At 33.2% G+C, this 115,343-nt stretch carries 95 protein-coding genes, 2 pseudogenes and 1 riboswitch (2 of these 98 cut by a window edge); of the genes and pseudogenes, 34 read left to right on the top strand and 63 right to left on the bottom strand.

The window, feature by feature from the left end; translation table 11 throughout:
• From RAM17_RS05780 to RAM17_RS05765, 4 genes are all read left to right on the top strand, one after another.
• Positions 1 to 214: the final stretch of a histidine phosphatase family protein gene (locus RAM17_RS05780; RefSeq protein ID WP_110448138.1), read on the top strand. 605 nt of this gene lie to the left of the window's left edge; only the last 214 of its 819 coding nucleotides appear in the window; the start codon falls outside the window, past its left edge; its stop codon occupies positions 212 to 214.
• A gap of 175 nt (positions 215 to 389) precedes the next feature.
• Positions 390 to 1,715, top strand: coding sequence for an OprD family outer membrane porin (locus RAM17_RS05775; RefSeq protein ID WP_110448139.1), 1,326 nt, complete (start codon positions 390 to 392; stop codon positions 1,713 to 1,715).
• A gap of 12 nt (positions 1,716 to 1,727) precedes the next feature.
• On the top strand, positions 1,728 to 2,492 hold the full coding sequence (locus RAM17_RS05770; RefSeq protein WP_110448140.1) for a histidine phosphatase family protein: 765 nt from the start codon (positions 1,728 to 1,730) through the stop codon (positions 2,490 to 2,492).
• Positions 2,493 to 2,849: 357 nt separating this feature from the next.
• Complete coding sequence (locus tag RAM17_RS05765) at positions 2,850 to 3,389, top strand: methylated-DNA--[protein]-cysteine S-methyltransferase (RefSeq protein ID WP_110448141.1); 540 nt, start codon at positions 2,850 to 2,852, stop codon at positions 3,387 to 3,389.
• 103 nt (positions 3,390 to 3,492) lie between these two features.
• Here the strand turns inward: RAM17_RS05765 and RAM17_RS05760 are convergent, their stop codons facing one another.
• Entirely contained in the window at positions 3,493 to 4,059 is a 567-nt protein-coding gene (locus RAM17_RS05760) for a hypothetical protein (RefSeq protein ID WP_110448142.1), read from the bottom strand.
• A 122-nt stretch (positions 4,060 to 4,181) separates the two neighbouring features.
• Complete coding sequence (locus RAM17_RS05755; protein WP_146208333.1) at positions 4,182 to 5,306, bottom strand: hypothetical protein; 1,125 nt, start codon at positions 5,304 to 5,306, stop codon at positions 4,182 to 4,184.
• Between the two features lie 52 nt (positions 5,307 to 5,358).
• Here RAM17_RS05755 and RAM17_RS05750 point away from each other — a divergent pair, with 52 nt between their 5' ends.
• Entirely contained in the window at positions 5,359 to 5,529 is a 171-nt protein-coding gene (locus RAM17_RS05750; protein ID WP_181414682.1) for a hypothetical protein, read from the top strand.
• A 788-nt stretch (positions 5,530 to 6,317) separates the two neighbouring features.
• On the opposite strand, the gene RAM17_RS05745 is transcribed toward RAM17_RS05750, so the two are convergent.
• From RAM17_RS05745 to ilvI, 13 genes are all read right to left on the bottom strand, one after another.
• The gene (locus RAM17_RS05745; RefSeq protein ID WP_110448144.1) at positions 6,318 to 7,874 is read right to left on the bottom strand and encodes a PT domain-containing protein; all 1,557 of its coding nucleotides are present in this window, start codon (positions 7,872 to 7,874) and stop codon (positions 6,318 to 6,320) included.
• 970 nt (positions 7,875 to 8,844) lie between these two features.
• Positions 8,845 to 10,656, bottom strand: a complete 1,812-nt coding sequence (locus RAM17_RS05740) for a hypothetical protein (protein ID WP_110448145.1) — start codon at positions 10,654 to 10,656, stop codon at positions 8,845 to 8,847.
• Positions 10,657 to 11,100: 444 nt separating this feature from the next.
• Positions 11,101 to 12,354, bottom strand: coding sequence for a hypothetical protein (locus RAM17_RS05735; protein ID WP_146208334.1), 1,254 nt, complete (start codon positions 12,352 to 12,354; stop codon positions 11,101 to 11,103).
• 1,207 nt (positions 12,355 to 13,561) lie between these two features.
• Positions 13,562 to 15,244, bottom strand: a complete 1,683-nt coding sequence (locus RAM17_RS05730; RefSeq protein ID WP_146208335.1) for a hypothetical protein — start codon at positions 15,242 to 15,244, stop codon at positions 13,562 to 13,564.
• A 510-nt stretch (positions 15,245 to 15,754) separates the two neighbouring features.
• The gene (locus RAM17_RS05725; protein ID WP_110448148.1) at positions 15,755 to 16,663 is read right to left on the bottom strand and encodes a lysine exporter LysO family protein; all 909 of its coding nucleotides are present in this window, start codon (positions 16,661 to 16,663) and stop codon (positions 15,755 to 15,757) included.
• 100 nt (positions 16,664 to 16,763) lie between these two features.
• Complete coding sequence (locus RAM17_RS05720; RefSeq protein ID WP_110448149.1) at positions 16,764 to 17,708, bottom strand: VirK/YbjX family protein; 945 nt, start codon at positions 17,706 to 17,708, stop codon at positions 16,764 to 16,766.
• A gap of 242 nt (positions 17,709 to 17,950) precedes the next feature.
• On the bottom strand, positions 17,951 to 19,252 hold the full coding sequence (eno, locus tag RAM17_RS05715) for a phosphopyruvate hydratase (protein ID WP_110448150.1): 1,302 nt from the start codon (positions 19,250 to 19,252) through the stop codon (positions 17,951 to 17,953).
• A 48-nt stretch (positions 19,253 to 19,300) separates the two neighbouring features.
• A complete protein-coding gene (gene pyrG, locus RAM17_RS05710; RefSeq protein ID WP_110448151.1) occupies positions 19,301 to 20,938 on the bottom strand; it encodes a glutamine hydrolyzing CTP synthase in 1,638 nt (545 codons plus the stop codon).
• Positions 20,939 to 21,140: 202 nt separating this feature from the next.
• Positions 21,141 to 23,420: an IgaA/UmoB family intracellular growth attenuator gene (locus tag RAM17_RS05705; RefSeq protein WP_110448152.1), complete on the bottom strand. Its 2,280-nt coding sequence runs from the start codon at positions 23,418 to 23,420 to the stop codon at positions 21,141 to 21,143.
• A 47-nt stretch (positions 23,421 to 23,467) separates the two neighbouring features.
• Positions 23,468 to 25,747: an IgaA/UmoB family intracellular growth attenuator gene (locus tag RAM17_RS05700; protein WP_110448153.1), complete on the bottom strand. Its 2,280-nt coding sequence runs from the start codon at positions 25,745 to 25,747 to the stop codon at positions 23,468 to 23,470.
• Positions 25,748 to 25,822: 75 nt separating this feature from the next.
• Positions 25,823 to 27,994 (bottom strand): IgaA/UmoB family intracellular growth attenuator, encoded by a 2,172-nt coding sequence (locus RAM17_RS05695; RefSeq protein ID WP_306240927.1) that lies wholly within the window; start codon positions 27,992 to 27,994, stop codon positions 25,823 to 25,825.
• A gap of 154 nt (positions 27,995 to 28,148) precedes the next feature.
• On the bottom strand, positions 28,149 to 28,643 hold the full coding sequence (gene ilvN, locus RAM17_RS05690; RefSeq protein ID WP_110448155.1) for an acetolactate synthase small subunit: 495 nt from the start codon (positions 28,641 to 28,643) through the stop codon (positions 28,149 to 28,151).
• On the bottom strand, positions 28,643 to 30,361 hold the full coding sequence (ilvI, locus tag RAM17_RS05685; protein WP_110448156.1) for an acetolactate synthase 3 large subunit: 1,719 nt from the start codon (positions 30,359 to 30,361) through the stop codon (positions 28,643 to 28,645). Before ilvI ends, ilvN begins: the two co-directional genes overlap by 1 nt.
• A 316-nt stretch (positions 30,362 to 30,677) precedes the next feature.
• Between ilvI and ygfZ the strand changes: the two genes are divergently transcribed.
• Positions 30,678 to 31,553: a tRNA-modifying protein YgfZ gene (gene ygfZ, locus RAM17_RS05680; RefSeq protein ID WP_110448157.1), complete on the top strand. Its 876-nt coding sequence runs from the start codon at positions 30,678 to 30,680 to the stop codon at positions 31,551 to 31,553.
• 59 nt (positions 31,554 to 31,612) lie between these two features.
• Here the strand turns inward: ygfZ and RAM17_RS05675 are convergent, their stop codons facing one another.
• From RAM17_RS05675 to ppdD, 5 genes are all read right to left on the bottom strand, one after another.
• Complete coding sequence (locus RAM17_RS05675) at positions 31,613 to 32,779, bottom strand: M20 aminoacylase family protein (protein WP_110448158.1); 1,167 nt, start codon at positions 32,777 to 32,779, stop codon at positions 31,613 to 31,615.
• A 197-nt stretch (positions 32,780 to 32,976) separates the two neighbouring features.
• Complete coding sequence (locus RAM17_RS05670; RefSeq protein ID WP_110448159.1) at positions 32,977 to 33,720, bottom strand: prepilin peptidase; 744 nt, start codon at positions 33,718 to 33,720, stop codon at positions 32,977 to 32,979.
• Entirely contained in the window at positions 33,720 to 34,895 is a 1,176-nt protein-coding gene (locus RAM17_RS05665; protein WP_110448160.1) for a type II secretion system F family protein, read from the bottom strand. Before RAM17_RS05665 ends, RAM17_RS05670 begins: the two co-directional genes overlap by 1 nt.
• A 21-nt stretch (positions 34,896 to 34,916) precedes the next feature.
• Positions 34,917 to 36,023: an ATPase, T2SS/T4P/T4SS family gene (locus RAM17_RS05660; RefSeq protein WP_110448161.1), complete on the bottom strand. Its 1,107-nt coding sequence runs from the start codon at positions 36,021 to 36,023 to the stop codon at positions 34,917 to 34,919.
• Positions 36,024 to 36,055: 32 nt separating this feature from the next.
• Positions 36,056 to 36,487, bottom strand: coding sequence for a prepilin peptidase-dependent pilin (gene ppdD, locus RAM17_RS05655; RefSeq protein WP_110448162.1), 432 nt, complete (start codon positions 36,485 to 36,487; stop codon positions 36,056 to 36,058).
• Between the two features lie 185 nt (positions 36,488 to 36,672).
• Between ppdD and ampD the strand changes: the two are divergent.
• Positions 36,673 to 37,206 (top strand): annotated as a pseudogene (gene ampD, locus RAM17_RS12525) (1,6-anhydro-N-acetylmuramyl-L-alanine amidase AmpD); the annotation flags it as partial.
• Between the two features lie 24 nt (positions 37,207 to 37,230).
• Positions 37,231 to 37,545 carry a YqcC family protein gene (locus RAM17_RS12520; RefSeq protein ID WP_367275201.1) on the top strand — a complete coding sequence of 105 codons (315 nt, stop codon included), beginning with the start codon at positions 37,231 to 37,233 and terminating at the stop codon, positions 37,543 to 37,545.
• 53 nt (positions 37,546 to 37,598) lie between these two features.
• Here RAM17_RS12520 and mltG read toward each other — a convergent pair whose 3' ends face one another.
• The 4 genes from mltG to RAM17_RS05630 all read right to left on the bottom strand — a co-directional run bounded on the left by mltG (position 37,599) and on the right by RAM17_RS05630 (position 42,126).
• Positions 37,599 to 38,618: an endolytic transglycosylase MltG gene (gene mltG / locus RAM17_RS05645; RefSeq protein ID WP_110448164.1), complete on the bottom strand. Its 1,020-nt coding sequence runs from the start codon at positions 38,616 to 38,618 to the stop codon at positions 37,599 to 37,601.
• Positions 38,619 to 38,621: 3 nt separating this feature from the next.
• Complete coding sequence (gene alr / locus RAM17_RS05640) at positions 38,622 to 39,707, bottom strand: alanine racemase (RefSeq protein WP_110448165.1); 1,086 nt, start codon at positions 39,705 to 39,707, stop codon at positions 38,622 to 38,624.
• 213 nt (positions 39,708 to 39,920) lie between these two features.
• Positions 39,921 to 40,490: a hypothetical protein gene (locus tag RAM17_RS05635; protein WP_110448166.1), complete on the bottom strand. Its 570-nt coding sequence runs from the start codon at positions 40,488 to 40,490 to the stop codon at positions 39,921 to 39,923.
• Positions 40,491 to 40,854: 364 nt separating this feature from the next.
• Positions 40,855 to 42,126, bottom strand: coding sequence for a hypothetical protein (locus RAM17_RS05630; RefSeq protein ID WP_146208336.1), 1,272 nt, complete (start codon positions 42,124 to 42,126; stop codon positions 40,855 to 40,857).
• Between the two features lie 581 nt (positions 42,127 to 42,707).
• Between RAM17_RS05630 and RAM17_RS05625 the strand changes: the two genes are divergently transcribed.
• The 3 genes from RAM17_RS05625 (at position 42,708) to RAM17_RS05615 (ending at position 44,506) form a co-directional block, all read left to right on the top strand.
• Complete coding sequence (locus RAM17_RS05625; RefSeq protein WP_110448168.1) at positions 42,708 to 43,064, top strand: ArsC family reductase; 357 nt, start codon at positions 42,708 to 42,710, stop codon at positions 43,062 to 43,064.
• A gap of 13 nt (positions 43,065 to 43,077) precedes the next feature.
• On the top strand, positions 43,078 to 44,217 hold the full coding sequence (dapE, locus tag RAM17_RS05620) for a succinyl-diaminopimelate desuccinylase (protein WP_110448169.1): 1,140 nt from the start codon (positions 43,078 to 43,080) through the stop codon (positions 44,215 to 44,217).
• 103 nt (positions 44,218 to 44,320) lie between these two features.
• Positions 44,321 to 44,506 (top strand): YpfN family protein, encoded by a 186-nt coding sequence (locus RAM17_RS05615; protein ID WP_110448170.1) that lies wholly within the window; start codon positions 44,321 to 44,323, stop codon positions 44,504 to 44,506.
• 5 nt (positions 44,507 to 44,511) lie between these two features.
• Here RAM17_RS05615 and cysZ read toward each other — a convergent pair whose 3' ends face one another.
• The 7 genes from cysZ to RAM17_RS05580 form a co-directional block, all read right to left on the bottom strand.
• A complete protein-coding gene (gene cysZ / locus RAM17_RS05610; RefSeq protein ID WP_110448388.1) occupies positions 44,512 to 45,324 on the bottom strand; it encodes a sulfate transporter CysZ in 813 nt (270 codons plus the stop codon).
• 107 nt (positions 45,325 to 45,431) lie between these two features.
• Entirely contained in the window at positions 45,432 to 47,366 is a 1,935-nt protein-coding gene (locus RAM17_RS05605; protein ID WP_146208337.1) for a tRNA(Met) cytidine acetyltransferase TmcA, read from the bottom strand.
• 3 nt (positions 47,367 to 47,369) lie between these two features.
• Entirely contained in the window at positions 47,370 to 47,825 is a 456-nt protein-coding gene (locus tag RAM17_RS05600; protein WP_110448172.1) for a DUF441 domain-containing protein, read from the bottom strand.
• Entirely contained in the window at positions 47,825 to 48,535 is a 711-nt protein-coding gene (gene purC, locus RAM17_RS05595; RefSeq protein WP_110448173.1) for a phosphoribosylaminoimidazolesuccinocarboxamide synthase, read from the bottom strand. Before purC ends, RAM17_RS05600 begins: the two co-directional genes overlap by 1 nt.
• A gap of 200 nt (positions 48,536 to 48,735) precedes the next feature.
• The gene (bamC, locus tag RAM17_RS05590; protein ID WP_110448174.1) at positions 48,736 to 49,506 is read right to left on the bottom strand and encodes an outer membrane protein assembly factor BamC; all 771 of its coding nucleotides are present in this window, start codon (positions 49,504 to 49,506) and stop codon (positions 48,736 to 48,738) included.
• 36 nt (positions 49,507 to 49,542) lie between these two features.
• Complete coding sequence (gene dapA, locus RAM17_RS05585) at positions 49,543 to 50,421, bottom strand: 4-hydroxy-tetrahydrodipicolinate synthase (protein ID WP_110448175.1); 879 nt, start codon at positions 50,419 to 50,421, stop codon at positions 49,543 to 49,545.
• A gap of 97 nt (positions 50,422 to 50,518) precedes the next feature.
• On the bottom strand, positions 50,519 to 51,277 hold the full coding sequence (locus tag RAM17_RS05580; RefSeq protein WP_110448176.1) for a Nif3-like dinuclear metal center hexameric protein: 759 nt from the start codon (positions 51,275 to 51,277) through the stop codon (positions 50,519 to 50,521).
• A gap of 775 nt (positions 51,278 to 52,052) precedes the next feature.
• Between RAM17_RS05580 and rnt the strand changes: the two genes are divergently transcribed.
• Positions 52,053 to 52,712: a ribonuclease T gene (gene rnt, locus RAM17_RS05575; RefSeq protein WP_220000087.1), complete on the top strand. Its 660-nt coding sequence runs from the start codon at positions 52,053 to 52,055 to the stop codon at positions 52,710 to 52,712.
• 75 nt (positions 52,713 to 52,787) lie between these two features.
• Here the strand turns inward: rnt and RAM17_RS05570 are convergent, their stop codons facing one another.
• Positions 52,788 to 53,126: a Grx4 family monothiol glutaredoxin gene (locus RAM17_RS05570; RefSeq protein WP_086364562.1), complete on the bottom strand. Its 339-nt coding sequence runs from the start codon at positions 53,124 to 53,126 to the stop codon at positions 52,788 to 52,790.
• A gap of 297 nt (positions 53,127 to 53,423) precedes the next feature.
• Between RAM17_RS05570 and RAM17_RS05565 the strand changes: the two genes are divergently transcribed.
• Genes RAM17_RS05565 through RAM17_RS05545 form a run of 5 tightly spaced genes read left to right on the top strand, consistent with a single transcriptional unit; the run spans position 53,424 to position 58,467 of the window.
• On the top strand, positions 53,424 to 54,599 hold the full coding sequence (locus tag RAM17_RS05565; protein WP_110448178.1) for a pyridoxal phosphate-dependent aminotransferase: 1,176 nt from the start codon (positions 53,424 to 53,426) through the stop codon (positions 54,597 to 54,599).
• Positions 54,584 to 55,402, top strand: a complete 819-nt coding sequence (locus tag RAM17_RS05560; protein WP_110448179.1) for a MetQ/NlpA family ABC transporter substrate-binding protein — start codon at positions 54,584 to 54,586, stop codon at positions 55,400 to 55,402. The genes RAM17_RS05565 and RAM17_RS05560 overlap by 16 nt, the downstream gene beginning before the upstream one ends.
• A 2-nt stretch (positions 55,403 to 55,404) precedes the next feature.
• Positions 55,405 to 56,424, top strand: coding sequence for a methionine ABC transporter ATP-binding protein (locus RAM17_RS05555; RefSeq protein ID WP_110448180.1), 1,020 nt, complete (start codon positions 55,405 to 55,407; stop codon positions 56,422 to 56,424).
• Complete coding sequence (locus RAM17_RS05550) at positions 56,424 to 57,095, top strand: methionine ABC transporter permease (RefSeq protein ID WP_366939966.1); 672 nt, start codon at positions 56,424 to 56,426, stop codon at positions 57,093 to 57,095. The genes RAM17_RS05555 and RAM17_RS05550 overlap by 1 nt, the downstream gene beginning before the upstream one ends.
• A gap of 13 nt (positions 57,096 to 57,108) precedes the next feature.
• Positions 57,109 to 58,467 carry an FAD-binding oxidoreductase gene (locus RAM17_RS05545; RefSeq protein ID WP_110448181.1) on the top strand — a complete coding sequence of 453 codons (1,359 nt, stop codon included), beginning with the start codon at positions 57,109 to 57,111 and terminating at the stop codon, positions 58,465 to 58,467.
• A 478-nt stretch (positions 58,468 to 58,945) separates the two neighbouring features.
• Here the strand turns inward: RAM17_RS05545 and RAM17_RS05540 are convergent, their stop codons facing one another.
• On the bottom strand, positions 58,946 to 60,601 hold the full coding sequence (locus RAM17_RS05540; protein ID WP_146208338.1) for a hypothetical protein: 1,656 nt from the start codon (positions 60,599 to 60,601) through the stop codon (positions 58,946 to 58,948).
• Between the two features lie 1,109 nt (positions 60,602 to 61,710).
• Here RAM17_RS05540 and RAM17_RS05535 point away from each other — a divergent pair.
• Positions 61,711 to 62,799, top strand: a complete 1,089-nt coding sequence (locus tag RAM17_RS05535) for a hypothetical protein (RefSeq protein ID WP_110448183.1) — start codon at positions 61,711 to 61,713, stop codon at positions 62,797 to 62,799.
• Positions 62,800 to 63,088: 289 nt separating this feature from the next.
• Here RAM17_RS05535 and clpB read toward each other — a convergent pair whose 3' ends face one another.
• Positions 63,089 to 65,659, bottom strand: coding sequence for an ATP-dependent chaperone ClpB (gene clpB / locus RAM17_RS05530; RefSeq protein ID WP_086363919.1), 2,571 nt, complete (start codon positions 65,657 to 65,659; stop codon positions 63,089 to 63,091).
• A 274-nt stretch (positions 65,660 to 65,933) separates the two neighbouring features.
• A riboswitch (PreQ1 riboswitch) is annotated at positions 65,934 to 65,979 on the top strand.
• 3 nt (positions 65,980 to 65,982) lie between these two features.
• Between clpB and queD the strand changes: the two genes are divergently transcribed.
• Together queD and RAM17_RS05520 are read left to right on the top strand one after the other, a co-directional pair.
• Positions 65,983 to 66,411, top strand: coding sequence for a 6-carboxytetrahydropterin synthase QueD (queD, locus tag RAM17_RS05525; protein WP_110448184.1), 429 nt, complete (start codon positions 65,983 to 65,985; stop codon positions 66,409 to 66,411).
• Entirely contained in the window at positions 66,408 to 67,022 is a 615-nt protein-coding gene (locus RAM17_RS05520; protein WP_110448185.1) for a 7-carboxy-7-deazaguanine synthase QueE, read from the top strand. Before queD ends, RAM17_RS05520 begins: the two co-directional genes overlap by 4 nt.
• A 320-nt stretch (positions 67,023 to 67,342) precedes the next feature.
• Here the strand turns inward: RAM17_RS05520 and pgeF are convergent, their stop codons facing one another.
• Together pgeF and rluD are read right to left on the bottom strand one after the other, a co-directional pair.
• Positions 67,343 to 68,116 (bottom strand): peptidoglycan editing factor PgeF, encoded by a 774-nt coding sequence (gene pgeF, locus RAM17_RS05515; protein WP_181414691.1) that lies wholly within the window; start codon positions 68,114 to 68,116, stop codon positions 67,343 to 67,345.
• Between the two features lie 8 nt (positions 68,117 to 68,124).
• Entirely contained in the window at positions 68,125 to 69,099 is a 975-nt protein-coding gene (gene rluD, locus RAM17_RS05510; protein ID WP_110448188.1) for a 23S rRNA pseudouridine(1911/1915/1917) synthase RluD, read from the bottom strand.
• A gap of 93 nt (positions 69,100 to 69,192) precedes the next feature.
• On the opposite strand from rluD, the pseudogene bamD reads away from it, so the two are divergent.
• The 6 genes and pseudogenes from bamD to infA all read left to right on the top strand — a co-directional run.
• Positions 69,193 to 69,921, top strand: a pseudogene (gene bamD / locus RAM17_RS05505) (outer membrane protein assembly factor BamD); the annotation flags it as partial.
• Positions 69,922 to 70,173: 252 nt separating this feature from the next.
• Entirely contained in the window at positions 70,174 to 72,756 is a 2,583-nt protein-coding gene (gene leuS, locus RAM17_RS05500) for a leucine--tRNA ligase (RefSeq protein ID WP_110448190.1), read from the top strand.
• A gap of 36 nt (positions 72,757 to 72,792) precedes the next feature.
• A complete protein-coding gene (gene lptE / locus RAM17_RS05495) occupies positions 72,793 to 73,284 on the top strand; it encodes an LPS assembly lipoprotein LptE (protein WP_198247004.1) in 492 nt (163 codons plus the stop codon).
• 9 nt (positions 73,285 to 73,293) lie between these two features.
• A complete protein-coding gene (holA, locus tag RAM17_RS05490; protein WP_110448192.1) occupies positions 73,294 to 74,298 on the top strand; it encodes a DNA polymerase III subunit delta in 1,005 nt (334 codons plus the stop codon).
• Positions 74,292 to 74,948, top strand: coding sequence for a nicotinate-nucleotide adenylyltransferase (gene nadD / locus RAM17_RS05485; RefSeq protein ID WP_110448193.1), 657 nt, complete (start codon positions 74,292 to 74,294; stop codon positions 74,946 to 74,948). Before holA ends, nadD begins: the two co-directional genes overlap by 7 nt.
• Positions 74,949 to 75,183: 235 nt before the next feature.
• A complete protein-coding gene (infA, locus tag RAM17_RS05480; protein ID WP_025315083.1) occupies positions 75,184 to 75,402 on the top strand; it encodes a translation initiation factor IF-1 in 219 nt (72 codons plus the stop codon).
• A gap of 127 nt (positions 75,403 to 75,529) precedes the next feature.
• On the opposite strand, the gene RAM17_RS05475 is transcribed toward infA, so the two are convergent.
• Complete coding sequence (locus RAM17_RS05475; protein WP_110448194.1) at positions 75,530 to 76,972, bottom strand: amino acid permease; 1,443 nt, start codon at positions 76,970 to 76,972, stop codon at positions 75,530 to 75,532.
• Between the two features lie 202 nt (positions 76,973 to 77,174).
• Positions 77,175 to 77,441, bottom strand: a complete 267-nt coding sequence (locus RAM17_RS05470) for a YkgJ family cysteine cluster protein (RefSeq protein WP_086359767.1) — start codon at positions 77,439 to 77,441, stop codon at positions 77,175 to 77,177.
• Between the two features lie 110 nt (positions 77,442 to 77,551).
• On the opposite strand from RAM17_RS05470, the gene efpL reads away from it, so the two are divergent.
• The 4 genes from efpL (at position 77,552) to RAM17_RS05450 (ending at position 81,346) form a co-directional block, all read left to right on the top strand.
• The gene (efpL, locus tag RAM17_RS05465) at positions 77,552 to 78,124 is read left to right on the top strand and encodes an elongation factor P-like protein EfpL (RefSeq protein ID WP_086359766.1); all 573 of its coding nucleotides are present in this window, start codon (positions 77,552 to 77,554) and stop codon (positions 78,122 to 78,124) included.
• Positions 78,125 to 78,138: 14 nt separating this feature from the next.
• Entirely contained in the window at positions 78,139 to 79,035 is an 897-nt protein-coding gene (gene ttcA / locus RAM17_RS05460) for a tRNA 2-thiocytidine(32) synthetase TtcA (protein ID WP_110448195.1), read from the top strand.
• A gap of 243 nt (positions 79,036 to 79,278) precedes the next feature.
• Entirely contained in the window at positions 79,279 to 80,106 is an 828-nt protein-coding gene (locus RAM17_RS05455) for an MBL fold metallo-hydrolase (protein WP_110448196.1), read from the top strand.
• A 13-nt stretch (positions 80,107 to 80,119) separates the two neighbouring features.
• Entirely contained in the window at positions 80,120 to 81,346 is a 1,227-nt protein-coding gene (locus RAM17_RS05450) for an MFS transporter (protein WP_086359763.1), read from the top strand.
• 47 nt (positions 81,347 to 81,393) lie between these two features.
• Here the strand turns inward: RAM17_RS05450 and RAM17_RS05445 are convergent, their stop codons facing one another.
• The 11 genes from RAM17_RS05445 to rplM all read right to left on the bottom strand — a co-directional run bounded on the left by RAM17_RS05445 (position 81,394) and on the right by rplM (position 97,617).
• A complete protein-coding gene (locus tag RAM17_RS05445; RefSeq protein ID WP_146208339.1) occupies positions 81,394 to 83,562 on the bottom strand; it encodes an extracellular solute-binding protein in 2,169 nt (722 codons plus the stop codon).
• A gap of 85 nt (positions 83,563 to 83,647) precedes the next feature.
• On the bottom strand, positions 83,648 to 86,491 hold the full coding sequence (gene glnE / locus RAM17_RS05440; RefSeq protein WP_110448198.1) for a bifunctional [glutamate--ammonia ligase]-adenylyl-L-tyrosine phosphorylase/[glutamate--ammonia-ligase] adenylyltransferase: 2,844 nt from the start codon (positions 86,489 to 86,491) through the stop codon (positions 83,648 to 83,650).
• Between the two features lie 310 nt (positions 86,492 to 86,801).
• Positions 86,802 to 89,288, bottom strand: a complete 2,487-nt coding sequence (locus RAM17_RS05435; RefSeq protein WP_181414683.1) for an autotransporter outer membrane beta-barrel domain-containing protein — start codon at positions 89,286 to 89,288, stop codon at positions 86,802 to 86,804.
• A 299-nt stretch (positions 89,289 to 89,587) separates the two neighbouring features.
• A complete protein-coding gene (locus RAM17_RS05430) occupies positions 89,588 to 90,565 on the bottom strand; it encodes a hypothetical protein (protein ID WP_110448200.1) in 978 nt (325 codons plus the stop codon).
• An 8-nt stretch (positions 90,566 to 90,573) separates the two neighbouring features.
• Positions 90,574 to 91,524: a CYTH domain-containing protein gene (locus tag RAM17_RS05425; protein ID WP_110448201.1), complete on the bottom strand. Its 951-nt coding sequence runs from the start codon at positions 91,522 to 91,524 to the stop codon at positions 90,574 to 90,576.
• A 67-nt stretch (positions 91,525 to 91,591) separates the two neighbouring features.
• A complete protein-coding gene (locus RAM17_RS05420) occupies positions 91,592 to 93,322 on the bottom strand; it encodes an ABC transporter ATP-binding protein (protein ID WP_110448202.1) in 1,731 nt (576 codons plus the stop codon).
• Positions 93,315 to 95,180 carry an ABC transporter ATP-binding protein gene (locus tag RAM17_RS05415; RefSeq protein WP_110448203.1) on the bottom strand — a complete coding sequence of 622 codons (1,866 nt, stop codon included), beginning with the start codon at positions 95,178 to 95,180 and terminating at the stop codon, positions 93,315 to 93,317. The genes RAM17_RS05420 and RAM17_RS05415 overlap by 8 nt, the downstream gene beginning before the upstream one ends.
• Before the next feature lie 204 nt (positions 95,181 to 95,384).
• Positions 95,385 to 95,795 carry a ClpXP protease specificity-enhancing factor gene (locus RAM17_RS05410; protein ID WP_110448204.1) on the bottom strand — a complete coding sequence of 137 codons (411 nt, stop codon included), beginning with the start codon at positions 95,793 to 95,795 and terminating at the stop codon, positions 95,385 to 95,387.
• A gap of 51 nt (positions 95,796 to 95,846) precedes the next feature.
• A complete protein-coding gene (gene sspA, locus RAM17_RS05405) occupies positions 95,847 to 96,479 on the bottom strand; it encodes a stringent starvation protein SspA (protein ID WP_086359756.1) in 633 nt (210 codons plus the stop codon).
• A gap of 305 nt (positions 96,480 to 96,784) precedes the next feature.
• Positions 96,785 to 97,177, bottom strand: coding sequence for a 30S ribosomal protein S9 (rpsI, locus tag RAM17_RS05400; RefSeq protein WP_034901366.1), 393 nt, complete (start codon positions 97,175 to 97,177; stop codon positions 96,785 to 96,787).
• 11 nt (positions 97,178 to 97,188) lie between these two features.
• Positions 97,189 to 97,617, bottom strand: a complete 429-nt coding sequence (gene rplM, locus RAM17_RS05395; RefSeq protein ID WP_110448205.1) for a 50S ribosomal protein L13 — start codon at positions 97,615 to 97,617, stop codon at positions 97,189 to 97,191.
• A gap of 275 nt (positions 97,618 to 97,892) precedes the next feature.
• Here rplM and RAM17_RS05390 point away from each other — a divergent pair, with 275 nt between their 5' ends.
• A complete protein-coding gene (locus RAM17_RS05390) occupies positions 97,893 to 98,513 on the top strand; it encodes a YrbL family protein (RefSeq protein WP_110448206.1) in 621 nt (206 codons plus the stop codon).
• Here RAM17_RS05390 and pmrB read toward each other — a convergent pair.
• From pmrB to RAM17_RS05340, 11 genes are all read right to left on the bottom strand, one after another.
• Complete coding sequence (pmrB, locus tag RAM17_RS05385) at positions 98,485 to 99,582, bottom strand: two-component system sensor histidine kinase PmrB (RefSeq protein ID WP_110448207.1); 1,098 nt, start codon at positions 99,580 to 99,582, stop codon at positions 98,485 to 98,487. The genes RAM17_RS05390 and pmrB overlap by 29 nt on opposite strands.
• A 32-nt stretch (positions 99,583 to 99,614) precedes the next feature.
• Complete coding sequence (pmrA, locus tag RAM17_RS05380) at positions 99,615 to 100,277, bottom strand: two-component system response regulator PmrA (RefSeq protein WP_110448208.1); 663 nt, start codon at positions 100,275 to 100,277, stop codon at positions 99,615 to 99,617.
• Positions 100,278 to 100,366: 89 nt separating this feature from the next.
• Positions 100,367 to 100,903: a phosphatase PAP2 family protein gene (locus RAM17_RS12515; RefSeq protein WP_110448209.1), complete on the bottom strand. Its 537-nt coding sequence runs from the start codon at positions 100,901 to 100,903 to the stop codon at positions 100,367 to 100,369.
• Positions 100,904 to 101,025: 122 nt separating this feature from the next.
• The gene (locus RAM17_RS05375) at positions 101,026 to 101,712 is read right to left on the bottom strand and encodes an amino acid ABC transporter permease (protein WP_086364485.1); all 687 of its coding nucleotides are present in this window, start codon (positions 101,710 to 101,712) and stop codon (positions 101,026 to 101,028) included.
• 6 nt (positions 101,713 to 101,718) lie between these two features.
• On the bottom strand, positions 101,719 to 102,444 hold the full coding sequence (locus RAM17_RS05370; protein ID WP_110448210.1) for an amino acid ABC transporter permease: 726 nt from the start codon (positions 102,442 to 102,444) through the stop codon (positions 101,719 to 101,721).
• Between the two features lie 5 nt (positions 102,445 to 102,449).
• Positions 102,450 to 103,277: an ABC transporter substrate-binding protein gene (locus RAM17_RS05365; protein WP_110448211.1), complete on the bottom strand. Its 828-nt coding sequence runs from the start codon at positions 103,275 to 103,277 to the stop codon at positions 102,450 to 102,452.
• Between the two features lie 255 nt (positions 103,278 to 103,532).
• Complete coding sequence (locus tag RAM17_RS05360; RefSeq protein WP_110448212.1) at positions 103,533 to 103,997, bottom strand: YhcH/YjgK/YiaL family protein; 465 nt, start codon at positions 103,995 to 103,997, stop codon at positions 103,533 to 103,535.
• Positions 103,998 to 104,072: 75 nt separating this feature from the next.
• On the bottom strand, positions 104,073 to 105,257 hold the full coding sequence (locus tag RAM17_RS05355; protein WP_110448213.1) for a sialidase family protein: 1,185 nt from the start codon (positions 105,255 to 105,257) through the stop codon (positions 104,073 to 104,075).
• 12 nt (positions 105,258 to 105,269) lie between these two features.
• The gene (locus tag RAM17_RS05350; RefSeq protein ID WP_110448214.1) at positions 105,270 to 106,673 is read right to left on the bottom strand and encodes a sodium:solute symporter family protein; all 1,404 of its coding nucleotides are present in this window, start codon (positions 106,671 to 106,673) and stop codon (positions 105,270 to 105,272) included.
• 40 nt (positions 106,674 to 106,713) lie between these two features.
• Positions 106,714 to 107,592 (bottom strand): dihydrodipicolinate synthase family protein, encoded by an 879-nt coding sequence (locus tag RAM17_RS05345; RefSeq protein ID WP_110448215.1) that lies wholly within the window; start codon positions 107,590 to 107,592, stop codon positions 106,714 to 106,716.
• A 26-nt stretch (positions 107,593 to 107,618) separates the two neighbouring features.
• A complete protein-coding gene (locus RAM17_RS05340; RefSeq protein ID WP_110448216.1) occupies positions 107,619 to 108,755 on the bottom strand; it encodes an iron-containing alcohol dehydrogenase in 1,137 nt (378 codons plus the stop codon).
• Positions 108,756 to 108,982: 227 nt separating this feature from the next.
• Between RAM17_RS05340 and dtnK the strand changes: the two genes are divergently transcribed.
• From dtnK to RAM17_RS05325, 3 genes are read left to right on the top strand one after another with little or no spacing between them, the layout of a single operon-like run.
• A complete protein-coding gene (dtnK, locus tag RAM17_RS05335) occupies positions 108,983 to 110,245 on the top strand; it encodes a D-threonate kinase (protein WP_110448217.1) in 1,263 nt (420 codons plus the stop codon).
• A 12-nt stretch (positions 110,246 to 110,257) separates the two neighbouring features.
• A complete protein-coding gene (pdxA, locus tag RAM17_RS05330; RefSeq protein WP_110448218.1) occupies positions 110,258 to 111,238 on the top strand; it encodes a 4-hydroxythreonine-4-phosphate dehydrogenase PdxA in 981 nt (326 codons plus the stop codon).
• Positions 111,239 to 111,283: 45 nt separating this feature from the next.
• Entirely contained in the window at positions 111,284 to 112,045 is a 762-nt protein-coding gene (locus RAM17_RS05325) for a DeoR/GlpR family DNA-binding transcription regulator (protein ID WP_110448219.1), read from the top strand.
• A 68-nt stretch (positions 112,046 to 112,113) separates the two neighbouring features.
• On the opposite strand, the gene ndk is transcribed toward RAM17_RS05325, so the two are convergent.
• The 3 genes from ndk to RAM17_RS05310 form a co-directional block, all read right to left on the bottom strand.
• Complete coding sequence (gene ndk, locus RAM17_RS05320; protein ID WP_110448220.1) at positions 112,114 to 112,536, bottom strand: nucleoside-diphosphate kinase; 423 nt, start codon at positions 112,534 to 112,536, stop codon at positions 112,114 to 112,116.
• A gap of 15 nt (positions 112,537 to 112,551) precedes the next feature.
• Positions 112,552 to 114,849 (bottom strand): penicillin-binding protein 1C, encoded by a 2,298-nt coding sequence (pbpC, locus tag RAM17_RS05315; RefSeq protein WP_110448221.1) that lies wholly within the window; start codon positions 114,847 to 114,849, stop codon positions 112,552 to 112,554.
• A gap of 98 nt (positions 114,850 to 114,947) precedes the next feature.
• A protein-coding gene (locus tag RAM17_RS05310; RefSeq protein ID WP_146208340.1) for an alpha-2-macroglobulin family protein crosses the window boundary here: on the bottom strand, positions 114,948 to 115,343 show its 3' end. 4,737 nt of this gene lie beyond the right edge of the window; only the last 396 of its 5,133 coding nucleotides appear in the window; its start codon lies beyond the right edge, outside the window — the gene reads right to left on this strand; it ends in the stop codon at positions 114,948 to 114,950.

Here is a 115,343-nt window from a genome sequence, read left to right as displayed (position 1 = left end):
AGCCCAAGATAAACATCAAAAAAATATTTTGGCTATTTCATCTGGTATGTCAATGCAAGCTATGATTTCTGATTTAACCGATAACCCAAATAAAAATAAACCATTGTCAAATGCTACCGTGGTTAAAATTGTGTATCAAAATGGTAAATATAGTGTAGTTGAAATTGGCAATATGGAGTATGTCAATCAAGGTAATTTATCACTAAATAAATAAACGACTGGAGGCAAACAAATAACTATAATCTTAATAAAATTAGATAATTAGTAATTAAATTAGCAAAATAGGATTGTTACTGCTTAGGCAGGCAAAACCTAAATATCAGCTCAACCGATAGGTTTGTGGGCGATATTTAGGTTTTTTTTTGGAAAAATAAAGATAGGATATAACAATGAAAATAAAGTACCTTTCGCTTGCGCTACTTAATATTATGTGTTTTTCAGCTATTGCGGCTGAATCAAATTCGCTGAATACTGATAACAGTTTTTTCAAAGATAGCAAATTTGAATTTTCCACACGTAATCATTGGAAGTATTTAAAAGAAAATGCATCGCAACCCAAAGAAGTTCATAGTGCGTGGGGACAAGCATTAACATTTAACTATAAATCAGGTTATTGGTTAGATATCTTGGGATTCGATGTTACTTATGACAATGTCATCAAACTTGGAGCCAGTGATTACTTTGCCACTCGTAACTTACTTTATAACGATGGCAAAAAAGCGGATAAACACAATGCTCATGGTTTTAACAAATTTACGCAACGTTATGCTAAAGTCAAACTTGGTAATAAAGAGATTAATTTTAATGGTAAAGCAGGTTGGCATAGTTTAAAAGACATGGGGGTAATTAGTTCATCGCAACATTTAACCCGTAACAGTTATCTCGGGTATAGTGGCACACTTAAATACTCTAATTTGGCATTATCGTTAGCTTATATAGATAGTACTTTGCCTCGTGAATCGGCTAAAAAAGTGCATTTTTATAGTTTAGATAGAAAACACGTAATTGATAATATCAAAACTGCTGAAATCGCCTATAAAGATGAAGTAATTAAACTTGATTACTCTTATGGTGTTGCCAAAGATTATATCAATCGTCATGCAATTGAGTTTTCATATAAACCAATAGAAAAACTGACCTTTGGTTCACAAATCTATGGCAGTACTGCACTTAAAAATCATGACAAAATGAAAGCCAATGTGCGTGATTTTGATGATTCAGCGTGGCATTATGCAGCCGATGTTGAATGGAAAGAAGCAGACTGGAGTGCCAAATTCGGTATCGCTTATACCGATGCCAATCGAAAAGGCGCTATCGGTTATTATGGTCGTCACATAGGTAAAAATAACCGTGGCCGTTATAATGGTATGGCAGCTGCAGGTGCGGACTATATGCGTGATGGCGAAGTTGTATTATCCAGCGTATTAGGTTATGACTTCTTTAAAGATAATACCACTGGTTTATATCTAAACTATGGTGAATTTAACTATAAACATGAAACCCTAAAAAATGGTGAAATTAACGTGTTTAACATCTGGAAACCAACCAGTGGAACATTTAAAAATCTATCTATTTTGTCAAAATTTGGTTATGGTTGGTCTTATAAAACCATGAGTAGCAAAGACATTACCCCTAAATTGAGAGACGGCCATGCACAACGTTCACCAACATTATCAGCTGAAACCGTTATTGATTATCGATTTAACTTGTTATAAAAGGACGAAACTATGAAAAAACTTATTAAACTTATTGGATTAACCGCTATTCTTACTGCATCAATAGCACAAACTGTTGCTGCTGATGTGAATATCTATTTTACTCGTCATGGTAAAACTATGTTTAATAACGTGCATCGTGCACAAGGATGGTCAGACACGCCTCTTACTAAACCAGGCATTGAAGTTGCCGAGCAACTTGGCCGAGGTTTAAAAGATGTTGATTTTATTTCGGTATATTCAAGTGACTCTGGTCGTGCCAGACAAACAGCAAGAATCGTACTTGAATCTAAAGGTGAAACTAAATTAAGCATTAATGAAATGGAAGGTCTGCGTGAAACTTGCTTTGGTGATTTTGAAGGTGATCTTGATCCAAACATGTGGAACCCAGCTGCGCAGCATCTAGGTTATGAATCAGACAAAGCCCTAATGGCTGATTTAGCTAAAGGTAAAGTTACCCTTAAAAAAATGATGGATGCGATTAAAGCTGTTGAGAAATCAGGTCAAGCTGAAGACTACAATGCCGTTAAAACTCGTATGCAAGCCTCATTAAAGGCTATTGCTAAATCTGCTCAAGAACAAGGTGGTGGTAATGTATTGGTGGTCTCTCACGGTATGGCTATTATGGCAATGGTTGAAGAGATGTTAGATAAACCTATCACGAGTGGACTTGGTAACGCTAGCGTAACTAAAATCCGTTATACCGATGATGGTAAATTTATCGTTGAATCCTTAGGTGATATGAGCTATGTAGAAAAAGGCAAAGCTAGCAAATAATCTTTATAAAAAGACTCACTTACGTGAGTCTTTTTTTATTATTGTTGAATCATATTCTATTCACTCGACTATGCTTAATCACTTTGTTTGCGGTATTAATACATAAAAATAATAAGCTAGTTTACTCGAATTCATCATTTACAACCACTTTATAATATATTATTAATCAATATATTACTAAAAATAGTTTTAATAAATTTTTTATTTTAAATTATTCATTGCAGATAATATAAAAAAAGAAAAAATTTTTATAACTACTGAATTGAACAATCTAGAATAAACAACTATTTTTACTACTTAAATTACATTAACTGGTTATAATAAAATATCGCTTAATCGGTAATATCAGGATTTTTCATGTTTTATATTTGTCATTATTCGTCACCAATGGGATTGATAACTTTAGCTAGCCAGCACAATAAATTAGTTGGCGCCTGGATTGAAGGGCAAAAATATTTTGGTCAAATTGTTAATGCGACCAAACAAGAAAAATCTAATTTGACAATATTTAATCAAACTAAAAAATGGTTAGATGACTATTTTCTTGAAAAAAAACCATCTATAAAGCAATTATCACTTGCTCCTCAAGGTAGCGCATTTAGGTATATGGTATGGGATATATTAGCCCAAATTCCTTACGGCGAAGTCATTACCTATGGTTATATCGCAAAACAAGTGGCATTGAAATGTAATAAGCCGCATATGTCCAGTCAAGCCGTTGGAGGAGCGGTTGGTCACAATCCTTTATCAATTATTATTCCTTGCCATCGGGTTATTGGAGCCAATGGTAACTTAACTGGTTATGCTGGTGGAATTGACAAAAAAATTTGGCTTTTGCAACATGAACAAGTTGATATACAAAATTTTTTCATCCCTAAAAAAGGCACAGCGATTTAACAAAAGTTTACTTGTTAACTTTTTATTGCATTAAAAAAGCGTTTTTCGTAATTTTTTTAGTGATTTTAATGTTCACTTTTTGAGCAAAAAATTACGCCAATCGCTAAGCGCGACTGGATGCAATTTTTTGGGACAGTTTTTCGATAAAGCTTAAGTCAATTGATAACGGATATTTCCCTTTTTTCCAATCTTTTAAATAATTATATTCTCTTTCGCTTAGCATTAGATGCCAAGCATCCTGTGAATGCTTGCCGGCTAATGCTAATCGGGCTTTATCCTTTCTATTTGAGAGGTGGCTTGAATTAGGTTCTGTAATATTAGGGAGCGCTGACATCATTCTTAATTGCTCTATTGCAGTAAATTGCAATTTCTGCCATTCAATAACTTGTGTTAAATTAATCTGCCAATTTCCTCTTAATTGATAACCATAAGATTGAACAATAAGTTGGTCTGAGAAAAGTCCAATTAACTTTGGTATTGATATTCCAGCTTTTAATACTTTTTTATTATTCAATTTTTTATATTGTTGACAATAAACTTTCAAATCTAAATTTAATTTCGTAGCGGCTAAATAGAGTGATACTCCATAAACTTGTGCAAACATCCGTTCTCGAAAAAAATAGATACAATCAGACTGCTGACTTAATTTAAGTTTTTCTTCTATATTCATTAAATATAATTCATTTTAAATTAAAAATCCTAACCGTATCAATTTTGAAATTAACACAATTAGGTTTACAAAAAAGTACTTTATGTTTGTATATTTTTGTTCAATAACTTACTTACCAATCATTATGGTGTTATACAAGCAGTTAAATACATATGTTCAAAATCAGCTCGAGTACCAACAATACCCTGTCGAGAATCTACTACATATAATGTTTTAGCATCACCTCTAAAGATATTACTTGACCAATAAATCGAAGTACCAAAATAAGGATCATTATAATCATCCCAATCACTACTCTTATAGTAAAAATTAGTAGTATTACCCCATTCAGCAAATAGACCTCCCATCCATGTACCACGATCATTCTTATAACTAATCATTCTTCGATATTCTGGGCCAACACCAGGTATACCATAAGTCCAACCTATATAAATATTATTCTCATTGTATTCACGATTAGAATTAGTTAATTCCAATACATTAGGTATCCGATATCCACCATTTAAGCTGTTACATTTATTTTTTGAGTTAGCATAACTGCCAGAAGGCCCTATAAAGGCAATATACCATCGCTGTAACGTAAAGGTATAAAAAACATTTGTCTTACTATAATCCGCATAAAGTCTAAATGTAGAAGGTTGAAATTGACCGCCATTAGTTGAGGCTGATGGGCCTTTTAAAGTTACTCGCAAAAAGCCTTGATGGTCACTTAAAGCTAAACTTACACCACTACCTGATATTTGAGAAACACTTTCGCCATTAATTTTAATTAGTTCTTTTGCTGATAAACCAGCTATTTTTAAATCAAAAAATAAATTATTTGATCCAGTAGTAGGAAAATTCTTATAAACATTATCAGGATCATAAAAGATAAAACCTTTGCCCTTTTTCCACTCACCATTTATATCATTTTCATATTCTACATTAGGTTTTGCATAACAAAATTTGGCGGTAGACATGACTTTTGGATAAATATAGTAGCTATGTTGAATAGCAGAAAATGATCTTGTTTTAGGAATCCCATAAGTAGTAGAAATAGTGCCTTGTGTTGCTGATACAGTTAATTTATATGGTGCCAAGCAACCATCTAGTAATGTATCAACTTGATTCTTCACTAAATTAGTTATATCGTTTCCCTCATCATCCTGCCATGTCACTTTTAAATTTCCGGTCACTGTCGGTGATTTATCGCTACCATCACCATCCATATCCCACCAATAATTTGAACCAACAACAATATCACTCAAAGGTTTTGTAGGATAATTTATATTGTCAACCGGAAAAGGAACAAAAGTTTGAATGTCGGCAAACTTTGTATTATTAGTATTAAGTCTAATAGGTTGTGTTGCACTTGATGTGTCAGTTAATGGGCTTATTTTTTCACCATTGGGTAAAGCAATTGATAATAAAGGTGAAAGATCCGATTGTGTTTTGTATTCATCAAAAGTTATATATGGTGCGCTACCATGAATAACATTGACAGTTGACGCAGATAATGCACTTACATTGTGAGTTATAATTGAGAAAACAAAAAAAACTAAAAAGGGCTTTTTTTTATCAAAAAAACGTTTTTGATTTAATAAATTATGGCTGGCTGGCTGGCTGGCTGGCTGGCTGGCTGGCTGGCTGGCTGGCTGGCTGGCTGGCTGGCTGGCTGGCTGGCTGGCTGGCCCCTAAACAACTGTATTTTAACATTTTTTCAATCCTTTGTCACGACATCCGGCTATTTTAATTGAATAAAAATATAATTTATTGTTGGTAAAAAGTATAATTAAATTGAGTGATTTTGGCAATTCCTGCCTGTCTAAAAATTGTAAAGATAAGTAAGTAAAATCAGGTCACTACTGTTATCAGTTGATCTTGATATCTTTCGGTCGTTCACAAAGATCATGATTATTTAATCATCATCCCAACAATCTTAAAATTCAATAAAATCATGGTAACAAGCAGCCTCGTTATGCAAATATCTTTATTAAAATAAATTAATAACTCAATCTTCAATCTTTTATAATGGTGTTTTGAGATTTTTGATAAAGGCTAAATCAACTTCAACAAGATAGCTAATTGATTAACAACTACTAAAATAAAATTAAAACTAAAACACTGCATATTTTATCCTAATGTTGTATATTTTTTAGTCGATAGCTCCGACGCCTGCCTTTCGCGCGTCTTCAAACGCGCTCGGCTGGCTTTTGCCGTTACTTTCGCTACGCTCTCTTCACGGCAACGTCGCTGATATCACTGTTCATAAATATGGATTACTTAGGACTCCCTGTGATACAAATAATTGAATACGTCCCGATTGCAGAAACACCAAGTACACCTTTATAAACTGTCTCTGCCGATGATTGTACTTTATTTTCCACGTTCCATAAACCAATATATTCGCCCCATTCACCAAATAGTGTATTTAATGATACCTTTTCTCCTTCAAAAAATTGCCCCTTGGATCTATATTTTGATAAGTGGCGTGGATCTGGTGTAATATAAATGTCAGGCTCTTTCGGAAGTTTGCGGCAGTTTTCCATCGAGGGAGATGATATTATTCTGTTGCCATTGTTTACTATAGATCCTACGCCATGTCTAATAAACCATTTATTGATTCTAAACTGGTAAAGTACTTTACTGTGATTTCTATCTGCATAGAGAACAAATGTTGACCATGTAAATTTCTTATCCACCGTTGTTATAACCGTTACCGGCTTCCCATTTACAACTATAAGCTTTTCCTGAACTTTAGGGCCATTTAATGTTATTTTTACTACAAATTTTCTCTCCGGTGATAAAGTTAGATATACGCCTTCCCCCTTTACTGCATTAACATTTGTGCCATTAACTGCAATCACCTCTTCTGAACTAATATCACTTAAATATAAATAATAACTCAATCCATCACCACCTGTTGTAGGAAAATTTTTATTTATATCTGATGTAACATCAAATGAGTGTCCTCCATTTAAGCCTTGTGTTCTTAACGCCCTAGCTTGAGATGCGGGTAATATGTAATAAGTATGGCTTGCTCCCTGAAAATTGCTTATATCACTTGATTGTGGAAGTCCATAACGCGTTGATAAACGTCCACTTGTAGACGAAATGGTAACTTTATAGGGCGAATCGGTAGTTGACAAAGATGCATCTTGATTATTTTTAACCCAATTAGTTATATCGTTATTATTAACGTCACTCCACTTCACATTTAAGGTGCCCGATGAACTAATTCCTATATCTCCATCAATATCATTAAAATAATTATTGCTTGCGATAACGCTACTTAAACTAATACTAGGATAATTATTAAACGGTATAATTGTTTGGATATCCTTTACTTTAGTAATCGACTCAGGTAACGCTATCGGATTGTTGCTGCTTGAACGGTCTTGATAAGGCTCATAAACCGTACCATTTGATAATCTAAGCCAAAGCAGTGGCTCTGCAGTAGAAGCGCGATTTATTCCATCAAAAGAGAGATACGGGCCATTTCCATGAATTGCATTGGCCGTACTGGCATTTAATGCATATGCCGAATTAATTGAAAGGATTAATAAACTAGATATAGCTAATATGGTTAAAAATGTTGGTTTTAAACACAAAAAGTTAAGACTTAACTGTAAGTTAAGTGAATAAGTTTTAGCGGTAATGATTTCTTTAACGGAAATAAAGAATCGTTGACTTGCAATTGGATGATTTATGCAAGCTTGACTTAATAATCCCTTTAATAACCCTAATTTATGGCTGGCTGGCTGGCTGGCTGGCTGGCTGGCTGGCTGGCTGGCTGGCTGGCTGGCTGGCTGGCTGGCTGGCTGGCCTCTAAACAACTGTATTTTAACATTTTTTCAATCCTTTGTCACGAAATCCGATTGTTTCATTTCAATAAAAATTTAATTTTTTGACTGTTTAAGTATAAGTAAATTGCGTAATTTCCGCAATTGCTAGCTTTTTAAAAATTGTAAAGATTAGTAAGGAAAATCAGGGCATTACTGTTATTAATTGATCTTGATATTTTTCGGGCCATTCATAAAGATCATTATTATTTAATGATGATCTTATAAAATCTTAAAATTCAATAAAATCATGGTAACAAGCAGCCTCGTTATGCAAATATTTTTATTAAAATAGATTAATAACTCAATCTTCAATCTTCAATCTTTAATCTTTAATCTTTAATCTTTAATCTTTAATAATGGTGTTTTGAGATTTTTGATAAAGGCTAAATCAACTTCAACAAGATAGCTAATTGATTAACAACTACTTAAATAATTAATTTGTTGACCTACTAAAATAAAATTAAAACTAAAACACTGCATATTTTATCCTAATGTTGTATATTTTTTAGTCGATAGCTCCGACGCCTGCCTTCCGCGCGTCTTCAAACGCGCTCGGCTGGCTTTTGCCGTTACTTTCGCTACGCTCTCTTCACGGCAACATCGCTGATAGCCCCCTAAATAGATCCTTATGATAATCGCACTCTAACTCTGCACAAAATGACGTTAATAGCCCATTTGGCTGGCGCTTAATCAACTTATTGTAATAGGAATCCACAATTTGCTATCCAATCATTAACATACTTTGGTTGTAAAAATCTTACTTTTAATTTATGGCCTATAATGCAGTTACAATAAAGCTACCCTCATTGTAAACGTGTAAAAATACAATTTATTTATTATTACAATATTTCCTTATATTGAGATTGTAAGACTAATATTTTACTAATAGCTATTTAAAATCTCACATATAAATCCCAATACATTGGATAATATTTTAATTTAATTGTTAAACTTCTTATTATTAAGGTGAAACACAAGCTAAATAAGAAACCTTAGGTCCTGATAGGACAGAACCATTATAAATATTAACCGACGGAATTTGTATATTTTTATCATCGTTGATTCCCGGTAATGGATCTGCAATCCCATAAGCTTCATGTACCCAATCACTATCAGGATAATTACGAGTATGCGAGAAACTATTGTTATATAAAGAACCCCATTCATTGATTATTCCTCTGACCCATTCACCATCTTTACGGTAACTTAACTGACGAAGAGCATTATTGTTTGTTGGAGGTATAGCATGCCATTTTTCTTTAAAAACATCATAGGTCAAATCATACATTCCCGTTAACCGATAACCTTTACCTAATCGACGACACTCTTCTTCAGCTTTCGCTTGAGTGGTCGATAAATCTCCATCTATAAGAATATTTTGATAGACAATATCGGTAGGAATATACCAACGCATCAATTTAAATTCATAAAGTATTTTACTTTTTCTACTATCGGCATATAACCTAAATGTAGAAGGACTAAAACTCTTATCATTAGACGTTGCTCGAGGACCATTTAAGGTTATTTTTAATGCTTTTTGTGGTACACCATATAATGGGGCTTGATAAGGGTACATTATTGCATTATTAAATAGAAAAGAGCTATCATGCTCCCATAGAGTTATACCTGTACTTAAGCTTAATCTGACATTGCCACCTTCTACAGCGCTTATGCTACTGCCATTGGCCGCGATCACCGCTTCTGGACTTATTCCTGCCAATAACAAATAAAAATATAATCCATTAGACCCTGTACTTGGAAAATTATTTTTATAAATCGAACTTTCACCATCATAATTACCACTATTACGTGCGCCATTAATCCTAAATCCTTTACTTGGATAACCTCTATAATTCCAAGAAATAATGGCCGAATCCCAGCCAGATCCATCAAAAAACATACCCACTCCAGTAGTGCCATCATCATATAATGGGCTAGGTTGAGCATAACAGACATGAGGTTCAACTTTAGGATTTATATAATAATTATGGCTACCGCCCATAAAACTACTTTTATTTGGCTCTCCATATAGGGTATTTAATTCAACGTTACTTGCTGTTAAGGTTAATTTATATGGACTATCACATTCAATAAATTTACTATAGGCATTGTTTTTAACTGTGTCGGTAACATCAATACCATTAATATTTTCCCATTTAACGCCTATATCACCACTCGCTGTTGCGATAACTTCACCGGTTACATCATCATAACCATCGCCATCATCATCACCAAAATAGTTATACGGTGCTTTCAGTAAATCAATAATATTTACTCTAGGATAACTACTATTACCTGCTGCCGGTAACGGAACGATAGTTTGGATACTCGCATAAGTATCGTCTTGACTCGGTAACTCGATTGGAGTTACTAGACTGGATTCATCATTTGAAGCATTGATGACTGTTCCATCGGATAAAGTTATACCCAACAAACTTTCCGTACTATCTGCTTTTGTCATACCTCCATCATTGGTAAGATAAGGAGCACTACCATTAATTACATTAACCGTACTGGTATTTAATGCATATGTCGAATTAATTGAAAGGGTTAATAAACTATTTATAACCAATACATTTATTAGCATCGGTTTTAAACAAAAAAAAGGTTTTATAAAATTGACTCTAAAAAACAAGAGGTTAACAGTAAATAAATCTTTAAAAGAAAAAAATGAATGTTGATGCTGAGGCAAATATATTGCTAACATTGCAGCAATTAATCGGTTAAATAATCCCAATTTATGGTTAGTTACTAAACAACTACTTGATAACATATATCAATCCTTTGTAAAAGTATTGTGTTTTTATTGCGAAAAATCAATTTTATAAGAAAAGTGTAAATAATATCATTAACCATATCAAATTTTATAATATTAAATTTTGTCAAATAATGTAAAGAAAAGTTGAACTAAAACGCTTTGATTTTATGTTACAAATTTGAAAAAATTTTTAGCTGACTTTTATAAATACTAAAATATTGTTAATTTTAGTTACTGTCGCGAAAAAAATTTTTATCATAGTTAATTAATAAGTTAATATTAAACTATAAAAAATACTTTTTTAGGCTGTTAATACAGCACAAATCGATGCTAATTCTGAAAATTAACCATTTAGTCGCTAATAAGATTATTGATTGAGAAATAAAGTTCAGGTGGAAACTTGAGCAAAATATAGTTAACAAACCTTATTTGGCAATTACTCGCTTAATTGTTCTGTGATCACCTTGTAGCACAAATCATACGTAATCTTTCGCCTGAAAAACTACCTCGTATAACGCCCTCTTGAATAACCTCACCACCAGAAGTCATCACTCGATCCGTAATTTGCCAACTACCAACATGTTGTCCCCATTCAGAATATAGTCGACCTAATTCTCTAAATGTTTGTGATGTCGTTGGTCGATTTAAATAAAAATTACTAAATAGTCTAGGCGATGGCAAGTTATAGCCTTCATAATTACAATACTTAGGAGGTGTAGGATTATGAGTTTTTTTGGTTTCAAAACGATTTGTATTAATAAACCAAGTACCTATTCTAAATTTATACAGAACTGTTTTACGTTCTTTATCAGCATAAAGTACAAAACTTGAAATACCAAATTTCTTATCCACTTTACCCGAACCAATTATCGCCACACCTTTTTTTGTTGACCTTCCTCCACCAATTATTTTAGGTCCATTTAGTCTTATCCCTACTTCATTAATTGAATCTCTCCACAAAGATAAATTTACACCTTCGCCTGATTCGGGATATATAGTACTACCATTGATAGCTATCACTTCTTCTGGGCTGATTTTATCAAGCACTAATGTATAATTAAGTCCATCACCTCCAGTAGTTGGAAAATTATTCCATTGATTACGATTTACAGGATATTCCCATGAATCAGAGCGTGTCTTTATGGCTCGCCCATTAGCTTCAGGGGAAAAATAATAAGTATGACTAGCCCCCTGAAAATTGCTTATATCACTTGATTGTGGAAGTCCATAACGCGTTGATAAACGTCCACTTGTAGACGAAATGGTAAGTTTATAGGGTGCGTTAACAATTGATAAATATGCCTCCCGATTATTTTTAACCCAATTAGTGATGTCATTATTATTAACATCTCGCCACGTAACATTTAAGGTTCCAGATGAACTAATTCCGCTATCGCCATCAATATCATTAAAATAATTATTAGTGGCTATAATGTTACTTAAGCTAATACTAGGATAATTATTAAATGGTACAATAGTTTGGATATCCTTCACTTTCGCAACTGACTCAGGTAGCTTTATTGGATTGTTGTAATTTGAACGATCTTGATATGGCTGATAAACCAAACCGTTTGATAATCTAAGCCAAAGCAGTGGTTCGGTATTTAAGGCTCGATTTCTACCATCAAACGATAAATACGGAGCATTGCCAGTAATCACATTTACTGTTTTTACAGTTAAACACTCGGCATTTGAAAAAAGAAATAGCAACATAAACCCCAAAAGCCATGTTTTAAAAGCAAAATAAGGTTTGTAATTGTCATAACTATTAACAAAATTATTAGATCTTATTTTTAATAATTCCGATGTTATAGAATTTAATGATGTACAACACGCTATAGTGAAGATAGGATATCTTTGATGATAAAATCGCAAAAACATGACTCCTTTTGATGAAACATTCCAATTTAGTAGAAACCAATTACAATCAAAATTGATAAAAATTTGATTACTATTCTTTAAAATTACATAGTTAATTTCTATGTGCTGCAGATCAATTTTTAGAAGGTAGTAGTAAAAATATTAAATGCAAGACTATCAGTGGTTACTTTTAACTAGACAAATCCTACAACTTTATTATCAGGTCGCTTAGCGTTATTAATTGAGAAATCATACCCAACATACTTATAAATATTGTTTATAAAACAATCACTTTAACGACTTGTTTTTTTATGGATAAAAATTTAGTAATAAATAAATGTTGATAAAGAGGTGTTGATAACTTTTGATTGCTTAATTATGTAATTTTAGCTGTCTTGCCTATAAACAACTACGTCTAGCATCTTCAAACACCCGCTTATCCATTTGTTTTATTTAAATAGAAATATCTAAATTTGATAAAATCATAATTAAAGTATTTAACTATATCAAACTTTATAATGTTAAATTTTGTCAAGTTATGTAAAGTAAAGTTAACAATTGTTGGTTTATTAATGGAGGTCTGAGTAAAAATTTTTGCTAATTTAGAAAAAACAAATATATAGCAAATTTTAACCACTGATTCGCAAAAACTTTTCATTAAAATGGATTAATAATACAATGTTCAATCTTTAATAATGTCATTTTTAGACTTTTAATAAAGGCTAAATCAACTTCAGCAGGCTCGCTATCCGGTTGCCAAATACTTGATTAATTGATTTGTTGATGATGTAAGGTAAGATTAAAACACTGCATATCTTGTTCTAACATTGTATGTTTTTTTATTGTGAAAATCTTACTTTTAATTCATGCCTATAATGTTGTAACAATAAAACTACCCTCATTATAAACGCGTAAAAAAATAAACCTCCTTTATATAACAATATCCCCTTATATTAAGATTGTAAGATTAATGTTTTAAGAGTATCTATTTAAAATCTCACATATAAATCTCAATACAATGGATAATATTTTAATTTAATTGTTAAACTTCTTATAGCTGTTAAGGAGAAACACAAGCTATATAATAAGGTGTTAAGCTACCGAGGGACTCAGCCTCCCCACCTTCCGCCAATACATTCCATGAAGGTACTTTACGCTTCTCTTTCCAAGATTTAACTTCCTTAATTACTGTAGTGGCAATCAAATAATTAGAATGTAACCAATCACTATCAGGATAATTGCGACACCTCGAACGACTATTGTTATATAAACATCCCCACTCATTAATTATTCCACTGACCCATTCGCCATCTTTACGGTAACTTAACTGACGAAGAGCAGAGCCTACTATAGGACCAAAAGTTGCTTTCATCTCCCAATAGACGTCATAGGTCAAATCATACATTTCGGTTAACCGATAACCTTTACCTAAACGACGACACTCTTCTTGACCTTTTGCTTGATACATCGGTACATTTTCTTCAGTAATAACATTTTGATAGACTATATCGGTAGGAATATACCAACGCATCAACTTAAATTCATAAAGTATTTTACTTTTTCCACTATCGGCATACAGCCTAAATGTCGAAGGACTAAAACTCTTATCATTAGACGTTGCACGAGGACCATTTAAGGTTATCTTTAATCCTTTTTGTGGGACACCATATAATGGGGATAGATAAGGGAACATTGTTGAAAAATCATCCAGCACACCGCTTCGATGATCCCAGAGAGTTATTCCCGTACTTAAGCTTAAGCTGACATTGCCACCTTCTACAGCACTTATGTTACTGCCATTGGCTGTAATCACTGCTTCTGGACTTATTCCTGCCAATAACAAATAAAAATATAATCCATTAGACCCTGTACTTGGAAAATTATTTTTATAAACCGAACTTTTACCATCATAATTACCACTATTACGTGCGCCATTAATCTTAAATCCTTTACTTGGATAACCTCTATAATCCCAGTCAATCGTACTCGAATCCCAGCCAGGCCCATCAAGCAAATCCATATTACCTGCGTATAATTGAGAACCATCATCAAATAATGGACTTGGTTGGGCATAACAGACATGGGGTTCGACTTTAGGATTTATATAATAACTATGGCTACCGCCCATAAAACTACTTTTGTTCGGCGCACCATATAGGGTATTTAATTCTCCATTACTTGCGGTTATGGTTAATTTATAAGGACTATCACATTCAATAAACTTACTATGGGCATTGTTTTTAACTGTGTCGGTCACATCAATACCATTAATATTTTCCCATTTAACGCCAATATCACCACTCGCTGTTGCGATAACTTCACCGGTTACATCATCATAACCATCGCCATCATCATCACCAAAATAGTTATATGGAGCGGTGAGTAAATCAGTTATTTTCACTTTAGGGTAATTACTATTACCTGACTGTGGTAACGGAACGATGGTTTGAATACTCGCATAAGTATCGCCTTGATTAGGTAACTCGATTGGAGTTACTAAACTGGATTCATCATTTGAAGGATTAATTACTGTACCATCAGATAAAGTGATCCCCAATAAACTTTCCGTACTATCCGCTTTAGTTATGCCTCCGTCATAAGTAAGATATGGTGCTCCTCCATGAATTGCATTAGCTGTAGTTATATTTAAAGCATATGTGAAATTAACGGGAATGGTTAATAAACTATTTATGACCAATACACTTATTAGCATCGGTTTTAAACAAAAAAATGGGTTTATCAAATTGACTCCAAAAGACAAGAATTTAACAGTAAATAAAACTTTAAAAGAAAAAAATGAATGTTGATGCTGAGATAAATATATTGCTAACACTTGAAAAATTAATCAGTTAAATAATCTTCATTTATGGTTAATTACAGAACAACTAGCCAGTAAGACACATCAATTCATTTAAAATTAAAATATTGTTTTATATTAAAAAATAAATAATTTTTTGATAAAAGTATAGTTTAAACCGTTAATTATATCAAATTTTGTAATGTTAAATTTTGTCAAGATATGTAAAGTAAAATTAACAATTGTTGGTTTATTGATGAAAGTCTAAGTAAAAGTTTTTGCTAATTTATAAAAAAATATATATGGCAAGTTTTAACCACTGATTCGCATAGATTTTTTATTATAACTAATCAATTACTGTTATAAATTTACATAATCATATAGTTACAATGGTAGTCTACAATAAACTATTTATTATTATTTATTAACTTAGTCAGTTAAATTTAGATAGAAAATTTAAAATAAGCCAGAATTAAATAGAGTCATAAATATTGGCATTATTAACGTTAATAAAAAACCTTGAACGATTGCTGGTGGTACAATACTAACCCCTGCTCCTTTTTGTAGCATAGGTAAGGTAAAATCCATTGAGGTTGCACCACATAAACCTAGTGCTGTAAGTTTATATCGTTTGATTAAGGTAGGAATTAAGATAATGGCACATAATTCTCGTAGAATGTCATTTAAGAAAGTAGCACTACCAATGATTGGACCATGAGCTTCGGTCATTAATATTCCCGATAACGAATACCAACCAAATCCTGATGACATTGCCAACCCTACTCGCACTGGTTGTGCCAATATGAAGGCGGCAATAATACCACCTAAAAAGGTACTTAGAATGACAATAATGGTAGTAGCAATACCCACTTTATTCAATAAAATCTGTTTTAACGAAATATTATTACTACGCAACTGAATACCAATAAGTAATAGTAAAAATACTAAAACCACTTTGGTAATATCTTCACTATATTGCCAAATAAACAGAGGAAAAAGTCCTGCAACAAATCCTGCTATCAATGCAATACAGACCCGCAAAGATTCCAAGATCATTTTAAATCGTGATTGATAAGTTGCATTACTATGTGAAGTACGCCATGGTAAAAAAAGATCAACAATAGCTAAAAAAATAAAATTACCGCCAAAAGTACAGATAAAAATAATACCAGTATAAAATAAGATAATTTTTAAATTAGCAGCGAGATTATCTAAATGAGCTAGTTCGGTTCCCATTATAAATAATATAAAATAGACCATCCAACTTAAGATCTGATTAATCTTGGTTATCCACTTTTGCTCTTTGAATTTAATCAAATAACCTAAACATAACGGTACTAAAGCAATAAGAATACCAAAATACATATTTCATTCCTTAATTATCATTTTTATATTAAAAGTATCAGATAGATTTGGGTCTTGTTTAAGATCGCTTGCAATATAATGCAAGCGATAGATTAAAAGATTATTTTAATGATGCTAATTGTGTTTCAATATTGTTCTTGAGCTCATCTAATAATGCATAACGATTGCGATACTCAGAACGCTTTTTACTGGCAACTTCTTCCAGTGATTTGCGGTTAATCTGGTTTGGCAATATAAATAACGATCTTGAATCTTGCTTACCATCAATAGTTAACCAAAAATCATCATAATCAGATAAGATTCTTTCTTGTCGGCTATTATAACGCCAGTTGTTGTAGACATGAGTTTTATTGCCCACCGCAATAATTTGTTCAAGTTGAAAATAACCAGCAATAATTAACGCAGCCTCAACTGCAATACGTTTAGGAAAAAGCCCATAGCACTGTTTTGTTGCCTGTTGTACTCGGGTTCGAGCTTCATGATGCCCTGTTCCTTGTAAGCCGGAAATAAAAAGTGTCGACTTTTGTTGATATTGCGCGATAGTAAAAGTTAACGTCGCTAAGTCAATGCCATCATTGTCATAAAAATAGAGGCTGAGTTCCCCTTCCCGAGCATATTTATTACGTGCTTGAATCGCAATTTTTATATTGGCGTCATTTTTTGCCCTAATACTGGCTAATTCAAAGGGAATATCTAAGTTATAGAAGGCTTTTGTCATGCTATCAGGACGATTAGCTAAAAAATCATAATGATAAGCTAATGCCTCGTACCGTTCTTGTTGGCTCAAACATGAAGCTAAATAAGGTCGTTGTAGTTTACAAGGTAAATTAGTTTGGCATGATAAATAGTAACCAAGTAACTTGTATTGTCTTAATTTGTCTAATAGTTTAAGCGTAATAGGACTTAAAAATAGAGTTCGAAAAAAAAATTTATAACGATAAGTCGGTTTAAGCCATAATTCGTTAAGTGGTAATTTACCTGAACAAAGCCAGTTAAAAAGTTGCCATTTACTTTTAGGCTGGGACATATTCGTAATATTATTCATAAGCAGAAAAAAGTATTCGTATTGGTTAATATATAAAAGAGTTATATGTGGTTAAATTATAAATTATCAATTAGATATTTATGATTATTTTCAAATTTAAGGCACCATTTCAACGTAAGTGCCTAAGAGTACAACACAACCCAAAGCAACGCAACCCTTATGGTGTTATGTCATCGCTTAAGCAATAAAAAACGGTGAACTAAGTCACCGTTTTATTAAATAACATCGTTTATAAAAACGAATTATTGACCTTTAACTTCCTTTAAACCGTTAAATGGTGCTTTTGAACCTAAAGCTTCTTCAATACGGATTAATTGGTTGTATTTAGCAACACGGTCAGAACGGCTCATTGAACCAGTTTTGATTTGACCAGCAGCTAAACCAACAGCTAAATCAGCAATAGTTGAATCTTCAGTTTCACCTGAACGGTGAGAGATAACCGCAGTATAACCTGCATCTTTGGCCATTTTAACAGCTGCGATAGATTCAGTTAAAGTACCAATTTGGTTAACTTTAACTAGGATTGAGTTAGCGATACCTTTCTCGATACCTTGTTTGAAGATTTTAGTGTTAGTTACAAATAGATCATCACCAACTAATTGAATTTTGTCACCTAATGCTTTAGTTTGGTATGCCCAACCTTCCCAATCGCTTTCGTCTAAACCATCTTCGATAGATACGATTGGATATTGTTCAGTTAAACCTTCTAGATAGTGAGTAAATTCTTGAGCAGTGAACTCTTTATTACCTTCACCTTTTAATACGTATTTACCCGTTTCTTTGTTATAGAATTCAGAAGCTGCACAGTCCATCGCTAAAGTAATGTCTTTACCTAATACATAACCAGCTTTTTCAACTGCTTCTTTGATGCAAGCTAATGCTTCAGCATTTGAACCTAAGTTAGGAGCAAAACCACCTTCATCACCAACAGCAGTGTTCATACCTTTATCATGAAGAACTTTTGCTAAGTTGTGGAATACTTCAGAACCCATACGGATTGCTTCACGAACAGTTTTAGCACCAACTGGTTGAATCATAAATTCTTGTAAGTCGATGTTATTATCAGCGTGTTCACCACCATTGATGATGTTCATCATTGGTAATGGCATAGAGTATTGACCTGGAGTACCATTAAGATCAGCGATATGTTGATAAAGTGGTACACCTTTAGCTGCAGCTGCAGCTTTAGCTGTAGCTAAAGATACAGCTAGAATTGAGTTAGCACCTAAGTTTGATTTGAAATCAGTACCGTCTAAGTCAAGCATGACTTGGTCGATAGCTGCTTGATCTAACGCATCTTTACCAACAACTGCTTTAGCAATTGGGCCATTTACGTTTTCAACAGCTTTAAGTACGCCTTTACCTAAAAAGCGAGATTTGTCACCATCACGAAGTTCTAATGCTTCACGTGAACCTGTTGATGCTCCTGATGGAACGATTGCAAGACCAACGAAACCACCTTCTAAATGAACTTCAGCTTCAACAGTTGGGTTACCACGAGAGTCGATGACTTCACGACCATGTACTTTAACGATTTTTGCCATGTTATTTTCCTCTATATGACAGATATGTAACTATAATGTAAATATAAACTATTTTTGCTGCTGATCTTGATGATCTTTGGCAGCTTTAATAAAACTACTAAATAATGGATGTCCATCACGTGGTGTTGAAGTGAATTCCGGATGGAATTGACACGCAACAAACCATGGATGATCAGGAATTTCAATGATTTCTACTAGTTTTTTATCAGTTGATAATCCTGTTACTTTTAATCCAGCTTTAACCACTTCTGGTAATAAATTGTTGTTAACTTCATAACGATGGCGATGACGTTCGGTAATCGATTCTTTTTTGTACATACCTGCAACTAATGAACTAGGCTCTAAATGACAAATTTGTGAACCTAAACGCATAGTACCACCTAGATCACTATCTTCACTGCGCTGAACCACTTTTCCTGATTCATCGCTCCATTCAGTAATTAATGCGATTACTGGGTTTGCGCAATCTTTAACAAACTCTGTTGAATTAGCATCTTTGATGCCGGCAACATTACGAGCATATTCAATTAATGCTACTTGTAAACCAAGACAAATACCTAAGTAAGGGATCTTGTTTTCACGAGCATAACGTGCAGCCATAATTTTACCTTCAACTCCACGATAGCCAAAGCCACCAGGAATTAATATTGCATCTAAATCTTGTAATAATTCAGTGCCTCGTGATTCAAGATCTTCTGAATCAATATAACGAATATGTACAGTTAAACGATTCTTTAAACCACCATGTTTTAATGCTTCATTAACTGATTTATAAGCATCAGGTAACGCAATATATTTACCAACCATACCAATGGTCACTTCACCAACTGGGTTGGCTTCTTCATAAATCACTTGTTCCCATTCAGATAGATCCGCTTCTTTACATTCAAGATGGAAGCGATTGCAAACAAAAGTATCTAAATTTTGTGATTTTAATAATGCAGGGATCTTATAAATAGAATCAACATCTTTAAGTGAAATCACCGCACGCTCAGGCACATTACAAAATAGCGCAATTTTAGCTCTTTCATTGGCTGGAATAATGCGATCTGAACGACAAATTAAGACATCCGGTTGAATACCAATTGATAATAACTCTTTCACTGAGTGTTGCGTTGGTTTAGTTTTAACTTCACCAGATGATGCAAGGTAAGGAACTAAAGTTAAATGCATAAACAAAGTATGTTCACGACCAACATCTACCGCTAATTGGCGAATAGCTTCCAAAAATGGTAATGATTCAATATCACCAACAGTACCACCGACTTCAACGATAGCGACATCGTAACCTTTTGCACCATCAATAACACGATCTTTAATCGCATTAGTAATATGAGGGATAACTTGAACTGTTGCGCCTAAATAATCACCACGACGTTCTTTTCGCAAAACATCAGAATAAATACGTCCAGTGGTAAAATTGTTTTTTCGGCTCATTTTGGTGCGAATAAAACGCTCATAATGCCCCAAATCAAGATCGGTTTCGGCACCGTCTTCAGTCACAAAAACTTCACCATGTTGAATTGGACTCATTGTTCCCGGATCGACGTTGATGTAGGGATCAAGTTTTAGCATGGTGACTTTTAAATTGCGGGCTTCTAAAATTGCAGCTAAAGATGCTGCGGCAATGCCTTTACCTAAAGAAGAAACGACACCGCCTGTTACAAAAATATAATTCGTGACCATTAATACCAGACCATTATTAATTTAGTTGAACAATATAACATAAGTTTAAACCATAAAAACTAATGCAATATATGATGAATCAGACGGGAAAATAGTATAACAGAATATGGCTTAGCTCACAATTGAATAATTATGTTTAATCGATAAGTTACTCTCTTCGCCTACTAATTTGGTATCTATTATTTCAGTAACCTATCTAATATTAATCCCCAACCATTGAATGGTTTTTTAAAATTTTATCACTATAATTAGAAATAATTTTTTCAAGTCGTAATTGATTGGCAGCTTTTTTCCAAATAAACAAAGTACAATTAATTAAGGTGATTAAGATAACAAATAGAAACACAAAATTGTTGATCAAAATCGGTGATAAAAATGAAAACAACTGATTTTTATCAATACTATAGATAGGATCTGTTGAAATAGTTAGTTTTGAAACTGTTCCATTATGGTAACTCACATTAGTGACTACACCTGTAATTTTTAAGTGAGCATTATTTCCCATTAAAATACCATTATAATAATCAAGTTGTTCTTTGAAAATTTCATTATTATATTTGTAATTATAATTTTTATCATAGAGTGGGATCAATTTAGTAAATTGTAAACTAAGGTTATTTTCATCATTTTGCAGCATTGCTACTTTTTCTTTAGCATCAAAGATAAAATGTTTAAGAATATTTTTTCGATATTGAGCAATTAGTTGGACAATATTTTGCGCCGAGTTTAAATTTACTATTTTTTGAATGTTGTAATGCGATTTCGCATAAGCCACCACGTCAGACCAATTGTTTAAATCAACACCACTTATCTCTGACAGTAAATTGGCTAGACTGTTTTTAATTTGGTCACAAGGTTCAAGGTTTAGATGTTTACAACTGTCATCAAAGGTTGGAATAGCTGTCTCAATATTATAGATTTTTATCAATTCAACTATATTTTTGTTTTTCGTGTATTGTTTGTATTTTGGATTATTCCTATATTTGGAGTCATTCTCTAAACGCTGATTTAAATATTTGTTGGCTAACGCAGTCATTACAATAACTTCTGAATCTTTTGTCATTCTTAAAATATTGCTATCATAAATCGCTTGTGTTGATTGAGGCCATGAAGAAAAAAGATTAAGTTTTGTACTGCCTATTGGATTGGTATTAACAAATATTTTATTACATTGAGAATGATCTTCATTTTCATTTTGAATATCACACGAGACACTTGATAAATCGAGATTAACCCGATCCATAAATTGAATGGCTATTTTCTTTAAGTTAGTTTTATCATCAATGTTCCAAATAGTGGCTTGTGAGGTTAATTGCTGATAGCTAAAATCAAATTTTTCACCGGCATTGGTAAAATAGTAAATTAATACAACCAATATTAATCCTGTAATAGCCAATTTAACATTATGCTTGATAAATTTTGGTGCACCATAATTTTCCACTTCTTCACTTATTGATAAATAGCCGCCATAACTGAGTAATTTTCGAGAATTAATGTCAACCTCCATATCAATTGGAGTTTCACTTTTATTTGATATGAACATTCTCCAGTGTTCGGGAGTGTTAACATAAAAGTATGATTCAATACCCAATTTTTGCGCTTTGATATGGTTGACATATTCAGTAGGTATTTCTCGTTTTATATGCGATACTATCATAGCTAATATAAAGCATATGATTGAGAAAAATGCCAACAATAGCGATTGAAAATGCTCTAAAACCAATAACCCCATCACACCTAATACAAACAAAAAAATCATTAATTTTCCGGAGTTACTTTGGTCTTCCATTGCAATTTCAAATTGATTTTTTTCTCTTTTGTTAACAATCTCAAAAGGCGGTGTCTTTTCTGATTCTTCTGTTAGAAGTTGGGTAATGGTTTCATTTGACTTTTCAGCGCTACTCAAACCAATAGGTTTCAAATTGCCGGTCTGCCAATAATCTTCAATTTGCCCCTCTTTTCGACCAGATAGATTTAGACCTGCTTCCAATAACTCACAAGTGTTTATTTTAACGACAATGGCATAACTTTTAGTAAACACAACTTCAGCGGTATTGATATAGTCAGACTTATTTTTAGGTAGTTCGCTATCAAAACTATCACGAAGACCTAAAATACGGTAAGACATATTGTAAGGAAAGAATAACCGTATATAACCCATCTTGTAATAGTAATTATTATTTTGTTTATCTGGATAATCTTTTTCAATATACGCTTTAATTCTCATGACATCATAATTGATTAATGAACTTTGCCATTGATAAGGAGGAGGAATATGATCTTCATTATCAAGATAAGGTTGAAGAAGAAGAATTTCTTCTTCAGTTAACTGTCGAATAGCATTTTCACGAATAAAAGGATCAATTTCGGCTTGCTTTTTTTGGGAAAGTTTATCTAGTTCTTTTTGAGTCAAGATACCTATGCGTAGCACCAAGAAAGCAAGAGCTGGAATAACGATAAAACAGATAATATTTGCTAACATACTATTGATATCTTCTTAATTTAAGACCTTTTAATAAAGATTAATACCTAAATTAACCTATCTTGATAATATTTAATAATTTCTTTAGAACGATTTCGATTAATTCTCGTTTTCTGAACTAGTTTTACAGCATTAATCGTAGCGATTAAAGTCATCATGACAAACATAATAACATTAATAATAATCAATAAATTTGATGATAACTGTTGATTTTCGTCCAAATTATAATGATGATTTGCGTTCACTTTCAGACCAGAAATACTCTGTGTTTCAAGATTATGTCTATCAGAATTTTCAACCTTGTGATAAAGAATATCACTTACCGAACCAACGATATTAATATTCGCAGGGATATTATTGTTTAAAATAGCAAAATAATAATTAATATAACCATTTTCATCGAATCTCATCGATTTACTCATTACTAATGGAGCCATGTCAACATAGCTTTGATTGGTTAATGTAATTTTTACACCGTTGTCAGATTGATATTTAGAAATGACATTCACCAATTCACTTTGAAGTTCTGATTTAAATGGTTCAAGCGCCTGTTTGAGGCTATGCATTCTGCGGGTTTCGACTATTTCACTAAAATCAGGATTTTTTGTAGACTCAGTCAATAAATCATCCCATGTAATATTTGCCTTGCTCCTACTGGTATCAAACAAATGAGTCAGATTGTATTTGACATTGTCACATTCTTTAACCGGTAAAATCTTACAAACCTTATCAATATCAATTACCATTTGACCAATACTTTCTATTTTAGAAAATGAATTTTTAACATAACGTCCATCATTTGAACTGCGGTTAAGCATATCAACATATAGGCTTTGTACATTTTGAAAACGCAACATTTCCGTATCGACCACGTCATCAACAAATTTTGTATCAAAAATATGTTTTAATGAACCTTCGATGGCCATGACATTATTTTCCTTCAAAGCCATTGGTTCATTATTGATAAAGAAGTTATGACATTGATAGTCTTCGTTTAAATCATTGACATCACATGACGTATTATTGATGGTGATATTCACCATGTCACCCGGCTTGATATCACTATTTTTTAAAGTGGTGAAATCTTTAATTTGCAGATTTTCAGATTGTTGACTGTAATATTGATAAGCAAAATAACCATTATTAACTGGATCAGTATAATAATAGAGAATAGCAGATAGAATTCCGCCAATCACGAATAAAATCTTATTTCTTGAAACTAGCTTTGGTGGTCCAAATTGCTCTACTTCATTATTAATGGATAAAGTCTGACCATAGCGAAGTAATTTTTTATTATCATTACTGATAACCATTTCAGTCGCGAGATCTGAAGTCTCAGGAATAAAATTTAACCAATACTTGGGATATTCTAAAACCATGAGATTTCCTACCTCTATGGAACAAGTGTTAGGATCTTTATCATAAATTTTTGCTTTAACGACGGATACTTGCTGTGGGTTTAAATAATCTTTAGGTTTATACCAAGCAAAAAAGGCAGCTGCGCCGAGACAAATTAATATTAAAATAGATATCTGATCATTTTCTCCCAACCATGAGCGTATCAAGAGAACCGTAGCTAAAATTAAGCAAAGCGATGTCAACCAACCAAGGCTATGTTTACGACGTATAGCAGCTTCAAATTGAGTTTCTTCTCGTTGATAGAGGAGTTTATAGTAATTTTTTGATGCTTCTAAATAAGCCTGATTATTATCTAGATTTTTACTATCATTATAAATGCTGAGTGATTCAACATCAGAAGAATTAATACCATCTTGACGATGGGTAGTATTGTGTTCTTCAAAGAATTCATTGTCAAAAATCTTTTCTTTAGATTTAGTTTGCTTTACATCTCTAAATAAATATTCCTCATTTGGATCATAATTTTCAAATGCTGTTTTGATATCATAATCATTTACTTTAATAACGATCCCATAATGTTTGGTAAATACAACTTCAAAAATATTTGATCCATCAATATACATATCCATATTATATGGAAAGAATATTTCAATATTATCGACATCATAATAATAGGCGATTTCTTCTGTGTTGCTATAAAGACTTTTACGAGTACAAGTACCAAGTAAATACGATACTTTGTTATCAATCAAGGATGATTGAAAATTATAAGGATAAACTGCTAATTTACTAGTTAGAAAGGGTTGTAACAGTTCTAGTTCTTCATCGGTTAAATCTCTTATTCGTTCACGTTGTCTTATATGATCATTTAAAACGTTCTTATTGATACTACGATCACTTTTATAAAGAAACCAACTAATTAATCCAAAAATTAAGATACCTATTTTAAAAACTAAATACAAATCCATTGTTATTCCACAAGCTGAAATTATTGATTATTTTTATAACAAAAAATGAAAATTTAATCCTGTCGTTATTAATGTCTAGCCATAGTAATGTACTACTCTATCCGAATAATATTTGGTGATTAGTTTAATACGACGTTGATTAAATATAATTTTATAAAGTAGTGTGGTCCCATTAATTAATGCTACTGCTGCCATAATAATGAACATAATAATATCAATAATAACTGGCGACGTTAATGAAAATAGTTTTTCTGAATCAACCTTATAATAATCTTTAACATTAAGCTTAAGTTGTGAAATGCTACCATCTTCGCGATAGCTAATATCGCCTACTAGTCCAATCAAATTAATTGCATCATTTGCATTAGCTTCATTAGTTAAAATTTTATAGTAATAATCTAATGATAATTTCAAATCTTCCTTAGAAGATGCATTTTCAATACTATCTGATTGAGCTATTTGAATATAACTATTTTCTATTAATACAATTTCAACTCCTAAGCCATTAAATTGATAATTATAAACAACATTTTTCAATTCATATAAAATATCTTTTTTAATCTTATCAATATAAGGGATAAATTCTTTAATTTTTGATATTTCTATTGATTTTGAAAAATTTGGATCAAGTTCAGCTTCAGTAACTAATTTAGTCCATTCTGTTTCATCATAATTTCCTTTATTAGTATATAATTGAATTAATTTATATTTAACCGATTCACATTCAATTTCAAGGATGTTACAAATTTTATCAATATCAATAACCATCTGTCCCATATTTTTCAAACTTAAATAAGATTCACCTTTATAAACTAGCATTCGGAGCGTATTTGGATTTATCACTGCATCAATGAATTTTTCATCAAATACTTTGTTTATAGTATTAAACAAAAGCATAAATTGATTATCCTCATTTCCCAGTGGCTTATCCTTGATAGCCAAGTGATGACATTTAGTGTCAATATTTTTATTTCTCTCTTTAATATCACATGAAGTACCGTTGATAGAGATGTTAATAAGATCCCCTCGCTTAATATCACTATTATTTAAGCTGGTTAAATCATTGATTTGCCAATTTTGTAATTGATGGCTGTAATATCGATAAGCTAAAAAACTATTGTTAATTGGATTAGAAAAAATATAGAAGACGATTGCCAATATTAACCCTAGAAAAAATAAAGCGTTATTGCGAAAAACAAATTTTGGTGGTCCGAATTGTTGTACTTCCCGATGAATTGATAAAATATTCCCACAACGCAGTAATGTATTAATATTACCTCTGATGTCCATTTCGGTGGTTGTTTTTGATACTTCAGGTAGAAAACGTGACCAATACTTTGGATAACCTATATTCGTTTTATGATCGACAATTAAGGTGTGAGATTTAGAATTTTTATTGAAAGTATTAACCTTAATGGTTTTCACTTGTTGTGGTTTTGATTTTAGCTTAGATTTATGCAAAGCAAAAAATACAGCTACAACAAAACATATTATAATTTTGATCAGAGTAGATAATATTTGATCATTTTCAGCTAACCATTCACGAATAAAAAGAATAGTTGCAAATAATAAACAAAATGAAGTTAATATGCCATAGTTGCTTAGATTGCGAGATTTTAATTCCAATGGTGTTTCTTCACGTGTAGACAAAGTTTTATAATCAACTTTTACGTCATTATTTACTAAAGCGAAATCAGCATTCTTAGGAGCTGTCTCTGATTTTGGAACATTAGTCGTTTTTATTCTATTAGGATCATAATTGTCAAAAGCAAACTGAATACCACAATTGTTGACATTAACTACATATGCATATGTGTTCGTAAAAACAACTTCAACAACATTATATTTTGAAAGATACATATCTAAATCATACGGAAAGAAAAGATTGATATTATTAATTTCATAGTAATAACGATTTTTGTTGTCTTCGGTGATTACCATATTACGAATACAAGCACCTTTTATTATCGATACTTTGCAATCAATTAACGGTTGGAGTTTATAAGGTCGAACAGATATTTTATGGCTTGTAAAAGGTTCTAATAGTTTTAATTCTTCATTAGTTAAATCTCTATATGACTCACGTTTTGCAATAAAATCTTTTATTTTTTTCTTATTTTTTTTAAGATTTTTGCGATCACGTCTTACAGCAAAGTAACCAAAAATGAAAATGAGTATAAATGCAAACACAATTACACCGGAGAAGATATTAAATATCATCACGATCCAAAATAATGCATCCAACATTCTTTATTTCCCTATAATATCGCGAATGTTAAAAAATCGACAACTATATCATTTGTTTGATATTTATCCAATATTTTTTCAAAATTGATTTAATATTATTATATATTTAAAAAAAAGACGCTTAATGCGCCTTTTATTTTATTTAGAAGATCATTTATTTAACCGTTTTTTCGCTGCGAGATAAACCGATGATCCCAGAACGAACAATTTCAACTATATTGCAGGTTTCACGAATTGAAGCTAAGAATGACTCTAATTTTTCACTAGTACCTGATAATTGGACAATATAATGAGTTGCTGTCACATCAACAATCGAACCTCTAAAGATATCAGCACAACGTTTAACTTCATCACGTGCATCAGAACTTTTAGCTACAACTTTAACTAACATGATTTCACGTTCAACGTGTGGACCTTCAGTGAGGTCATTAACGCGATAAACATTGACTAATTTATGTAGTTGCTTTTGGATCTGTTCGAGCACATGTTCATCACCAGATGTTTGAATTGTCATTCGACTCATTGTTGGATCTTCAGTTTGTGCTGTAGTAATGGATTCAATATTAAACCCACGCTGTGAAAATAAACCAATAATTCGTGACAATGCACCTGGTTCGTTTTCAGTTAAAATTGATAATATATAACGCATTAGGTTCTCTCCGTTTTACTAAGCCACATCTCATTCATTGCACCACCGCGAATTTGCATTGGATAAACATGTTCTGTCGCATCAGTCATGACATCAATAAAAACTAAACGATCTTTTATCGAAAGCGCTTTTTTCAGTTTAGGTTCCAGATCTTCTCGTTTATTAATCACCATACCAACATGACCATAAGCTTCGGCAATTTTGGCAAAATCAGGTAATGATTCCATATAAGATGATGAATGACGGCCAGCATATATCATATCTTGCCATTGTTTGACCATGCCTAAAAAACGGTTGTTAAGATTTAAAACGATAACAGGTAAACCATATTGCAAAGCAGTTGAAAGCTCTTGAATATTCATCTGAATACTACCATCACCGGTTACGCAAACTACATGTTTTTTAGGAAATGCTAATTTAACTCCCAATGCAGCAGGTAAACCAAAGCCCATAGTGCCAAGACCGCCAGAAGTAATAAAGTGACGAGGTTTATCAAATGGGTAGTAAAGTGCAGTAAACATTTGATGTTGTCCGACATCGGTTGCAATATAAGCATCACCTTTAGTTAATTTATATAAAACCTCAATGGCTTCTTGTGGCTTAATACTTTCACCTTCATGACTATAAGCAAGGCATTTACGAGCTCGCCAATGTTCAATCTGTTTCCACCAATCAACTAATGCATCTAGATCACGTTGAACACTAAGATCTTTAAGTTGTGTTAACATTGTTTCAATAACTTGTTTTGCATCACCAACCACTGGAATAGTTGCCGATACGGTTTTCGATATAGACGTTGGATCAATATCAATATGAATAATTTTGGCTTTTGGACAATATTTTTCAATATTGTTGGTCGTTCTATCGTCAAAACGAGCACCAATAGCAAAAATAACATCAGCATTATGCATTGCCATATTGGCTTCATAGACACCATGCATACCAATCATGCCTAAATATTTTTTATCGGTTCCGGGAAAAGCACTAATGCCCATTAATGTTGAAGTCACCGGTAGATTGAGTTTATCAGCTAGTGATTTAACCACATTACTAGCGTCAGCACTAATTACCCCACCACCAATATATAACACAGGTTTTTTAGCTGCTAATAAAGTAGTTAAGGCTTTTTTAATTTGCCCTTTATGCCCTTGTGTCGTTGGATTATAAGATCGCATTGTCACTGATTTTGGATAATTATAATTATATTTGTTAGCTGGATTAACAATATCCTTCGGCAAATCAATAACAACTGGTCCAGGGCGCCCAGTAGAGGCAATATAAAACGCTTTTTTGATTGTTTCTGGAATATCTTTACTATCTTTAATTAAAAAACTATGTTTGACAATTGGGCGCGAAATTCCAACCATATCACACTCTTGGAAGGCATCATTACCAATTAAATTACTCGCTACTTGGCCAGATAAAATTACCATTGGCACGGAATCCATATAGGCCGTTGCGATACCTGTAATAGTATTAGTTGCCCCTGGACCTGAAGTAACAAGTACCACACCAACATCACCAGTTGCTCTGGCATAACCATCAGCCATATGTACTGCAGCTTGCTCGTGACGAACTAAAATATGTTCAATACCACCTAAGGTATGAATTGCATCATAGATATCCAAAACACTACCACCTGGATAACCAAATATCTGCTTAACTCCCTGATCAATCAGTGACTGAATGACCATTTCTGCGCCTGACAGTTTTGCCATGGTTGTTGCCTCCATTTATAACTAATTTGTCATTTTTAATTTATTTTGCATGAACTAATACAGAAAATCAATAAAGTCAATAATATGTGCGGTATACTTATTATTTTTGGATACTAGGCCTCATTTTTGAAAGAAATAACTTGTAAATATTCTATTAATCGATTTTAATTGGATTAATGTCAATTTTTAATTGATGATAAATGATATCCTTATGATTATTAAGAGTTATTTATTATTATTTTTTGTTTGTTTTTTTATGCATGACTTATGCTAGTCATTTTGTACTAGAGTCCTTTATATTAAAAAGGTGTTTTTAATGAACAATTCTTATAGTAAACCAACTTCCCTATCTGATTGGCAATTAGTCAAAGTATCAGGTACTGACAATCGTACATTTTTACAAGGACAAGTGACTGCTGATATTAATCATCTTAATGAACATACAGCATTATTTGCAGCACATTGTGATGCAAAAGGACGGATGTGGAGTAATTTAATATTATTTCAACGAGGAGCAGATATTTTTTATATTGTGCGTAAAACGGTTGCTGAAAAACAAATTGCTGCTCTAAAAAAATATGCCGTTTTTTCAAAAGTGACAATTGAACCCGTTGTAGATCTTAATCTAATTGGCTTAGAAAATAATGCCATTGAACAATCAATTATTGCGGAGCTTGGTGACAATAGTTGCATTACCAAAGATGATATAACTTATATCAAAATCCCATTACCTGAAATGCGGCTGATAAAAGTCTCGAATGAACCATTACCAACCGACTCACAAACTGCAGATCATTGGTTAAAGCTTGATTTAGAAGCTGGTTATGCGATTATTGATGAACCAAATATTGAAAGTCTTTTACCACAAGCTTGTAACTTACAGCATTATAATGCTATCAGTTTTGATAAAGGCTGTTATTGTGGACAAGAGATGGTAGCTAGAGCACAATTTCGAGGCGCAAATAATCGTGGACTTTATCTGTTAGTTGGAAAAAGCAAGGCTTTGCCAATAATTGGTGACAAACTTGAATATGAACTTGACGGTAATTGGCGAGAAGGAGGTCAAGTATTAGCTGCATTAAAACTTGACGAAGATGATGAAATCTATGTACAAGTAGTGTTAGCCAATGGCATTGATATTGAAACAAACTTCCGTGTTAAGGGCCAATCAGATAGTCTGTTAAATTTCTAATGGTTCTAAACCAATAATATTAATTAAGCTGGAATAAATCTATTCCAGCTGATTGAAATTCACTGTCCTAATTCTTGCTGAACAATTTCGATAAAATAGTGCGCACCGGTTGTTAGAATTTCATCATTAAAATTATATGAAGGATTATGAACATTTGTGCCTTCACCTGCACCAATTTTAATATAAGATCCAGGTATTTTTTGCAACATGAAGGCAAAATCTTCTGATCCCATTGTTGGCGGTGAATCCACAATAATCTTATCATCACCGACAATTTTTTGTGCAGCTTTAATGGCAATATCAGCTTGTTTAGCATGATTAATGGTTGCTGGATAACGTCGCTGATAATCAATCTCCGCTTTGGTATTGAAGGTTAAAGCAATACCTGTCGAAATATGTTTAATTCGCTCTTCTGCTAAATCTTGATCTGCAGCACTTAATGCTCTAACTGTACCACGAATTACTGCGTGTTGTGGCAGTACATTCCAAGTATCGCCGCTGTGAATCTGTGTCACACTGATAACCAATGAATCAATCGGATTGAGATTACGACTAACAATCGTCTGTAAACTATTCACAATTGTGGTGGCAGTTAAAATCGTTTCTTTGCCTAAATGTGGTGCGGCAGCATGAGCACCCACCCCTGTTATTTTGATTTCAAAAACATCATAAGATGCCATCACAGCACCATGATTAATTAAAAAATGGTTTAATGCTAGATTAGGTTGATTATGCATACCATAAACAGCTTCAATAGGAAATTTATTAAATAAACCATTTTCAACCATAACTCTGCCACCACCTTCGTTTTCTTCAGCCGGTTGGAAAATAACCACAACTGTACCAGAAAAATCTCGATGGATGCTTAAGTATTTTGCTACACCTAATAAAGTTGCCGTATGGCCATCATGACCGCAGGCATGCATTTTGCCTGGAATAGTTGAACAGTAATCAATATCATTTTCTTCAATAATATCTAATGCATCTATATCGGCACGTAATGCAATAGTTCGACCTTCATTTTTACCATGAATAATGCCTACTACTCCTGTTGGCGCAAAATCTGTATATAGTTCAGTAATACCAAATGATTTTAATTTTTCGATAATAAACTCGGTAGTTTGTTTTTCTTCAAAAGCAGTTTCTGGATGAGCATGAATATAATGACGCCATTCAGTCATTTCATCTTTTAATGCGTTAATTCTATTAGCAATAATATTCGTCATTGATCATTCCTTAATTAATCACTTAACTACAAATCTGAAAGAGTTAATTGCACTATAACGTTTATTGAAAGTGAATATAAATAACCATTTTTACTAACCTTATCGTTTTTAGTTATAAGTAAAGTTTGACAACAAAATCACAAACCAATAAGAAAATAACTATTTAAAATCATTTAAGATAGAAACAAAAAAATTGTTCAATTTAAGTAGAGAATAAAATACCCTGAGATTAATAAAAAGGGACCAAAAGCGATTAATTCATCACTTTTTTTAAATAGATATTTTGAGAAAGCGTAATAGATGATAGCCAGCGTCGATGCGATGATTAACATTAATGGCAATAACTGATAAGGCAACCACGCACCTAAAGCAGCAATTAACTTTATATCACCACCACCTAATCCTTGTTTACTTGTAATACAAAAAAAGATGATTGCCGGTAATTTAAGCATTAAATAACCAAACAAAATACCTACTAGAGCATCGTTGATATTAAGTGAAGATAGATTAAAGTAAGCTATTATCAATCCACTCCACATTAATGGTTGAGTTAAAAAATCTGGCAATAATAAGTAGTTAATATCAATTAGTGCTAACAACAAAAAAATAACGACAAGTAACATAAGTAAAGCACATCTAAAATTTAGCCCCTTATCCAAATAAATCAGCAAAAATAATATTGCTATAGTTAGCTCAAAAATAACATAACTATTGGCTATTTTATGGTAACAATAATAACAACGTCTTTTTAACATCAACCATGACAATACAGGAATTAGCTGCCAAGCACTAAGTTTGTGATGACAATTCGGGCATGAGGAGCGAGGAATAGTAATAGCGAACAGATATTCATATACAGACTGCATAGGTGAATAACGATAATAAGCAACTCGCAAAAAACTACCAATAGCAAGTCCGACGAAAAAAAAGAGTATAGCCATTAACTGATCACGTCCGCCATTTGGAATATCGGCAAATATATCGCAATAATCAAACTGCCGATTATTGTAGCTAAAATTAGCATTAATGAAGGTTCAAATGCTTTGACTAGATTGTCAGTTAAGGTTTGGTTTTGTTGTTGATAGTAAAGAGTAATATTATCCAACATAATATCTAATGAACCAGACTCTTCACCGGCATGAACTAGTTGCACACAAAGCTTCGGTAAAGCGGGATAGCTAGCTAACATTTGACTAAAGCTATTCCCCTGTTCAATCCCCGTCATAATTTGGTTGATGATATTACGGTAATAAAAATTACTTATAGTTTTAGACGAGGCGGTTAATCCTGTCAAAAGTGGGATACCTGCTTGTTGAGTTATTGCTAATGTATTAAAAATTTGCATTAGACATTGAGATTGGATTATTTGACCTATTAAAGGAAGCTGTAATTTATACTTATCCATAATAAGCTGATAACGTACTTTAACAACATAATGAAAAAACAAATAACTTAACGTAATAGCTAATAATATAAATAATCCCTCTTGTTTAATATTATTAGCTACATCAATCACTAGTTGTGTAAAATAAGGTAACTCGGCATCAAAACTTTGATAAATATCGGCAAATTTTGGTAGTACAATAAATATCATAACCATAATCACTAGTACCGATACAAATAATAAAAACAATGGATAACGCAGCGCTTTCTTAATCTGATCTTGTATTGATAATGATCTTTCAAGATGACAGGTTAATTGTTCAAAACTCTGTTCTAATCTTCCCGTCAATTCACCAATGGCAATAATTTCACAATAAAGTTCCGAAAATACTGAATGGTGCTGTTTTAAAGCAATCGATAGTGATTCACCTTTGGTTATTTGTTGAGTAATATCAGTTAACAGATATTGCCATTGTACTTTAGGTTGCTCATCAATCAGTAATCGTAAGCTCTCAACAATTGATAATCCTGCTTTTAACATTGTGGCTAACTGTTTAGTTATAATGAGCAGTTCGCTAAGTTTAAAACTTTTTGAGGTAATTAAGTTACCGGAACCAATTTTAATCGCAAGTTGGCCTTGTAATAACAATTTTCTTCGCACATCTTGCTTAGATATGGCAATAATCTTATTTTGATGAAAGTTAATATCATACCAATAATAGAGTCGCTTCATGCATTATCTCCAAACTATCACTCAATTATTACCTAAAACACGATTTAATTCCGCCAGTGTAGTAATGCCTTGTCGAACAAGCTTATTACCTACTTGCCTAAGTGTTACCATATTTTTTGAAACAATCGGTTGGTTTGCTAAAATCTGCTGTTGTACTTGTGGTGTGATAATTAACAGTTCATATAAGCCTATCCGCCCTAAATAACCACCCACACATTTTTCACAGCCCATGGCGATAAAATGTGGTGAAGGTTCATTATTTATCAATGTAAGCTCACTAGCTACCACTTTACAATATTGGCACAATTTACGAACTAATCGTTGAGCAATGACTAGTTTTAAACTGGATGATAACAGGTAATTTTTAATACCCATTTGATTTAAACGGATGATAGCCTCAATACTAGAATTAGTGTGTAGGGTTGATAACACTAAATGCCCAGTTTGCGCTGCTTGAATTGCAATCTCAGCTGTTTCAGGATCACGAATTTCACCAATCATCATCACATCAGGATCTTGACGCAAAAAGGCTCGTAATATCACAGAAAAACTTAAACCAGCCTTAAGATTAACTGCAGTTTGATTAATACCATCTAATGGAATTTCGATCGGATCTTCAACACTACAAATATTACATTTAGGTTTATTTAACCGTTTTAAAGCACTATATAACGTCATAGTTTTGCCACTGCCTGTCGGCCCTGTTACCAAAATCAAGCCTTGCGGATAATCCAATATTTGCTTGAAGGTTAATAGATCTTCCCCTGTTAATCCTAAATCATCGATACTCAGTTCGGAGTCATGATTATCCATAACTCGTAATACAATCTTTTCACCATTGAGGACAGGCAAAGTAGCTATACGCATTGCATAATTATTGATCACCAGTTGACCATCTTGCGGAAGCCGTTGTTGAGCAATATTTAAATTGGCCATAATCTTTAGTCTAGCTGCAATCTGTTTAGCTAACATTAACGACGGTGTTAGCATATTTTGCAAAACGCCATCAATTCTCATGCGAATTCGATAATAATGTTGATAAGGCTCAAAATGAATATCAGATGCCCGCTTATCCAATGCTGAAAGCAATAATTTGTCGAGGCTTTCGACGATATTCTCTTCTTGCATAGCGGTTATCCTATTAGCAATATTAATCACAATTAAAATTTAAAAATATCTTCACAAGCTGTAGTTAAAGTTGGATCTGGTGGATTGGTTTGACATGTTCTTGACCAATCTAAATTACCTAATTTAGGATTTAAAATAGGTGTTAAAGTTACTGTTAAACTTGATAAAGCGCTTTTACCGACTAAAGTTATCACCCCATTAGAGACATTAATTGACGTCACATAATTGGTCGTTCTCGTCGTTGGTACACCGTTATTACCACTGCTACATTTGCTTAAAGTGCCTTGCTCTATAGTGCAAATTTCAATTGCTGTTTTATATGCAGTCATTGATTGCAGCATATCGGTTAAGGCTGCTTTTTTTATATAACCTTGATAAGCAGGTAAACCGATAGCAGTTAAAATTGCTATCACGACAATAGCGATCATTAATTCAAATAGAGTAAATCCAGATTGGCATTGCATAATAGCCTCACAAATCAAATAATTGTTTGATAGTGTGACTTTATAGCTAATTCAAAAAATGAAATAATATACAGAGAGAATTTTAGAACTTGAAATACAAAATGATCACCACAATCATCATGGTGGTAATCAAAATTGTGAAACAGATCGAAATATAGAGCAAATCTAAATGTATCGGAGCTATTATGCCTTTAAAAATAGTTGATGGTTGGATTAAAAATATTAAGCAAATAAAATCGCCTTATTATAATGACCGTCCAGAAGATCAACCCATCTCATTACTGGTTATTCATAATATTAGCCTACCACCTAAGCAATATGGCGGTCCTTATGTTGAACAACTCTTTACAGGTAAACTAGACCCAAACGCGCACCCCTATTTTGCTGAAATTTATCAATTACAGGTATCAAGCCATTTGTTTATAAGACGTGATGGTGAAATTATTCAATTTGTCCCTTTTGATAAACGGGCGTGGCATGCAGGCAAATCTATTTTTGCAGGCAAGGAAAATTGTAATGATTTCTCTATTGGTATTGAAATCGAAGGTTGCGATACTGAAAACTTTACCGAAATACAATATCAACAACTAGCCATAGTAACCAAATTACTACAACAAACCTATCTAATTAAACATATTACTGGCCATAGTGATATTGCCCCAACAAGGAAAACAGATCCAGGACCTTATTTTGATTGGCAGTATTATCGATCACTAATTAATCATCATAAACAAATAGATTTAATGACTACTCAATTAAGATTGATTAGAGATGAATTACAAAGATTGACACTTTGGCAACCTTCGCCACCAGTAGCAGAGGCGTTCTTGAGTGAACAACCATTTGCGCTTGATACCATGCAACCTTATGAATGGTTACAGTGGATATTTATCCCTCGAATGCAAGCGTTGATTGATGCTAATGCTGAATTACCAAAATTTGCCCTTCATCCTTATTTTGAAGAAGCATTTAAACAGCAAGAAATAGATGTTAATGACTTATTAGCATTGATAAAACAACTTGATGAATTATCAACTAACCAAAGAGTGAGTGATTGAGGGTATTTTATCAAAAAAACAGCCACAAAAATGTGGCTGTAGTATAAAATAAATTAATTATTATTCATAAGTCGGCGATATTCATTCACCGCTTGCTGATGGTTGCTATAAGTACTACTGAACGTATGCCCACCGGTTCCATTAGCAACAAAAAACAGATATTTGGTTTTTGCCGGATGAGCTGCCGCTTCAAGCGATGCCAAACTAGGCATAGCAATCGGTGTCGGTGGCAAGCCTTCAATTACATAGGTATTATAAGGATTATTAGTATCAGTCAAATCAATACGCCTAATCGTTCCTGTATAATTCTCACCCAAACCGTAAATAATGGTTGGATCCGTTTGTAACTTCATATTAGCTTTTAAGCGGTTAACAAAAACAGAGGCAACGTTTGCTCGTTCTGAACTGATTCCAGTCTCTTTTTCAATAATTGAAGCAATAATCAACAATTCATAAGGGGATTTATAAGGTAGATCACTATCACGATTGTCCCATACTTTTTGTAGATTCGTCTTCATAGTTAAATATGCACGTTTCAAAATATTGATATCAAGACTATCAGCTGTATATTGATAAGTATCAGGTGATAACCAACCTTCTAATGGGCCATCAATGCCTAACAACTTGGCAATTTCATCATGAGACTTACCCGTTAATGTTTGCTGAATATAAGGCGTGTTACTAAGCACATTTAACCAATCTTTTGCTCGCTTTCCTTCAACAAATTGCACATAAAAACTACTTTCTTTACCAGAGACAAGTAATTTTAAAAACTCTTCAACTGTCATATGAGGATGCAATTGATAAGTACCAGCTTTAATAGAGCTTAATGAAGGATCGAGTTTATATAAATACGGAAGCAAGTAAGCTTGTTGCATCAAATTACTATTCTTTACTTGCTCAACTAATTGATGTAATGAGGTTCCTTTTTTTAATACAAACATTTGATTATCCGTAGTGATATTCATATGTTGTTGAGAAAACTGCTGTAAAAAATAGTAACCAATACCTAGTGAACCACCACCAATTAAAACTAACGCCAGAAATGTGTATATAAATAATTTTTTAATCATAACTTAATCTTTATAACGAATTTTTGCGCGTGCAGTTAAGCGCGTTAATAACTCATAAGCACTAATTCCTGTGTGCTTGGCAATTTGTTCAATAGGTAACTCTTTGCCCCAAAAAATAACTTCATCACCTGGTTTGTCTTGGCTATTTTGACCTAAATCTACCACAATCATATCCATTGAGACACGACCAACAATAGGTACAATTCGCCCGTTAACACTTACCGGTGTATTTGCTGGAACACCTCGAGGATACCCATCACCATATCCCATTGCCACAACCCCTAAAATGGTATCACTTTTACTAGTCCAAGTTTGTCCATAACCAACTGATTGCCCTTTCAGGTGTTTACGAACCGTGATTAATTCCGATTTAAGTGTCATAGCGGGTTCAAGATCTATCACTTGCTCAGTAAAAGGTGAAACTCCATATAAAGCAATACCAAGTCGAATCATATTACGATGAGAATTAGGCCAAGCGAGTATACCACCTGATGCTGCTATTGATTGCTGTCTACCCACTAAATTCGCATCAAGAGAATGAATAAACTCATCAAACAAAGCCATTTGTTTACTGGTTTGTGTTGAACTTAATTCATCAGCACTACTAAAATGGCTAATAATATTGATTGGTTGACGAATAATATTACAGTTGGCTAATCGATTAAATTCTGTTACAGCCTCATCAAGATGAAAGCCTAAGCGATGCATACCTGTATCAATTTTGAACCAAGCTGTGATTTCATTTGCAAACGGAATGGTATTTAATGCATCAATTTGCCAACTAGAATGAATGACTGGTTGTAGATTGAAATCCAGTAAATCATTAATATCATCGTGAGGAAAAAAGCCTTCTAAAAGTACAATGGAACTACGAATACCAGATTGGCGTAACGCTATCGCTTCAGAAATACGTGCAACGCCAAAACAGTCAACCCTATCCTCAACTAACTTAGCTACACCTTCCATACCGTGACCATAAGCATTTGCTTTAACCACAGCCATTAATGTGCTATCAGGAGATTTTTCCCTAAAAAATTCAATATTATGTAGAATCGATTTACAATTCACTTCTACAACAGCAATAGACATTTTATAAAACCTAACATATAAATGAAGCTTCTATTGTAAAATTTGTTACCAATAATCACAATTAAAAAATCGGTAATTTACAAGATTTTGTTTGAATAAATTGAATGATAATAAAAAATTGATTTCGTGATAATAATAAGTAATATATTGTTAAATATCGATAATTTTCAGCCTAAAATCTTTATTCCACAAAGTTTTGGTAAAAGTTATAAACTAATTTTTTTGTAATTGCTGTTTGATACTTTCTATAAAATTTTCCATGATAATTGGCAAACAATTTCCTCTTTGCCATTTGTGTAAAAATTTCAATTGTTGTTGGGTTAGTTGAATATTATAAAATATAGGGCTTGCCAAACTAGCATTCATCGCGCTAGTTAACTGTCGCTGTAATATTTTTTCTTGTTTTTTTAGAGAATTTCCATCGTGATTAATATTTTTCTTGTTAATATTTTTTATATATTTTGAATCTGAATCTAAACTTAATATCTGCTCAAACCAATCTTGATAATTAGATAATTCAAAATTTCCCTTTAATTCATAACCCCATTCTGTTTTAACTGCACGCGGTAATCGTTGCTTTATTTGCATTTTAGGAAACGCACAAAAAACTATCAGTTGATTATTAAGCTTTTTAACCATATTGCTCATAACTTTTAATTCTTGATGATAATATTGACTTAAAATATACGCTGATTGATTATAAGCTCTAAAAAAAATACCTTCTTCAATTAAACTTAAATAATTATGTCGTTGGGATATACTTAATTTTTCTTCTATAAACATGTCTGTTTTTTACTCAAATTTTTCGGCGGTGTATCGCTATGCGCTACTTCGCCGGTACTAAAAATTACTGTTCGCGGGCGCTTTGCGCTTGCGAACAGAATTCATAAAACATTTTATTTTTAATAAATAAATTTATTTTATATGTTTATTAATGGTTAATATTTCAAACATAACATTTTTCAATTTATATTTTTATTACCAATATTTATCACCATACTTTGATGCTTCAAATAAAAAACTATTTAACACAACCTATCATATTAGAACTTTTACCAATTACTTAAATCATAATTCCATTCATATTCTTGTATTATCTCAATATCCAATTTCATCAAATTAATAAACTCTAAGATCTTTCAGCAAATCAACCTTTACAAATAACATAATGTGCATTTGTATCAACTCCAACTCCTACGTCGCCAAGATATAAACCTATCCTAAAATGAGCTGAGTTATCTCCAGAAAGAGCCCCCCAATATTCTGAAGTCCAATATAATTGATCTGCCCAATTTGATTGAGGATAATTTTTTGGGCTTATTGGTCCCCATTCACCTAATATTGTACCATCAATGGCTCGAGTAAATGCATTATATTCGTATAACCAATTTTGTGGAGCTTGATTTCTAGGAGAATTGGTAAATTCTTTTCGAGTTAGTAATCTACAATAGTTAGACGCATTGGTCCAATTATATGACCAATTATAAGGTATAACCCAATTACTTCTTGGATCAAAACTATAGTCAAGTTTAATTGAAGTGTTTCTCTTATATGTTGCTCTAACCGTAACTTTTCCCAATGGTTTATCTTTTAATGTAATAAAACCCATTGCATCAATTGAAACATTATTTCCAGGATTAGCCACTATACTATAACTATAATCACGCTGCGCTCCGCTCATAAGTAACTGAAATTTTGCACCGGGAAATCCACTAGTTGGAAATAATTTTCCAGTTAAAGTGTTAGTGACCTTATATCCATAATCAGGTACATAATCACTAGTATATCCTCCACCATTTCTTACATGAGGTTTAGAATCTTTTTTTATATTCCACCAATTCTTATTGCTATCAAAACTAAAATCATTATCTTGGTTATTGGTTAACCATTGCATTTCTGGTGATATAATAGTTGAGTTAGGTTTGGCATAACAAATTTGCGGTTTTGCAGCAATTTGGTATACTTTCTTTATTGTCACGAAATCACTTTCTCGTGGTATTCCATATTGTGAAATGGCTTGTGCTTGATTGCTTATCTCTAATCTTAACGGCATTGGATAACCACTTCCACAACCAATTATCTTATTTTTATCTTTATCGGGTATTTTAACCCCATTCGCATCAAACCATTGCCAATAAGTTGTTGTCATCAAAAACGGTTGAATAGGATCGATATTATCTCCATCTATATCTTGATAATTCTTTTGATTGTCTAATGATTGATAACTAAATAGCTTTACAACAAAATGATTAAACGTTAAATTGCCATCAAACTCTTTTATTTCGCCTTCTCTTATATTGCCTGTTGATTCACTATAAAATACACCATTTACTGTAAAACCATGTTTATCTGCAGCTATTTTAGCATTAACCAATTCGGGAGCATTACCTCGGATAATATTAGTTGTATGTGCCGACAAAGCATATGCTTGACTAAGGGGTAGTGAGATAAAATACATTGAAAAAATAAGCAAACACCTAGCGATTTGCGATTGTAAACTGATTAAATTTGAAGAAAAATAATTAGTTAAATTTAGAAATAGTCGAGGATAGATAAGACTTAATAAGTGTAATTTTTCTACTAAGCTAAGTAGAAAATTATGGCTGGCTGGCTGGCCTCTAAACAACTGTATTTTAACATATTTTCAATCCTTTGTAATATATCTTTTTGTTTTATTTAAAAAACAAAATAATAACTCTAAAATTATAAAGAAGTTCCCTTAATTTGGCAAACACTGTCTAAGTACATTTTGTTAAGATATGTAAGTTGAAAATGGCAATACTACATCTAGTCGATTAAAGAAAAAGCTTTAAATTAAATGAAAACATCTTCAAAAAGATAGAAAATTGGCAATTATTCGTCCATAAAAACCCCTTTCCTCAACTTTTTTGATTAAAAAGTTAACCGTTTTTAAATTAAACTCTCGCGTCTCTTGTTTGCTGTCTTTTGTGATTAACTGTTATAATCGATTTTTACTATTTCTTATTTGGGAATAAAGCTATGTATATTATTTATGGCATTAAAAATTGTAATACCATGAAAAAAGCATTTACTTGGCTTGATGAGCATCAAATTAATTATCAATTTCATAATTATAAAACTGATGGTTTATCAGCAGAACTATTAAACGATTTATTAAAATTAGTTGATTGGCAAAGTTTACTAAATACTCGAGGTACAACTTGGCGTAAACTGGATGAAGCACTGCGCGATCAAATTGATAATCAAGATGCTGCAATTAAAATTATGTTAGCCAACCCATCAATTTTAAAACGACCATTGCTTATTGATGGTAAACAAGCATTATTAGGCTTTTCTGAAGAAAGCTATTCACAATTTGTTAAACCTCAACAATAAAATAGAGATCACCATGACTGAACCCGTTATTGCCCTAACCAAAGCATTGATTGCTGAAAAATCAATAAGCCCTGATGACAAAAATTGCCAACAGATAATTATCGATCGTTTAAAACCACTCGGTTTTGTTATTGAAGAAGTCAATATCGGCAATACCAAAAACCTCTGGGCCTATCATGGTGACTCAACAGGAAAAACCTTGATGTTTGCCGGTCATACTGATGTTGTACCGGCTGGAGATGAAAGTAAATGGAACTGCCCTCCTTTTGAGCCAACTATTGATAAAAATGGCATATTGTATGGTCGTGGAGCTGCAGATATGAAAAGTGGTGTAGCTGCTATGGTTTGTGCTGCTGAATCATTTGTCAAAAAATACCCTGAACATGCTGGACGAGTCGCTTTCTTAATTACTTCAGACGAAGAAGCTGATGCCAGCGATGGTACGGTTAAAGTAGTTGATTTATTGATAAAACGCCAAGAACATATTGACTATTGTATTGTCGGTGAACCATCAAGTGATAGTGTGTTCGGCGATCAAATTAAAAATGGTCGACGAGGCTCTTTAACGGCAAATTTAGTCGTGCATGGTATTCAAGGCCATGTTGCTTATCCTCACCTTGCAGATAATCCTGTACATAGATTTGCACCAGTACTAAATGAGTTAGTCGCAACAGTGTGGGATAATGGTAATCAATATTTCCCTCAAACCACTATGCAAGTGGCTAACATTAATGGTGGAACTGGTGCTGAAAATGTCGTACCTGGTGAGTTATCCGTTCAATTCAACTTCCGTTATAGTAGTGAATTGACCGATGAAATGATTAAATCTAAAGTCGATGCTATTTTACAAAAACACAACTTAAATTATACCTTAAATTGGCGATTGTCTGGACAACCATTCTTAACTCCTCAAGGTGAACTGACCGACGCTACAGCTAGTGCCATCAAAGCATTTACACAGGTTGATACCAAACTATCAACCAGTGGCGGCACATCTGACGGCCGTTTTATTGCTAAATTGGGGTGTCAAGTCATTGAATTTGGAGTAATTAACAAAACCATTCATAAAGTAAATGAAAATGTTAATTGCCAAGATATCATTACATTACAAGCTATTTATATCGATATTTTAGAAAAATTGTTACTTGCTTAAATATTTGCTCAGTTAATTGATATTTGTGTGTTGTGTGAACCTGAATGACAATACACACATATTAGCTAAATAGTAGCAAACCTATAATGCTAAGGAGATAGTAATGGAATGGCTTAAAGATTACTGGTGGCTAATTATTATCGTGTTGATTGGAATTTTTATTAATACCATTAAAGCGCTAAATAAACTGAGTTATAAGGACTATTTAGAAAAAAAGAAAGGGATAAAACCTATCCCTTATAGTGATGATGAAGATGACGACTGGCCATCTCAACCTAAGCAAAACTAGTTTATCTATTGTCGAAAATCATGACTTTGACTAGTAAAGATAGCTTGGTGACGATAACGATCTACCCACATTGCTGTCGCACCACAAACCGCAATGGGCATAATAATTAAATTTAATAATGGCACCATGGTAAAGAAACTAATTAAAATGCCAAATAACAAATTATCCCCTCGATGTTGTTTTAATAATTGGCGCATACGCACAAAAGATACCTTATGATTATCAAATGCATAATCAGCATATTGAATATTGATCTGCCAAGCAGTAAATAAAAACCAAACTATTGGGGTAACTGATTGGCCTATGACCGGAATAAAATAACTCAGTAAAATCGGAATCGCCCACAACAAATAATTAGCTAACTTTTGTAGTTCCCGTTTTAAAATTCGAGGCAGATCTTTAATCAAACTGATCCATGAAGTATCTGGTGCCGGAATTCCGGTTAATTGTGCTTCAACCTGCTCAGCCAGCAATCCATTGAAAGGGGCAGCAATAATATTAGTGATAGTACTAAAAAAATAACAAAATAAGATCACCAAGGTTAAAATCACAATAAAACTGATAATATAACCTAACCAATGTAGCCAACTAGGTAAAAATGATAAACCCCAGTCGACCATGCCGGTAATTGAGACAAAGAACCAGTAAAAAAGTGCCGACATAATAATGATATTAGCAAGTAATGGTAAGAAAACAAACCTTTTTAGGCCGGGGCTAAATGCTAATGCCCATCCTTCAAGAAAATATTCAATACCGCTTTTCGGTTTTCGATTTTGATTAGGATTCGAATATTGATGATGCGATGGTTGTTCTAACATAGGTGTTGTCAAAATTTATTCCTTTTACTTTAATTTGGCGACATTTTAAACGTAGATTAAATTAGACAGCAATACACTTTACGCTTTTTAGTATTAAATTATTTTGTTTACATACAGTCAGGTTGGTTATTTGTGAACCAAGATTTGACTTCATGTTTAATTGACTTAATTAATTGATTACGGCCGGTTAATTGATATTGTTTTATTAATTCTGATTCACTAGTCTTTTGTTGCACTAATGCTTTAAGTAGTGGCATTGGTGTTTTACTATGGTTAACATTTGTATTAGCCAAACGACACAATGAAGCATAACAAGCTTCAAACGGTCGATGATAATCACAAAATCCTTGTAAAACTTGATAATCATCTAAAGATAAGTTTTGTTGATCATTGATTGTTAACAATTGATTAAACGGCAAATCGATAATATTCGCAAGCCAATAGGCATTACGTTGTAAACGCTGTACTAAACGTTGTGTTAGCAGATGACCTTGCTGAGTTATTGGCTTTATTGCCATCATAGAATAACTACCTGAATTCGCTTGTTTATGGCTAGCAATGTGTACCAATGCAAATCCACAAGCAAGCCAAAACTGATAATTTGCTTCACTATAAGCAAAACTAACCGAAATAAAATCATTATTATTTATGGATGCATGTTGATAAATATGTTGTACTAAATGTTTAGCTATCTTTTGACGTCGATAAGGTTCAATAACCGCAATACGGTTAATTCTAACCGACTTAAGTTTAGCTGCCAGTTTATCACCAGCATGAGCTACCAGTGATTGTGCAACCAAATTACCTTTAGGTCGGCGAGTACCTCGCCATACTTCATCAATTAGCTTATTTGGCAAATTTCCTTCATTAATTGTTACTGCTGCTGCAATAAGTTGTTCGGTATGATTGACTTGCCACACCGATAAATTTTCTGCATCAAATAACCTTCTTAAATCAACCAATGTTGTTTGATAATGCGCCATTTTCAATAAATAAAAAATTGATTTTAGCGCATCAATATCTTGCCTTTCAGTGATAGAATAGCTAATTGTATGTTCATCAATTTCCGATTTTATATCGCTAGTTGATACGCCATTGAGTAACAATTTATCAGTTAACCGTTCTAAATCATCGTTATCTTTCCAACGGATTGGTTTATCTAAATAAAATTGCCTAGTGGATTGTGTTTTTAATAACTTTAGTAAAAAACCTTGCCCAGTACCTTCATAACCTTCTACTGTGGTGGTCAGTAAAATTTTGCTTTGTTTAGACAATGCTAATTGCAATATTTTTTCTAGCATTGGTAATGGTATCATGGCAGCTTCATCAATAATTAACCAGTCAGGAAATTGATGTTCATTCATGACCATTAATTGATCAGGTGCGTAGAATGATATATCAGCCTCAGCAAACTGGAAAAAAGTAACTAATGCATTTTTATTAGGTGCTGTTACCCAACATCTCCGATGATGAGTAAACAGCCCTGCCAATGCTGATTTACCTCGGCCTCGTTTTGCTATTAATATATTTAGTAAACTATCACTTTGCAATAATTGTGTTAGCACTATTTGCTGTTGAGTTACATCGCCATCTTGATTTTCCAAGGATTGGATAATTGGCATATCAACATGTGCAAATTCCAGCAATGTTTGCTGTAAATGACGAATAAAATTAGGTACCATAATTGGCGTGGTTGATTCATTCCAACGTAAACTATCTTGATCAAGCCAATTAGAATAACTTTCAGGTAGAAGTAAAATAAGGACACTATTTTTAATTAAGGTACCAGTTAACATAGCAAAAGCATCAAGATTAAAACCGTCAGTGGCATCAAAAATAGCATGCTTAAACTCTTGTCCAAGTAAAGATTTAGCTTGATTTGGATTAATATAATGGTGAATAACATTTGGTAAATCAGTCTGCGTAGTGACCGTTACCCAATCACCAGGAAACTGATTAATTATAGCGTTAATTTGATTAAATAATTGGGTACGACAACCTTGTAACACCCATAGTTTTCTGGTGCTAGTAGGATTAATCATCAATTAACTTTTTCCAATTAATAGTGACAATATACCAGCTGCAATTAATGGTCCAACTGGCACACCTTTGAAAAAAGCAACCCCAATCAAGGTACCAATAATTAAACCATTAACAATAGTAGGATGAGCGCCAATTAATGATATCCCTCGAGTACCTAACCATGACACTAAAATACCAACTAAAATGGCTAAAATTGATTGCCAAGAGGTAAATGATTTTAAAATTTCGTTGATTTTTAATGAACCATCAGCCAAAGGAACCATCATTGCTGCAGTTAAGATAACAATACCAATGGTTAAGCCATATTGATTTAAGAACGGAAAATAGCTTGCTAGTGGTGTTAATTTAAATAACAACAGCAACAATACCGCAAAGGTCACTGTGTTATTATGCGTAACATAACACAGTGCAGCTAAACCTAATAAAAGAAAAAAAGAGATATCAAATTGGGCAAACATTAAAGTGGAACACCAATACGTTTGGCAACCTCTTCATAAGCCTCAATGACACCGCCAAGTCCTTGACGGAAGCGATCTTTATCCATTTTTTTCAAGGTTTCTTTTTCCCATAAGCGACAACCATCTGGAGAGAACTCATCACCTAAAGTAATTTCACCCTTGAATAAACCAAACTCTAACTTGTAATCAACCAGAATCAAGCCGGCTTTATCGAACAACTCGGTTAAAACAGCGTTGATTTTAAAGCTAAGTTCCTTCATGGTAGCTAACTGTTCGTCAGTTGCCCAGCCAAATGATTTACAGTGTGACTCATTAACCATTGGGTCATGTAGTGCATCATTTTTTAAGAATAGTTCAAATGTTGGTGGATTAAGGATTTTGCCCTCTTCAACCCCTAAACGCTTAACTAATGAACCAGCTGCACGGTTACGCACCACACATTCAACTGGAACCATATCAAGTTTTTTAACCAGTACTTCATTGTCTGATAATAGGGCTTCAACCTGAGTTGGTATACCTGCTTCACGTAACTTTGTCATAATAAAATAGTTAAATTTATTATTTACCATCCCTTTACGATCTAACTGCTCAATGCGCAGTCCATCAAAGGCCGACGTATCATTACGGAATTCAAGAATCAATAGATCAGGGTTGTCAGTGGTGTAAACAGTTTTTGCTTTACCACGATAAAGCTCAGCCAACTTCTTCATGTTTATAACCTTATATCAAATTGCCAATAAATAATTAAGGAGCTATTCGCCCCTTAATTTCAAATCAAGTATAGTCACCTTATTGTATAATCTTTCATTATAGTATCAATAAAGGTAACCAAAAGTTACTCCACTATTGGGTTAAAATAGCCTTTGTACCGTTTTAACTCGTGTAGATGATAGATTCTCGGAACGTTAAATTAGCGATCATTTCTGATGCCATCGCGAATATCATCTTTAAGGTCTTCTTTCAGCGCTTTATTTGGATCTGATTCTTTATCATCTTTTTTATCTTCATCTGTTTTTTCTTTAACCGGTACAGTTCGTAGCGACTCAGGGGCGACATCATCCATTATTTGATTAAATAATCCAACAGCATAACGCTGAACTTCGATCGGTTGTGACATAAGATCTTCATTACCGCGCGTTAATGTATGTAACACAATAGTAATTGTTTCTGTTTCACCTAATATTTGACGTTTAAAAATATATGATACATCGACCGGTTGTTGTTCGTCTCCTCGAGCAATAACAGCATTACCTGTTTTAATGGTATTATTGTCACTTGCAACGATTGAAATATTTTGCTTAGCCAATGTGTTTGGGATACTGTTCCAAACACCACTACTAATCGGTGCGTTAAATGTTACTGTAGCATTGTTATAAATAGCAAATGCTTCATCAACTGTTGTAATCGGCACCGTTGGTGGACGAATGTCAAGATGTTTACCTAATGCACCTTCAATATCACTATTATCAATATAGAAGTCACCGGCTTCAATTGGTACAGAAACCCCTTCTGGAATAACTAACGCTTTTAAGGATGGTGAATTAAGGTAGTCTTCATTACCATCAATCTCTCGTTTATAATTTTGATCACTACTACAGCCAACAAGAAATATAGAAGCAAATGCAGATATAATAGCTATTCTTTTAAAGGCATTGCTTTTTAATACAGTTTTATTCAACATAAATTCCTGCTTATAAATTAAGGGTTATAGTCAATATTACAGTAAATTAGCATCTTTTAATGCTTGCTCAACTACCGGAATGGCTGAATCACTTAATGGTACTAATGGTAAACGAATTGTTCCATTTGCCATTAAACCTAATCTGGTGCAAGCCCATTTTGCTGGAGTTGGATTAGGTTCAATGAATAAATTTGTATGTAATGCCATTAAAGTATCATTTAAAGCTCGAGCCTGTTGAATTTGATTATTAATTGCCAACTCATAAACCGTCGCTACTTGTTTAGCTGCCACATTAGCAGTAACTGAAATAACACCATTACCCCCTAAAATAATGAAGTCTAAGAAAGTTGCATCATCGCCACTTAATAACTTAAATTCATCACCAACCAATTTACGAGTTTTGTATACACGTGAAAGATCGCCTGTTGCATCCTTCAACGCCACAATATTTTTAATTTCCGCTAATCGACCTACAGTTTCCGGCTTAATATCACTACAGGTTCGACCTGGTACATTATAAAGAATTTGTGGTAATTCGGTATTTTCTGCGATAGCTTTGAAATGTTGGTATAGTCCTTCTTGGGTTGGTTTATTATAATAAGGAGCTACTGTTAAACAGCCTACCACACCAATATTTTCAACTTGACGAGTTAATTCGATCGCTTCTTTAGTAGCATTTGAACCAGTTCCAGCAATAATATCAATACGCCCATCAGAATAATCAATTGTGCGTTTAATAACATCAATATGTTCATGATGATTGAGTGTAGCTGATTCGCCAGTAGTTCCTACTGATACAATAGCAGATGTGCCATTTTCAATATGATATTCGACCAATTTTTTTAAGCTTACATGGTCGACATTTCCTTTCGTATCCATTGGAGTAACAAGTGCGACCAGACTTCCTGTAAACATAAAGCGACCTCTCATATTTTTTGTTTGTCAAAACAACTTAAAGATTAAAAAAACTGCGAATAAGTATGCGATATTTCTTATTTAAATTCAACATTTGTTATGCAGGATTATCAATATCGACAAAAATAATTTCTAAGTCATAGTGATTAGATAACCATTCACCTAATTTTTTGATACCACAACGCTCAGTTGCATGATGACCAGCGGCATAAAAATTAATACCATATTCACGAGCGATATGAATAGTACGTTCCGATACTTCACCGGTAAAAAAGGCATCAATGCCTTGTTGAGCTGCCGATTCAATAAAATCTTGACCACCACCACTACACCATGCCACTCGATTAATTACAGTTGGCGCATTATCACCACAAAACAGCACTGAACGTTGACCATTATGTAATTTTTGTTCAAGTTTTTGTTTAAACTCTAACGCTGTAAGTGGATTGTTTAAAGTGCCTGTGAATAATAGATCGGTTATGTCTTCACGCATATCAACTGTAATATCCAACATTTGCCCTAGCAATACATTATTACCTAAAACAGGATGACCATCTAATGGCAGATGATAACTATATAAATTAATATCATGTTTGAGTAAGGTTTTCATTCGATGATATTTAATCCCAGTAATAGTTTGTGGTTCATTCTTCCAAAAATAACCATGATGAACCAACACAGCATCAGCATTAAGTTCCACTGCTTTATCTAACAATAATTGACAAGCTGTAACTCCTGTCACAATTTTTTTAACTTCCGATCGTCCTTGAACCTGTAATCCATTTGGTGCATAGTCACGATATCTTGTCACTTGCAATTCATTATTGATGATTTGTTGAAGTTCAAATTGATGCAAAATAACCTCACTTTTTAAATTTAACCCGCTCTATGTATGAAAAACTCAGATGGAATCAAACAATTTGAATTAATTAAACTTTTTTCACACAAAAAACTAACTAACGACTTTCTAATTATAGTCGCTTTCTCAAAATATCTCACGTATATTATCGAAAAATAGATTTCGATTTAACTACTGAAATTTATATTATACAGACATTGATATAAAGGATTTATGAAACAATGAAAACTCTCGGTGAATTTATTATTGAAAAGCAATCGGAATTCCCTCATGCCCCTGGGGAATTAACTGCATTTATTTTAAGCGTTAAGGCTATTTAAGTGATTAAATCAATCTAGATAATACCCACTATTTATAGTTAAATATAAAGAGTAATAAATAGATAAATGAGTTAGATAACAGATTGAGATTTCTTGTCAATTTTAGATAAGTTTAATCATTATATTCAAATTAATCGCAATAATTATTCCGTATAAAAAAACAATATATAACTAAATTCTAAATTTACTAAATTTACTAAATTTTATAAAAATATTAATAGTTCTAATGTATGAATTGATTGTTATTTAAACCCTTTAGCAAGACAATAAAATACTCATAAATAAAAAATAACATAAGCAATCTAGGCAAAACTTTCATCCAAAACACTTTAAGTTTCTTACAATTCAACGTTTAATCTAAGTAAACAGTTAAAAATTACGGTTAATCTAGTCGAAATAAGCAAAAACTGGCATAATAGTCAATAATTTTTGCCAAAATAAGACAATGTATTGTGCCAAACGCTAAATTATGTGAACGCTTTCGTGGTTTCTATCCTGTTGTAATTGATATTGAAACATCAGGCTTTGATCCTAATCAAAATGCAATTTTAGAAATTGCAGCTATTACATTGAAAATGGATGAAGAGGGCTTTTTAGCACCAGATGAAACGCTACAATTCAATGTAAAACCATTTGAAAATGCAATTTTAGAACCGACAGCTTTAGCATTTAATGGTATTGATCCTGATAATCCGTTACGTGATGCAGTTGATGAAAAAATAGCATTAGAAGCGATATTTAAACTTGTAAGAAATGGTATTAAGGCCAATGACTGTACCCGAGCAGTTATTGTTGCTCATAATGCTCATTTCGACCATAGTTTTTTAATGGCTGCATCTGAACGAGCAGGCATCAAACGCAATCCTTTTCATCCTTTTGCTACCTTTGACACGGCTTCGCTTAGTGGATTAGTGTTTGGTCAGACTGTCCTTGCAAAAGCGTGTGAAGCAGCTGAAATGCCATTCGATCATAAACAAGCCCATAGTGCCTTATATGATACCGAAAAAACAGCCATTTTATTTTGTGAAATTGTTAATCGCTTTAAACGACTTGGCGGTTGGCCATTACCGCATAACGAGCAGCAAGCTAAAGCAGACACTGAGCAGCCATAAGACTAAATGGCAAAGTCAAAATTATAAATAAAAAAGAGAGTTGCGAACTCTCTTTTTTACATACAAAATAAACAATTATGGTTTATGTTTTTCAGCAGTCTGTTTGATCAAGGTCTGCAATTCACCAGTCTGAAACATTTCTAACATAATGTCACAACCACCGACTAATTCACCTTCAACCCAAAGTTGCGGGAAAGTTGGCCAATTAGCATATTTTGGTAATTCAGCTCGAATATCGGGATTTTGTAAAATATCCACATAGGCAAAAGGTACACCACATTGTGATAATACTTGTACCGCTTGAGCTGAAAATCCACAACTTGGTAATTTGGGTGACCCTTTCATATAAAGAATAATCGGATTTTCATCGATTTGCTTTTTAATCTTATCAAGTGTGGTTAATTCAGTTGTCATTAGGTTGATTCCTTAATATGTCATAACAATAAAGATACTATTTTAACGTAGAATAAAGTCAAGTTATATAGATTTATTTGTTTACTTTGATAGAAAAATATCAATTATGAGAGCCCTTATTTCATAACTTTTTCGTTTAAAAAAGTGCACTCCTCAAAATTTTTTGAATAACTAATATCAACTATTAACTTTGTTATAAGAAAAAAATATAACTATATATGAATATATTATTTAACAGCTAAATTAAGTTTTTATATTATAATCACTTGCTTCATAATTTTAATAAATAAAAAAACAATGCATAAATTAGCCAATCGACTCGATCACTTTTCTGATTCGGTTATCCGTCGGATGACTCGGATCGCTAATCAATATCAAGCAATCAATTTATCTCAGGGGTTTCCTGATTTTGACCCACCTAAATCTTTAATTGATGCATTAAAACAAGCTGCGGATGATGGTCCTCATCAATATGAAATTACGTGGGGTTCAGCTGAATTTCGACGTTTGTTAGCTAAAAAACAACAAAAATTAATGAATATTGATATCAATCCAGATGAAAATGTGCTGGTAACATGTGGTAGTACCGAAGCAATGATGTGTGCGGTAATGACGGTCTGTAATCCGAAAGATAAAGTTATTATCTTTTCACCTTTTTACGAAAACTACGGGGCAGACGCGATTCTATCCGATGCTACCCCAATTTATGTACCGCTAATTCCACCAACATTCGAATTTGATAAGCAACAACTTCGACAAGCTTTTGAACAAGGAGCTAAAGCTTTAATTTTATGTAATCCTAGCAATCCTTGTGGCAAGGTATTTACCAAAGCAGAACTTGACTATATTAGCCAACTAGCTATTGAGTTTGATGCTTTCATTATTACCGATGAAGTTTATGAGCATATGGTTTATGCACCGCATCAACATCTTTATTTAGCCAATTTCCCTAATATGAAAGAGCGAACAATTTGCTGTAGCTCACTATCGAAAACATATTCGATAACTGGTTGGCGACTTGGATATATTATTGCTGATAAGAAAATTATTGACGGTTGTAAGATGATTCATGATTTTCTTACCGTTGGTGCTGCAGCACCATTACAAAAAGCAGCTTGTGCAGGATTAGCCTTAGGTGAAGATTATTACCAACAGTTAATCCAAACCTATACTGATAAACGTCATTTATTTTTAAGTGGATTAGATGACATAGGACTTACATATTATGAACCTCAAGGTGCTTATTATGTATTAGTTGATATTTCAGAGATTAATCCTTTTAATACCGATTTTGAATTTTGTGAATGGTTAATCAGAGAGGTGGGTGTAGCTGCCGTACCAGGCTCCGCCTTTTTTAAGCACCCTGAATATCGCTATATTCGCTTCCATTTTGCAAAACAAGAACCAACGCTAATTGCAGCTTTAGAAAGATTATCCAAACTCAAGGAAAAATTATCATGTTTAAAAAACTAATTGTGGCTAGTTTAGCTATTTTATCGTCTCTAATTGTCTTAACTGGTTGTGACAATGCTAAGAAAGAAAATCAAATTACGGTAGGTGTTGCCGCTGGGCCATATGGAGATATGTTTAAACAAGCTATCGCACCAAGTCTTGAAAAGAAAGGTTATCAAGTAGAAATTCGTGAATTTAGCGATTATGTCCAACCAAACTTAGCACTAGCCAATAAAGAGATTGATGTTAATTTGTTTCAACATTTAACTTACCTTAATAACTTTAAACAAGCACGCAATTTAGATATCACTGCTGTTGGCTTTGTACCAACTGCTGGCGCTGGAATTTATTCAAATAAAATTACTGATTTTTCACAGTTAAAACAGGGTGATCAAGTCACGATAGCTAACGACGTAACTAATGAAGCTCGGGCATTACGCATTTTAGAAGCCGCTGGATTAATTAAGCTCGATCCAAATGTAGATAAAAATAATCTCACCCCTAACAACGTAATCGAAAATCGTTATGGATTAAATATTGTACCAATTGAAGCACCACAAACACCACGTTCTTTAGATAGCGCTGTATTATCAGTAGTCAATGGCAATTATGCGATTGGTGCTGGGTTAGATCTTTCAAAAGCGCTTTATCAAGAAGTATTAGATAAAGATCTCAAAAATGTTATTGCGATTCGCAGTGAATCTAAAGATAAATTAGGCAAAGACATTATTGAAGTACTTAAATCACCAGAATTTGCTCAAGTGATTAATGATAAAAATGGTATTTTCTATACCTTCCAAAAACCAGATTATCAATTATTTTAATTATGCAAACTAACCCATTAATTCAGGTAAAAGATGTTTCGGTAAGATTCGAAGCAAACCAGCAAGTGATTGAAGCCGTAAAAAAGGTCTCATTTGATGTAAATCAAGGCGAGATCTTCGGTATTATCGGATCGAGCGGTGCAGGCAAAAGTACATTAGTAAGAACGCTTAATCGGCTTGCAGATCCCTCTTCCGGACAAATCATTATCAATGGCGTTAACATAAAAACCTTGCGCGGTCGTCAACTGCAAGCATTTCGTTTTCAAGTTGGGATGATTTTTCAAAACTTTAATTTAGCGTCATCGAAAACTGTCTATGAAAATATTGCATTTGTGCTTAAAGCTGCCGGAAAAAAAGGTGATGCGGTAAAAAGTAGAGTCAACGAATTGCTTACTTTAGTTGGGTTAAGCGATAAGGCTAATGCCTACCCTGCCGAACTCAGTGGTGGGCAAAAGCAGCGAGTTGGCATTGCTAGAGCGCTTGCCAATGATGCAAAAATTCTATTGTGTGACGAAGCGACAAGCGCATTAGATCCAACTACCACTAGCGCAATACTTGATTTATTAAAAGAGCTCAATCAAAAATTTTCATTGACCATAGTACTAATTACTCATGAAATTGATGTGGTTAAAAAGATCTGTCATCGAGTTGCGGTGATGTCACAAGGCGAAATAGTGGAAATGAACACTACGTTCAATCTTTTTGCCGGCCCTAAACAGCCCTTCACGCAAGAATTTCTCAATATTGATGAAAACACTCATTTACCAGATATCATCAAACAAAATGCCAAAGGTAAATTAGTGCGTTTGCGATATATTAACGAAAACACTACCCAACCAATACTATATCAATCAGCAATTGAAACGCAAGTGGCATTCAATATTTTACATGGTTTTATTGAGTATTTTGATAATCAAGCGTTAGGTAATTTGGTGATCGAAATTATTGGGGAAACAGATAATATTCAAAATCTGATAACAAAGTTAGCACAGCAAGAAGTTATTATTGAGGAAATAAATTAATGATAAAGCTCACCATTGCCGAAATGGCGCAAATGTTATGGCAAGCAGCTTACGAAACATTTATCATGGTAAGTTGGTCATTATTAGCTGGTCTAATATTTGGTACACTCATAGGTTTATTGCTGTTTTTAATGTCAAATCAATTCTTTTTCAAAAACAGAATTATCAATAGTATCGCTAATTTTATCATCAATGCCACTCGTTCAATTCCTTTTTTGATTTTAATGGTTACCGTACTACCTTTGGGAGCGTTACTCGTCGGCACGACTGTAGGCCCCAAAGCGGTAATTTTCCCTCTTTCACTTGCAGCTATCGCATTTTATGCTAGGTTAGCTGAAAATGCATTTAGTCAAATAGATAAAGGGGTGATAGAAGCAGCGGTAGCAAGTGGTGCATCGCATATCCGCATTATATTCGGTATTTTATTTCCAGAAGCGATGGCACAATTGATTCGACACGCAACGGTTACCACCATTTCGCTTATTAGTTTTAGCTCAATGGCTGGGGTTGTTGGCGGTGGTGGTATTGGGGATTTAGCCATTCGTTATGGGTATCAACGCTATGTAACCGAAATCCTCATTTTATGTATTATTATTCTTATTTTTATTGTGATGGTGATTCAATACCTTGGTGACAAGTTAGCTAATCACTTCGATAAAAGTTATAAATAGTTGGTAATTCAGCATGAACAAACTCACAGACATTATTACAGATCCTAAACGTATCATTGCAAAAAATGCGATCCCACCATCACATCTAACTGATGGTTTAAAATTAAAATATGGCTATGCCGATATATTAGTCTACCCCAAAACCACAGCAGAAGTAGCTGCGATTGTTAAATACGCTAATACCAATAATCTTAATATTACCACTCGTGGTGCTGGTACTAACTTAGTCGGCTCGACTATTCCTAATGGCGGTATTATTCTTGATTTATCTTTAATGAATCATATTGTGGAACTGGACAAGCAAACATTCACCGTTACCGTACAATCGGGTATTTTACTGCAAGACCTACAACAGTTTGTTGAAAAACATGACCTTTTTTATCCGCCTGATCCGGGCGCTAAAAATGCCACCATTGGCGGAAATATTAGTACTAATGCAGGTGGTATGCGGGCAGTAAAATATGGTGTAACTCGAGATTATGTGCAAGCAATTGAAGTTGTAATGGCTAATGGTAGTGTGTTAAATATTGGTAGTAAAAATGTTAAAGACAACACTGGACTAGCCTTAAAACATCTCTTTATTGGCAGTGAAGGTACCTTAGGTATCATCACGCAATGTACTTTAAAACTGATAGCTAAACCAAAAGTATCACAAACATTTATTGTTGGTTTTAATACTATTGAACAAGCCATTAGTAGTATTACCACCGTGCTACATACCCTTACGCCGACTGCATTGGAGTTTGTTGAACGTAAAGTCGCACAATGGGGCGAACGGTATTCTGGTTTTAAATTCCCGCTACCAAATAGCCAAGCTTATCTAATTATTATGCTTGATGGTTCCGATCTACAAACCATTGAACAACTACGCAAACTGCTATTAACTAATTTAGGCGATTGTGACTATTTTGTTGCCGAAGATAATAATCAAACTAATCAAATCTGGACGATTCGAGGTTCGTTAGTACGTGCAGTTGAAGCAATAACAGAACAAGATCCAATCGATATAGTGGTACCAATAAATCGCATTAGCGATTTCATTAATTTCACCAAACAACTAGAAACACAAACCCACATGCGTATGTTAGCCTTTGGTCACGCTGGCGATGGTAACATTCATCTATGCATTTTACGTGATAATCGTGATGACAAACAATGGCAATCTGATCTGCAAAATGTTCACCAAGCGCTTTATCAAAAATGTCTTGAATTAGGAGGATTGCCTTCTGCGGAACATGGCATCGGAACGGCGAAAGTAAGTTATTACAATGCTGCAATTCCTGAAGCAAATCGCCAATTAATGCGTACAATTAAACAACAGTTTGATCCTAAAAATTTACTGAATAATCAAGTTTATATGACTGTAGTTTAAGTTTACTAATATTAATATTCTGACAATTTATATTAGATGTAATGATCTAAATCAGAATTAAAACGCTTTATAACCGTTTTAATTATTTCATAGACAAATTTGAGAACAGGGTTTTTTAAATTCTAAAAATCCCTTTTAATTAATGATTAAAAAGACTAAGTAACTATTCACTAATAAGTTGCTTATCTTTTATATAAAAATTTGATATCTAACCTAATATCTGTTGCTGACAGAAATTTTTATATAATCATTAAAAACACATCTACTTCTTATCAGTTAGGTAATTATCTATCCAACACGTTGACAAAAATTAATTCTTTTTGTTCGTTGAACTGAGTGGAACTTATTAGTCTACACTATGTTTTAATCATAAAAATAATTAGAAATAATTCTATTTGATTGAATACTTAAGAGGATAAATTTGTTGCCAGTTTTTTCACTAGCAACAGTGGTAAGTAATTACTGATGGAAAGTAGCTTTACGGGCTAACACAAGCTGCCCGATACTGATAGTCATAAGAATCATAAACCATAGGTTCGCCTACATTCATAGGATTGACTAATGGTTTTGCTTCATCCTCAGAGTCAGTAACATCTTTAGCTAAATTGTCAGTCCAATATGCATATGAATCCCAATCACTACCAGAATAACCACTGCAACGGTACTGATCACTACCTGCAGCATTCCAATCATTAACTAAACATCCCCATTCATTATTTATACCACCTACCCAGTTACCAGCCGAAAGGTAGCTTAACTGACGACGATACGCTTTAGAACCTCTACCAGCAATACCGCTATTCCAGCCATAGCGATATCGATTAGCATTAGTAAAATCGCTAATATTTGCCAAACGATAATTAGCACCTAAACTTGAACAATAAGCACGAGCTTTTGCTTGATAAGACTGCGCATCGCTCTTTGACCATTTTCTCGCATCACCTTCACCATAAGTAACTTTAGGTTGCGGAATATACCAACGCATTATTTTAAATTCATATAATGTATGTGTCTCAGCACTATCGGTATAGAGTTTAAAAGTAGCGGGATTAAACGTTTTAGTGTTAGAACCACTATGTGGTCCAGATAATGTAACCTTTAATGCTGGCTCACTATTCCAATAAGGGATGGGAGCAGGTAATCTGTCATCATGCCTCCATTTTGGTGTAGATTCAACAGATAGTGATAACTTCACCCTACCACCTTCTTTAGCGATTATCGTACTACCATTGGCGGCTAACATCTCTTCTGGTGTTGCTCCTTTAAGGAGTAAATAAAAATATAAGCCATTTGAGCCAGTACTTGGAAAGTTATTATTGTAGACTGAATTTTCGCCTTCATATTCACCACTAGTATGCGCATTTCTTACTTTAAAACCTTTACTTGGAAAACCTCTATATTCATTATCTGAAAGCTTGGCTGAATCCCAAAGAGGGCCATCATAATCTACATTGATCATATTGTTGCCATAAGAAGCGTTATCATAAAGTAAATTCGGCTGAGCATAACAGACTGTTGGCAACATTTTAGCACTTATATAGTAAGTATGACTTTTTTGAGTAAAAATATTGTTATTAGGTTTGCCGTATTCAGTTTTTAATTCACCATTACTAGTACTTATCGTTAAGCGATATGGACTATCACATAAACTAATCATTTCTCTAGGATTATTTTTTACTGTTGAAGTAATGTCAATATACGCATTTTGAGCATTAATATCGGGCACTTTCGGATTCCGAGCCTCCCATTTCAAACTGATATTACCGCTAGCTGTTGCAGTAACATTACCATTTTCATCAAAACCATCACCATCATCATCAGCATAAAAGTTAAACGGCGAGCCCAGTAGATCAGAAATTTTCACTTGCGGATAATTAGGATTTCCTTGTTCAGTGAATGGAATAATGGTTCTAATCCTTGTAAAAGACTGTTTTGAATGAGGTAAATATATTGGATTAGTTATACTTGAAACATCATCACTAGGAGTGATAACTTTGCCATTAGAAAGAGTAATGCTTAATAAAGAATCACTATTATCAGCTTTAATGCTGCCATTACCTAAAGTTAAATAAGGTTGAGAACCTTGTATACTTTCAGCTGTAGTGACATTCAAAGCATAAACAGAATTAACCATGATAATTATGAAAAAAAAACTGATTTTTGCCAACGGATTAAATAAATTTGAATTAACCTTTTGTATTTTCTTAGTTAATTTTACTATACTATAAATTGAAGACAACAAAAAAAACCGTAAATAACGACTAGATAATAATTTATCTTTAGCGAAATTGCATGGTAGTAAATGTTTAAATACTGAAAATATAAAACGATTTTCAATTACAAATTTAGAATAAATTCCCAACAATAGTATTGAAAATAATTTCAAGTTATGACTATTTTTTAAATAATTGTATTTAAACATACTCCGAATCCCATTTATTCACACTTCATTGTTTTATTGTTATAAAATTACTTTTCTGACAAAAATATAATCAAAACAAATTTGGTTATCTGTTTTGCTTTATATTTAATTTGGTAATACATGCATAAATTAATTTATGCTTACTAATTTTGAAGAACAACTGTTATTGATTTTTATCTATAATGATACAAACTTTATAGTGCAAAGGTTGCTCGAAAACACACTTGTACTATTCAATTGAGAGAACTACAGTTTTGAAAATTAAATGTCTGCAATTCAATGAATTATCTATATTAATATTGCTATGGGGGGAAGTGGTTCACTTTAAGAATAAAAACAATTTTCAATTAAATAATTTGAATATATTTTGCTATTAATTATTATAAATAATTTCAAGTAATATTTAACTTCCAACTGACTATAGCTTGACTAACCTCCAGGTAACTTAAAACACACCCCATTGTTTTATATTAAATAATAAACATTTTTTTGACCAAAAAAGTATAATTAAAATAACCCATTTTATCAAATAGTAATTGGGGTTAATTTGTCAAGATATGTAAAGTAAAGTTCTGATTATGTACTTTTGTACTATTTGGAATGATCAATTTTGCTAAAAATGACTATTGAATCTCTTTTAAAAATATTTTGTGTTATGTAGTGACTATTAAGTTGATAACAGTAATAATAATTCAATGGATATAAAATAAACTGACTGCTTATTATAATAGATACTAAAACTAAGAATTTTGATAATTGAAAAATTCTTTTCTTAAATTTTGCTAACTCGTAAAAAGCAATCAGTTTGAATGATTATTAATATGAAAAATATATTGTTTTTAATTTGTCTTTGTCTTTCGTTCTCAGGTAAATGTGCAATTTATGCATTTACTGACAATAGTTCTAATAAAGATATTACTTTATATTTCAATAGTAGCATTACTTCGTTACATTTCTTAATTGATAAGCGTAATCCTGACCAACTTTGGCAGTCTTTGGTACTAGATCAAAGTTCATTTAATGTAGATAACAAAAGTGTCGTTTTTTATAATACAAACTCTTCAAATACTAATAATAACCAACTCTCTTATATTAAATTAGATAATATTAAATTTGATCAAACTGATGACTATGGCGGTGACTATATAATTTTAAATCATGAGTTAACTGGAGTTTGGTTTGATGAACATCAACAACGCTTAAAGCCAATCAAATTGCAAAGAGATTTTTTCATCAATGAAGAAGATATTAGCAGCGAATTTAATAATATTGAATTATTACAATACGATAGTTTAGAAAATATCTACTTTACCGCTGTATTACGAAAACAAAAAAATGAAAAGATTAAGTTATATGGAATTAATATTTATGAGCAAGCATCCAACAAATTATTACAAAAAATCGAAAATTTGAATTATAGCTACAATTCAATTTATAGCATTCATCTACAAGATATTAATTTTGATGGCGTTGCAGATTTAGCAATTGAACGTTACAAATTTAATGCTAGACGAGGTTCCAATTATGATTATTATATCAACCATCATAATAAATTTATCGCAACTCATCTTTGGGGCAGTGATATAATCTTTAATCCAAAAGATAGATCGGCTGAAGGCAGTAAAGACTGTTATGATTTTGATGATCAAAATCACAGAGTCTTAACCAAAATAACTGCGATTTACGATTATCATAATTATCGATATGTTAATAAAAGCAATAGCTGCCATTATTATAATTTCGATAGTAAGCAAAATCGTCAATGCACTGATTTAGAATATAATAATTGTTTACTTAATCGTAATAATATTTATACTGAAAATCCTAGTGTAATAGGTGAAGATAATATTCTTTATAATGATAAAGTATGGTACAAAGGTAAATTAATACCTGGTTATATATACGACTAAGTACGATCTTTGATATTAAATTATAGAAAAATAAGAAGTCCACCTAAAGTCTAGGTCTTCTTTGTTAAATTAAGTTATTTTCAATTTTATATTTAATCACAAAGATTACATAATTTAGTTTTGATAAACTAAAAACCCCTTTCCTCAATTTTTTATCTAATTAAATGAGTTTGATTTTTTCATAAATAAGAATACTAATGCTATAAATAAAAAAGCCTGAAAATTAATTTTCAGGCTTTTTGGCTTTATTAATATTGTTGTAATTTCGACAACCAATCAATAAGTAGCTTTACTGTTTGGCAACAATATTACCATCATCCAAATCTAGATGAATCGTTTTACCCGGAACTAATTTGCCAGATAGAATCTGTTGTGCTAATGGATTTTCAATCTCTTGTTGTATTGCACGTTTTAATGGTCTTGCACCATAAATTGGGTCAAAACCAACTTTAGCTAATTGTTCCAGTGCGGCATCAGAGATATCCATTTCATATCCACGCTCATCAAGACGTTTTTCAACATGAGCTAATTGAATTTTCGCAATTGCTTTGATGTTTTCTTGTCCTAATGGATGGAATACCACAGTTTCATCAATACGATTGATAAACTCCGGTCTAAAGTGTTTAGTTACCACAGTCATGACTAACGCTTTCATCTCGTCGTAACTCAGTTCGACTTGACCTTGAATCAGATCAGAACCTAAGTTAGATGTCATGATAATTACTGTATTACGAAAATCAACAGTACGACCTTGTCCATCAGTTAATCGTCCATCATCCAATACTTGTAATAAGATGTTAAAAACATCTGGATGTGCTTTTTCGACTTCATCGAGTAAGATAACAGAGTATGGTCGTCGTCTCACTGCTTCAGTGAGATAGCCTCCTTCTTCATAACCAACATAACCAGGAGGTGCACCGATTAATCGAGCTACAGAATGTTTTTCCATAAACTCAGACATGTCGATACGTACCATAGCATCTTCACTGTCAAACATAAAGTTAGCCAATGCTTTGCAAAGTTCTGTTTTACCAACACCTGTCGGTCCTAAGAATAAGAAGGAACCAATCGGTTTATTCGGATCAGAAAGCCCTGCTCGACTACGACGAATAGCATTGGCCACAGCAACCACCGCTTCATTTTGACCAATAACACGTTTATGTAGGGCGTCTTCCATATGTAACAGTTTTTCTTTTTCACTCTCTAGCATTCTCGATACAGGAATACCTGTTGCTTTCGATAAAACTTCAGCAATTTCGTTATCGGTGACTTTGTTACGCAATAACTTCATAGTTTTACCTTCTAGCTGTGTGGCTGCTGCTAGTTTCTTCTCTAATTCTGGGATTTTGCCATACTGTAGTTCGGACATCTTGTTTAAGTCGCCCATTCGGCGAGCCTGTTCTATTTCAGTACGTGCTTTTTCCAACTCGGCCTTGATATTTTGAGTACCCGAAAGCGCAGCCTTCTCTGATTTCCACTCTTCTTCAAGTGATGCATAAGCCTTTTCTTTTTCAGCAAGTTCATCATTTAACATCTCAAGTCGTTTTTTACTTGCATCATCAGACTCTTTCTTGAGCGCTTGTTGTTCAAGTTTGAGCTGAATAATACGTCGTTCAAGCCGATCCAATGACTCTGGTTTTGAGTCCATTTGCATACGGATACTTGATGCTGCTTCATCAATTAAGTCGATCGCTTTGTCTGGTAACATACGATCGGAGATATAACGATGCGATAAGGTTGCTGCTGCAACAATTGCCGGATCGGTAATTTGCACATGATGATGCAGTTCATAACGTTCTTTTAAACCACGCAATATTGCAATGGTATCTTCAACTGACGGTTCTGCTACATATACTTTTTGAAAACGACGTTCTAATGCCGGATCTTTTTCGATATATTGACGATATTCATCAAGCGTGGTGGCACCAACACAGTGTAACTCACCTCGAGCTAATGCCGGTTTTAACATATTACCAGCATCCATTGCTCCATCACTTTTACCAGCACCGACCATAGTATGTATTTCATCGATAAAGAGAATAATACTACCTTCGGCTTTGGCGATATCTTTAAGTACCGCTTTTAAGCGTTCTTCAAATTCACCACGATATTTAGCACCGGCAATTAATGCCCCCATATCTAATGATAATACTCGTTTGTTACGTAAACCTTCTGGCACTTCACGATTAACAATACGTTGTGCTAAACCTTCTACGATAGCTGTTTTACCAACTCCTGGCTCACCAATTAATACTGGATTGTTTTTAGTTCGACGTTGCAATACTTGAATGGTTCGGCGAATCTCTTCATCACGACCAATGACTGGATCAAGCTTGCCTTGTTCGGCTCTTTCGGTTAAATCAATGGTATATTTTTTCAATGCACCACGTTGATCTTCAGCATTAGGATCGTTCACGTTATCACTCCCTCTTACTTGGTTAACTGCTTGGCTAAATTTGTCTTTGCTGACACCTGCTCTTTTTAAAATATCGGTTAAATTACCTTTTTCATCTAATGCAGCTAGTATGAATAATTCAGATGAAATATAGCTATCGCCATTTTTTTGCGCTAATTTGTCACATAGATTCAAAATTCTTACTAATTCTTGTGATGGAATAACTTCACCACCAATGCCTTGAACTTGGGGTAAACGTTCAATTGCTTGATTTAATTCTTGTTGTAATGTCGCAATATTTGCACCTGAAGCCACCAGTAATGGATTAATCCCACTGCCTTCTTGATTAAGCATGGCAGATAATACATGGATCGGCTCTATATATTGATTGTCTTTACCTAATGCGATTGATTGCGCATCAGCTAAAGCTTGTTGAAATTTGTTAGTGAGTTTATCTAACCTCATATTATTTATCTCCTAAGCAATAAATTTGGTTTAAATGTGTAACACATTTAATCCATTTGCATAATCACTAAATGAGTGTGGAAGAATAAATTTCAAGAGCTGATTAACAATATTTTTGACGAATTTTTGCAATAAAATCGTTTATATTTTACTCGCGTCTTTATAAAAGATAAAGTAGTTTGAAAAACCGGCACTTAAACAAAAATGTTTAGTAAATTTGGATGACACTCAAGCTTTTATCCTTTATATTAGCCGCTTTATTTTGTTAGGTTAGCTAACCGTGGTTCGTAATCCATCCCACGAAAAAAAACTAGGAAAGAAATATGTTTAAAATTGCTAAAGAGTTCCAGTTTGATGCTTGTCATATGTTAGATGGGCATAATGGAAAATGTCATAATCTACATGGTCATACTTACCGTTTGTTAGTCGAAATCAGCAATGAACTTATTACCAACGGTTCAAGTGCTGATATGGTGATGGATTATGCTGACATAAAATCAGTTGTAAAACAGCAAATTATCGACCAACTCGATCATGCTTATCTTTATAATCAAAATAATACTAATGAAAGGCAAATAGCTGAGCTTTTGCAGCAAATGCAACGTAAAATTTTTGCTTTTCCTTGTCGCACTACTGCAGAAGGAATGAGTAAATTTATTTTTGACCACTTATCACAATTTCTACCCGTGTCGATGATTAAGCTTTGGGAAACCCCTACTTCTTACTGTGAGTATCATCGGGGCGAAAAATGATCGAATATCGTATTGTTGAAATCTTCGAATCTTTACAAGGCGAAGGTTATAACACTGGTATGCCAGCTATTTTTATTCGTTTTGCTGGCTGTAATTTAAATTGTAGTTGGTGTGATACTAATTTCCGCAAATTTCAACGTTTTACGTTAGAGCAAATAGTTGCAAAAGTTAAGCAATATAAAAGTAGCAATATTATCATTACCGGTGGTGAGCCCACAATGGTTAAAGAGTTATCTTCATTATTAACGCATTTAAAACAAGCTGGCTATTATATCGCTATTGAGAGTAATGGACTAGGTAAAGTCGATCCGCTGATTGATTATATTGCACTGAGTCCTAAATTTTGTTATCACCATCGTTATCAAAAAATTTTGCAACCAACAGCTAGTGAAATAAGAATTGTCGCAGAGAAACAGACGGGATTTATCGATTTTTGTTACTATATTGAGCAGCATATTCAAGCTAAGCGATACTATTTGTCACCTTGCGAAGTCAATGGTGAGATGAATATGTTTGATACCATTGAGTTGTTAGGTAAGATTAATCATAAACGTATTGATAATAAATGGATGTTAAGTCTACAAACACATAAATTTGCCAATATTGAGTAATCTTTTACGATTAACAACTAAACATAAAAAATCAATCTTATCCATAAGTTATGCTTTAATCTTTAATAAGATAGCATTATTATTGACCAATATTTTTTTATTGATGATGGTGATGTTTTATCGTATTTTCGTCGGTTTATTATTCATATATGTTTATTCAGCGCATGGCAATGCTTGGGTTGAGTTTCATCATATTGATTGGGAAATAAGTTAACCGGCATATCAATTTTACCACTCTTCATTAGTCATTACGAAGAAGATAATGAATAGATATCTTAGTTAAATTTACAACAAGAGGCATGATAATTGTCACCGCTGGTTTAATTTTTCTCAAACCAGATCATTGTTGCCATTCTTCCTGTCTTGTTTTCTCGACGATATGAATAAAACAGATCTCGCTCAGTATAGGTACAATAGTTACCACCATAAATTTGCTTAATTCCAATTGAGTTTAATCGCTGTTTGGCAATCATATAAAGATCTGCTAAATATTTTTGTTGTTTGGCATCAATTAGTTTAAATGCATGATGCGCATTTGCATCGTAAGCTTCAAACTGCTTTTTCACTTCACCACCTACTTCAAATTTTGTAGCGCCAATTGCTGGACCAAGCCAAACGATGATATCACTAGCCTTACAATAAAATTTCTTTGCCGTTTCTTCTAAAATACCATGACAAAGCCCACGCCAACCAGCATGAGCGGCGGCGACCTCATTGCCTTCAATTGAACAAAATAGTACAGGCATACAATCAGCCGTTAAGACAACACTAACTTGATTAACTTGCCGAGTATATGATCCATCAGCTTCAAATCGCTCACTACTACCAATTAATCCAGTTGCCGGCTGTAATTGAATTTCTGAAATATCAAGTACGGTTGTGCTATGGGTTTGATTTAGCCAATAAGGTTCACTAGGAATTTTTTCAGCATTAATTATAAGACGACGATTTTCGACGATATCATTCAAATCATCACCAGTACGGCTACCTAAATTTAGGCTATCAAACGGCGTAGAACTCACACCACCGATGCGAGTTGTAGTAAAAGCACGAATATTTGTCGGTGCTGGCCAATAGGGATAAATTGATTTAATCATAACTATTACCAATCAAGTTCATCTTTATGAAGTTCTGTATCTAATTGTAACTCTTGTATTAATTTTTGCATATCCTCAGGTATTGGTGCATGCCATTCCATTAGTTCGCCAGTAATTGGATGATATAAACGTAACATAGTGGCATGTAAGGCTTGGCGATCAAAATCACGCAGAGTTTGGATAAATGATTCGCTAGCGCCTTTCGGTGGCCTTGGTCGACCACCATAAAGGGGATCACCGACCAGTGGATGTGCAATATGAGCCATATGTACACGAATTTGATGGGTACGCCCTGTTTCCAGTCTTAAACGTAATCGAGTATGTAGACGATATTTTTCCATTACTCGATAATGGGTTACTGCAGGCTTTCCGGTTGGAAAAACCGCCATATGTGTCCGTTTAGTTGGATGGCGAGTAATTGGTTGATCTACGGTTCCACCAGCAGTAATGATCCCCATAGCAACCGCTTCATACTCACGAGTTATCTCACGAAGTTGTAATGATTCAACTAAATGAGTTTGTGCTTCAATGGTTTTAGCAACAACCATTAAACCTGTTGTATCTTTATCTAGACGGTGGACAATACCTGCTCTTGGCACTCGTGAGATATCTGGATAGTGATAAAGTAGTGCGTTCAATACCGTACCATTTGGATTCCCTGCTCCAGGATGAACAACTAAATCTCGTGGTTTATTAATGACCAAAATATGATCATCTTCATAAACAATATTAAGTTTTATATCTTCTGGTTGATGATAGGTTTCTTCTTCAATTTCAACTTCGATGGATATTTTTTCACCACCAAGTACTTTATCTTTGGGTTTATTTACAATATTATTGTTCACTAATACCTTATTATCTATGATCCATTCTTTAATTCTTGACCTAGAATAATCAGGAAAAAGCTCGGACAACGCCTGATCCAATCGCATTCCAAGCTGAGTTTGTTCGATTTCAGATGATAGTTTTAACTTGTGCATGTGTAATTTATCTATTTTAAGCTGTTATGTTTTAGAGTATTATATACCAATCATCGCCTTTAATGTTTAATTATATTTTGGATTGAAAACTGAATGAAATTGCGTCTACAAACTTTGTTAGCTATCGCTTTAAGTAGCATGCTAATTGGCTGTACAAGTACAAAGCATGATGTTGAAAATGTGCCAGAGATTGAGCTCCACAATAAAGCTAAAACAGAGCTTGAGAGTGGAAATATCAAATCCAGTATTAGTGTTTTAGAGGCTATCGATAAAAATTATCCATTTGGACCTTATTCACAACAAGTTCAATTAGATTTAATTTATGCCTACTATAAAACAGCGGATTATCCACTAGCCATTGCATCAATTGACCGCTTTTTGAAATTGAACCCAACGCACCCAAATATCGATTGGGTAATTTACATGCGCGGAATTTCTAATATGGCGCAGAATGACAATACCATTCAGGGGTGGTTTAATGTCGATCGTTCAGATCGTGATCCTGAGTTTGCCATGGCTGCATTTAAAGATTTTACTTATTTGGTAACTGGTTTTCCAAATAGTAGTTATGCCGCTGACGCCAAAAAGCGTTTAATATTTTTGAAAACCCGTATCGCACGTCATGAGTTAAAAGTATCACAATATTACACTAAACGTGGAGCCTATGTTGCTGTGATTAATCGGGTTACCCAAATGTTAGCCTTATTCCCTGATACTGATTCAACTAAGAGCGCATTGTTATTGATGCGTAATGCATACAATGAATTAGGTTTAGTTGATGAAAGCCAAAAAGTTGATCAACTTATTCAGGCCAATTTGGAATACATACCAAAAGAAGAACAAAAATCATTCTTCTCTAAATTTACCAGTGTCTTCAATGGTGGCTAATTTATTTACTAAGCGGGCATAGCCCGCTTTTTTATGCTTTTTACTAGTGCACAATATCCAAATTACATCTTTTAATTCCTAATAAATCAATCTTACAATTCACATAACGTTTGTAAAACACCTCAATAACCAATACAATTAGCAAATTATTTTTATTAGCAATAATAGATAGGACATTAATTCGTCATGCAAGAACAATATCGCCCAGATGAAATTGAAGCCAAAGTACAAAAACATTGGCAAGAAGACAAAACATTCCACGTTACTGAAGATCCATCTAAAGAGAAGTATTACTGTCTGTCGATGCTTCCATACCCTTCAGGTCGTTTACATCTTGGTCATGTCCGAAATTATACTATCGGTGACACTATTTCACGCTATCAACGTTTGAATGGTAAAAATGTATTACAACCAATCGGTTGGGATGCATTTGGTTTACCCGCCGAAGGCGCAGCAGTTAAAAATAATACAGCGCCAGCCAAATGGACTTATGAAAATATTGCTTACATGAAGAAGCAATTACAGCTACTTGGTTTTGGTTATGATTGGGATCGTGAAGTAACAACTTGCCGTCCTGAGTATTACAAATGGGAACAATGGTTCTTTACCAAACTATTTGAAAAAGGTTTAGTTTATAAAAAAACTTCAGCTGTTAACTGGTGTCCAAACGACCAGACTGTATTGGCTAACGAACAAGTGGTTGAGGGGTGTTGTTGGCGTTGTAATACACCGGTTGAGCGTAAAGAAATTCCACAATGGTTTATCAAAATCACTGAATATGCTGATGAGTTATTAAATGATTTAGATACCCTTGAAAGCTGGCCAGAACAAGTCAAAACAATGCAACGAAACTGGATTGGTCGTTCTGAAGGGGTGGAGTTTGATTTCGCCGTTGAAAACTATAGCGATAAGTTACGTGTTTATACTACTCGCCCTGATACCTTAATGGGTGTAAGTTTTGTTTCGGTAGCTGCGGAACATCCACTTGCTCAATTAGCTGCACAAAATAATCCCAAAATTGCTGACTTTATTGCTGAATGCAAAACAACTAAAACCGCTGAGGCCGACATGGCAACAATGGAAAAGAAAGGTATGGCAACAGGATTTTTTGCTATCCATCCATTAACCGGTGCAAAAGTTCCGGTTTGGATTGCTAACTTTGTATTAATTGAATACGGCACAGGGGCGGTGATGGCGGTGCCTGGTCACGATGAACGTGATTATGAGTTTGCATCAAAATATAATCTACCAATTAAACCTGTTATTTTAACACAAGATGATCAAGTACCTGATCTATCACAGCAAGCTTATACTGAACATGGTAAATTATTTAATTCTGGTGAGTTTGACGGTCTTAATTTTGAACAAGCCTTTAATGCTATTGCAGATAAACTTATTGCATTAGGTATTGGTAATCGTAAAGTAAATTATCGTTTACGTGATTGGGGAGTCTCTCGTCAACGTTATTGGGGTGCACCAATTCCTATGGTGACACTTGAAGATGGCACTACAATCCCGACACCAGAAGATCAACTGCCAGTCATTTTACCAGAAAATGTTGAAATGAATGGTATTACTAGTCCGATTAAAGCAGATCAAAATTGGGCAAAAACGATGGTTAATGGTCAACCGGCACTGCGTGAAACCGATACTTTTGATACCTTTATGGAATCGTCTTGGTATTATGCACGCTACACCTGCCCTCATTATGACAAAGGTATGTTAGATGAAAATGCGGCAAATTATTGGTTGCCTGTTGATCAATATGTTGGTGGCATTGAACATGCAATCATGCATTTACTCTATTTTAGATTCTTCCATAAATTAATGCGTGATTTTGGTTTAGTAAAATCAGACGAACCAGCCAAACGCTTGTTATGCCAAGGTATGGTTTTAGCTGATGCGTTCTATTACACCAGCCCTACCAATGAACGTATTTGGGTTTCACCAACTGAAGTCACTATTGAACGTGATGACAAAGGTCGTATTGCTAAAGCCACAGATAATAAAGGTAATGAACTTGTTCATGCTGGTATGACTAAGATGTCTAAATCAAAAAATAATGGTATCGATCCACAAGAGATGGTTGAAAAATATGGTGCAGATACCGTTAGATTATTTATGATGTTTGCCTCTCCAGCCGATATGACGCTTGAATGGCAAGAATCTGGTGTGGAAGGTGCGAATCGATTTATTAAACGTGTATGGCGTTTAGTATATGAACATGCTCAACGAGGTAAAACAACAGCTCTTGATCTATCTAAATTAACTGCCGATCAAAAAGCTTTACGTCGTGAACTACATAAAACGATTGCTAAAGTCAGTGATGATATTGGTCGCCGTCAAACCTTTAATACGGCAATTGCAGCAGTAATGGAATTTATGAATCGCTTACAAAAAGCGCCACAAGATACAGATCAAGACCGTGCATTGATGGATGAATCATTAAATGCAGTTGTCAGATTACTTTATCCTATGATGCCTCACGCTTGTTTCGTTATGTGGCAAGCATTAGGTCATAGTGAAACCATTGATAATGCATCTTGGCCTACTGCTGATGAATCGGCAATGGTTGAGGATGAAAAATTAATTGTTGTACAAATCAATGGTAAAGTACGTGGTAAATTTACCGTTCCGGCAGATGCCGAACAAGATTTTGTAGTAGAACAAGCTAAACAAGAGCCAAACATTCAAAAATATTTAACTGATACGACAATTCGTAAGGTTATTTATGTGCCAGGCAAATTATTGAATCTAGTTGTTGGTTAATAATGTTAGATAACTAAGAGATAGGTGATGATACCAATGAAAAAATATTTAGCTTTGATGTTATTGACAATATCGTTGTCTGGATGCGGTTTTCATTTGCAATATGAACCAGAGGTTCCTACTCGCTTTAAGACACTGTCCTATGAAAGTGGTGATCCATACGGTCGATTGTCAAGGGAAGTTAAAGAGTTACTACGCGATAATAAAGTTACATTAGTTAATGGCAATAATAAAGCTAAATATCCGTCATTGCGCATAGTCAGAAATTCATTGGATAAAAACACTATATCTATCTATCAAGATGGTAAAGCAGCAGAATATCAGTTAGTATTGACAGTTCAAGCGCAAGTAGTCATTGCAGGTGAACAAATTCATCCAATTAACGTTCGTATATTCCGTACCTTCTTTGATAATCCAGCAGCAGCATTAGCTAAGACAGTAGAACAAAATTTGATTGAGGATGAAATGTATAAGCAAGCAGCTAAAGAGATCATTCGTAAATTGAAATCAGTTGATGCAGCAAACTAACAACTAGTTATGATTAAAATTAGTGCTGAAAAAATAACCCAGCAATTAGGATCGCCTTATTATTTGATTTTAGGTAGCGATCCTTATCTGCAACATTATGCACAAACTGAATTACGTAATGCTTTTAAACAAGCTCAATATGACGAACAACTTTCTTTCACAATCAATAGCCAAACAGACTGGTCGGCAATGTATGATAGTTGCCAAGCAATGAATCTATTTTCAAGCAAAACTTTACTCTGTATAGATATTGGTGAAGGTGTGTTAAATGTTTCAGTGGCAACAAAATTAAACACATTATGTGAAATGTTAACCCCTGAGATTGGCTTGATAGTTAGTCTAGTGAAGATTACTAAGACCCAAGAAAATGCATTATGGTACAAAGCTTTATCTGACAAGTTAGTGGTAGTGAATTGTTCAACACCTGAAGCAGCACAATTACCACAATGGATCAAAAGCTATTTACAACAAATGCAAATAGCTATTGAATCTCCAGCGATTGAGCTACTTAGTTATTACTATGAAGGTAATTTGTTGGCATTAACGCAAATTATTGAGCAATTAAATTTACTCTATTCAAATCAAACTATTTCTTATGAACAAGTTGAGTTAAATATTAATGATTCAGCGATATTTACGCCTTTTCATTGGATTGATGCAATGCTTTCCAATAAAGCAAAACGTGCAACACATGTTTTACAACAGCTTAAAATGAATGATTTTGAGCCGTTAATATTGATGCGGATTATTCAACGTGAATTGATTTTGTTGATCAATTTAAAATTAGCTTTAAGCGAGAAATCACCTCGGCAAATTTTTGATGAATATAGAGTCTGGCAAAATAGGAGAACCATGTATAGCGCTTATTTGAATCGTTTTGATATCAAATCGTTATTTGCTCTACTGGCGACATTAACCGATATTGAAATTAGCCTAAAACATAATAATGATTTACCTATTTGGGATGCACTGCTAAGTTTAACTATGCAGTTTATGGGGTTAAATAAGTGTTAACAGCGTTATTTGGTGGAACCTTTGATCCAATCCATTATGGGCATTTACGCCCAGCTTTAGCCTTAGCCAAAGAGTTGGGATTAACTAAAATTAATCTATTACCTAACCGTATTCCGCCTCATAAACCACAACCAGAGGCCAATACAGAGCAACGTTTAGCTATGTTGCAGTTGGCTATAGCGGATTATTCTCTATTTTCAGTTGATACTCGAGAATTAGAACCAAAGCTAATTAATCAGCCCTCTTTTACCATTGATACTCTCAAATCATGGCGTCAACAAAATGGTACTCAGCAAAGTTTAGCTTTTATAATGGGACAAGATTCTTTGCTTAGTTTACCAACATGGAAAGAGTGGCAAAAATTACTCGATTATTGTCATTTGCTAATATGTAAACGACCAGGTTATGCTAAAACACCCTGTGATAGCAAGCTACAACAATGGATTAATCAACACCTAACTCAAGATAGTCAAACATTACATCAATGTCCTAATGGCTATATTTACTTTGCTAATACACCACTTGAAGCAATTTCAGCAACAGAAATCCGGCAAAATATTAATAATCAACAAAGCTGTGAAAAGTTATTATCGCCTAAAGTTTGGCAATATATACATGAAAATAGGCTCTATAATGCAAAGAAATGTTAGAAATGACTTTACATCTGAGAGTTTTTTCGGCATTATTTCGCCGCTATATTTAGATAATTTGAATATAGTTGTTCTATGTTTATACTCAAATCAATCACTTTGTCTAGATCCAAAAATATTTTGGTAATTTAGTTGAGTTGGATTAATTCGCTTTTCTAGTTAATCGTAAAGAAAATGAGAATGATATTTATTAATTTGAGTGTATTTAATTTGTATTTAATATTAAGAGGCCCCAATGGCAAAAGAAGATAACATTGAAATGCAAGGTACTATTCTTGATACTCTTCCAAACACGATGTTTCGTGTTGAACTTGAAAACGGTCATGTTGTTACTGCACACATTTCTGGAAAGATGAGAAAGAACTATATTCGAATTCTAACTGGCGATAAAGTTACGGTAGAAATGACACCTTACGATCTTTCAAAAGCACGTATCATATTCCGTAGTCGTTAATATCGTTATCACGCTTGTTGTTTTACATTATTAACTAATGAGTTGATTAGTTATTTTCTCTTTTTTAATACAATTCCGTCGACTAAAGTCGACGGATGTACAAGTCATAATTTAGGTTACTTCCTAATTAATCCATTTGAGAAAAATCCATTTGCTCATACTTTATCCATTTCGTCTTTTTAACGATTTTATAACCGAAGTAAATCGAAAGAAATAATGGAATACCGATGTAAGTGGCAATGACACCGTTCCAATCAATGGTTTCTTGTAAAAATGCTTCGTAATTTTGCCCTAATGTTATCGTCAAACAAAGTATAAAGGCAAAAATAGGACCAAAAGGAAAACAACTCGAACGATATGGTAATTTATTGAGATCACGACCTTGCGCTATGTAGCCTTTTCTAAAACGATAATGACTGATAGCAATACCAAGCCAAGCAATAAATCCTGTCATACCTGACATATTAAGTAACCATAAATAAACTTCCTGATCTTTGTATAGTGAGGTCAAGAAGCAAAGCATAGCAACCAATGTTGTCGCAAATAATGCCATATCAGGTACACCTGATGAAGATAATCGTCCAAAGATCTTTGGTGCTTTACCTTCTTTAGCTAAAGCATATAGCATTCGAGTTGAAGCGTATAAGCCTGAGTTACCTGCAGAAAGTACTGAAGTTAAAATAACTGCATTCATAATAGCTGCTGCAGATAATAATCCAGCATGCTGAAAAACTAAAGTAAATGGACTAACACTGATATCAGTTTCATCATTACGTAGTAAGTTAGGATCAGTATATGGAATGATTAAACTAATAACTAAAATTGCAAAAATATAAAATAATAGTATTCGCCAAAAGACTTGTTTCATTGCTTTTGGAATGTTTTTTTCTGGATCTCTTGATTCTCCTGCAGCGATACCAATTAGTTCAGTACCTTGGAATGAGAAACCAACGACCATCGCAACACCAATCATTGAAGCAAAACCACCAACAAATGGAGCATCACCAACTTGCCAGTTTTGCCAACCAGCAGTTTCAGCACCTTTTAAAATGCCAATAATCATTAATAAACCAACTACTATAAATAAAATCACAGTGACGACTTTAATTAATGAAAACCAAAATTCTGCTTCACCAAAACCTTTCACAGAAACATAGTTTAAGCAAAAGATAATACTTAGGAATAACAAGCTCCATAACCAACTATAAGCCCCAGCATCGAACCAATAGGAGATCACCAATTGTGCAGCAACTAAGTCAACAGCAACCGTTATTGCCCAGTTATACCAATAGTTCCAACCGATAGCGAAACCAAATGCTTCATCTACATAGCGTGCCCCATAGGTCGCAAAAGTGCCAGAAACTGGAAGATAAGCAGCAAGCTCCCCCAAACTAGTCATTAAAAAGTAGACCATTATGCCGATAATGGCATAAGAAAGCAGTGCACCACCAGGACCAGCTTGTGCAACAGTAGCGCCTGAAGCGACAAATAACCCAGTTCCGATGGAGCCACCAATGGCTATCATCGCTAAATGACGGGCTTTTAAATCACGCTTTAATTTATCATTCATATTAATTTTCTTCTTGTTAAACAGATTCTAAATATATTTAGTTACTACCTTATGCTTAATATCTAGGTTAGTAACTGATTTAAAATAATTTATTACGATATTTATCATTAGCTGATAAATTGTGATGAAGTGTATCAAAAAAAATTATATGCGAGATAAATAATTCTAATAATCCGTCTGATATGTTAAATATTAGCAATACTTAGCTGCTAGTTAACTGTTCTAATTGAGTTAAATAATCCATCGCTTGATCACGATTTGTTCCACACATTTCAAAACAAGGTTTTAAACGACCGCAGACTAGAGGTCTATTAGTATTACCAAATAATTTACACTGAAAATTCTCGTCTAAATGAAAACAGGCAATTCCGGCTGGTTTTCCATTCGGCATACTAGGTATAGCAGATGAAATTGATGGCGCAATACAACATGCACCACAGTTTTTACGGCATTTGAATGAATCAGTCATTAGTTTAGAGGAATTTGTCGTTGTTTTATAAAATTTATTGGTGACAATAGCAAGTTAAGGGTAAAATAGCGAGCTAAATTTTTAACTCTATTAAACATGAAGAAAGTATTATGGCTAAAGCAAATGAAATAAAACGTGGTGATGCAGTCACCTACAATGGCAAACTATTATTAGTGAAAGAGATTGATGTTCAAAGTCCTAGTGCGCGTGGAGCAAGCACCCTTTATAAAATGCGTTTTACCGATGTGAAATCTGGTGGCAAAGTTGAGGAACGTTTTAAAGGAGATGATATTTTAGATACTATCGAACTATTTCGACGTCCGGTAAGCTTTTCTTATATTGATGGTGACGAATATGTATTTATGGATAATGAAGACTATACGCCATTTATTTTTAAGAAAGATCAAATTGAAGAAGAACTACTATTTATTCCTGATGGTGGAATGGATGGTATTCAGGTGTTAATGGCTGAAAGTGAAGTTGTTGCTTTAGAACTGCCACAAACAGTTGAACTAGAAATTATTGAAACTTCACCAAGTATCAAAGGTGCTTCAGCAAGTGCACGAACAAAGCCTGCAACACTATCAACCGGTCTTGTCATTCAAGTACCAGAATATATTGATAACCACGAAAGAGTTAAAATTCATATCGCAGAACGCCGATATATGAGTCGAGCGGAATAATCTATTAAATCGTGATGAATACATATAACCAAAATAAATTACATAAACGATTGCGACGTCTTACTGGTGAAGCTATCGCTGACTTTAATATGATCGAGGAAGGCGATCGTATAATGGTCTGCTTATCAGGCGGTAAAGACAGCTATACATTGCTGGATATTCTTATTAATTTAAAAATCAGCGCACCAGTACAATTTGAATTAGTCGCAGTTAATTTAGATCAAAAACAACCTGGTTTTCCTGAGCATGTCTTACCTGAATATCTTGAGTCGTTAGGTATTGAATATAAAATTGTCCAAGAAAATACTTATGGAATTGTCAAAGAAAAAATTCCAGAAGGTAAAACAACCTGTTCTCTCTGTTCTAGACTTCGACGTGGTATTTTATATCGTACAGCAACTGAACTTGGTGTAACAAAAATAGCACTAGGACATCACCGAGATGACATTTTAGAAACACTATTTTTAAACATGTTTTATGGAGGCAAACTTAAAGCCATGCCACCTAAATTGATGAATGATTCAGGTGAGCACATTATTATTCGACCTCTTGCATATTGTAAAGAAAAAGACATTGCAAAATATGCTGAAATAAAACAATTTCCTATCATTCCATGTAATCTTTGTGGCTCACAACCTAATTTGCAACGGCAAGTAATCAAAGAAATGCTAAATGATTGGGATAAAAAATTTCCTGGTCGTATCGAAACCATGTTTCGCGCTACACAAAATATTACTCTTTCTCATTTATGCGATACCAATCTTTACGATTTTAAAGGGATTAAGAAAGGTGATATTGATATCAATGGTGGCGATTTAGCCTTTGACCGTGAAGAATTACCCCCTACAGTCGGATTTGATGCGTCAGAACTCGACGAACAGGATCTAATTCTATGGAAAGAGGCTAACTAAAATTACCCTCCAGCATCTAAACTCTTTTATTATCGGCGATAAACAATATCGTCGATAATTATTTAATATTAAAACAATAACCTATTTTATAGAAACTTTGATCCTGCTCACGAATTAACAAAAAAAAATACCATTTTTGTTGTGGTTATTATGACATTAAAATAAAATTGAAACGTTCCAATTTTTGCTAACATAATGCTAAAACTAGCATAAAAACAATCTAATTATAGATAGGAGAACAATGTGAAACTACAGTTTTTGGGTACTGCCGCCTCTGAAGGTATCCCAAATCCTTTTTGTAAATGTGAAATTTGTGAAAAATCTCGCCAACAAAAAGGTAAAAATATAAGAACTCGAAGTTCGATTCTTATTGATGATATTATGCAAATTGATTTTGCCCCTGAATATAGCTATCAAGTAATGAGAGAAAACATTGACGTTACTAAAATAAAGGACTTATTGTTTACTCATACTCACCCTGACCATTTTAATGTTGGCGATCTGTTTAGTCGTATGGTGGACTATGGATTTAATATCGACCATCCACTGTATATTTATGGCAATGATATTGCAATAAATGGTTGCTTAAATGTTTTACCTGGATATAGTCCTGAGCGTTTTGTATTTAATTTAGTGGTTCCATTTCAAACTGTTGTGACATCAGCTGGTTATACCGTTACTGCTTTGTTGGCTAATCATGCTAAATGGGAATTTTGTTTTATTTATTTAATCGAGAAAGATGGTAAAACCTTACTCCACGGACATGATTCGGGTTATTTTCCTGAGCTAACTTGGCAATGGTTGAAAAATAGCGGTAAAAAAATTGATATGGCAATTTTCGAGTGTACTTACGGCTATAAACAAAATGATAAAACCAATAATCACATGAGTATTGAAACTGTTATTGCAGCTCAAAAACGCATGTTAGAAGAAGGTATTTTTGATTCCAATACTCAACTTATCACTTCTCATCACTCCCATAGTAGTGGCTTCATGCATGATGAATTAGTTGAAATATTTAAACCATATAATATTCAAGTGGCCTATGATGGCTTAACGAAGACGATTTAATACGGAGCTATATATGTTTAAAATACCACGTTTACTGGTAATGATGTTTTTACAATATTTTGTGCAAGGCGCATGGAATATGGTTATCGGTGCAGTACTTGCTGCTTATGGATTAAAAGAAATTGTTGGTTCTACTTATTCAGTTTTAGGAATTGCAACCATCATTTCGCCACTTTTTATTGGTATGATTGCTGATAGATTCATCGCATCTCAAAAAGTGATGGGGATATTACACATTCTTAATGCTGGTGTTTTATTTATCATTCCTAACTTTGTTGAAAGTGGCAATATTGTCGGCTTTTTAATAATGATATTTATTGTTGGTTTATTATTCTATCCAACAACGGCTTTAGCAAATAGCGTAAGCTTTAGGCATATAGATGGTGTGCGTTGGTTCCCAATTATTCGTGTATTTGGTACTATCGGCTTTATGATAGTAGGATTAATTCTTGGCTACACTGGTTTTTCAAGTTCAATCAATTCATTTTTACTTGCTTCTGGAGCTTCTGTGGTTTACGGCATTTATTGTTTCACTTTACCAAATACGCCACCAACCAGTCGAAATAAAAAATTCTCAATTCGAGATGCCATGTGTTTAGATGCCTTATCTCTTTTTAAAGATAAATATTTCACTATATTCATGCTTTCTACCTTTATCTTAATGATCACTAAAACTGCATATAGTGCTTATTTACCCGTTTATTTGCCTGTATTAGGATTAGAACCAGCATCAATGATGCAAATTGCTATTGCTACAGAAGTGCTATTTATGTTCCTTTTATCTTTCCTACTAGGTCGCTTTGGGTTTAAAAAGATCATCTTATTCGGTGCAATTTGTTGGATAATTCGTAGTATGATGCTATCGTTAGCCGCAACGTCAGACGGTAATATGTTCTTCTATATTATTGGCACTTTATTGTTACAAGGTATTTGTTGGGATTTCTTCTTTACCGCGGGCGATATTTATGTTGATAAAAAAGCTGGCCCAGAAATCAAAGCTCAGGCTCAAGGCTTACGTTTTATTGTTTCTAATGGCTTTGGTGTATTTATGGCGGCATCGGTATGTGGATTTATCAATAATCGTGTTGTTACTGAAAAAACATTACCTAATGCTGGACCTCAATGGCAAGAGTTTTGGATCTATCCAGCTGTAGTTGCAGCAATTGTTGCGGTAGGTTTCTGGTACTTCTTTAGAGACAAAGATGTCATCATGACACCTAAAAAAGTAGAATCAGAATAATCCATTCACAGTTAACGATAAAAAGTTACGTAAACTATGGCTAATAATTATTTATTAGCCATAGTTTTTTCTATCTCAACATTAATCAACCCTATGATTTGCATTGAACTATATTGATTAGTTATCCACTGTGTTAAATATTTGCCAATAATGTTTTCAATCAATCTTAAATTAATCGCATTACCAGTCATACTATTTTCCCGAATACCATTAGTGTATTGTTGTTGTACCACTGGTAACCATGGATAACTCTTAATAATTCTATGATTTTGAAAAATAGATTTTTGTGCCGTGGCGCCACCAAGTAATGCTATTTGTTCACTGATTTCATTAGAATAAAGCCAATCAAAAAAGATTTTAACTTGTTTATCTTTTTGACTATATTTCGACATACCAAGTGATCCACCACCAAATAAAGATTTTCGACCAGGTACTTTTGCATATCCAACTAAAGGTAAAATATTACGATGATTGATATAACTAAATAAATTCATATAAACAATTAACATTGCAAGTTGGCCTTGTTCAAATAAATTTACTGATTCTTGCCACCAAGGTGATTGTATATTTCTTGCTACCTTTATAAATGATTGCAACTGATTTAAAGTATTAAGAGCAATAGTCTTGTTTAAGCCTAATTTATTGCCATTAATTAATTTACCACCTTGAGCATAATAACGAACTAAAAACTCTGATGCAATGAGTTCATAATTGCCTAAAGTAATGCAACTGCCAAATTCTACTTGTGATTCAGGATTGTGTTGTCGACTAAAAAATTGTGCAATTTGATCAAATTCAGTAAAATTTTTAGGAACATTTAGTTGTTGTCGATACCTTTCAAAATAAGCTCGTTTACTTAATGGGTCATTAAATAAATCTTTACGATAAAAAAGCATCTGTACACTTGGGTCAAAAGGAATCGCATAAGCAATATTATTTACATAACTAAAGCGTTCGATGAGTTCTAGTGGGTATTTTGCCAATAAATGATCGAAGTCGATTGCTAATTTTGATAAAGGTTTAAATACTGACGGTGCAAACCAAGGTAATCCAGCCATATCTATTCGAATAATATCGATCTCTTGATGCTGATTAAGTTGATTCAAAATATGATATATTTCGTCGAAGGGCTTAATAATTAAATTAACATTAATACCATACATTTTCTTAAAATGAGGGAGTAATTTTTTGACCGCTTGTGTTGATGGACTTGGTAAGATTAGAAAATTAATGGTTTCATTATGTTTAGTTTTATTTGCTGAATTTGAATCAGGTAATAATGAAAAGCCTTTATTATCGATATTGGTTACAGTTTCTCCCTCTACCAATTTCATAATTTGTTCACTTAATATGCCATAGTTCATATGGTATTGATAGATATTGTCTTCATAATAAAAACTATTGTTCGTTAAAGTATAAATTGGTGGGCAGTCTTGTTGACTACCAAAATAATTCGCATTACGGACGAAATGAGCCCGCTCCATATCCATGGTAATAATGGCATCATACTTTGTCTGTTCATCGGCAAAAAAACTAAATGCTAAATTATAAGTACCGTTAGATGGCTTGGAAGCTATATTATTCAATAGGACTGAATAATTATGTTTTTTAAACTGGCTTTGTAAACCTTTTTTAAAGGATTGAGAATGAGTATGATGTTCTGAATTACTAAATAATCCAATTCGATGATACGATTCGTTGATCAACTCATTAGCAATGTCTTGCCCGGCTTTCTCATAATCTAGTGAAATAAATTGTAATGCAGATAAAGGCTTTCTATAAACAAAAATTATTTTCTCTTTTGGCAACTTAATTTTTTGATAATATTCACTAGCGTCAAATAATGAGCTAACAGCTATAACAGCATAATCTCGTTTAACAGCCACCTTTTGAATTAATTGTAACTCAAGATCTTTTGAATCATAGGTTAGATAAAGTGACAACTCATAACCAAGCCGATTAGCTTGATTAAACAAACCATCATATAAATTACTATATTGTTCAGACGTAATATTGGGTAGTATCACCGAAATAGATTTAGTTGTACCTTCTTTTAAATTTTTAGCAGATAAATTAATTTGATAACCTAACCGTTGAATGGCTTGTTCAACCAATTTAATTTTTTTTACACTAACATTACCTCGATCATTAAGCACGTTTGAAACAGTTCCATGAGATACGCCGGCAAGTTTTGCAATATCTTTGATTGTCGCCATTAAGTTATAGACTCCATTAAATTTTTCAGCAATCAAATCTAACTCATTAATTAATATTAAAAATATTTTAGTGATTGGCTAAATACTATTTAAGCCATTTTAGCCAACTTTGATTTACAATCTTTTTTTCTAATTTGAAGTATGAATCATCAACTGTACTCGGTAAAAGTTGTAATGATAATTGATGGATTTCATTGCGCATATCAATATAAGCTTTAGTTAACTGTTCAGCTTCTTGGCTATCCATAATTTGATAATTTGCCGCTAATTCTAAAATCCTTACATTATCACTCCATGTTGTCATTTTAGGATATTGATGAGCATAGTTAAGTACTAGATATTGGGATAAGAATTCAATATCACCAATACCACCTTCATCAATTTTCAAATTAAATCGATGTTGCTCTGTTGTACCTAGATGGGTCCGCATCTTTTCGCGCATCTCTCTAACTTCGGTTTTTAATACCTTTTCTTCACGAGGTTTACATAAAACATCATGCCTAATTTGGTTGAAGCGTTTAATCAGTTCTATCTCACCATATACAGCTCTAGCTCGGACTAATGCTTGGTGTTCCCATGTCCAAGCTTCATGCATTTGATAGTCATAAAAAGCATTTAAACTACAAGCTAATAAACCTGCATCACCTTGTGGACGTAAACGAACATCAACTTCATAAAGAATTCCAAAGCTGGTGCGAACATTGAAGAGATGAATAATCCTTTGTACTAATCGTAAATAAAATTGGCGACTATCAATTTGTTTATCACCATTAGTCATGCTATCTACAGGGCAATCATGAAGGAATACCAGATCTAAATCTGAACCATAACCCAATTCCCAACCACCTAATTTGCCATAAGCGATAATAACCAATCCTTTTTGATTGTCAGTTAAATGTGTAGGTTTACCATAACGTGCGACCATTTGATTCCATGCTATTTGTACAACAAAATCAATTAGTGATTCTGCAACATAGGTCAAATGATCGCTTACCTTCATAGTATTTAATACCTGTTCAACATCGGCAGCGGCTATATGCAATAATTGCATTTGCTTAAATTGTCTCAGTGCTTCAAGTTGTTGTTCTTCATCATCAACCTCAATACGAAGTAAGTATTGATAAAGTTCACTCTTATATTCATTTGGTGAAACAGTTTGATAAAGGGAGTTAATATCTATTAGTTCATCTAACAAAATTGGATAATGAGCTAATTGCTCACTAATCATTGGCGAGGCACTACATAATCGAATTAACTGCTTCAATGCTGTTGGATATTCAAGTAGTAATTCTAAATAAGTTGTTCGGCTAACAATATTAACTAATAAATGTAAGATTCGTGATAATAGTACTAATGTGTTTTTATCAGTACAAACCAACTCCAATAATCGTGGCATCAATTGGTCAAGTATTTCACGACCTCGTACTCCAATTGTCCGTTTACCAATATCATCACGAAACTGACAAATCATTTGATATAATTTTTCAGCATCATCATGTGAGTAAGAAGTCAGTACTGATGTAACATCACTTAATTGCAAATCTGGCACCCAAAGATCATCAAATTGTTCATTGTATTGCTTAGAATTAGATACTGATTCAGATGTATCTTCACCGATAAGTTGATTAAATACTTGTCGATTAAATTGCATTCTTTTAGCAAGATCAAATTCAAATTCATACCAATCATTAAAGTTCATACTAGTGGCAATACGAATTCGATCCAGCTCATCGTCTGGCAATGCTTGTGTTTGCTCGTCATGTATAGCTTGAAGTAAATTCTCACAACGACGTAAAAACAAATAATTTTCTCGCAAAGTGTCTACTTCATTCACGCTAAGTAACGATTCCTGTTCTATTACTTGTAAGGCGGTTAATAAAGAGCGAGTTTGTAGGCCCACAACGCGTCCACCACGTATAAGTTGAAAAACTTGTACAATAAATTCAATTTCACGAATACCACCAGCACCAAGTTTGATATTGTTAGTCAAGCCTCGACGCCGAACTTCACGCTCTATCATACTTTTCATATTTCGTAATGACTGCAATACACTGAAATCAATATAACGGCGGTAAACAAATGGTTTTAACATTTGGTAAAGCTCTTTGGTGTAGGGATCTTGCTGATCACCAAGTATTTTTGCTTTTACCATGGCATAACGTTCCCAGTCTCTTCCCTGCTCTTGATAATAATCTTCCATAGCAGAAAAACTTAAAACCAACGGACCGCCATCACCAAGCGGACGTAAACGCATATCAACGCGGTAGACAAAACCATCTTCAGTAATTTGGTCTAGTGTTTTAATTAATCGTTGCCCTAAACGAGTAAAAAACACAGCATTATCTAATTCTCGTCTCCCACCTTGAGTTTGTCCATGTTCAGGGTAGGTAAAGATAAGATCAATATCTGATGAAAAATTCAGTTCACCACCACCTAATTTTCCCATGCCTAAAATAAGTAAAGGTTGTGCTTGCCCTTGTAAATTACATGGCGTTCCCCATTCTTTACAACTAAGCTCATAAAGCCAATCACGTGCGGTGATAATAATCACTTCAGCTAGCTGCGTAAGTTGTAATAAAATTTGCTCATCATTACTTGTTTGGGTTAATTGTGACCATTCAAGCCTTACCAGAATATAGCGCCTAAATAATCTTAATACTTTCATTAGAGCTAATTCATCAAATACAGATGCTAGTCTTTCATTTAACCATTGTTGATAGAAACATCTTTCATCAGCTTGAGGGGGATGAGTAATAATATCTGTCAGCCACTCGGGAAATCGATAAAAAGCATCAATCAGAAAATCACTTTGTAGCAAAATATTAAGGTTATCAAGTACTTCTTTTGAATCACATTGTGACAATTGAGATATAATCTTTTCTTTTTGCTGAGCAATTAATGGTGAAACTAACGAGCTTGGCTGGGACATAATAAGCACTCACTTAAAATATTTTATATATTGATAAAATCACCTAATTAAATATTATAAATGACTTTTTACATACCGATATCTTTTTATTGAACTATATTGTAAAAAATCATATCAATTGTTTTCAATGCAATGAGTTAATTAGTTAATAAGCATGGTTAATATGAATAGGGTACAATCAATTTAGAGTAATAATATTTATTCTAAAAAAATAATTTAACCAATTAATTAAAATAAAAAAAGTGACTGTATTTGCAAGTCACTTTATATTAGTAAATAATTTTTGTGTTAACAAATAAACAACAATTCATTATGAGAAGCTATATCGGTATCCCATGTTAACTTGTTTTTGATCAAATTTATTGCCCAGAGAATAAACCACATCAGCATAAATATTATGATGATTATTAAATTGCATATTAACACCAATCCCGTTATCCCACCAATTGCCAGCAAAATCATATTTTTCTTTTGCTGTATGGTTAAATACATAAGATGTTTGGCCAGCAAACTCTTTCACATAGCCTGTTTTTAGATATACATCAATAATGTTATTATCTTGTGAAAAGTTGTTACCTAAGATAATGCTTGCTCGACTATGTAATGAATTGTAACTGTTTAATTCGGTTCTTAAACCATTAGTTGCTTTAATTACCGTGCTACCCTGACGGGAATAGGTTAGTTGTGTTTGTGGTTCAATATACCAACCTTGATTTGAATTCAATGCTGGAGAAAGGTAGAATCGTTGCCCAACTTCTATTCCTATTGAAACACCATTAGTATTGCCATCACCTTTTACTAAATATCCACCTCCAGTAGTTGTATTAAATTTATTCTTCATTATCATATATTTGGCTAAAGCATCGATATACAATCCAGATTGATCTAGAATGGTACCATAGATTGCTGCATAGTAGCCTGTTGTGTTTCCATCACCTACATGATGATCGATATTTCCTCGACTGTAACCGCCCATAAATCCATAATATACATCCTGTCTGTTATCTTCTATTCTTCGATCTATACCGAGCTGTAAACCATAATAATTCATAGCAAAATCAGACAAACGATTATCATTAAACGAGCTTAATTTACCACTATAAATATGCCCCCAAGCATCTCCAGCAACTGTTTCATTTCTGCGAAGTTTTCCCATTCGTTGATGTAAAGTTTGCGTTTCTATGTAACTGAGCAAATAATTTGAATTAAGAATATTAGCTGCATTTTGAGCAGTATTTGTTAAATGAGGCTTACTTGGTTTTATAGGATTAGCTGATTCCGAATTTGTTGCTGACAATACCCAATCTTCTGAGCCATTATTACGTTCGTTAGTAACTTTAGTTAATTTATTAAATTGATACGGACCAATATCAATTGATGGGGAAATTAAGTTAAACTTAGCGCCACCACCTTCAGTTTCAACTAAAGTCATTTTTTCATTACCATTAACCATTGCGGAACCAGTATAATCATCTTTAATTGAAATATTATGCTCCCCTGTCGCTTGCAAAGATCCGGTAATTTTAATTAAATCATTAGCAAAATTATTGCCTAATGATGTCCGTAATTCAAATAATCCATTGCCAGATAATGAGTTTGCGGTTAAAAGCATGCTGTTTGAACCGTTAAGATTGTTGATCCTATTTGGTGTTTCATAATCGTAACCAAAACTAATTTTAGCATTATTATTTAATATTAAAGAATCAATATATGAACTATCTGTCATTCGCCATTGGCTTTGACTACCTGTCATTGTAACATTGATATTACCTTTTTCTTCAGGAGTTTCATTGAGCGCATTATTGATCGCAGTCAATAAAAGCGAACCATCAGTTAAATCAAGATCTATTTGCCCTTTATCTTTAGCATAAATATCCCCTTTTATATACGATTTTCCTTGAACAGTTACTTGTCCTGTATTCGCATATATGGCTTTATGGCTGTTATGATTAACCGAGACAATGTTATTAGTATTTGTACCACTATTGATAGATATTTTACCGGCACTTTGTTCCATTTCAATCGCGTTTCCATTGGCGGTTATTACATCTAATCCATTATTAAAATTAATAACACTGTCAGCATTTGGGTTTGCTCCAACTTGTTCTTGTGCTGAAACTCCAACGGAGTTAGCTCCAGTCATATTAATCGTTACTTTATCATTAAAGTTTAAATTTATACCAATCGCATTAGGATTATTATTGAGTAGAGATAAAATACCATAACTACTATCTCCTATGGACTGAATAATTACTTCACCATCAAAGTTCCCATCAGTCTTAATTATGTTTGAACCATTGTAGGCTCGAATTCCAATAAAACTATGATTTGCTACACCGGTACCATCTATTATTACTTTTTTTGCAAAATTACCTTTACCACCACTGGCTAAATAAATTCCAGTACCATCTTGAACATTTAAGCGAATATCACTTAAAACATCAACTTTTCCACCAGAATGAGCATGGATATTAAATGCGCTATTATAGTTACCCGTTCCATTAGTTTGGATAACAAACTCATCTAATCCACTATCAATAGTTATTTTTTTACCAGCAACTTGCGACTTAATAGCTGATATTTTATTTTTTGCTAAATTGATATGTGGTAGTGAACTATCTGTTAAATTCTGAATAACAATATCATCAGTTGTAACTGCAATACCTTTTTCAGTGTATTCCCCAATATTATTAGCATCAATGATGGTTAAGGCATTTGAAAAATTAGAGGTGATTAGACAAGTCCCGAATGTTAATTTGACCAATAGGTTAATTTTATTTGAATTACTATTAAGCACAAAACCTCCATATTTATTATAATTTCTATTCATTAGATTATTAAACTCAATGTGCACAATAAAAAACTAATTAATTGTTATACTTGAATTTTAAGATAATGATAAAATAACAAAAATAGATCATGAATGTCTATGCTAATTGCTTGATTATATGAGTGAATAGCGTTTTTTTGTACTAAAACGAAAAAAATGGCGAATCTTAATGAAATATAACCTAAATTTTGGTTATTTATCATCAGATTGATATAGGTTTACTTTGAGAGGGAAAAAGTCAAACAAATTTATTCTATTATAGAATCTTAATTTTCCTTTTTTGAATCAAAAAAAAGTTTTGCCATAGTTCTAACCATTAGGCTACTTACAATAAATAACATCACTATTATTACCCAACAACAGGTAATCAATGTTGGAGTATTAGGTAAACTATAATATATTTGTAAAAGTTCAAACATTCGGATACAAATAAAAATAATAAATACAAGCAATATACAGTTTAAGATAAAGGTACTTAGTGAACTAATAATTAGCCTTGTTAGGTTTAAACTTTCTGTTACCCCTTTAAAGCATCTTCTTAACAAAAAATAACCCAGCAAATTAGTAATTAATAAAAATATAATCAAAATACCTAATTCTATAATAATGCTATATGAACTGTAATCAATATATCTATCAAGCACAAAAAATGAAATAAATAAAGTGATAAAGTAACAATTATAAAGTGAAATAAATACGCCAAGATGTAACTTTTGACTTTCAATTTGCGTTAATCCACTATCATTATGTATATATTTGTAATTAAGAAATTTAACACTAAAAAAAGTTAAAATTGTTATGAAAAGATAACTCATCACTACTTTTGTACAGTTAAATATGTCGATTATAGAAATAAAATATATATCTATACCTGCATATTGCTGATCAATAAACATCCACTTATTAATATAAGTCCGATAAAACCATCTTCCTACTATTTCACTCAAGACAATTAATATGGCTATAATGAAAGTATTAATAATATTTTTTCGATTGATTATATTAATAGAATATTTATTCAATAAAACGATGGCAACAATAAAAAGTATAATTGAATTCGGTAACTGTAAATAGAAGTTAACTGAAAGTCGTTGAATAATTCCTTTACTTATCTGAAAAAATGTCAAATCAGATGCAGTAAAATAATTATTAATTACAATGAAATAGGCTGTAAACAAAACAATATTTACAAGCCAATAAAATAAAACAAATAATAAAGGTAATTTGAATAACGTTTTTTTCATTTTTATAACTATTTTTTATCCGCTTTATTTATTTCAGTAATTAACATGAGTTTTACTTTTGTATTGATTTCACTATAAGCAAAATTTTCGACAGAATCGATATATGGTATGGCTGTTTGCCAATGATGAAATTCAGGTCCTATTGACAAGTTTTGGCTAATTAGCATTTCATTTATTTGAGTTACTAGCTGTTGATAATAGGTTAAATCATTATTTTCTAACGCATATTCTTCATGCTGTTGCCAAAAATCTAACACGCTTGATAAATCATGTAGCTTTGTCACAGAAATCATAGTTGGCGTAAAAGATAAGTTGTTTAATAAACGATAACCACGAGAAGCTTTACTTTGCGAAAATAAATGTAAATGGAATCGGCTTAATTCAATAGCAAAATTAATTAAATCCAATTTATTACCCTGTTTTATTTCGAGCTCAATCTCTTGAATAGGTATCAATTTTCCGTTTGAGGTAATTTGGCCTTGATCTAATGCCACTTCTATTTCACTATTCGCAAATGAAATTAACCAAGTTTGACGTTTAAAGTTAGTAGTAAACAGAGGGATTATTTCTTGTTGTAACAATTTTATATCACAATTAGCTGGTAATGCTCCTTTTGGTAACACACTCAAATCAAGCTTATCATCAGGAAGCGATTCATTAAACTCAATTCGTTCGTGTAATCCTCCGACAGATTTCCCTTTTGATTTTAATGTCATTTCAAAATGCTTACCGTTAGCATCTTCGCTTATTCTAACTCGTAAACCACAACCATTGTGACGTAGAAAATAATCTTCGCTATCATAATAAGTATTAATCAAATTTAATTGATTAACTAGTGTTCTTGATCCTTGCGAAGAAAATTCTGCTTCATCACAACATACCCATTGATTTAAATAAAGTTGCAGCTCTGCTAAATCAGCTTGATTAATCTGAAACTTTAATTCAATTTCATTACTCATTCGTCTGTTTTTTATCAGTTATTTTGTTATATGATATACTGATTATTTTCAGAAATATAGCCAATCATTAATTAATAGACAATGTCTGTTTTTGTAGGCTATAAAGCTTAGTAAATAAGCCATTTTTAGCCATTAATTGCTGATAATTGCCTTGTTCTACAATTGAACCTTCATCTAAGACAATAATATTATCAGCACCAACGATAGTTTTTAAGCGATGAGCAATAACAATGACAGTTCTATCTTTTACTAGATTAGCAATGGCTTCTTGAATATAAACTTCATTTTCAGGATCCAAAGAAGCGGTAGCTTCATCAAGCAAAATAATAGGTGCATTTTTTAATAATGCTCTCGCAATTGAGATACGTTGCCGTTCACCGCCAGAAAGTTTACTACCGTTTTCACCAATTAATGTATTCCAACCATCTGGTAATCGAGCTACTAGCTCATCACATCTAGCGATTTTAGCCACATGTTTTACCTCTTCATCAGTAGCATTATGCCTACCAATTCGTATATTATTCATAATAGTATCATCAAACAATACCACCTTCTGAAAAACAAAAGCCATTGAATGCATTAATGTTTCCGGATCTATTTGCTTAATATCTTGATTATCTATAGTGATTTTTCCTGAATTTACATCCCAAAAACGCGCAATCAACTGTAATAAGGTACTTTTACCACTACCAGATGGCCCAACTAGTGCTGTCATTTTTCCATCAGGTATAGCGCAACTTACATTATTAATAACACTTGTCTGATTATAGGAAAAATTAATCTGATCGATATTGATATTATAATTAGTAAAAGTCACATCATCTTTACCTTCCATAATAGGTTCATTTTGCAGACTCTTCATTCTATCGATAGAAACCAGCATATAGAACAGTTCAGGTAATAATGTTAAAACCGAAATTAAAGGACTATAAATTCGCGAGCTAATAATCACAAAGGCAATAAAAGTAATTGGATCCAAACTTCCAGAAACCATTAAGGTTACCCCGAGTAAAACAACAATACCTAAACCGACTTGCAAGACCATAGTAGACAAAGTAACAATGATTCCACCTATTCCTTCAAACTTAATCGATGCCCACATCATATTTTTCAGAGCTTTATCTAAACGCTGGAATTTTTTACCACTTAAACCAAAACCCTTTATGATTTTTATACCATCAAGATATTCTTGAACCTCATCGGAAACTGCTAATTTAGCTTGAACATGCTTTTCACCCAATTTTTGTTCAAGACCTTTACCCGCAACAACTATAATAATAGCAATTGGCAAAGTACAAAAAATTGCCGCAGCCATTCGCCAATCATAAAATGCTAATAAGCAACAAGTTATTAGACTACTAACAGAATATCCTATTAATTGCGGTATAACATGGCTAAGCATATTTTCAATAACCGCACAATCGCCCATAATGTTTGCGGTAAGTTCAGAAAGATCTTTTCGATTAAAAAAGCTCAGAGGTAATTTGCGAAGTTTTTCAGCGACCGCAATTCGAGTATTGGCAGCTTGACTAAAAGCATTAGTGTAAGTCTTTTTATATTCTCTTTTATAACATACTAAAAACAAAATCGCAGATAACACACCGAAGCCTGCCATTATCCAAAGATAATAAACATTCACTGGTATTTGGTTAGTTAAAGGCTCAATTAACAACATAATTACCTGTAATAAAATTATGAAAGGCAACATTAATGTTAAATTGGATAATGTACAAGCAATAATCGCTTGATTAAGATTTTTACTTTCTATATCTGACAACATCAATATTTTTTTAAACATGTGCTACCCCATCATTATGACAAGAGTGATCTGAATGACAATTTTTAGCTGAATTTGGCAGATCTATTTGCCAATCTAATGTTTGCTTGTAATATTGCCACATTTTGTAATAGGTATTTTGTTTATCAATAAGTTGCTGGTGGGTTCCTTTTTCAACAATACTTCCTTTATCTAATACCACAATTTGATCGGCATCTTTTATTGTTGATAGACGATGGGCAATCATAATAACGGTTTTACCTTCCATTAATACTTTTAAGGCAAGTTGAATTTTGTATTCATTTTCAGGATCAGCAAAAGATGTAGCTTCATCAAGAATCAGTATAGGTGAGTTTTTTAGTAATGCTCGAGCAATTGCTAATCGTTGCATTTCTCCGCCAGACAGATGCAATCCTTTAGAGCCTATTACAGACTGATAGCCATCTGGTAATTTTTCAATAAAATCATGACACTGAGCGGCTTTAGATGCAGCAATAACTTCGTCTAGATCGGCATCTGGTTTGCCTATTTTAATATTATCTAAAATTGTTTGTTTAAAAAGAAAAACATCTTGAAACACAAAACTAACTAATGACAATAAATATTCACTACTCATTTGTTTGATATCTACACCACCAATGGTTATTGTTCCTTCCTCAGGATCAAAAAAGCGCGGAATAAGTAGTGAAATGGTACTTTTGCCACTACCAGAAAGCCCAACTAATGCGGTGGTTGTTCCCTGTTTGGCAGTAAAAGAGATATGATTGAGGGCATTACTTTCTAAAGAATCATTATCTTTATTCTCATTATAAGAGAATGTAACATCATTAAAACAAATATCATAATTATCAACTTCTAGGCCTGATTCCGGTTCAGCCAATGATTTTATATTGAGAACATTATCCATATTTTCAACACTTTTAACTGCTCTTTGAAAACTTTGTGATACATATAAAAGTTTGAAAAAAGGTGCCGGCAAAGCCAGTGAGAAAATTAAATAGAAAATAGATGACAAAATAAAATTGGCATAATTTTCTGTTGTATCTAATAATAAAATCATTACGGGAATAATAAAAAGATAGATATTATTTAATATGAGCAAAAACAGTGCCATATGATATTTAAAACAATCTATAAACTTAAGACAATATTGTTGATAAGCTTTGATAGATTCATAAAAGCGTTTAAAAGAAAAGAAAGTTTGATTAAAAGCTTTAACCACTGTTATACCACGAATATATTCAACTGAAGCATTACTCATATCAATTAATCGGGTTTGAAATTCTTGCATATTGTTTTTAATTTCTTTACGACGATAACCACTTTTTAAAACAATATAAGCTAAGATGATTGGTACCAATGTTGCCAAGCCTAAACGCCAATCGAAAATGGCTAAAATAATAAAAATTATAATTGGAGTAGCAAATGAACCAATCATATCAGGCAATTGGTGTGCAATAAAAATCTCTATTTTTTCAATATCATCATCAACAATTTTTCGTAATTCGCCACTTGAATGATTAGTATAAAATCCGAGAGGTAAACATGATAAATATCTAATAAAATTGTACTTTAAATGATAAAGCGTTTTAAATGCAGCAATATGCGAAAGACAAAGTGCAACAAAATTTAAAAATATTGAAGATGCCGCAGAAACAAAAGCTAACCAACCATAATTGATAATAAGTTCATTATTTAATGTAGTGTTGTTGGCTAAACTGATAATTATTTCATAAACAATGTAATATACTGAAATAAAAGGAACAAAAGCAGTAGCAACACTTAAGATTGAAAGTAAACAAGATAAAATTATTAGTACTTTATATCGAAAAGCAAGTTGCCAAAGGCGAGAAGTAGGATTGTTATTACACGTTTTCATAAAATAAACACTCCATTATGGTAATAATAATCATTATCAATTATAAAATTTAAAATAACAATTATTTTTGCCCCTACTTTGATTTATATTGGCTATTACTATTATAGATATTACAGACAAAAAAGGACTATCTTATTTATGACCAAATATTAAGATTGTAAATAAGATAGTGAATTTTTTTATTATTCAAACAATTAATAATAATTATTTGACAACTCGGAAAGGATTAGCTGGTTTTGGTTTAATATTTTCTGCAGGTTTATTCGCTCCTTCTCTAAGAGCTTTATAATGTGGCTCATCCTCAAATCCCATACCAACACCATTTTCACGAGCATAAATAGCTTCAATAGCTGCCATTGGTACAACAATATGTTGAGGAACACCAGAAAACCTAGCATTAAATTCGATTTGTTCATTATTAGCTAAATATTGCCCGACCGATTGCGGGGCAATATTAAGTACTATTTGATTATCTTTTATAAACTCTTGCGGTACTAATACACCATATACAGAAGTATCAACCACAATATACGGAGTTAATTCATTATCTAAGATCCAGTCATAAAAAGCCCTGAAGATATAAGGGCGACGAGGAGTCATGTTATCAATTTCCATAACGGCCACCTTGTTTAATTGCTAATCTGTCGTTAGATAAAAAATAAACTATTACGCTCTAATTTTCTTTTCATCTTCAGTTAAAGAGCTTATAAAAGCTGGTCGTTCAAAAATTCGAGCCATATAAGCAAGATAATTTTTCTCGGCAACTTTTGGCAACTCAATACCAATCATAGGTAAACGCCAAAGCAAAGGAGCAAAATAACAATCACATAATGTAAAATCATCACTCATAAAGTAATCTTTTTCTTTAAACATTATGGAGATTGATACTAAATCATCAAGTAAATTTTTACGAGCTTGTTTAGCTGCTTCACTATCCGGATTAGCTAAAATTGTTTCGTAAGCGCTATACCATTCTTTCTTAATGCGATACATGGTTAATCGAGAATTCGCTCTTACAATTGGGTAAACAGGCATTAGCGGTGGATGAGGAAAACGTTCATCCAAATATTCTAATGCAATATGAGGTTCATATAAGGTAAGGTCACGATCAATTAGTGTTGGAATTGAACCGTAGGGATTTAAATCCAATAATTCTTGAGGTAGATTATCTGCTGTAACAAACTCGATTTCAGCTGTTACCCCTTTTTCTGCCAACACAAAACGAATCTGATGGCCATAAATATCTGTTGTATCACAAAATAATGTCATTACAGAACGTTTATTAACAGCAACAACCATGGTCACTCCAAATATGCAAAAAGTTAAAATAAGTTTATATTAATAACTATTCTAACAAATTGGATAACAAATTTGTTAAAAAAAATGAATTTTCTTTTTGTTTTTTTCTCAGATTTGTACTCTTTTCATCTTATAAACAGATTATATTTTTTGAGGAGAATAAAAGATTTATAATATATTATATTGAATAATAATAAGTTATTTTTGATTTGGGTGATTATTATCTATAATTTATATCGTAATAAATAAAACTGAAAAAAAACCCAGCTTGTGCTGGGTTTTGAAACAAATTTGTAACGTAGCAATTAACGTTTACTGAATTGTGGACGACGACGAGCTTTGCGTAGACCCACTTTTTTACGTTCAACTTGACGTGCATCACGAGTAACAAAGCCCGCTTGACGTAATGAAGAGCGTAAAGTTTCATCATATTCCATTAATGCACGAGTAATACCGTGACGAATCGCACCAGCTTGACCTGAAATACCACCACCTTTAACAGTGATGTAAAGATCAAGTTTGTCAGTCATTTCAACTAACTCAAGTGGTTGCATAACAACCATACGAGCTGTATCACGACCGAAATATTGCTCTAATGAACGTTTATTAATAACGATATTTCCACTACCTGGTTTGATAAACACTCGAGCAGCGGAACTTTTGCGGCGACCTGTACCGTAATATTGATTATCAGCCATCTTCTATCCCCTTAAATATCTAATACTTGCGGTTGTTGTGCCGCATGATTGTGCTCACTACCAGCATAAACTTTTAGTTTACGGTACATTGCACGACCAAGAGGACCTTTCGGTAACATGCCTTTTACAGCAATTTCGATGACTTGTTCAGGATGACGTTCAATCATTTCTTTAAAAGTCGCTTCTTTAAGTCCACCGATGTAACCAGTATGACGATAATAGATCTTATCAGTGCGTTTTTTGCCTGTTACAGCAACTTTTTCTGCATTGATAACGATAATATAGTCACCTGTATCAACATGTGGTGTATATTCTGCTTTGTGTTTACCACGCAAACGGCTTGCGATTTCAGTAGCTAAACGACCTAACGTTTTATCTGCTGCATCAACAACATACCAGTCGCGTTTAACTGTTTCTGGTTTAGCTGAAAAAGTACTCATTCGTATTTATCCAAATTTTAATTAATCTCACGTTAATAAATCAGTTGATTTATTTACACTTTTTGATTGCTACTATTAACTAACTAACCCCTTCGAGTTGCTATACTAATTTTGACAATCGAAAACAGCGTTGGGAAGAACACTGTTGTAACGTGGGTGGCAATATTATACAGAAATATTATAAAAGCGCTAGAACTTATAATAAAAAAACCATAGCGATAAAAAACACTAACTGCTACACTTTCAGTTAACCTTTAATTACACGATATCAATTGATGAAAAATTTAATTCAACTTACCGAAAAAGATTATATAAGTAAAGGACTACATAGAAAATGCTATCATCATCCAGATGATCCGAATAAATGTATCAAAGTAAATTATAATGATGGCGCCGAAGAAGAAACAAACCGTGAAATTGCTTATTATCAACATCTTATAAAACGCAAAATATCGTGGGATGTTTTGGCAAAATATTATGGCCCAGTAACAACAAATTTTGGACAAGGACATGTTTTTGAATTAATTCGGGACTATGATGGGAAAATTGCTACACCGTTAGAAAAATATCTCTATGACGAACAATTAACTCAACAATATTATAGTGCGTTAGTTGTATCACTTAAAGCACTAAAAACAGCGTTATTAAAAGATCGAATTATTACCATGACAATCAAAAGTAAAAATATTTTATTTCAGCATTTGTCATCTGAAAAAAATCGCTTAATCATTATTGATAATATAGGTAATTCGACCTTTATTCCGATTGCTAATTATGTCGGATTTTTTGCCAAAGCAAAAATAGAACGCACTTGGCAACGTTTTTTATCATCACTTATTAAAGAAAATCAACATAACAGTTTAATAACTAAGTTAATTGATGAAGTGAATCATTAAGTCTAACTTCGGCAATGGTACCTGTTTGACGGTCCTGCCGATTTCTTAATGTAAATTGCCCATGATGCAATTTAGTGATGCGATTAACAATACTTAGGCCAAGCCCTATTCCATTATGTTTACGATCCATTCGGAAAAAGGCTTTCGTTAAATTTTCAGTCTTTGATTCATCAATACCACAGCCCTCATCTTTAACCGCAATAATAATATCTTGAATGTCTTGATAAAAACATATCGTAATTTTACTTTTATTTGGACTATATCGATAACTGTTTTCAACCAGATTGCGAATCAGTAAACGAATCAGAGTAGCATCGCCACTAAAAGTAATCTTATTAGTAATTTGCCATTCAATCGTTTGTTGTTTTTGTTCTGTTAGTTCGGTTAATTCATCAAAAAGTGGTATTTGAATATCATCATAAAAATTAATTTTTTGATACTGACCTAACGTAAATTTTTGACTAGCCCTAGCGAGCATCAAAAGTTGCTCTACCGTATTGACTAAACGATCTATACGTTCAATTAGTTCACGACAATCGATTTTATTTTTCGCTTCAAGTAATTCTAAATGCAGACGAATACCTGCCAATGGTGTTCGCATTTCATGTGCAACATCAGCAGTAAAAAGACGTTCTTGTGAAAGAGTATTATTGAGTCTCTCAAACAAATTATTCAATACCAGTGTAATCGATTTGATTTCACGCATATTACTAATTGGTTTTATCGGTCTAAGATTATCAGCTGTTCTTTGGTTTAGATCTTTTTCAAGAATCTCTAAAGGTTTAGTAATCCATTTAATAGCTTTATAAGCTAAAAATAAAGTTACAGCCATCATAGAAAAGGCAGAACAGAACAGAGCAAAAATAGCCTCTAACTCCTCGTGCTCAACTACTTCGTCAATTTTATTTTTACTTAATGTTAAATTAACTAGAACATCAATTTGCTCTTTACTTTCATGCCATAACCAAAATACCGTAATAATTTGGCAAATTAACATAATAGCGCCTAAAGTAAAAAAAAGATTCCAGCGAATACTATGACGTATCTTGGTCAAGGATTTTTCAATCATAAGTTTATCATTCACTAAATTTAGAATAATAGCTAATTATCAATATTGAGTTGATAACCATATCCACGTACAGTTTTGATTAAATGTTTACCTAATTTATTTCGTAGCGCATGAATATAAACTTCAAGCACATTTGAACTAGGATCACTTTGCCAATCATATAAATCATTTTGCAATAAATTACGATGTACTTTTTCTCCAGCTTTTAACATTAATCTAGACAATAAAATAAACTCTTTAGGTGTTAATATAACTTCTTGTTCATTTAATGTCGCTGTTTGTCTTTTAATATCAATGCTAATCGGGCCATAATTAATAATATTATCAGCTGTTCCTTGATTTCGACGAATCAATGCCCTCACTCTTGCTAGTAATTCAGTTAAAGCAAAAGGCTTAATTAAATAATCATCAGCACCAAGATCTAAACCTTCTACTCTATCTTCAATAGTATCGCGGGCAGTTAAAATAAGGACAGGAATATCAATTTGTTTTTTACGCCAACGAGTGAGTAATTCTAAACCATCACAATCTGGCAATCCCAAATCAAGAATAATTAAACTGAATTGCGAAAACTCTATATGTTCTTCCGCTTGCTTACCATTAGATGCCACTTCACAAACATAACCATCAGATGTTATACCATCGTATAACCCTTTTTGTAATAAACTATCGTCTTCGACTATAAGTATTTTCATTATAGTTCAACCTTAATTAGATTTGAAAAATACCCTAGCTAGCATAGTTAACTAGTATATGCCTAACCTTAAACAACTTAAATTTTTATTCATTTATAAATTTTGTAATATAGAAACCAAAATTTTTTAATTAGAAAAACTGATATAAAACTTAATAACATACCAACTAAAATATCTAGTGGCCAATGAACCCCTAAGTAGATACGGCTCCAGCAAACAAGCAAAGCAACTACAGTAGATAAATATGCAAACGATTTAAATTGCTTTTTATAATTTAAATAAATAGAAAAGCAGATAGTCCAAATAAAAACAGCATGCTGACTTGGTAACGAACTCGTTTTATCATGGGTTAAAAAATTAGTACCAACATTAAGTACAAATGGCCGTGGCGAATAAAATAGATGCCTTATAATAAAAGTAACAGTTAGCACTAATGCTAAACTTATTAAAATTTTTATCACCAATGTTCTATATAGTGGTTTGTATATACAGCATATTGCTAATAAGCCAATAGGCAGTAATATTAAGTAATTAGCACAAAACACAGCAAAAAGTATAAACAACTTCGAAGCTTGTTCTTGCGCATTGATTAATAAAAAAAGATGAGTATTTATATTAAGTAACATATCAAAACCAATATTGATAATATTTACTTATAATTTAGCAAATAAAGCTTAAAAGAACCTTAATAACCTTTTTGAGTTTTTTAGAGATGTTTTGCTCAATAATATTGAAATAAACCATCTAGCTATTTTTTGCGAGAAAATAAATGATATTTAGGTAATACTGATACTGTAAAATCAAGTGTGGCACAAATAATAAAATAAACCACAATAACAAATAAAAAAATCTCTGTAGGATAAACCATACTGCGATTATTAATTTGGGTAGCAATAAAGGTAAACTCTGCAACACCAACGATATAAGCTAGAGAGGTATCTTTAATTAATGATACCCACTGATTAACAAAGGAAGGTAACATCATTTTTAATGCTTGTGGCAAGATAATAAAAATAATGACTTGGCTTTTTGTAAAACCCAATGAAAAAGCTGCTTGCCATTGTTCTTTGCCAATAGCTACCATTCCTGCATGAACAGAATGACCAATGTATGCACCACCAATTAATGATAAAGCAAAAATCACAGTAGTGATAGCTGGCACATCAATATTTAATAAAACTGGCAATAAAAAATAAGTCCAAAATATGAGCATAATAACGGGAATCGCTCTTAAAAAACCTAATACAATAACTAAAAGTTTACGTAAAAATCCGTCACAAACCGTTAAACCGACACCCGCGAAAACACCCAAAATGGTCGAAAAAACAATAGCAGCAAAACTCATTAACAATGTTAATACTATGCCACCAGGGAAATTTCCAAAAATAAGATAATCGAGATTATGCCAAATAATTTCAAAACCCTTAAAATCCATAACGTATTAGACCTTTCCAATTTGTAAATATTTTGATTGATAAATATTGCCTAGGGTACCCACAATAACAATAGCGAAAATATATAAAAAAGTTGCTACTGCAAAATCCTGAAATGTTTTTAACGATTCGGTTTCTACTTGACGGGAAACATAAGATAGTTCTAACACACCTATTGCCATGGTTAGTGATGAGTTTTTGATAATATTCATATATTGACCGATCAAAGGAGGAAAAGCGATACGAAAACTTTGCGGTAAAATAATAAATCGCATACTCTGCCAACGAGTGAGACCTAACGCTAATGAGGCTTGTTCTTGTCCACTACTCACCCCCATAATTCCAGCCCGGAATTCTTCAGCAATAAAAGCACTGGAATAACATGTTAAACCAATTAAACCAATAATAAATTCAAAAGATGGCATTTTTAGAGTGAACAAAAACAGTTGAATTTCTGGTTCATCAAATAACCATAATTTAAACTCAATCGGTAACAAATTACCGATACCAAAATACCAGAAAAAAAGTTGTGGTAATAATGGCGAATAACGAAAAATGGCGTTATATCCAATAACAACGCCTTTGATAATTTTAATATGACTTTGCTGAGCAATAACTAACAAAAACCCTAATGTAGTAGAAAATATAATTGTTAAAAAAGAGATAGCCATAGTGACTAAAAAACCATCCCATAACCACCATAAATAACGAGGCTCTAGTAATTGCTCATACATATAATTTATTGACCTTTTCCTATTTTGAAATCGCCACGAGGCATCGCAGAATTTGTATCTGGACCAAACCAACGGTTATAAATAGTCAATGCTTCACCATCATTTTCAAGTTTTAATAATATTTGATTAACTTTTTCTTTTAACCGAGTTTCACCTTTTGGAATACCAACAGCTTGATATTCTTCAGTAATACTAAATGGTGAAATTTCAAAAACAGCACGTTGTTCTTCTGGGACATTTGCGAGTAAACCAATTAACTTAGCATCATCTTGAGTAATAGCTTGTACCACTCCATTACGTAATGCTGCAAAAGCAAAAGGAGTATCATCGTATGAAATCACTTTAGCTGTTGGAAACTTTTCACGAAGAGTAATTTCCATTACGGTACCTTTATCAGCCCCTATACGAAGTTTCTTAAGATCATCAGCTGTTTTTAACAATCCTTTTTTAGCCACAAACTTCTGACCTGTGGCAAAATAAGGCAAACTAAAATCAACTGTTTTAGCTCGCTCATCAGTAACCGTAAAGTTGGCAACGATCAAATCCGCTTTTTGCGAGGTAAGTAATGGAATACGATTAGCTGGATTAGTTGGAACAAGTTCCACTTTTACATTTAATCCTTTAGCTATTTCATTAGCATAATCAACATCTAGCCCTGTTATTTTATTGGTTTTTTCATCAATAAATCCAAACGGAGGATTGCTATCAAATACAGCAATTTTGATCTCGCCCCGTTTTTCAATATCGTCTAAAAGATCTGCATAAGCAGAGTTCACGCCTAATAGTGTGCTAATCAAAGCTACAGCTGTTAATGATTTAGTTAGAAATTTCATGACAACATCCTTAATAAGATAGGTATTTACATAAAAAGTCTAACAATAAATAGTCTTTACGATAAATAACAAATATTTACATAGATATAACTATTAGTTATATGTTAATCACTAATTGGATTAAATTTATAACAAATTGATAATAATAAAATGGCAAAGTACGTGGAATCTAATACTTGATCTTTAAGCTTACAGGAAATCAAAAGAATAAATTTACTGTAAACTTAAATTGGATTGTAACCTCGAATTAAAAAATTAAATAATTTCAACAGGTACCTTGAATACTGCTTTACGAACTTTTTTAGGCACATCAACCATACAAAGTGCTTGATGCGGTTCGCCTGGATAGAAAGTGACAAAATCACCTTCTTTTAGGAGAATGGAGTTTGTTAATAAAGGATTCTCTAAAATAAAAAGGTCTGGTTTTTTTTCAAAAAATGACTCAGAACTACAATCATTTAAACTATAACGAATAATTTCTTCACCACTTAAAATTAATTGTATATCTAAATATTTTTTGTGAAATTCAGTGTGTCTTTCTTGAATTGGTGAAGTAATTGAATCATTTATATTATAAAACCATTTTTCACCTTCAAGCTGATAACGACCATCTGCTAAACTTTTCAAATAATTCAGACTTGTTTCTGGTTGAGATAGAACATCATATAACGACTTTGGTAACGTAGCTAGATTTAAAAAATTCATATTCCCTGCAATCATCATTACTCTCCATAACATTGTTTAAAATAATATTTAACCTAATATTGCCCATCAAAATTGATGGGCTAGATAAAATTATTTCTCTGCTTTTACCCAATTTTCATCGACAACAACATATTTAATTGCCATTCGGAAATAAGTATAAGCAATATGAAGCTTGCCATCGAAACCTTGCTTGATACTTGGATAAGAAAATTCTCTATTCAATTTATCTTTAGAATTATTTGACATGCAGTAACCATCACCTTCATCCAAATTTCGAATATAAGACCACGTTTTACCATTATCTGTTGAAATAGCTAAAGACATCGGTGCTCTTGGTGCTCCCCAGAAAGCATTTTTTTGGCCATCTATGATAGCGGCTTCTTTTTTATTGGTGCTGCTGGTATCTTCAATCTCATCATATAATGAGACACGCCTTTCTTTTGCATCCTTAGCACTTGAGTTATTAAACACTAAAGCGATATGTCCATTATTTAATACGGTTGCTTGAATAGACGAATTATTATTAGGTAATATGGTAGGAATAGGTTTTGACCAGGTATACCCACCATCATTAGACCGACTTTCATAAATATTATCAGCCCAACGACTACGGAAAAGAGCATATAAACTATTATCCTGTAACATCATAATATTCATATGAACACAACCTAAACTATCAGGTATATCAACATTAAACCATGTTTCTCCTTTATCTTTTGATATCATTACACCGCTAGTATCATAGCTACCAACCCATTTTTCACCAGGTTTAGCTATACAATAAAATACAGGTAATAACCAATCTCCATTTGGCATCACTGTTATAGGTTGTCTTATAAAAATTCCTTTATCAGGATCTTCAAGAAGTGTATTTATTGGCCCCCACGTTTCGCCAAAATCTTTTGATTTACGATAACGAACGATAGCCGTATCTTGATTACCTGAAACTTGAGCTGTATACAAAAGCCACAATACATTTTCAGGATCTAAAAAAAACAATGGATTTTGTTCAGATCTAGTTGCGTCATCTGACAATTTTGTGGCTTTTGTCCAAGTATTAGAGCCTTTCTTTAAACGCGAATAATAAGCTGAAATATCCGCAATACCTTCTTGTGTTCCCCCAAACCATGTACAAAGTAGATCACCATTTGGTAATGGTAATAAATTTGCAGCATGGTTTTGCACACATTCTGTTGGTAAATAAGCATCAACACGCAATGGATCAGAATTATTTGTAGTCAATTTACCCGAACAGTCCAATTTAACTTGAGTCATTAATTTATCTCCTTATAAAGAATCCGCTTTTGTTTTTTCTTTTACAAAAGGACTGATGAATAATTTGTCTAACAACATAATGATGGCTGGAGAAAGTAACGCAACATACATATTGTTAATTCCTAATGGATCACCACAATAGAACCAAGTAGAGGTGATAACAGCGGCACCAATTAATGCCATATTAGCAGCTCGAGTACTGTTTAAGAATGGTAAATAGAACGCTATCATTGCAACTATAGTTATAGACAACCTAATTGCTCGAGTAAAGAAAGAAAGCTTTAAGACCTCAGGAAAGGCTAAAACTAACAAGAGCGGAGCAAATCCAACAATAACTGAGATGACTTTTGTCGCTTTAAATTCTTTTTCTTGCGTTGGTTTAAAGTATGGAACATAAAAATCTTTAACGATTAATGATGCAATCGCTAGAGCAACAGTACTCACACTGATAAAAATAGAAGCAACTAATGAGGTAGTAATAATCCCAGCCATAAAAGGATTCATATCTTGAATAAATACTGGTAACGCATACAAGCTTTTAATATCTGGATGAAGAAATTTCGCACATACCCCAATAACCGCAATCGCAATCGCAATAGGTAAGCAGAAAAAGAAGGCATACCAGCAAGCACGTTTAGCCGATTTAGCATCTTTTGTTGATGAAATTGCTTGAATAACAAACTGCGTACAAAATATTGAACCAATTGTTCCGATTAGCCATGCAAAAATAGTACCTGCACCAATTGAACCATCCCATGTCCAATAATGAGGTGGCATTTGTTCGATCATTGGAGCAAAACCATCGGTAAGGTATAAAGCCGTTCCTAAGATAAATAACACCCCAAAATATTTCACACCACTATGAACGATTGTTACATATGCAACACCTTTCAAACCGCCAAAGGCAAAATAAAAGGTACTGACTACTGCAGTAATAAATGCTGCCACAGGCAATGAAATTTGTAACACAGTTGAAATTGCAGCCGCTCCACTAATATAGTTACCAACATTAACAAGTATTAATGCATAAATCATGATAATCGATATCAAATTCTTAGTAGAATTACCATATTTTTGAGCAATTGCAGCTGAAATAGTAATTTCACCAGTATTATAGATTTTTTTTACTAACAATAATCCAAAAAGTGGGAAACCAATAGCAGCACCAATTACAGACCATGATGCAGCAATCCCATTATCAAACGCTGATTGTGCTGTGCCAATTGTTGATTTTGCACCAATATACTCAGTCATTAGTAATATCCCAACAACTATCGCCGGTACAGCTCGAGAACCTTCCATGAAATCACTATTATTTTTACTTCTTAAAAAATAAGTCATCCATGAGGTAGCTAATATATAAAGGACAACAATACTAACAATTATTATTGTGTCCATTGTTCCAAAGTAATGCATATATCACCTTTATTTCTTATAATTACATGTTAAATATTTGTTATAAATGATTCACAATGGTTTTAATGGTTGCAATGTGATCATCTGAAAACTGGATTGGATAACGACTTACACCAACTTCTTCTCCCATTAGTGTTAACGCTTTTTTCACTGCTGCCGGAGAGAATACAGTTGCATATAAATTTTTCCTTAAATCACCTACAGCATCCTGAGCTGCTTTAGATTTATCAAGGTCACCTGCTTTAAAGTTTTTCCAGATAGCATTGATATAACCCGGTGCAACATTAGCAAGCCCAGAAATCGAACCAACTGCACCACCAACAAATCCTTGATATATCAATGAATCAGGACCGGTTAATACATCAAAGTTATCTAAGCTTTTTGCTACATCAAGAAAGGCTTGCAAACTTTCGGCACTTCCTGCACTGTCCTTGATACCAGCAATATTAGGATGTTCGGCAAGTTTGGCGGCTGTTTCTGGTAAAATGGTGTTACCTGTTCTGGCTGGAATGTTATATAGATAAACAGGAACGGTTAGTGCATCTGCAATTGTTGAATAATGATAGATGAGTTCTTCTTGTTTTAATGGAATAAAATATGGCGCTATTACTGATACAGCATCTACGCCTAATTTTTCGATTTGCTTACCTAATTTTATGGTTTCTCGGGTTGAAATTTCACCGATGTGAGACATTACAGGAGAACGTCCAGATACTTCATCGACGCAAACCTCAGTAACTTTGATCTTTTCTTGCTGGGTTAAAACAAAAAATTCACCATTGGTACCATTACAAAAAACACTATTACCATGATTTAATTGGCGTTGAACCTGTTTACGCATTCTTTTTGGACAAAAATCCCCATTTTCATCAAACGTTGTGACAATGGCGGTTAAAATTCCTTCTATTTTTTTGCTCATAATTTTTACTCCAAGAGTAGGATTGTCTATAAAAGTGATTGATAAATAGCTAAAACATCTTGTTTGGTAACTTGTTTAGGAACGTTATTCATTAAACGTTTCACTTCTAAAGCTGAATCAACAAGATAGGGTAAATCTTGTGGCGAGATATTAAGTTCTTGTAACTTTGTAGGTAGTGCTAAACGACCGACTAAATCTTTAAAGTAACTGACTAATGCATGCGATTTTTCTTCATTAGTTAAATTTAGGTTTGCATCTGGCAATAAGTCATAAGCTTGTGCAAATTTTTCAACCACCGCGTCACGAACAAACTCCATACAAGGAACTAGTAGAATGGCATTTGCCACACCATGAGGAATATGGTATTTACCACCTAGAGGATATGACATAGCGTGAACTAGATGTGTACCTGAATGGGCAATCGCAGCACCACCATAATATGAAGCCCAAAGCATATTCAGTTTTGCTTCTAAATCAGTTTTATCATTTACTGATCTCTCAAGAAACTTAAATAATTTATCCATACCTATTAAGGCATAATTATCACCAACCGGATTGGCTATACTGGCTGTAAAGCATTCAATTAAATGACACAAAGCATCAATACCTGTAGAGGCCGCAATATGATTTGGCATAGAAATAGTTAATTCTGGAATCAAACACACATAATCAGGCAACATAACTGGTGAAATGATGCCTTGTTTGGTAGATTTTTCAGGAATAGCCAAAATAGCATTTGGAGTTGCTTCGGAACCTGTTCCCGCCGTAGTAGGGATAAGAATGGAAGTACATCGTTTAGAAGGTTTCACACCTGCCAATAATTGTTCAAGAGTCAATTGATTCTCTTTAGCACATAACACTGAAATTAATTTAGCAACATCAAGAACACTACCTCCACCGACACCAACAACTAGATCAGCATTAGCTATTTTCATTCGATTTAATAAATTTATGACATCATGATGACTAGGCTCTGGTGGAATATCATCAATGAGAGTGAAATGATGAACCGTATCTACAAGTGTTTTTATCAATTTAGTTACAACTGGTAAATTAATAATATTTTTATCAGTCATAAATATGACATGACGATGTTGTTTGAATAGAAAATTAAGATCATTTAATACACCTTGTCCACTTAAGACAGTACTGTTAATGTGCATAGTTAGCTCCAATCGATTGCAATTTAAATGAGTATTAAAAATCATATTGATTTAATTTAATCATTTAATGTTATTTTAAGTTAGATAATTGATCAATTTTAATATTACAAAACTATGATCCAGATCACATTATGATTAAAATGATTTATTTTAATCATTTTTATTGTTTTTTTGATTAAATAATCGGTATAATCCTAAAAATAGTTTTTTTTGAGTAAGATTAGTCAATGGTAAGGTTAATAATTGCAGACGATTTCACTGGTTCTAATGACGCTGGTGTACAATTTGTTAAGAAAGGATTCACTGTTGATGTTGTTTTTGATTGGCGATCTATACAGCCTTTAAAAACTCATATTAATGATAAAAAAGTTATGGTTGTTAATACTGAAAGTAGAGCAATCGAATATCATGAAGCCCAAAATAGAATTAAGCAAGTTGTTTTAAATAACCGACATTTACAACCTATTTATAAAAAAATTGATTCAACTCTGCGTGGTAATATAGGTGGGGAAATAGAAACATTACTGGCAACAACTCAAATTAAATTTGCTTTAGTTATACCAGCTTTTCCTAATATGAATCGTATTACTAAAAATGGTAAATGCTATGTTAATGGTATTGAACTAATCAACACCGAATTTGCCACTGATCCTAAAACACCTATTTGTTCATCCCATATAAAAACAATTATAAAACAGCAAACAGATTATCCATGTGAAGAAATCAATATAGATAAAGTAAGAACTCATCAAATAGCAAAATGTATTGAAAACTTTGCAACTCAAGGAACTAAGATCATCATAATCGATGCTGAAACAAATCATGATTTAAAAACGATTATAGAACAAACTCAAGGATTACTAGATAAAGTTTTACTAGTAGGCTCGGCTGGATTAGTTGAATTCCTTTCGCCATCAATGACAGAAAAAAAACCAAAATCAGAAAGACTAAGTAAAAAACCAATGTTAGTCATGGCAGGATCAATGAGCGAAATTACTCAACAACAGATAAATTATACCATTCAACATGATAATAACTGGAATGTAATAGATCTAAAAATATCAGATTTATTACCAGAACTATCAGCAACTACGTTAATAACATATAAAAATAAAATTCAAAAAATACTTGATAATAATCAACATTGTATTGTCAGAACCAGTACCAATAAGCAAGAACGAGAAAAAATCGATTTGTATTGCCAACAATATCAATTATCAAGAACCGAACTAGGTGAAAAAATCTGTAGTGGTTTAGGATTATTAGTTAAAAACATAAAGTTTAATAATTTATTTTTAACTGGTGGGGATGTAGCTATTTCCATTGCTAAATCTTTAGGTGCGATAGGTTTTACAATCGAGGGACAAGTTTGTGAAGGAGTCCCTTACGGTAGATTATTAAGCCATGAAATTTTAGATTATAAAATATTTACTAAAGCCGGTGGATTTGGAACAAAAGATATTTTTTTAAAAGCATTAAGATTTATTTAAAGGAGATAAATTGTGTCAAAAATCATAGCGATAACTATGGGAGATCCGGCTGGAATCGGACCGGAAATTATTGTCAAAGCACTACAATCAGATATTGTAAAAAATATACATTCGATTGTAATTGGTTCGGCTGATTTATTAAAAAAACAATTAAAAATGGGATTATTTAGCGATGTTAATTTTAATGTTATTAATAGCGTGAACGAGGCTGATTTCTCAAAAAATGTGATTAATATAATTGATATAAAATTGGAAGATATCGATTCATTACAACCTGGAAAAATTCAACCACAAGCTGGTGATCTAGCTTATCGATGTGTAAAAAAAGCAACTGAATTAGCACTTGCAGGCGAAGTTAAAGCTATTGCAACAGCACCGCTAAACAAAGAGGCACTACACTCAGCAGGACACATGTATCCAGGACATACTGAGTTGTTAGCGAAGCTCACTAATAGTAAAGATGTCGCTATGGTACTTTATACTGATTCACTAAAAGTGATTCATGTTACCACTCACGTTTCATTAAGAAACTTTTTGGATAAATTAAGTAGTGATAGAATTGAAAAAGTTATTAAAATTGCTGATGATTTTCTTAAAAAAGTAGGAATTTCTGCGCCCAAAATTGCTGTAGCTGGCGTTAACCCTCACGCAGGAGAACATGGGCTGTTTGGTGATGAAGAAATAAAATTTGTTACACCAGCTATTGAAAAAATGCAACTTTGTGGCATTGATGCCATTGGTCCATGTGCACCCGATACAGTATTTTTACAAGCCCATCAAGGTAAATTTGATATGGTTGTTGCAATGTACCACGATCAAGGTCATATTCCCCTTAAATTATTAGGTTTTTATGATGGGGTAAATATCGCAGCCGGACTACCATTTATTAGAACATCAGCCGATCATGGCACAGCATTTGATATTGCATGGCAAGGTATTGCAAAAGCCGATAGTATGATAGAATCAATCCGATTAGCGGAACTGTTATCTTAGTTAACAATATTAATAAACTTAGAAAAATAGAAAGGGGAATTTTCAGTGGGAAAATACAATCGACTCGATCAAATCATGGATTATCTTAAGATTCATAACTTAGTCACAGTCGAAGAGTTAGTTATAGCTACTGAAGCCTCTCCTGCTACTATTCGCCGCGATTTAATTAAATTAGATCAACAAGGCGTAATCAGTCGGACACATGGCGGCGTTACTTTAAATCGTTTTATTCCTAGCCAACCAACTACATCTGAAAAAATTCATAAAAATTTTAGTGAAAAACAGCTTATTGCAGATGTTGCAGCCGATCTTATTAAAGCTGGCGACTCAATAGCGCTTGATGCAGGGACAACAACTTTGGAAATAGCTAAAAGAATTACCCAAATGCCTGTCAGAGTCATTACATCAGATTTGCATATTGCACTTTTTTTATCTGAGTTTAAACAGATTGAAGTAACCATCATTGGCGGTAAAATTGATGATAGTAGCCAATCATGCATTGGTGAACATGGACGTTCATTACTTCTACAAATTAATCCCGATATTGCGTTTGTAAGTTGTAATTCCTGGAGTTTAAGTAAAGGGGTAACCGCACCAACAGAAGACAAAGCATTAATTAAAGCAGGATTTGCTCAAAAGGCTGATAAAGTAGTGCTTGTTGCGGATAGCAGTAAATACAATTCTTATTCTTTATTTACTTCCATACCACTTAATCGTTTTACCGATATTATCACCGATAACCATTTAGATATCGAAACAGTACAACATCTTCAAAGCCAACCATTTAAGTTACATATTGCCAGTTAATATAAGTCACAGATAAATTTGAAAAATCATAAAATTTATTTATCTGTGATATTTGCTTTATTCAGCAATTATCCAACTATTTCACTATCTACAAAAAAGTAGGCAATCTCTCTTTCCGCTGATGAAATAGAGTCTGAACCATGTACGGCATTTTCAGTAGTGTTATCGGCAAAATCAGCTCTCAACGTTCCTTGTTCGGCTTTACTTAAATCCGTAACACCCATCAATTGGCGATATTGGTTAATAGCATCTTCACCTTCCAGCACTTGCACAACTATTGGCCCTGAAATCATAAAATTAACTAATTTATCAAAAAAAAGTTTATCTTGATGTTCAGCATAAAAGCCTTCAGCTTGAGACTTTGTCAACTTGATCATTTTCATAGCAATGATTTTGAGTTTTGCTTTTGATATTCGAGTTTCAATCTCACCTATAACTTGTTTTTTAACAGCATTGGGTTTAATGATTGATAAAGTGCGTTGTATAGCCATGCGAGAGTTCCTTTATTAATCTGATATAAAAGTTAATCGAACAATTTGACCGCTTTCATCTAATAATAATAAACGATGTTTCCCTTTTTTGGTCACTGTTAAAGCTATTTTTTCATTATTTTGAGAATTAGCCACTAATTCGCCATCTAAAAACCACCATTTCTCTCCATAACCACCTTCCGGAGTAAGATCAACAGTCACTTGATAAACGCCCGGCAATGCTCTAATTAATTGTTTATCACGTAGCCCAACAATATTAAGTGAAGTAAAAATATCTTTACCCATTATAGGACACGTTTTATCGATAGGCGGTAATATCGATTGTCTTCGTTCTTTAGTTAATAACCAGTTTTCTAACGAAACAGGCCATAATGCTACCTGTTTTTTTTGCGCGCCTAAACAATCAGCTGCGACACGTTCCCCTCGCGCATTAACCCAAATATTTATCCAACCAGAACGGTAAATATTGTTTTTCAATTCGCTATAAGTACTTAATGTTGGTGGTACCATTTTATCCAATATCCATGCTGTTTTTTGTCGATGACAATTCGCATCTGATTCAGGAAGGGGTTGTCCTAATGGCCAACAAATTTTCATAGAAGAGACTGATTCTGGTTTTTTATTAGAAGTAATAAGTCGATTTAAACGATTTTCTCTATTTAAAAGTATCGAATTAACTTGTTGCAAAATTGGCATTGCAGATATTGAACCATATTGTCCAGCAACAGGTGTACCGTCCGGTCGCCCAACCCAAACACCAATTAAGTATCTTGAATTAACTCCAACCGCCCAAGCATCCCGATAGCCATAACTGGTACCCGTTTTATAAGCTAACAGATTACTATTAATTAGCATTTGCCTTGTTATCCAAGCACTACCATCAGAAATAAGTGGTTTATTTATTAATGGTTCCTTTTTAGTGAAACGTAACGGACTCACCTCACCATGCCTAGCAAATGCACTATAAGCACTAACAAGATTATCCATTCTTAATGAAGCGCCGCCTAATATATAAGAAATGTTCGGTTCATTAGCTATAGAAGATAAAGGCAAACCAATACCTGCCAGTTTGGCGCTGAAGCGCTTTGGACCATATAATTCGATTAATTGAACTGCGGGTAAGTTCAGTGATTTACTTAGTGCCTCTGATGCACTAACTGGACCATAAAAACCTTCATCGAAATTAGTGGGTCGATAATCTGAGGTAATACGAGGAACATCTTGCAGTAAAGATTCAGAATGAATCATACCATCATCAATAGCAAAAGCATAAATAAACGGTTTTAATGTAGAACCCGGAGAACGTAATGCCCTAATCATATCAATCTGGCCAAAACGTTCTTTATCATTAAAATCAGCCGAACCTACATAGCCTTTTACAGTCATATCAGTATGATCAACAACTAAAATAGCCAATGATGATTTAGGTGGTAATTGATTTTTACGATTAACAGCTAAATCTTCTAAATTATATTGGAGAGACACATCAATGGTTGAATGAATAATATCCTCATTAGGATATTGTTGTTTTAAGCGATAAGCTAATAATGGAGCCAACTGAGGGGCCTTTCGTGGATAAACCCAAACCTCATCACGGCGTACTTGTTCAATCAAGTCATTTGACCACACTTGATATTCAGCTAATCTATCTAGAACTTTGTCACGAGCTTGCTTAGCTCTTTCAGGAAACCTATCTGGTCGTAACCTACTAGGCGCTTGCGGTAACACAGCTAATAAAACTGCCTCACTACGGGTTAATGCTTTGGGCTGTTTACCAAAATAAGACCAGCTTGCAGCACCTATACCTTCAATTGTGCCACCATAAGGTGCGTGATTAATATATAAAGTGAGTATTTCTTTTTTGCTATAATGCAATTCTAGTTGAAAAGTGCGAAAGATCTGTTTTAACTTGCCAAACAATGTTCGATCATGAGGATATAATAACCGAGCCACTTGCATTGAAATGGTACTACCTCCAGACACAATTCTATCATTAGATATATTTTGCCAAGCAGCACGCAGTAAAGAAATGGGATTAATACCGATATGATCGTAAAAATAACGATCCTCATAATTTAATAAAACGTCAAGATAATAATCTGGGACTTCATCAAGGCTCACCGAATAACGCCAAATACCATTTTTATCGGCAAATCGCCATAATGGAGTTTCATCGTCGGCAACGACAGTTTGCGTAGTTTTATTTTGTGAAACAGATAATGGAAAAAGATAATCAGCAACAAAAAAGCCACCAACAAATAAAACTAGTAATACCAACAAAAATTTAAATAGTTTACAAAAGAACTTTTTCATTATCGTTATTATATTACCCAGCTAAATTTATTCGAAAATAAAAAATTCCGCCAACTATATTGGCGGAATAATCATTTTGATTAAATGTTACAGTGAAATTACTTATCACCTTCTTCACTATTATCTTTTTTGCTAGGACTAGATATTTTCATCAAATCAAGTGATTGTCCTATAGCAAATCGCTCTGGTCGATACATTGACTCAACATAAGGATAAGGAATCATGTAATCACCAGTAGTCACTGCTCTTACTAAATAAGCAACGCGTTTACGATATTTATTTTCATTGATATAGGTATTGATATTCACCGCAGCAACATATCTATCATCTCTAAATTCCTGATATTTAATCTCATTAATATCATCACTTTTTAATAAATCAGCAACCCATGGAATTGTTGATAAATGTACACTGCTATTGGTAAGATTTTGATTTTCAAGCTCCAAACCTGCAGGTAAGAAATCAACAATCAAAGCATCATGAACAGCTTTTTT

Origin of the sequence: Gilliamella apis (genome assembly GCF_030758615.1) — a bacterium.
In the GTDB taxonomy this organism is placed as follows: domain Bacteria; phylum Pseudomonadota; class Gammaproteobacteria; order Enterobacterales; family Orbaceae; genus Gilliamella; species Gilliamella apis_A.
Note: the sequence above shows the minus strand (reverse complement) of the source record. Positions and strands in the feature narration are given on the sequence as shown.

Excerpts from the sequence above, each read along its gene's own strand:
- rplM (WP_110448205.1), bottom strand. The coding sequence starts at position 97,617 with ATGAGTACTTTTTCAGCTAAACCAGAAACAGTTAAACGCGACTGGTAT.
- RAM17_RS05345 (WP_110448215.1), bottom strand. The coding sequence starts at position 107,592 with ATGAGCAAAAAAATAGAAGGAATTTTAACCGCCATTGTCACAACGTTT.
- clpB (WP_086363919.1), bottom strand. The coding sequence starts at position 65,659 with ATGAGGTTAGATAAACTCACTAACAAATTTCAACAAGCTTTAGCTGAT.
- ilvI (WP_110448156.1), bottom strand. The coding sequence starts at position 30,361 with ATGGCAAAACTGTCAGGCGCAGAAATGGTCATTCAGTCACTGATTGAT.
- holA (WP_110448192.1), top strand. The coding sequence starts at position 73,294 with ATGATTAAAATTAGTGCTGAAAAAATAACCCAGCAATTAGGATCGCCT.
- ndk (WP_110448220.1), bottom strand. The coding sequence starts at position 112,536 with ATGGCTATACAACGCACTTTATCAATCATTAAACCCAATGCTGTTAAA.
- RAM17_RS05775 (WP_110448139.1), top strand. The coding sequence starts at position 390 with ATGAAAATAAAGTACCTTTCGCTTGCGCTACTTAATATTATGTGTTTT.
- RAM17_RS05470 (WP_086359767.1), bottom strand. The coding sequence starts at position 77,441 with ATGACTGATTCATTCAAATGCCGTAAAAACTGTGGTGCATGTTGTATT.
- RAM17_RS05615 (WP_110448170.1), top strand. The coding sequence starts at position 44,321 with ATGGAATGGCTTAAAGATTACTGGTGGCTAATTATTATCGTGTTGATT.
- RAM17_RS05375 (WP_086364485.1), bottom strand. The coding sequence starts at position 101,712 with ATGGATTTTAAGGGTTTTGAAATTATTTGGCATAATCTCGATTATCTT.
- bamC (WP_110448174.1), bottom strand. The coding sequence starts at position 49,506 with ATGTTGAATAAAACTGTATTAAAAAGCAATGCCTTTAAAAGAATAGCT.
- RAM17_RS05560 (WP_110448179.1), top strand. The coding sequence starts at position 54,584 with ATGTTTAAAAAACTAATTGTGGCTAGTTTAGCTATTTTATCGTCTCTA.
- RAM17_RS05675 (WP_110448158.1), bottom strand. The coding sequence starts at position 32,779 with ATGACGAATATTATTGCTAATAGAATTAACGCATTAAAAGATGAAATG.
- leuS (WP_110448190.1), top strand. The coding sequence starts at position 70,174 with ATGCAAGAACAATATCGCCCAGATGAAATTGAAGCCAAAGTACAAAAA.
- RAM17_RS05625 (WP_110448168.1), top strand. The coding sequence starts at position 42,708 with ATGTATATTATTTATGGCATTAAAAATTGTAATACCATGAAAAAAGCA.
- RAM17_RS05390 (WP_110448206.1), top strand. The coding sequence starts at position 97,893 with ATGAAAAATTTAATTCAACTTACCGAAAAAGATTATATAAGTAAAGGA.
- RAM17_RS05365 (WP_110448211.1), bottom strand. The coding sequence starts at position 103,277 with ATGAAATTTCTAACTAAATCATTAACAGCTGTAGCTTTGATTAGCACA.
- lptE (WP_198247004.1), top strand. The coding sequence starts at position 72,793 with ATGAAAAAATATTTAGCTTTGATGTTATTGACAATATCGTTGTCTGGA.
- RAM17_RS05740 (WP_110448145.1), bottom strand. The coding sequence starts at position 10,656 with ATGTTATCAAGTAGTTGTTTAGTAACTAACCATAAATTGGGATTATTT.
- RAM17_RS05725 (WP_110448148.1), bottom strand. The coding sequence starts at position 16,663 with ATGTATTTTGGTATTCTTATTGCTTTAGTACCGTTATGTTTAGGTTAT.
- ttcA (WP_110448195.1), top strand. The coding sequence starts at position 78,139 with ATGAATACATATAACCAAAATAAATTACATAAACGATTGCGACGTCTT.
- RAM17_RS05425 (WP_110448201.1), bottom strand. The coding sequence starts at position 91,524 with ATGAGTAATGAAATTGAATTAAAGTTTCAGATTAATCAAGCTGATTTA.
- ilvN (WP_110448155.1), bottom strand. The coding sequence starts at position 28,643 with ATGCGTTATATATTATCAATTTTAACTGAAAACGAACCAGGTGCATTG.
- RAM17_RS12520 (WP_367275201.1), top strand. The coding sequence starts at position 37,231 with ATGACTACTCAATTAAGATTGATTAGAGATGAATTACAAAGATTGACA.
- alr (WP_110448165.1), bottom strand. The coding sequence starts at position 39,707 with ATGTCTATTGCTGTTGTAGAAGTGAATTGTAAATCGATTCTACATAAT.
- RAM17_RS05695 (WP_306240927.1), bottom strand. The coding sequence starts at position 27,994 with ATGTTGGATGCATTATTTTGGATCGTGATGATATTTAATATCTTCTCC.
- infA (WP_025315083.1), top strand. The coding sequence starts at position 75,184 with ATGGCAAAAGAAGATAACATTGAAATGCAAGGTACTATTCTTGATACT.
- RAM17_RS05545 (WP_110448181.1), top strand. The coding sequence starts at position 57,109 with ATGAACAAACTCACAGACATTATTACAGATCCTAAACGTATCATTGCA.
- ppdD (WP_110448162.1), bottom strand. The coding sequence starts at position 36,487 with ATGCAATGCCAATCTGGATTTACTCTATTTGAATTAATGATCGCTATT.
- RAM17_RS05660 (WP_110448161.1), bottom strand. The coding sequence starts at position 36,023 with ATGCAAGAAGAGAATATCGTCGAAAGCCTCGACAAATTATTGCTTTCA.
- RAM17_RS05445 (WP_146208339.1), bottom strand. The coding sequence starts at position 83,562 with ATGGCGACAATCAAAGATATTGCAAAACTTGCCGGCGTATCTCATGGA.
- rluD (WP_110448188.1), bottom strand. The coding sequence starts at position 69,099 with ATGCACAAGTTAAAACTATCATCTGAAATCGAACAAACTCAGCTTGGA.
- pyrG (WP_110448151.1), bottom strand. The coding sequence starts at position 20,938 with ATGGTCACGAATTATATTTTTGTAACAGGCGGTGTCGTTTCTTCTTTA.
- RAM17_RS05705 (WP_110448152.1), bottom strand. The coding sequence starts at position 23,420 with ATGTTAGCAAATATTATCTGTTTTATCGTTATTCCAGCTCTTGCTTTC.
- RAM17_RS05555 (WP_110448180.1), top strand. The coding sequence starts at position 55,405 with ATGCAAACTAACCCATTAATTCAGGTAAAAGATGTTTCGGTAAGATTC.
- sspA (WP_086359756.1), bottom strand. The coding sequence starts at position 96,479 with ATGGTTGTTGCTGTTAATAAACGTTCTGTAATGACATTATTTTGTGAT.
- RAM17_RS05420 (WP_110448202.1), bottom strand. The coding sequence starts at position 93,322 with ATGTTTAAAAAAATATTGATGTTGTCAGATATAGAAAGTAAAAATCTT.
- dtnK (WP_110448217.1), top strand. The coding sequence starts at position 108,983 with ATGGTAAGGTTAATAATTGCAGACGATTTCACTGGTTCTAATGACGCT.
- RAM17_RS05635 (WP_110448166.1), bottom strand. The coding sequence starts at position 40,490 with ATGTTTATAGAAGAAAAATTAAGTATATCCCAACGACATAATTATTTA.
- RAM17_RS05350 (WP_110448214.1), bottom strand. The coding sequence starts at position 106,673 with ATGCATTACTTTGGAACAATGGACACAATAATAATTGTTAGTATTGTT.
- purC (WP_110448173.1), bottom strand. The coding sequence starts at position 48,535 with ATGAAGAAGTTGGCTGAGCTTTATCGTGGTAAAGCAAAAACTGTTTAC.
- RAM17_RS05600 (WP_110448172.1), bottom strand. The coding sequence starts at position 47,825 with ATGTTTGCCCAATTTGATATCTCTTTTTTTCTTTTATTAGGTTTAGCT.
- RAM17_RS05540 (WP_146208338.1), bottom strand. The coding sequence starts at position 60,601 with ATGGTTAATTCTGTTTATGCTTTGAATGTCACTACAGCTGAAAGTATA.
- RAM17_RS05670 (WP_110448159.1), bottom strand. The coding sequence starts at position 33,720 with ATGGCTATACTCTTTTTTTTCGTCGGACTTGCTATTGGTAGTTTTTTG.
- RAM17_RS05370 (WP_110448210.1), bottom strand. The coding sequence starts at position 102,444 with ATGTATGAGCAATTACTAGAGCCTCGTTATTTATGGTGGTTATGGGAT.
- rpsI (WP_034901366.1), bottom strand. The coding sequence starts at position 97,177 with ATGGCTGATAATCAATATTACGGTACAGGTCGCCGCAAAAGTTCCGCT.
- dapA (WP_110448175.1), bottom strand. The coding sequence starts at position 50,421 with ATGTTTACAGGAAGTCTGGTCGCACTTGTTACTCCAATGGATACGAAA.
- cysZ (WP_110448388.1), bottom strand. The coding sequence starts at position 45,324 with ATGTTAGAACAACCATCGCATCATCAATATTCGAATCCTAATCAAAAT.
- RAM17_RS05535 (WP_110448183.1), top strand. The coding sequence starts at position 61,711 with ATGAAAAATATATTGTTTTTAATTTGTCTTTGTCTTTCGTTCTCAGGT.
- pmrB (WP_110448207.1), bottom strand. The coding sequence starts at position 99,582 with ATGATTGAAAAATCCTTGACCAAGATACGTCATAGTATTCGCTGGAAT.
- RAM17_RS05550 (WP_366939966.1), top strand. The coding sequence starts at position 56,424 with ATGATAAAGCTCACCATTGCCGAAATGGCGCAAATGTTATGGCAAGCA.
- RAM17_RS05520 (WP_110448185.1), top strand. The coding sequence starts at position 66,408 with ATGATCGAATATCGTATTGTTGAAATCTTCGAATCTTTACAAGGCGAA.
- RAM17_RS12515 (WP_110448209.1), bottom strand. The coding sequence starts at position 100,903 with ATGTTACTTAATATAAATACTCATCTTTTTTTATTAATCAATGCGCAA.
- efpL (WP_086359766.1), top strand. The coding sequence starts at position 77,552 with ATGGCTAAAGCAAATGAAATAAAACGTGGTGATGCAGTCACCTACAAT.
- RAM17_RS05450 (WP_086359763.1), top strand. The coding sequence starts at position 80,120 with ATGTTTAAAATACCACGTTTACTGGTAATGATGTTTTTACAATATTTT.
- RAM17_RS05770 (WP_110448140.1), top strand. The coding sequence starts at position 1,728 with ATGAAAAAACTTATTAAACTTATTGGATTAACCGCTATTCTTACTGCA.
- RAM17_RS05605 (WP_146208337.1), bottom strand. The coding sequence starts at position 47,366 with ATGATTAATCCTACTAGCACCAGAAAACTATGGGTGTTACAAGGTTGT.
- mltG (WP_110448164.1), bottom strand. The coding sequence starts at position 38,618 with ATGATTAAAAAATTATTTATATACACATTTCTGGCGTTAGTTTTAATT.
- RAM17_RS05735 (WP_146208334.1), bottom strand. The coding sequence starts at position 12,354 with ATGTTGCTATTTCTTTTTTCAAATGCCGAGTGTTTAACTGTAAAAACA.
- queD (WP_110448184.1), top strand. The coding sequence starts at position 65,983 with ATGTTTAAAATTGCTAAAGAGTTCCAGTTTGATGCTTGTCATATGTTA.
- RAM17_RS05700 (WP_110448153.1), bottom strand. The coding sequence starts at position 25,747 with ATGGATTTGTATTTAGTTTTTAAAATAGGTATCTTAATTTTTGGATTA.
- pmrA (WP_110448208.1), bottom strand. The coding sequence starts at position 100,277 with ATGAAAATACTTATAGTCGAAGACGATAGTTTATTACAAAAAGGGTTA.
- glnE (WP_110448198.1), bottom strand. The coding sequence starts at position 86,491 with ATGTCCCAGCCAAGCTCGTTAGTTTCACCATTAATTGCTCAGCAAAAA.
- dapE (WP_110448169.1), top strand. The coding sequence starts at position 43,078 with ATGACTGAACCCGTTATTGCCCTAACCAAAGCATTGATTGCTGAAAAA.
- pbpC (WP_110448221.1), bottom strand. The coding sequence starts at position 114,849 with ATGAAAAAGTTCTTTTGTAAACTATTTAAATTTTTGTTGGTATTACTA.
- RAM17_RS05565 (WP_110448178.1), top strand. The coding sequence starts at position 53,424 with ATGCATAAATTAGCCAATCGACTCGATCACTTTTCTGATTCGGTTATC.
- RAM17_RS05750 (WP_181414682.1), top strand. The coding sequence starts at position 5,359 with ATGTCGGCAAACTTTGTATTATTAGTATTAAGTCTAATAGGTTGTGTT.
- RAM17_RS05355 (WP_110448213.1), bottom strand. The coding sequence starts at position 105,257 with ATGACTCAAGTTAAATTGGACTGTTCGGGTAAATTGACTACAAATAAT.
- eno (WP_110448150.1), bottom strand. The coding sequence starts at position 19,252 with ATGGCAAAAATCGTTAAAGTACATGGTCGTGAAGTCATCGACTCTCGT.
- RAM17_RS05340 (WP_110448216.1), bottom strand. The coding sequence starts at position 108,755 with ATGCACATTAACAGTACTGTCTTAAGTGGACAAGGTGTATTAAATGAT.
- RAM17_RS05360 (WP_110448212.1), bottom strand. The coding sequence starts at position 103,997 with ATGATTGCAGGGAATATGAATTTTTTAAATCTAGCTACGTTACCAAAG.
- RAM17_RS05475 (WP_110448194.1), bottom strand. The coding sequence starts at position 76,972 with ATGAATGATAAATTAAAGCGTGATTTAAAAGCCCGTCATTTAGCGATG.
- RAM17_RS05665 (WP_110448160.1), bottom strand. The coding sequence starts at position 34,895 with ATGAAGCGACTCTATTATTGGTATGATATTAACTTTCATCAAAATAAG.
- RAM17_RS05430 (WP_110448200.1), bottom strand. The coding sequence starts at position 90,565 with ATGAAAAAAACGTTATTCAAATTACCTTTATTATTTGTTTTATTTTAT.
- ygfZ (WP_110448157.1), top strand. The coding sequence starts at position 30,678 with ATGAACAATTCTTATAGTAAACCAACTTCCCTATCTGATTGGCAATTA.
- RAM17_RS05720 (WP_110448149.1), bottom strand. The coding sequence starts at position 17,708 with ATGAATAATATTACGAATATGTCCCAGCCTAAAAGTAAATGGCAACTT.
- RAM17_RS05765 (WP_110448141.1), top strand. The coding sequence starts at position 2,850 with ATGTTTTATATTTGTCATTATTCGTCACCAATGGGATTGATAACTTTA.
- RAM17_RS05570 (WP_086364562.1), bottom strand. The coding sequence starts at position 53,126 with ATGACAACTGAATTAACCACACTTGATAAGATTAAAAAGCAAATCGAT.
- RAM17_RS05760 (WP_110448142.1), bottom strand. The coding sequence starts at position 4,059 with ATGAATATAGAAGAAAAACTTAAATTAAGTCAGCAGTCTGATTGTATC.
- RAM17_RS05410 (WP_110448204.1), bottom strand. The coding sequence starts at position 95,795 with ATGGAAATTGATAACATGACTCCTCGTCGCCCTTATATCTTCAGGGCT.
- RAM17_RS05415 (WP_110448203.1), bottom strand. The coding sequence starts at position 95,180 with ATGAAAACGTGTAATAACAATCCTACTTCTCGCCTTTGGCAACTTGCT.